Below are 115343 nucleotides of genomic sequence, written 5' to 3' on the forward strand. Positions count from 1 at the left end.
CGATGATCTCGAAGGAACCTTTCCTCAGAGCAGGATATTCCTTTCTGAAGCTAATGAGTTTTTTATAGTATTCGAGGATATCCTTATTCCAGAGTTCTTCTTTCCACGGCATAGGTCTTCGATTATCAGGATCTTTTCCTCCTGTCATGCCTATTTCGTCTCCATAGTAGATCACCGGGGAACCTATAAAAGTCATCTGCAAGCCTACGGCTATTTTGAAAAGCTCTATGTCACCATAAAGTGTTGTAAGCATTCTTTCAGTATCGTGACTATCCAGCATATTCCATAGAGAATGCAGAACCTGGGGTGGATATCTTTTGAGATAAAACCCAGTCATGTTGGCGAATTTTTTCGCGGAATGCATCGGTCTTGCAACATACTCGATAACTGCATCCCTGAACTGGTAATTCATAACAGAGTCAAACATGTTTCCTTGCAGATACACCTTTGAGTCTCCCCAGATTTCCCCAACGATTATAGATTCTTTGTTCATACTTTTGACAGTGGGGCGGAAAAAGTTCTTCCAGAATTCTGGAGCGACTTCTCCAGCAACATCAAGTCTCCAGCCTGAAATGCCTGCTTTGGCGTATTTTTCAGCTACCTTGCCGATGTATTCCTGTACCTCTGGATTTAGAACGTTCAATTTCGGCATATCGGCGTAGCCGCCCCAGGCGATGTAGTTCATGGCGTGTCCCTTGTACCTTCTCGGTTTATTTCCTTTTATAAAATACCAATCCCAGTAGGGGGAATCTTTGCCGTTTTTCTTAACATCCTGGAATGCCCTGAATTCGTCGCCAGTGTGGTTGAATACTCCGTCCAGGATTACCCTTATCCCGGATGAAGATAGATCATTCACCATTTTCTTGAAGAGTTCGTAATCCCCAAAATTGTCATCGATTTTCATATAATCCGCGGTATCGTACTTGTGACTCGAGACACTCTCAAAAATAGGGTTAAAGTAGATGGCATCTATCCCAAGGTCTTTCAGGTGATCCATGTGATCGATAACACCCTGAAGATCTCCGCCAAAGAAACCATCGGAACCAAGGTTGGCGCTTTTGGGATCTGCGTACCAATTTTGTGAACCCTCGGGATCATTCGAAGGGTCACCGTTTGCGAACCTTTCAGGGAAAATCTGGTAATACACTGCTCCTTTCGACCATTCTGGTGTGTCGAAATAATTTACAGGAAGATTGTCTGGGGTGAATCTGAAAGGAATAACGGATTGTTCTGAAACGCCGTTGGCGCCCAAAAATAGCTTTTTATCGTTGCCGAGCAGTTCAAAATAGTATTCGAGGTTCTGCAAATCAGTTAGATGGATTCTGAAATAGTCCTGATTTCCGGAGTTTTTCAAAAACGGCATTTCTAATTTTGCGCCATTTATGTGGATGAACGCTTTAGTGAAAGCTTCTTCTTTTCCTGAGACGCTCAAGTAAAATTCTCCCGGCTTCACGGGATTAAAATATTCTCTATCCCATATTTTGTGGGTTGCGGGTTCAAGATCTTCAACCCTGAAAATGTTGAAGGTTTTACCCTCAATGTTTGTTGTCTCTTTGAAAGGATCAATAAGGCGGTTACCAGATTCATCAGTGAAATAGTAATTATAGGTCCCGTTGTCCAAGCTCACTGACAGATACCACCAACTGCCTGCAGCCTTTTCCAGAGGAACCGGTTCCCACTCGGTGAAATCACCTATTAAAAACACCTGCTGGTCTGACTCGATAAAGAAATCCGCTGCGAAACCTAAACAAGCCAACATGATAAACAACAAAAGTAAAGCTTTCCTCATCCAAACATCTCCCTACTTTTTAAGCTTAGCTGTCTATTAGTATCATAACAGTTTCTGGGGACTCAGCAAAACAAATCTTTCCTTTTGTATTTTAGTTATGAGTTGGTACGGTTGAGGACAATGTTTTGCTTATTTCGCAGTGAAAAATTACGAATCCGAGTAATCCCAGAAAATATACTTTGAAGTATTATGTTTCACAGTATTATGTTTTGAAACATAATATGATAGAATCTGAGTGGGAGGGATTGTATGTTTGTAGATAGAAAAGAAGAGTTCTCAGTTCTTGAAAGAGAATACAGGAAATCTTCTTCATTCGTTGTTTTATACGGAAGGAGACGAACCGGCAAGACCACTCTTATAGAAAGATTCATTGAAAACAAACCAGCTTTGTATTTCCTTGCAACGGAGGAACCTGAGGTTGTCCAGCGGAGAAGATTCCAGAGACTGCTCTTTGATTATACTGGTGATAGGGTACTTTCTAATTTTGACCAGCCACTGGACTGGGAGAGTCTGTTTTTGATGTTTTCAAGGCAAAAAGGAAAGAAAATACTTGTGATAGATGAGTTTCAGTATCTGGCTACTGTGAACCCAGCATTCCCGTCAGTTTTTCAAATGGTTTGGGATAGCTATTTGAAGGAATCCAATACTATGGTTATTCTCTGCGGTTCTCTTATAACCATGATGCTCAGTCAGGTTCTCAATTATTCAAGCCCGCTGTACGGTCGGCGCACCGCACAGATATTGCTCAAACCAATGAACTTTGAGATCTGTAGTGAATTCTTCGATTTCAGAGATAAGGAAAAGCTCCTTGAGTTTTATTCGATCACTGGAGGTATTCCCAAATACATAGAAGAGGCAAGAAGGTTTGAGGATCCTATCAAGTTCATCGTAGAGGCTGTTCTGAATAAGGACAGTTATCTGTACAGGGAGCCCTTTTTCCTTCTTGAAAAAGAAACGGACGCGGTAGGAACTTATATGTCAATAATAGCGCAGATCGCGGATGGAAAAAACAGGATAGGGGAAATAGCATCGGCGTTCAACAGTAATCCAAGCCATCTTACAAGATATCTTAAGGTGCTGAGAGATCTGGACTTCGTCGAACGGATGGTTCCGGTTACCGAGAAAAACCCTGAAAGGTCAAAGAAAGGTATTTATTTGATCAAGGACAGGTTCTTAAATTTCTGGTTCCACTATGTTTTTCCCTTTCTAGACTATCTGGAAATTCGAAAGATAGACCCAGCGTTAAAGAGTATCGAAAACACGTTCCGTTCCGTTCTGGTGCCACTTGTGTACGAAGACCTATGTAGGGAAGCCGCCTATACGATGGCAGCCAGGGGAGAATTACCCTTTGTTCCAGAAAAAATCGGAAAATGGTGGGATAGGAAGAATGATGTGGACATAGTGGGTATTTCAGAGGATAGAATAATCACCGGTGAATGCAAATTCACCTCGAATCCCATGGACACAAGGTCGCTCTATCTTCTTGAAAAACGTACCGATATGATCTCCCGGGGGAAGGAACCATTTTATATATTGTTTTCTAAAAGCGGGTTTACGTCAGAGCTTCAAGAGATAGCAAGAAAGAGGAATGACATCAAGCTCATAACTTTTCTACCAGACTGACAATGTAACGGTGAATTTGTCAAAAATCGGTTAAGAGAGGTCGTCTGCGTCTTTGTCTAAATTCTTGACTTTCTTCAGATAATCCATTACGTTTTTATCGAGGTCATAGAGATAAGTGTATTTAAGTTTTTCTCCAACAGTCATGGCTATTTTTCTGAATAAATCAGTGATTTTGAAACTAATAAATCTGCCCTGCGTTATGCAGGGCAGGTGTAAAGGTATCTTGGAAACAATAAAATGCGCTTCTTTTTTAATTAAATGTTCATTCAAAATAGACTAAGTTTAGTATGTAATTCTAAGGAATCAGAATTTTTAAAGATGAAATCTCTCATGCTTTACTGTCCACATATTCCGTAAAGTGTAACCCATAACATATCGATCACCAATTGCGGATTTGCCGGGTTAGATATATCTATCATCACCATAAAAAATAGGGACAGACTCCTTTTTTCGGTGTCTGTCCCTATTTTTGAAAGGGTAAGATTCTGGATAGAACATTTCCAAAATGACGAACAGGGAGATCTCGCCTTGCTAGCCCGACACTTGTTCCCTAACCTGTTATCCTGAACTTGATTCATGTTCTGCAAGGGTCTCTCTATACCCCATACGCTCTTGGATTCTCGATTCTTACGTACAACCTACAACGTGTAACCCGCAACGTGTTATATTCTCGGATTCTCGGGTCTCGGACTCTCGGATTTTATACAGTATGCTGTGCCTTATAAATAGCCGATAACAATAATGTGCATGCCCTTCCCTTATATTTTGGAGAAAACCGGTTGATGCGATAAAGTATGAATGCAAATTTAGTAAATATACATTTAGTAAATTTCGACAAAGAGTGGTGACGGTTGTGATCAATAGAAAAACCGAAAAAGCTTTTATTCAGAAGAAGATGAATTCAAAAAAGGCAGAACTTTTGGTTTTATATGGTAGAAGGCGGGTTGGGAAGACCTACCTTCTTGAGAATTCTTTCGATTCCCCTCTTTTCTTCACAGCAGATCTTTCCAGCCCCAGGCAGCTTATGAATAATTTTATGGATCCTTTAAGGGAAATCCTCAATCTCCCGGATAGTTTGAGAATTTCCAACTGGGATGAGTTTTTTCAGTTTCTTGCTAATGCAGTAAGAACCTTGAAAACCAAACAAGCAATCATCTTTGACGAGTTTCAATATATCTCCCAGAAAGACGATTCCTTTCTCTCTATATTTCAATGATGGTGGGATAAAGAATTTTCAAAACTACCGGTAGTTATTGTTCTATGTGGTTCATATGTTGGAATGATTGAAAAGATAGCCCTCTCTGTAAATAGTCCAATCTATGGGAGAAGAACAGGACAGTACTTGGTGTCTCCCATGAATTTCTTTGATGCTTCTTTGTTTCTCGAAAAGATGGATATTGAAAGCAGGATCAAAACGTATTCAGTCTCAGGTGGAATTCCTCTTTATTTAAATGAGTTTAGTGATTATTCTAATTTCTCCAAGGCGTTAAAAGAAAAGGTTCTTAGCGCTGGTGAATTTTTGTTGGAAGAGGGAAGGTTCTTAACTCTCGAAGAATTTTCAAGGGACCCAGCTACATATTTCGATATTCTCAAGGCAGTTGCAAACGGACGAACTAAGCCAAAAGAGATTTCTGATTTAACTGAAATACCTTACAAAGGACTAGGTACTTACCTCGCAAAATTGTTGGATTTGAAGTTGTTAAGGAAAGAATTTCCATTTTCTTTGAAAAAACCCCGAAGGACACCACTTTATTTTATCGATGATGGATACCTAAGATTTTATTTCAAATTTCTGTATCCTCACAAAGAACTTATTTACCGGGGAAGAAGCGACTACTTAATGAAAATAATATCGAAAGCGCTTCCACAGTTTGTTTCCTTCACTTTTGAAAAAATCGCAAAGCAGTATCTGGAAAAAATAGTTAAACCTGAAAAGATAGGAAGATGGTGGCGAAAAGACGAAGAAATAGATATCGTAGCCACCTGTGGGAATACTTTAGTAGTTTGCGAGGTTAAATGGACTAACAAGCCTGTTGGAAGCAGTGTATTGGACAACCTTCAAAGAAAAGCGGGATTACTTCAGGAAGACATAGGGAAGAATTTTGAAAAGGTGATCTATTATCTTTTCTCGAAATCTGGATTCGTTGGCATAAAATCACTGGATAATTTGGTTCTGGTAGATCTTGGGGGTATTGATTCGAGACCAGAGAAACAAGACTAAAGACTCGAGAGGGCTCTTTACAGTTGATACGCGCCTTTGGCGGAATAGGATCCGAGAACGGAGATTCGAGAGGCTATGATTTATAGATCCTGAATCAAGTTCAGGATGATAAACCAGGTATGCGAAGCGGTCAGCTTTCGAAGCGCAAGGAGCATGCTCTGACGTTGGGAGCGACTGCGTCACTGATATAAAGAACAGTTCACAGCATTACAACAGCAGTACCTTGCCACATACCGCTATTTTCAAAAAGCATGTAAAGAACAAGATTCTGGATTAAAGATTTCCAGAATGACAGTCTTTTTCAACCACGAAGGGGTTCGAGACAACCACGAAGTGGTTCGGAACAACTCCGAAGGAGTTCGTTACAATCCCGAAGGGATTCGTATCTGTTGCGAAGCAACTTTCTCGGCTCTCACCTACTATGTCAAGTCAAGGAGACAGACTCTCGGATTCTGGTGTTCTTATCTTGTTTACCCTCGCGTTTTTCTCCCGATCAAAAACTTCATGAATCCTTCGAGCTCTTTCACTCCTAATAGCTTCGCCAAAAGCATGAAGATTGCTGTACCTGCCACTATTTCGATTAAGCTGGAGAGAGTGGAGAAAGGCAGAAGAGCTTTCAGAAGCACCAGCACAAAAACCATTCCAGATGTGCAAATGGCAATTTTAAGTGTTTCCCTGATGTAGCCGCTTTCGTAGCCTATTTTTTTGAATATCCCAAACGAGACGATCATCGCTCCAAGTATTCCCGCGATGGTTGTTGCCCAAGCGATTCCCACAGGTCCTATAGTAAGCCCCAGGATGATATCCAGCAGGATATTTGTACCCGCCATTATCATTGCTACTATTGAAGGAAATCTGGGATTTTTCCTTGCGTAGTGAGCCCTCGAAAAAATGCCGAAGATACCGTAAAAGGGCATTCCAACAGCATAAGCTCTCAAGATTCGTGAGGTGTTCAGGGTATCCTCGAAGGTGAATTTCCCTCTCTGGAATAGAAGGGCAACAATTTCTTTTGAAAGGATCATCAAGCCGATTGTTGCCGGGATAACAAAGAACATCAGGGTTCCGAAGGCTTCCCACAGGATCTTTTTAAAATCTTCCCGTTCGTTGTCTCCCGCGAACTTCGAAAGTTCTGCTAGAGAGACAGTTGCCACAGCTACCGCGAACATTCCCAAAGGAAGTTGGTAAAGCCTCATAGCATATTGGAGGCTTGATACCGCTCCACTTCCCAGTTCTGTTGCTACTCTCGTGTCAACCAGCGAATTGAGCTGGGTGATTGCAGGAGAAATCATGGCGATCAGAAACATTAAACTGAATTCTCTGGCGCTTTCTTTATCGAACGTTAATGTGAACCTGAATCCTCTCTTCGAAGAAGCGATTATCAATACCGTAAGTTGAGCTACACCACCAATAATGAAGCCAATCGTTGGTCCCAGGATTGGAGGGTTGAGATATCTGGATAGAACGATTCCTGTAATGGTAGAAATATTTATAAATGCAGGGGACAGAGCGGCAATGAAATAAAAGTTGAGACTGTTCAGTATCCCGTAAAAAACGCTCCAGGTTGAAATCAACAAGACAAAGGGAAAAGTGATTTTCATGAGCTTTGCTGTGAGTTCGATTACCTCGGGCTCGAATCCTCCGGCAAAAGTAACGGATATAGGTTCCGAGAAAAAAATCCCAATGAGAGAGATTGCCCCGGTAATGGAAACGACCAGAATCAGAATAGTGGAAGCAAATTTAAAGGCCTCTACTAAAGACTTTTTTTTCTTTTCAGCGAAAAGCGGAACAAACACCATTGAGAGAGCACCTTCGGCGAAGATTTTCCTGAGAAAAAAAGGTATTAAAATCGCCACGAGATAGGCATCATATTGGCTGGAGGTGCCAAAGTAACCCGCAAAAAAGGCGTCGCGGAGTAATCCAGTGATTCTTGAAATCATGGTGGCAAGTGCAAATGCCAGCGTTCCTTTTATTATACTTTGATTCATTAATCACTTCCTCCATTGGTTTACAAAGCTTCTACATGGTCAAGTATAACCGAAAAAGAAGGTTATTGGAAATTTAACCAGAGAATTGGTATGGTAAGATTTTTGAAGCATGACAATCAGATTGTCTGGGGGGATGAGAATGATTTATAGGGAAGATGAGAGGATTCTTTTTATCCGTATGGATGATGGAGAGAACTTTGTAGAGAATCTGGAAAAAGTTCTACGGGAGGCAGGTGTGACTTCTGGCGTCATAATCAGTGGCGTTGGGATGCTCAGAGATTTAGAAATAGGTTGGTTTAATGTTGAAAAGATGGTGTATGAAAAAGAGCAAATTTCCGTACCTCATGAATTGGTAAGCATATCTGGAAATATATCACTTTTGGAAGGTAATCCTTTTCCTCATATGCATGTTTCCCATGCGGGACCTTCAAGAGCTCTCAGTGGTGGCCATTTGTTTTCCGGGATAGTGTGCAATACAGTAGAGCTTTTTATCTTAAAAGCACCCTTGCTCGAACTTAAAAGAGTTGCTAGTAAAGGATTTAAAGCTCTGGAATAGGTTCAGCTTTTTTGAATTCGGAGATGAATTAACAGGGTAACGAATATCTCCGCAACTATTAGCATGAGGACGATTAGTATTCCCTTTTCCAATCCAAAATGTTTTCCAGCAAAACCTACCATATAACTCGACGCAGCGGCTCCGAGGGACGCTGCTATACTGAAGGTGCTCACATTGAAACTAGATCTCTCTGGCCTTTGCGAGATTAGTATCGCTTGAAGTGTTGGAAACATAGCAGAGAATCCAAGTCCTATAAGGAAGGTGAAAAGACCGAGTATTATCGGAGCTTTTGTCAGGAGCATTGCAACAAAGGTAATGCATGAAAAAGACGACAGCAATAAAAGGCTACGACTGTAGCCGAGTTTTTCAACGGTGATACCGGCTACCAAACGACCGGCAAGAAGACCCATCCAGAGTAAGGCAGGAAAAATACTGGAGAACCTTAACGATACGTCTCTGACATCAAAGAGATACGCGGCAACCCATGAAGAAAAACCAACTTCATAACCTACATAAAGAAAAACGCCGGATAGGACGAGCCAGTACAGTGTCCGTTCTTTTTTATCTGTAATGCTATTTGGATTTCTTGTTTCACGGTTTTCCGAGTAGAGAAACGGTATTTTGATTGTTGGAAATGATAAGAACAATGTGAAAGCTGTTATTGCTGCTCCGATGAAAAATGGGATATTCCAATTTTTCACATTCTTTAAGGTAAGGGCAACAACAAATGGTGATATAACCGCACCAAGTGAAAAGAGTGAATGGAGCACGTTCAACACACTGCCGGTACGTTTTTTAAATAGGGCTGCCACACCAACACCAGCGTTGACTTCTATGAGACTGTTACCGAATGTAGTGATAAAACTTGCGATTAAGAGCAGGATAAACGTTGGTGAAAGTCCTGTAAGAAGATATCCGATAGTGTTTGTCATAATAGCGATCATGAGCATTTTAAATGGACCAAATCTTGGAGTCAATTTTATACTCAATATAGCAGCTATTATAAAAAAAACTGATGGCAGGGAAAGTAAAAGTCCTGCCATTTGATGATCTATATCAAAAAAGATTTCAATTGCCGGTAAAACGCTACCAAGGGCTATCGCGGTGAAACCAAAAGAAAAGAATCCACCAGAAGCTGCTAGAGTGAATAAGCTTTTTTCTCTCATTTACTTATTATTCTCCAGGAATGTAAAGATTGAATTCTTCTGAAATATCTGTAACCTCGATAGAAGGCATTTTAACCAGTTTTCCGCTGTTAAATCCATAAAAAATCAAATAAACGGAGTCGGGTTTAGCGACTCTTATATATGCATCTTTTGAGAGGGTTATGGTGTATGTAGTTTCAAGTTCCGGTGGTTTGAAATAGAAAAATTTTTCCTGTGATAAACCTGGAGAGAAGATTTTCTGATAAGTGTATTTTGTTTCATTTTTATTCATTTTGAAACCAATCCAGACATCATCTTTCCCGGTTACGAATATTCTAAAGTACGGTCTATCCGGTGTTTTTTGGAGTTCGGTAAAAAGAGCATCCAGGTCATTTTCGAAGCTTTCCAGAAATTCACTGGCAATAATGAATTTTTCTACCAAACCACCACCGGTAATAATTGATTTTAAGGAATCAACCTCATTTTCTACTCGTGTAGTGAACTCAGAATATGAGCTATTGAGTTGCTTATTTAACTCATCGATTTTTATTCTAAGTTCTTCTGCTGTTTTTAAAGCGGCCAGCGAAAGTATGAAAGCTACAATTGCAGCCATGATAATAAACATACCTAAAAAGGTTGCCAGTGAAACGCTCTTTTTTGCCATTCTTTTACTCCTTTCGTGCGCAGAAAAAAAGGTGTTCAGCACGACCAAAAAGTTCTTTCCTTCGGCAAAACTCAAGTTCCCATTGTACTATTCTATCAAGATTTCGCGCCAATTTCTCCTCTGAATAAGGTGCAAAAACCACAAGCGCAGCTATATCAATTAATTGCATTGAAGCATTCTTGACTAATTTCTCTATATCTTCTGGAAAGTATGGACGAGTATAGAAGTGCTTTTCACTTACGCTGCTATCACCTATTGGAACCTTTCGTTCTCGTTCAATGAACCGCCGAGCATTGTAAGTCTCTCCCTGGGAGATAAAATCATGTAAAAAGGCATAAGCGTTATCAACAGTCGCTAATAGTTTGCCTCTATTTTTTAGAACCCTTTTGATTTCTTCCAGAACTTTCTCTGGAGATTTAGCATAAGACAAAACATCACCCATGGCAAGAACGAAATCAAAGGTGTTGGATTCGAAAGGGAGGGCTTCACCTGAAGCCTTCGTGAATTTTATGTTTACACCGTAAAGTTTGGCTTTTTCTTCGGCGACTTTCAACATTTTCTCTGCTGGATCCACGGCTATAATTTCCATTCCTTTATCAGCTAATTCGATCGCCCATCGGCCTGTTCCAGTGCCGAGGTCAAGGATTTTTCCGTTTACTTGATGTTCGTTAATGAGTTTCCTGACAATTTCGTGGTATAAGACCCAGTAAGGTTCTTCGTACATATAATCATATCTGCTGGCTACATCATCATAATATTCCCAGGATTCATTCATTTGATCCACCCACAACGCGATTTTTTCCAAGTTTTTTGGCTAAATAACAACGCTGGTCAGCACAGAATAAAAGATCTGCGGCATTATTAATGTGTGGCGCCGGGTAGGAGGCCACACCAAAGCTGGCAGTGACATCTTTCAGTGATTCCTTGTTTGCCTCAATAAGTTCCTTAAGCCTTTCTGCTACTCTGACAGCATCCCGGTGTTTCGCGTATGGAAGAAGGATTATAAATTCTTCACCACCATATCTACCCACTATGTCCATCTCTCTTGCGCCTTTTAAAAGTATTTTAGCGATTTTCTTCAGAATTTCGTCTCCAACGATGTGGCCATGCGAATCGTTGACTACTTTGAAGTTATCCAGGTCACACATTATGACTGAGAATTCTTCGCCGAAACGCTTTGAACGAGCAAATTCCTCTTCAAGGCGTGATTCGAAGTACCACCTGGTGTAAAGACCTGTGAGAGCATCTTTCGTTGCCATCGTATATCTCATATAGTTACGGAAGACAAGTGTAAGCAAAGGCTCCAGGTATCCCATCAGCCTATTGAACTTTTCGATCTCTTTCATAGATGCTTTGTTGTAGGGATTGTATATTTCAATCCTGGCATTAGCCTCGAAATCTATATCGAATTCGTACGATACATAAAATGGATACTGCGAATATCTCGATTCCATAGGTGGTATTTTATCACTTCCAATTTCCTTCGTCATGTTTTCCAGCCAATCAAACTTTGTTCTGACGGATGTAATCGGAAAGTGATTCTGTATGAATTCCGAAAAGACGTTCATTATCTCTTCAAGACTATTACATTCTCCAAAAGCGGCCATCAAACTTATAAAGCTGTTGAGTGTCCAGAGAACCTCGTGATAATTTTCTTGATTGATAGGTATCTGAGATTTCTTGTTGGTATCGGAAAATAGTTTTTCTAGAACCAAGACAGAATCAATAAAGACGTCCTCATGCAGATGTTTATTTTTTATTTCCCGTGCTTTTGTATTTATTCCTTGAAGTGTGAAATAAATAGAGGCTTTCTTAAAATACTGCTTAGCGAGGAAAAGTTTTCCTATTCTTTTTGAAGCAATAGCTAGTGCGTAGTATATTTGAGCTAAAGATACATGTGAAACAAGCTTAGAAACTATTCGTATTCTTTCTTTGCATTCTTTGACAAAATCTTCGTAATTCTCTTTGTCCACAAAAAAAGCGGTTGTTTGAAGTGTCTCCTCAATGTAGAGCTTCATTTCTTTTATTTTGCTTCTGAAAACATCATAACCCCGTTTTTCGTCTTCTAACAAAGCCTGAGTGATCTCCAAAAAAAGTAATTCATTGTGATTCAAATGTTTTTTCATTTTTCTCAGGCTTTCAATTTCTTTTTCTATATTTTGAAAATCTCCCCATATAACCTTTATGAGAAATTCGAACAACATGGTCCTACTTAGCAGGCTGCTATACATTGGTTCGGAAAAGGTTTTCAGATCCTCCAACACTTCAATTTTCAGCTTTTCGAAGCCATCATAATCATCGTTATAAACAGCTACAAGCATTTTTAAGTGTTTATATCTTACAAGAATTTCCGGATTTTCTATTTTTTTGGTAATTTCGGTTAGTTCGGAAAGTATCTCTTGAAACTCTTTTTGTTTTCCATAGAAGAAGTAGCTTTGTGCCAGATTTATTCCTATGAATGCTGAAGTAAAAAGATCTTCGTTGTTCTTTGCAAGTTTCATTGCTTTCTCCTGTATCTCCTGTGCAAAGTTCGGGGCTATGGCATCGTAATAAATGCTGAGGTTGTTGTAAAGCCTTGGGAGCATAAAATTCAGTTCGAACTTCTCTGCTATTTTTGTGGCTTTATGAAGATATTCTTTGAATCCTTCAAATTTCTGCTTTGAAATGAAATAAGTTGCTATTCTATTATAAGCGGAAGCTTTTAACCTGGCTGTTCCATAAGTAGTGGAAGGAAGAGAAGCAGCAAAGTCGGATAGTTTTTTCAAATTTTCTTCATCCGATGATATTTCGCATTCGGATTCGAGGATAAAATACTTCAAAACCATACGTTCATAATCGCTCAGATGTTTGCTGCTTTGCAATTTTTGCTTAATTATGTTTTTGATTTTGTCAGGTGGATAGTTTTTTTGAAGCACCCTTATGAAATCAAATGGGTTGACGTGGTAACTTCCATCAATCCACTTTAGAATCGTTTCTTGATTCAACGGAGAAGGTTTTTCAGTTCTGTCCTGTAGATAAAGTTCAATACTGTCCAATGCCCATAGCTTTCTTTTTGAAAGCTTTTTTATGATATTTTTTCTTAGCAGAAGACGTTGGTAGTTTGTACCACGGTGTATGTCTTCCCTCGATTTCCACAACAAAAAGAATATAAATTTATCGCTACTCAAACCGCTTTCTTTATAATGGAAGAGAATCCCCTCTTCTAATTCCCGCAATAATGCAAGTTGCAAATGCGTATCCTGGTTTACGTTTAACGAGTTGTAGATTTTTTTCCAAAAAGAGCGATCTTTGAAAGAGTACAATCCGTCATGGGTTTCTAAAATTCCTTCACGCAACATAATAGATAGGCCTCTGGTGGCTTCATTTGAATTCATGCCCAAGACCTTGCAAGATGAGAGCAGTTCGTTTTTTGTGAATTTTTTTCCTAGTGGAGATACTTTCTTTGAAAACACGATCCCTTCATTCATAGCAACGCCCCTTTACTAGTTACGTTGCATAACAATCTACTCGAATTTGATTCTGCCAGTTCTTGATAAATTAATTTTACCATTAAATTATCTTTTCAAGAAATCTTTCATGATCGATGATTCACGCTATTTGTGTTCTTTTGCAGTCGTGATGGTGGTTTCTAATCAAACACATCAGAAAAAGGAATATTTATTCATGATAGAATTTTATAGCATAATTTCAGACATTTATTTTAAAGAATTGTGAGAAAACCCAATTGGAGGTGCGCATGACAATGGATGTAAACGATGTAAAATGGGATCTCAGTAAGCTTTATAAGGGCCCAGAAGCTGCTGAACTGGCTGAGGATATCGAGTATGTAAAAAAACATTCACAAAGGATTTCCAGAAAATTTGAGGGAAGGATTAATGAACTTTCAACCGAAGAATTCGCTGAGCTTTTTACTGATGTTGAGAAAATTTACGAAATCACCGGAAAAATGATGATGTACGCTTATCTTTTTCTTTCCGGGGATACCTCTAACCCCGAAGCGAACAAGCTTTTCTCCAAGATTCAGGATGTTGCTTCAGAAGTTGAGAACAACCTTGTTTCTCTGAAACTCGAATTAGCCAGGATGCCAAATGAACTCTTCGAAAAACAGTTCAAAATGCCTCAATTGAAAGATTATGCCCATTTTGTTCAAAAGCAGCGTGAAGCAAGAAAGTACTTTCTGTCGGAAGCTGAAGAAAAGCTGATAAACATCAAGAACCTTACTGGTAGAGAAGCTTTTGTGAAGCTCTATACCGAGTTTACAAGTTCCTTTAGATATGAAATAGAAATAGACGGCGAGAAAAAGCTTTTTACCCGTAGCGAAGTGGATACTTTGAAAAGGCATCCTGACCCGGAGATAAGAAAGAAAGCCTTCGAGGTTCTCCTTACCAAATTAAAGGAAAACGAGATAGTTCTTACCAATATATATAACTCCATAGTTAAAGACTGGGTCGTGGAATCAAAGAAGAGGAAATACCCTTCTCCCATAAGTCCACGAAACGTTGGAAATGAAATTTCAGATGAAGTAGTCAAATCTCTCATTGAGGTTACAACAGAAAACAATAAGCTTGTACATGCATATTATCGCCTTAAAGCAAAGATAATGAAGAAGGATAAACTGAAGCACAGTGATATTTATGCCCCCCTTGAAACCACCGAGAAGAACTACACCTGGAAGGAAGCAAAGGATCTAGTTTTGAAGGTGATGGGAGAATTTGATCCGAAAGTCGAGGAGATCATAAGGGAATTCTTCGAAGGTGAATACATACACGCTCCTGTCCTTCCTAACAAACGTTCCGGTGCCTTTTGTTATTACGTAGGTCCAAACGTTCATCCGTATGTGATGGTGAATTTTACAGGAAAACAAGACGATGTGTTGACTCTTGCCCACGAGTTAGGGCATGGATTGCATGGAGTTCTCTCTCAAACACAAAATCTTCTCAATTATCATACACCGTTGACTATGGCAGAGGTAGCATCTGTTTTCTCTGAAATGTTGATGATTGACTATATCCTCAATAATATGACAAACAAGGATGAGAAAATAGCTTTTATCGCTTCACAGCTAGAAGGGATGTTTGCCACGATGAATCGTCAGAACATGTTCACCAGATTTGAGCTTAAAGCCCACGAAAAAATAGAAAAGCAGTACCAAACATTTGATGAACTCTCCAGCATTTATTTCGAAGAACTCAAAAATATGTTCGGCGATTCCATCGATTATTTTGATTTCAGCGGTTACGAGTGGGCGGGAATTCCACATATGTTCCACACTCCGTTCTATTGTTATGCGTATGATTTCGCTCAACTTATGGTCGTGGCGCTTTATGAAAAATATCTTGAGGAAGGAGAACCCTTCAAGAAAAAATATCTAGAACTTCTTTCCAGTGGAGGTTCTGATAAACCCGAGAGGTTGCTTGAAAAAGTAGGAGTTGATCTTTCCGATCCAGCGTTCTGGCAGAAAGGATTTGATTTTATCAACCGTCGTTTCTTAAAAGAGCTTCAAGATCTAGTATCCTAATGGTGGGCATAATGCCCACCATTTTTTATAAGATCCTGAGTTTGTGTTTTTATAGTGACCTATATTACTTTGGGTCTGCTAACAATATTTCGGGACTAATAGTTGCGGGGGAAGTTAGTTAATAATTTCACAAATAACTGGAAAGGGGAACTTTACGAAGATATCGGACAATTTCGCGGCAATTTGGTATAATTTTGAGGGTTGGTGATTTTTATGGCTGAAGTTCTTTATAGAAAATACAGACCGAAAAAGTTCGAAGAAATAGTTGGTCAGGATCAAGTAAAGATTGTACTAAAAAAAGCGATTGAGAATCAGAGTATCGCTCATGCTTATATCTTTTTTGGTCCGAGGGGTACAGGGAAAACAACCACTGCGAGAATCCTTGCGAAGGCTCTCAACTGTCTTTCACATGACGATAAACCTTGTGGAAAATGTGAATCCTGCATTGCTGTAGACAATAATTCCCACATGGACGTTATCGAGATCGATGCGGCTTCGTATAGAGGTATCGATGAAATTCGAAAGATCAGGGACGCAGCGTCTTATAGACCCACCATGGGACATTACAAAGTTTACATCGTGGATGAATTTCACATGCTTACAAGGGAAGCTTTCAATGCCCTGCTCAAGACTCTGGAAGAACCGCCAGAACACATTGTGTTTATCTTGGCTACGACAAATCTTGAGAAGGTTCCCGAAACGATTCTTTCAAGGTGTCAGGTGTTTACTTTCAAACCTCTTTCAGAGGGTCAGATAGTAGAATATCTTCAGAGGATCCTGAAAGAAGAAAAGAAAACATATACTGTTGAAGCGCTCAAAATCATCGCGAAAGCGGCAAAAGGTGGTATGCGAGACGCTGTTAATCTTTTGGAACGTGCTCTTGTGTTTGGCGAGAAGATAGAAGAAGATAATGTTAAAAACATTCTGGGAATTCTACCTGAAGAATATCTCAAAAGTTATCTTGTCGCAATTCTTAATGGAGATAGTGATGAAATCATTGCGTTGTCTGAGAATATTGAGCGTCTTGGATATTCTCATGACTCGGTAATTCGGCAATCTATCGAGCTTACAAAAGATATGATTAGCAGGCGCGAACTTGAATTTGAACGCGGTGTGAAACTCATAGAAAAGCTATGGGAAGTAAATAGAGAAATGAGATATTCAGAAAACAAAAAACTCACTTTTGAGGTTCTTAGTTTAACCACCCTGGCCGCTATGAATGTCCCCTCAGTTTCTGTTGAACCCGCTAAAGCAGTGAATGCGGTTGTAAAAGAAGAGGTTAAGAAAAGTAATGAAGAAAAAGAGGTGGAGCCCATTACGACTGACATAGATGTTTCGAAGAAATCTGAAAAAGTCGATAGTAAATTCAAAGAATTTTTTGAAACTATCTATGAAGAAGGACATGTGCTGATCTGGGTTCTCTTGAACCTTGCCACAATTAAAGAGGAAGATGATGTCTTTGCTTTATCTTTTGCTCTCAACGATCTTTTTGCCCGGGAACTGGCAAAAGAACATATTGAAACGATTTCCGAATTGATGAAGATGCGACTGGGAAAACCAGCGAAGATAAACGACAATGATATTGTAGAATCGAGTGACATATTGAAAAAACTGAATCCAGATGAAAAGGCGTACGTGAAAAGAATTCTGACACTCTTTGAGGGTCTTGATGCAAAGGATGTAAAAATTGAAATAGAGGAGGAGGGTAATGGCTAAGAAATTCAGAGGACTTGGCGGAAGAAATTTTGGTGGTTCCTCAAAAAAGGCTGGAAACATCTCTGAACTCTTAAAGCAAGCTCAAAAAGCTCAGGAAGAGATGCAAAAACTGGAGGAAAGTTTTAAAACAATGGAGGTTACAGCATCTGTCGGTGGTGGGGCTGTTCTTGTCACAGCAACATGCGATTATCGTATAAAATCTATAGAAATCGATGAAGACCTCAAAGATGAAGATTTTGAGGTGCTCCAGGATCTGATCATTGCGGGTGTTAACGAAGCTCTTGAAGAAGTGGGAAAGAAAAGAGAAGAAGAATCAGGAAAAATAAGTTCTATGCTGAATTTACCGGATAAAATGCTCTAACAAGCTTATTTTAGGAGGTGCTAAAGATGAAAGTCGCGATTAACGGTTTTGGAAGAATTGGGAGATTGGTGTTCAGAGAGATGGTAAAGCGCGGAAACTTTGATGTTGTAGCAATCAACGACCTTACAGACGCAAAGACACTGGCACACCTGCTCAAATACGATAGTGTTCACGGCAAATTTGATGGAACAGTGGAAGCAAAAGATTCAGCGATAGTAGTCAATGGAAAAGAGATCAAGATCTTTGCTGAAAAGAATCCCGGTAATCTTCCCTGGAAGGATCTTGGAGTTGACATTGTTATTGAATCAACGGGTGTCTTTAGAAACAAAGAAAAGGCCATGCCACATATCGAAGCCGGTGCCAAAAAAGTCATTATAACAGCTCCCGCTAAGGGCGAAGTTGATGCTACAGTGGTTCTTGGTGTCAACGACGAAGTTCTGAAGCCTGAACATCAGGTGATCTCGAATGCCTCCTGTACAACGAATTCCATTGCACCGGTTATAAAGGTTCTTCATGAAAAATTCAAGGTTTTGAGTGGATTCCTCACAACGGTTCATGCATATACGAACGATCAGAGAATTCTTGATCTTCCGCATAAGGATCTCAGAAGAGCAAGAGCTGCCGCTGCAAACACAATTCCAACAACAACTGGCGCTGCCAAAGCCGTTGGAGTAGTTATTCCCGAACTCAAGGGGAAACTCGATGGTATGGCTATCAGGGTTCCTGTTCCTGATGGTTCAATAACTGACCTTACGGTTGTTGTTGAGAAAGAAACAACTGTTGATGAAGTTAACGCCGTTATGAAAGAAGCAAGTGAAACCTATCTGAAGGGTATCCTTGGATATAACGAAGAACCTATTGTGAGTGGTGATATTGTTGGAACTTCATTCTCTGGAATCTTCGACGCAACACTTACAATGGTCAAAGGAAATCTGGTAAAAATCGCATCCTGGTACGATAACGAATACGGTTACAGCTGCAGAGTTGTTGATCTGGTCGAAAAGCTCGAGGCAATGCTTTGAGCTTAAATATAAACCGGGGCCCCTGAATGCTGGGGCCCTTTTTGACAGATTTACGTTAAGGGAGGGATAGAAATGCTGAAGAAACTTACAGTAAAGGATGTGGATCTGAAGGATAAAAAGGTACTGTTGCGGGTTGACTTCAATGTTCCTATAGATAAAGAAACCGGTGAAGTTGCCGATGATACACGCATAAAGGCCGCATTGCCAACAATAAAATATGTTCTTGAAAATGGTGGAAAAGCCATTCTCGTATCTCACCTTGGACGCCCAAAAGGCAAGAAGGATCCAAAATATAGTTTAAAACCGGTGGCTAAGAGATTGGAACAACTCCTTGGAAGAACCGTTAGCTTTGTAGATGACTGCATCGGTGAAGGTGCAAAGAAGGTTATAGAGGCTATGAAAGAAGGGGAAGTTGTCTTACTAGAAAATGTTCGTTTCTACCCCGAAGAAAAGAAAAATGATCCGGAATTCGCAGAAAAATTGGCTTCTCTTGCCGATATCCATGTGAACGACGCTTTCGGTACCGCTCATAGGGCGCATGCTTCAAACGTTGGTGTTGCACAATACTTGACAAGTGTTGCTGGTTTTTTAATGGAAAAGGAAATCGCGATGCTTGGCAAAGCCGTTGCCAATCCGGAACACCCTTATGTGGTTATACTTGGAGGAGCGAAGGTTTCAGATAAGATAGGTGTTATCACCAACCTGTTGAAGAAGGCTGACAGAATATTGATCGGTGGTGCCATGATGTTCACATTCCTGAAGGCACTTGGAAAACAGGTTGGCGATTCACTTGTTGAGGAAGATAAGCTCGAACTGGCCAAGGAGATTATGGAAGAAGCTAGCAAACGGGGTGTAGAGTTTGTTTTACCGATTGATACTGTCATAGCGAAGGAAATCGAAGCCGGTGCTGAGAGCAAAGTTGTGAGAATTGATGATGGTATTCCCGAAGGTTGGAAAGGCCTGGACATAGGCCCTGAGACGATAGAACTCTTTAAGAGTAAACTCAAAGGTGCAAAAACGGTTGTGTGGAATGGGCCCATGGGTGTCTTTGAAATTGATGATTTTGCCAAAGGAACGGAAGAGATCGCAAAAGCTCTCGCAGAACTGGAAGACGCAACAACCATCGTTGGCGGAGGCGATAGCGCGGCTGCGATAAATAAATTCAATCTTGCAGATAAGGTCAGCCATGTTTCTACCGGTGGTGGAGCTTCCCTGGAAATGCTGGAAGGTAAGGAACTTCCTGGCATAGCCAGTATTGCAGACGCTGATGAAAAAAAAAACGACGGGTGATGGTTGCTGGTAACTGGAAGATGAACAAATCCCCCACGGAAGCTAAACTTTTTGCCGGTTTGCTAGCTTCAAAGATTGGAAAAGAAACGGTTATGGATATTGTCGTTTTCCCACCGGCAATAGATATACCCTTTGTTGTTGATGTACTAAAAGACACCAATATTGGCGTGGGAGTTCAGAATGTTCACCCGAAAGAAAAGGGAGCTTTCACAGGAGAGACCTCGTTGCTGATGGTTAAAGATCTCAGTGTAGAATATGTTCTTGTTGGTCATTCTGAGCGCAGACATATATTTGGAGAAAGTGATGAGTTCATCAATGAAAAGGTAAAAGCGGTATTATCCGCGGGTTTGAGGCCTGTTTTATGTGTTGGTGAAACATTGGAAGAACGTGAAAAGGGACTTACTAAAAATGTACTTGAACGTCAGATAAGGCTTGGACTTTTTGGTTTAGAGAAAGAGGATGTTGTTAATACAGTAATAGCATATGAACCAGTATGGGCAATTGGAACAGGTGTTGTGGCCACCCCGGAACAGGCGGAGGAAGCAATGGCTTTCATAAGATCGCTGCTCGGGGAGCTTTACGGTATGGAAACTGCTGAAAATGTACGAATACTTTATGGCGGTAGTATAAAACCAGAGAATTTTGATGCACTTATACGCCTTAAGAACGTGGATGGAGGGCTCGTGGGCGGCGCGAGTCTCAAAGAAAGTTTTATAGAATTAGTTGAAATCGCGAAGCGTTACGTATAGGAAAAATGGATTTTCTTTTGAAGCCGTCCTCAGCGGACGGCTTTTCTGTCTGTAGATGATGAAAATGCTATAATTCTTCACAGGGGGTGAAAAGTATGAGCTTACATGAAGAACTTGAACTTGTAATTGACAAAATGGTTGAGGAATTCAACAAACTGAAAAAGGAGAACGAGCAGCTCTGGAGTCAGCTGGAGGCCCTTGAGAAAGAGAAAGACGAGCTGGAAAGCAAGGTTCGTGAGCTTGAACTAAAAATCCGGACGGATAATGAAGTCATCGGTTCGCTGGTAGAAAGAATTCGTAAGAACCTTTCCGGACAGAATTTTTCACAACAGGAGGAAAAAATTGAATGAAAAGACCTGTTGTTTTAAAGCTGGGTGAGAAAGAGTTTCAGTTTTTAACAACTGAACCACCCGAAATCGTTGATAAAGTGTTTGAAGAAATTCAACAGGAATATGCTTTGCTGGAAAAAGAAGTTGAAAAAGCTGGCTTTGAAAGAATTCTTGTGGCGCTTCTGGTAAATGTCACCAACGATCTTGTGAAAACACAGAATGAATTACGCAGGCTAAAGGAAAAATACGATAGCGTTCTCGATGAATATTACAAAGGACGTGGAAGAGTTGATAGGAAAGGTTGATATTGGAATCTTCGATTCGGGTATTGGGGGCATCACGGTTCTGCGAGAATTAATGAAATCCGTGCCAACCGGCGTAAGATTTCATTATTTTGGCGATACTGCGAGAGTGCCGTACGGCTCCAAACCACCTTCCGAGATAAAAAAGTATGTGCACCAGGTTTTTGATTTCTTTCGAAGCCTTTCGGTTGAGGCAATAGTGACGGCCTGCAATACCTCTGACTCTATTCTCTCAAAAGAGGAGAAAAAGAGTCTCGAGGTACCTTTTTTTAGTATCATAGATCCTGTGACTGAAGCATTGAAGAATGATCTTCCTATCAATTCTTCGGTGGCAATTATCGGTACGCGAAATACAATCAAACGTTCCCTTTACCTGAAGAAATTAATAGGAAGCGATAACATATGTCGAATATCCCAGAAGGCGTGTCCCCTCTTTGTTCCACTTGTAGAGGAAGGGGTATGGGAAGGAACGCTTGCAGAGACAATCGTCAGGTATTATCTGAGAGGAATCAAGAGGTTCGCACCGGATTACCTGATACTCGGTTGCACCCACTATCCCTTCCTTTTGAAGCCCATAAAAACCTATCTGGGAGAGGATGTTAAGGTTGTTGATCCAGCTGAATACGTTGCCAGAGAGTTTAAAGCATGGATTGAAAATCAGCAAAACGATGTTGATTCTACCGTGGTGTTTTATGTTACAGGTGAGGTTGTGTCTTTCACTGAATCTTTGAAAATGATGGGATTTGATAACGCAAAGATAGACAGCGTGAAACATGTAGATATTTCCTCGCTTGAAGAAGCTCTGTGGCAGACGAGGTGAATTTAATGATAACAAGAAATCTGATAATCATCACCGGTATGTCCGGAGCCGGAAAGTCTTCTGCGCTTAGTTTTCTCGAAGATCTTGGCTTGTTTTGCGTTGACAACGTTCCACAAACGGTATTTATGGAACTTGTAGAGATGCTCAGAGATTCTAAGATAGATAGCCTTGCTATTGTGATGGATGTCCGTTCCATTTCAAAGTTTGGTCAGATCGGAAAATTGATAGATAAATTGCGAAACATGAAGGATATAAACACAAAACTCATATTTCTTGATGCTGATGACGATGTTCTGGTCTATAGGTATCGCAAGACCAGGCGTGCACACCCTCTTCAAAAACAATATCCCCTTGAAGAGGCGATAAAAGTAGAAAGGGGAATGCTTTCGGAATTAATGAAATTGTCTGATGTTGTGATAAATACCTCCAACATGGAAATACAGGAGATGAGGAACCGTATCCTCCAGGTATTGGAGAAAATTAACAGTGAACTTCCTCCGATACGGGTGATTGTTGAAAGTTTCAGCTTTGGTGCAGGTATTCCACTTGATGCGAATCTTGTTTTTGACGTGAGATTTCTACCCAACCCGTATTATATTAAAGAGCTATCAGGATTAACAGGGTTGGATAAAGAAATAGAGGAGTTTATCGAGTCTTTCGAAAGTTTTTCAAAGTACTTCGAGAATTTGCTTGGCGTTTGTAAAATTACCATAGAACAATTTCTGAGAACCGGTCGTAATCAGTTGAAGATAGCCGTAGGCTGTACTGGTGGAAGGCATAGATCTGTATATGTCGCGCAGAAACTCTATCAGGCTTTGAAAGAAGATAAAATAGGGTGTCTCAAAAATCAGTAACAGCCAATAATATCAGCCACCTTTCTGTGAGGACGGCTGTTCAAGATATTGAACATAACACAAAGATTGTATGCCAATATGGCCAAACCCAATACCGCATCATAATTCCTGTTTCTCACATACCAAATGTATTCCAGATTGAAATATTCTTGTAGAATGTTAATCGTTCTCTCTATCTCCCAACGGTTTTTATACTTCTCCGCATATATTTGCCTCAATTGAATGCCCAGCCAACGAGCCTGACACTGTTTTTCCAGTGATACACCTTTCCTTTTGTTTGTGTCTATTACTGGTATCATGCTACTACAATCGAATATATAACGGTATATCTGTTGCGAATCATATGCGCTGTCTGCGAGGAAATACTTATATCCCTGGCCAGAATCTATTTGTGCCTTTGCCACCGTCGAATCGTGTACAGCTGCTGGCGTTGTCATCCAATCTTGAATCAATAGGTTCTGTGCATCCAAACTCATATGTACCTTTCTTCCGTATTCCCAGCCTTTTGTCGTCTTTGTCCAACTGGATTGGGGGTCTTTGTATTTCCCTGTCCTTCTTCGTCTTTGTGCTGTATGGGTTTTACAAGTCTTGGTCACGAAAGGAATCCACCACCAACTCAATCCTTTCAAGTCCTTCTATATCCAAAAAGAGGTTTACAACATCTTTGTTTATCCTGTGAAGAGGCAATTCTCTTACTCTCCTGGATATAGTCTGGAATGGTGGTATGTTTTTCAAGTCCAAGAGTTCCATGTATTTGGGATTCTTTTCTAAAAAGTTCTTTGCCCCACGATATGAGACATCGCATAGCTTCAATAAAATGGAAAGTTTCAAGATGCTCTTGTCAGAATAAGCCTTTCTTCTACCTCTGCCTTGTTTGTTAACGAAGTTAGAAGGCAAAAGCTTGTCTAACTGCTCAATAATCTTTACAATATCGCTTTTTGTGAGTTCTTGTGGTACCATTTATTTGGGCCTCCTTTCTTGTTTTGGGCTATTTCAATGGTACCACCATTGGAACTTGGGAGGCCCGCTTTTTTTCGTGACACCCTAAGAAGATAAAAAACTAAAATTGAAACTTAACCACAGGGAGCTTCTGATATGAAACGCATAGTTGTTATAGGTGGCGGAACAGGGATCAGTACCGTCGGCAGGGCACTGAAATCGCTGCCCTTTAATTTGACATTTATCGTTACAATAACCGATGATGGTGGTAGCTCCGGGTTACTGAGAAGAGATTTATCAATTCCACCACCCGGAGATATAAGAAACAACCTGATAGCACTGGCAGATGATGAAGAACTTTTAACAAAGATTTTTTCTTTCAGGTTTCGGTCTCCTGAACTGAAAAACCATTCACTGGGGAATCTAATAATTGCGGGATTAACAGAATTGCTTGGAAGTTTTCCCGAAGCCGTTGCTGCAGCATCGCGTTTGTTAAAGATCAATGGTACCGTATTGCCTGTGGCCGATGGTCTGGTACATCTAATTGGAAGGCTTGCAAATGGGGAACACGTTGTTGGAGAAACAGAAGTATCCAGACATGGAAAAGAGATAATAGAACTTATGCTGGATCCAGAGATTGAAGCATTGCCTCAAGTTCTGGAGGCAATAGGAGCAGCGGATGCTATCTTTATCGGCCCGGGAAGTCTTTTGACGAGCATAGTTCCAAATTTTCTGGTAAAAGGAGTTAAAGAGGTCCTGCAGAGTTCCAATGCTCCGAAGGTTTTTATAGCTAATCTCGTTACCCAGCCTGGTGAAACGGACGGTTTTTCATTGAGAAAACATGTGGAAATTGTTGAGAAGTATTCAGGAATAAAACTGGATAAGATATACTGGACTGACGTTAGTAAATTTACCGGAAAAACCCTAAAAAGGTACATCGGGAAAGGGTATTTCCCTGTGATCAATGATATGAAAGAAGACCCTCGTACCGTAGAATTACCTGGGGTTGAGGAAAGATTGATTGTTGATAACAGACGCAAGAAGGTTCTAAGGCACTCGCAGAAGGATATCTTGTTTATAGCGAGGGATTTAAAACTTGTGGAGGAATGTCAAGAATGAGTTTCTCTGAGAATGTTAAAGAAGAATTGTATCATCTTCCTTTGGAAGATAGTGCCGAAGCTAAAGCTGAGTTCTTCGGCTTCGTAAAATCAAGAGGAGCACTCAGGATACGTTCAAACAACACCTTTCTGGTCATACCTTTGGGATCGATATCGAGTCTGAAACGCCTTTATCTGTTGAGCAAGTTTCTTGACCTTTCTCTTTTTGAAACGCAGGTAAAGGAAACCCTGAGATTCAAACATGTTCGTGGCGGAGAAATAATCTATCGTTTTTCGGATGTAGAAAAGCTCTTAAAGATGGCAAAAATATCGATTACCGGTGATTCTCTACCACCTCTGGTTAAAAAGGATCCCGTGTATTTTGGAGCCTTTGTCAGGGGATTGTTTCTAGCTGGCGGCTCCATTGTAGATCCCTCTAAGGGGTATCATCTCGAAGTAATACTCGATACAACGAGAGAGTTTGTCGAAAGATTGAAAGCGCACCTATGGAGCGCTTTCAACATAAAGTCCGGGATAGTTACCGTGAGAAATCATTTCAAGCTCTACCTAAAAAGCTCTAGAGACATCATCGAGCTTTTATCTCTTATGGGGGCTTTCCGTGTTGTCGCTGTTTTACAGAAAGCTGTGGAGGTTCGCCAGATACGAAGTGATGTTAGCAGGACACTGAACTTTCTTACTGCAAACGCGAATAAATCCGGTCAGGCGATGGCCAGGCAGGTAAAAGCTATTCGGCTTATAGAAGAAAAGATTGGATTGGATAGATTGCCCGAAGACCTGAGAAAAATTGCAGAACTCAGGTTAGAGTATGAGGATTTGAGTTTGCGCGAACTTGGCGAACTTATGGATCCTCCCATGAGTAAGTCGGCTGTTTATAATAGGTTCAAAAAGATAATCAAAATCGCGGAGTCGCTGGGGGGATTAGATGAAATGCCCGTTTTGTAACAGCGAAGAAACGAGAGTAATCGATACACGACTCACAGATGACGGTCATGTTGTTCGTAGACGAAGAGAGTGTGAGCATTGTGGAGGACGATTCACAACTTACGAACGTTTTGAACAAAAACCGATTTTTGTGGTAAAAAAAGGTGGTCAACGCGAAAGATTTGATAGAAATAAAGTTTTGAATGGTATTTTGAAAGCCTGTGAAAAGAGACCTGTTTCCATAGAAGAAATAGAGAACATGTCAAGCGAGATCGAGCAGGAGGTCTTGCGATCCGGCAAGGCTGAAATTAGCTCGAAGGAAATAGGTGAGATGGTTATGGAAAAATTGAAAAGAAAAGATCGTGTTGCGTACGTCAGGTTTGCATCAGTTTACAAAGAATTCAGAGATTTGGACCATTTCATGGATATAATAAGGGAGCTAAAGGACGAACTGAAGAAGCGCGACAGGAGGGATTAAGGTGTCTAAAAAGAATGTGATTTACCTTACGAAAGAAGGTTATGAAAACCTGAAAAATGAATTGAATACGCTGAGAAAGAAGTTGATGTACGAGGTTGCAGAAAGAATAAAAGAAGCAAGAGAATTGGGAGATCTCAGCGAGAATAGTGAATATGATGAAGCAAAAAACGAGCAAGGAAAGATAGACAGCAGAATCAAAGAACTGGAATACATCCTTGACAATGCCGAAATTATAGAGGATGATGGGGATAATAGTGTTGTAAAACTCGGCGCCAAGGTCAGGCTGAGAAATTTAAAAACAAACGAAGAGATTGAGATAAGAATTGTCAACTCACAGGAAGCCGATATATTCGAGAACAAAATCAGTGCTGACTCACCAATAGGTAAGGCTGTTTTAGAAAGAAGCGTCGATGATGAAGTTGTTGTAAGAACACCTTCTGGAATTATTAAGTACAAGATAATAACCATCAGCAGGTAGTGGGGGGTTGGCAAATGAACGAACAAATAAGACAACATAAACTCAATGAGATAGAGGAACTTCGTTCCATGGGGATAGAACCGTATCCTCATCATTTCGAAAAGACCCATAGTACCAGTGATATCCGCAAAGAATATGATATGCTTCAGCCATCGGAAACCAAAGAAGATACAACCATTTCAGTTGCAGGAAGAGTGATGGCTCTCAGGCATCATGGTAAATCATCGTTCTTTGTCTTGAAGGATAGCGATGGAAGAATACAAGCATATATCAGAAAAGATTCCGTTGGCGACGAAGCATTCAAACTTTTCAAGAAATATGTCAGTATCGGAGATTTTGTTGGTGTAAAAGGGTTCCCGTTTAAAACCCACACAGGTGAACTGTCTATTTTTGTTAAGGATTTCAAGCTCCTGTCCAAAGCTATAAGAACGATGCCTGAAAAATGGCATGGAATAAAGGACAAGGAAATAATTTATAGGCAGAGATACGTGGAAATGATTGCCAGCGATGACGCCATTAAAAGATTCAAGATCAGATTCGAGCTCCTAAGACGTGTTAGAGAGTTTCTTAATGCAAGGGGTTTTATAGAAGTAGAAACGCCGATCCTTCATTCTGTCACCGGTGGAGCTTCCGCAAGACCATTTGTGACCCATATCAACGTTTTTGATTCGGATATGTACCTGAGAATCGCTGAGGAGCTATATCTCAAAAGATATCTAGTGGGCGGATTTGAGAAGATATATGAAATTGGAAAGAATTTCAGGAACGAGGGAATGTCTTATAAGCATCATCCGGAGTTTGTCATGATGGAACTATATCAGGCTTATGCCGACTACAACGATATTATGGACCTTACCGAGGATCTTATAAGCACCGTCGTAGAGCAGCTCACAGGTTCCACGAAGATCGTTTATCAGGGTAAGGAAATAGATTTTGCCAAACCATGGCTGCGTATCAAGATGGCTGATTTCATCAAAGAAAAGCTCGGAGTTGATATACTTGAAGATTCCGATGAAAGGTTAATTGAGGTTCTTGAGAAACATAACAGTGTTCCTGAGATCAAAGAAAGAGGCCATCTCATAGAAAAGTTATGGGATCTTGTTGAGGATGATATTGTACAACCTACCTTTGTTGTTGAACATCCTGTCATCATTTCTCCACTTGCGAAGGTCCACAGAGAAGATCCGAGGGTAACAGAAAGGTTTGAATTAATTATAAATGGCATGGAATGTGCGAACGCCTTTAGTGAACTCAATGACCCAATCGAACAGTACAGGAGATTCCTCCATCAGGCTGGATTAAGAGAAGCCGGTGATGCCGAAGCACAAATGATGGATCGTGATTTCATACGCGCTTTGGAATATGGCATGCCCCCAACTGGAGGTCTTGGGATTGGTTGGGACAGGATTCTCATGTTCGTTACCGATTCTCCCACCATACGCGATGTGATTCCCTTCCCGCTGGTAAGGCCGTTGAGTTTTGAAGAAGAGGAGAAAATTGTTACCGATGCAGAGGAAGAGGAAAGCTGAGGAGGGATTTTATGACTCTGTATGAGAGGATACAGGCTGAACTAAAGCAGGCTATGAAAGACAAGGATTCCGTGAAGATGAATACCTTGAGAGCTGTGGTAGCCGCTGCAAAAAATTACCTTGTGTCTTCCGAGAAGGCACGTGAAAAAGGCATAACCGATGAGGTCCTTTTGGATCTCATAATGAAAGAAGCGAAGAAAAGAGAAGAATCAATAGAAGCTTACAGGAAGGCAAAACGTGACGACCTTGCCGCACAGGAGGAAGCGGAACTTAAGATCTTAAAGGCATTTTTGCCAGAGATGATGAATGAAGAAGAGATAAGGGAACTCGCCCTAAAAACAATCGATTCTGTTGGTGCAAAAGGTCCATCGGACCTTGGGAAGATAATGAGAGAGATTATGCCAAAAGTCAAAGGAAGGGCCAACGGGAAAACAGTCAACAGAATCGTCAGGGAGCTTCTGGAAAGCAAGTAATATGAAGGTAGATATATTGACAGCAGAAATCGGGAGCACCACAACGGTGCTCTCGGCGTTTATTTCCGACGGCTCTGGAAAGATGAAGTTTTTGGGTCAGGGCGAGTTTTATACAACGGTCAATGAAGGAGACGTAACAATAGGAATCGAAAAAGCGATTGATGTTTTGAAGCACCGGCTTAACGAAAGCAAACTTGATTACGAATTGCTGCTGGCTACGAGCAGTGCTGCTGGCGGTTTGAAAATGACGGTGCACGGGCTGGTTTATGATATGACCGTTAAGGCTGCAAAGGAAGCTGCTCTTGGTGCTGGGGCAGTTATCAAATACGTTACTGCCGGAAAGATGACAGAGCATGATCTTGAAAAAGTTCTGGAGATTGATCCGCGTTTGATCCTACTTGCTGGAGGAGTCGATTACGGAGAAAGGGAAACTGTTCTGCACAACGCGGAGATGCTCGCAAAACTCCCGCTGAATGTTCCGATTATTTATGCCGGCAATATTACAGCCGCTGAGGAAGCCCAAAGGGTTCTTGAAGCATCGGGAAAGGAAGTTTTGGTAACAGAAAATGTTTATCCACGAATTGACCAGTTGAACGTTGAACCAACCAGGAAAATTATCAGGGATGTCTTTGCGAAACATATAGTAAAAGGTCCTGGAATGGACAAAATCTATTCTATTGTTGGTAGAAATGTTATCCCGACGCCGGCGGCGGTAATGCTCACAACCGAATTGCTGGCTGAGGAGTACGAAGATGTCCTTGTGGTAGATATAGGCGGTGCAACAACGGATGTTGATTCCTATACCAGTGGAGATCCTGAGATCCAGAAGATTCTTATAGCTCCTGAACCTCTTGCCAAGCGTACGGTTGAAGGGGATCTAGGGGTTTTTGTTAATGCGAAGAATGTGATTGATTACATAGGAAAAGACGCGTTGATGACAGAATTCAACGATTTTGAAGAGATAATCAGGGAGATATCGCCATATCCGAAGAATTCAAGAACGGAAACGTTCATTTCTCGTCTGGCAAAATACTGTTTTGAAACCTCAATCCGGCGTCATGCGGGAAGGATCAGGCAGTTGTATGGTCCCCTCGGCCGTGTTGAAGTGGCCGAAGGAAAAGATTTAACGGCAATAAAACTTTTGGTTGGTACCGGAGGGGTGCTGACACGGTCTAAATACCGCTGGGAAGTAATGAAAACAGTTTCCACACTTTCGAGACGCTATAATAGAGAACTGCTACCGCGACCCGAGGTGCGTGTTGCCAGTGATAAACACTATATTTTTGCGGCTTTGGGGGTCATCTCAACAGTTGATAGGACGGTGGCCAGGGAGCTATTGAAAGAGGATATAGAGTTTCATGATTGTTAAATCTTACAGAAAACAAATAAAGGGAGCATTTGCTCCCTTTATTGCTTTTATGGAGCGGGCGACGGGACTCGAACCCGCGACCCTCAGCTTGGGAAGCTGATGCTCTACCAACTGAGCTACACCCGCACACAAAGAGATTTTAGCACCCGGGATATCACATTGTCAAGGTGAAAATAGCTCTCTTACTCTATTTTCAGGGATTGTATAATGAACAACCAATGTATTCTTCGAGAGTTTTAAGAGTTCTTCTAGTTCCAATCTTATGTCGTTGTTAAGTTCTTCGACGTTTAGCATAGTTACTTTTCCCTTTAATATTATAGGTTCTATTGAAAGATAGATGTCTGTAACGAGTTTGTTTTTCAAAAAAAGCGTATATATCTCTCTTCCTCCACCTATGACTATATGTTTGAAACCAAGTCTTCCAATCTTGCTGATCAGGATTTCAGGTTCATCGTTGGTAAATAAAAGATTTTCAGTTGAATGAAATTTCTCGGGAGTTCTTGTGAGAATGACATTCAATCTTTTCGGCAGAGGTTTACCAATAGTTTCGAAGGTTCGTCTTCCGAAAATCACGACTCCAGCGGATGTAGTAATTTTCTTGAAGAACTTCCTGTCATCCGGGGATGACCAATCTACATCGTAATCGGAATCTCTTGAAATAAGACCATTGACTGAATTAACAGCGACAATACTGATTTTCATTCTTTCTCCTCCGCCACTATATGACGAACTATGGCTTCCGAACGCGGGAAAATAACGTCCATCTCTTCTTCGAGAAGAAGTTTTATCGATCCGTTTAGTTTTGTTTTTTCGAATTTTATGAAATCAGATGGATTAATTTTATGCGTTTTATCTTCAAAAAGTACACTGATTGGATTACTGCGGGCGTTGAGTATTTCTACAAACTCTCCGTCGTTTGAAATGACAATGGAAAGGTGCTCAGTTTTTGATCCGGGTACAGGTAAGGTAAAGGTGAGCTCCATAGGAAATTTTGTAGAGATAATCTCTAGAAAATCTTTTGTGTAGTTTCGAAGAATGCCAATGTACTCATTCCATTGATCATCTCTAAAAACCTCATAGACTATCTTTTTTCCAATGAGTTTCTCCAGAAGTGGGTCATAGGAATTTCCAATGTAATCAACAAAGCTTTCTCCCATCTTTTTGACGTATTTTTGATTGCTGGATAACACTGAACTTTTCGGTGCGACCCTTCCAAGAAAAACACTGAAGGTTTCTAAAACAGCATCTCTTACTGCGGCAAAGAAATTCCTGATCCCTCGTCTTATTCTCACAAGAAGACCGGATTTAAAAACAAGGCTCTTCAGTTCCCTTGCTTTTTTCTCAGTTTCGTCCAGATCCGAAATGGGTCTGAAAACACCAAAAAGAGTTGCATATTCCGGTTTGTAAAGAATAAAAGCCTTTTCTTTGTGCATTGGGTTTTCATGGGGGCGTGGGTAGTTCAATATTATCCCTGTACTTTCGAGCTCCATCTTTCCCCAGATGGTTTTTCCATTTTTCAACAGAACAATGATGGGAAATTTGTTAAAATCTTTTAGGCACCGGTCTTTTATTTTGGATTTCACATACCCGGCTATGAATGTTGATGTGAAAATGATTATAATCGTTATAGCAAGAGTATTCATCGCATCACCTCGAGAGAATTGTACCAGACTTTGAAAAACCCGGAAACAGTGAAGGTGTCAAAAATGATGATGATAATTGTTAAAAGATATGTGATACGTGGCTTATGATTTGTGAATCCCGAATCCTGATTTCGAGTGAGTAAGAAAAAATTTTTTGGGGAGGATTTATGAAAGAAAAAAACGTTATCATAATAATTACTGTATTTACCATCCTGTTAGTACTTACTGCTTGTAATAATAAAGTTTCTTCTATTCCAGAGATACTGAATGTTATTATCGAAGGTTCCAATGTGAGCTTGGAGCTAAAACAGGTTGAGAAATCGGAGTTTCTCCTTTCTGTCGACACTCTTCCTGAAAGTCTATCCGATGGTATTAGATTTTCGGGCTCCATGGTTACCGTAAAAGTTACGGAACCTGGCACACACACGCTTTATCTTTATGTCGTTAAAAGAGGAAAATTAATTGGGACCCCAAAAACACTGGTTGTCGAAACATATGAAAATCGACTTTTGCCACCAGAATTTAACTATTCGCTTCTGTACGGGAAATTAAGAGTGCAGCTTAGTTCCAGGCAGTTGGGGATTGAAAGTTATGTGGTTGAACTCAATGGGGTAACCTATGAAAGTAAATACGGTACTTTCGAATTCACTCCGGTCAAAGGGGACAAATTGGAACTGGGGTTTTATGTGCAACGTACCAATGGTGAGAAATCGGATAAGAAGAGAGTTTTACTTGACTTGAGTGAAGATACACCGCCCACTGTCAGAATAAAACTGCCGTCACCATACACAGGTGATCGAATTCCAATGGTTGTTTTTGACGATTGGGATGATTCGGAAGACATAAAAGTTGAAAGTAATGCCGATGGTCTTCCGCTTCTTTTTGATGGTAAATATCTGATACCATTGTTTACTCTGCCAGCGGGGGACCATATTTTGAATATAAAAGTGACGGATAATGGCAAAAATGTTTCGACAACAAAATTCGAGATCCATGTTGTCAAGAAATTTTCGACCAGGGTTCCGACACTTTACATTGAAGAAGGGGGAGCTTTCAGAAAGGCCAGCTGGCAAAGTGATGTCAAAGAACTGGAATTGGAACATTTTTCTCAGGGACTCTGGAGGGTTCTTACGAGATTGAAAGGTGAACAAAGGTTCATGAAGATAAAAAAGGAATGGATAAGTGATGGTGGAGATTTGTATCGAATTACAGCGTTAGCAACGGATGCTCGTTATCTTCCGTCAATTCCCGTGTTTGCAAAAAAAGAAAGTGTGAGAAGATTGACCAGCGAAAATATTCTTTCGCTGTACGGGGATGATGTGCTTTTCAGTGCTGGCAACACATATCGTTTTCTTGGAAACGTTGCAGTCTGGGAAGGAAAACTCCTGAGGGTGGAGCCATCAGTTACGTGTACTTTCAGCCGTGGCGGAAAACTTCTCGTTAAGGGAACAATGGAAGTCGATGGCAGGAAAGGAAGGATTTCTTTTACCTCCCATACAGCGTTCAGCGAGATAAAGGTAGAAAGAGGTGGTATATTTATTGCACGTGGTGTTGATTTCAAGAATGTTTCAATAGATGCCAGGGATGCTGCAATAATCGTTCTGGATGATTGCAATATTCAGGGGAACGTGAAGATTTCAGCCTCAAGCGTGCAGATATATAATTCTACTTTACGCGGCGAGATATCATTTGACTCAATTCAAGAGTTTTATCTTCTGTCTTCTCAGCTCCAAACCAATTCTCTCAATTTTTCGAATATCAAAAAGAGTACAGTGGTTAACAGTACACTTGAAGCCTCCGAAGTAACTGTGCAAGATTCTATCGTGCAATTTTTCGATGCGATGTTTAAAACACAAACTATGCGGATTAGAAGTCTAAGCTCGGTAAATCTCTCATTCGGGAATTTGTCGGTGAGTAACATCCACGTGAGCAATGCGTCGAAACTTTATCTGGAAGGTGTAGAAGTTTCAGACAATGAAGTGCCAGCAGTTGTAGAGTCTTTCTCAAGAATAATAGTGGTTAACAGTGAATGTTGTGCTTCAGAAACATCTGTTGATGATACTTCGGAGATTGTTATTTATAATAGTGGTGATAGAAGTGTTCAGAGAATTCGATGACAGTGTTTTCGAAGGGCTTTCCTTTGATTATTCTTCGAAGGATGCACGTATCAATCATGCAACGGTTTTGCTTGCGTGGTATTGCGTTCTGCCGAAAGCTACAAAGAGAGTACTGGAGCTTGGTACTGGTTCCGGGGCTATTTCCATATACCTGGCTAGAAAGTATGATGTAGAGATTACAGCAATAGATGTTGATGAAGAATTAATAGAGATAGCGCACAAAAACGCAAGAGTGAATAATGTAACGGATAAAGTAAAATTTATGCAGCTATCCTCTGCCATGGCTGTAGAAAAGTTCTCTGCTGGAAGTTTCGATGTTGTGGTTTCTAATCCTCCTCATTTTGCCCATGAAGGTATTGAAAGCCCTTCTCAGCGCAGAAATTCATCCAGGCGGCTTACAATTGAAGGGATAAAGGAGTTTGCTCAAGCAACTGGTAGACTTCTGAAGAGTAGAGGGGCGTTCTTTTTCATTCTTCATCCTAGAGACCTTACCAGATGGTTAAGTGCATTCGAAATGAACAACCTTGGTGTTCACCGTTTGAGATTTGTGTTTGGCACAGCCAACAAACAATCACAGCTTGTTCTGGTCAAAGGAAGAAAGAATTCAACTTCCGAGGTGGTGGTAGAACCGCCAATTATTTTGAGAAAAGGGAGGAGCTAGTAGTGTTTATTTCCTTTGAAGGTATAGATGGTTCCGGCAAATCAACCCAGGTAGCCCTCTTTCGTGAATACCTCGAAAGGAATTCGATGGAGTATGTTTTCATAAGAGAGCCCGGAGGTACGCAGGCAGGAGAGGATATAAGAGAGATTCTTTTGCACAACGAGTATAAACTTTTCCCGGAAACAGAGCTGCTGCTCTTCATGGCTTCACGTGCACAGATTGTTCGCGAGGTTATAATTCCTGCATTGAAAAAGAAAAAATTGGTCCTCGCAGATCGGTTTCTCGACTCTTCCGTTGCATATCAGGGTTATGGAAGAGGATTGTCTATTCAGATGGTTACAACATTGAATGAATTCAGTACTGGAGGGGTGACGCCACATTTAACATTGTTTATAGATGTGCCAGTCGATGTAGCTGTAAAACGCATGCGAAGAGAAATGAAACATGATAAAATAGAAATGGAAAGTTTAGATTTCTTCAAAAGGGTAAGACAGGGCTATCTAGAACTGGCAAAACGAGATCCGAAAAGGATTCTAGTAATAGATGGAACGATGAGTGTAGAAAAGATACACGAACAGGTAGTGAAGGAATTTCTTCTTTGCCTCAAAAAGCTGGGGCACGGTCTGTAACCGGAGGTGATACGATGTATTTCGATAAATTTTCTGAGGGAGCCGCACAGGTATTTGTAGCTGCCCAGGATGAAGCAAGGAGCCTGGGGCATCCATATGTTGGGACGGAACACTTATTGCTCGCTATATTAAAGGTGAACTCTGGAACCACTTCTCAATTACTCAAGGGATACTCCATAACGTATGAGCGTGTTCTGAGGGAAGTAACATCTATGGTTGGAACGAACATTCGGCAATCAGTGGTTGGTTCCCCTCAAATGACTCCACGTGCCAGACGCGTCATCGAGCTGGCCAATGACGAGTCAAGAATGCTGGGACAGGACAAAATAGATGTTGAACATATAATGTTAGGTATAGTTCGCGAAGGTGAAGGAATAGCTGCTCACATCTTGAAACAGATGGGTGTCAATCTTGGCAAACTGAGAAAACAACTTATAGAAAATATTACGAGTGACTGGGACGAGTCTACAACGGGCGGACGTTCTTTCGGTGCTCAGCAATCAAGCATGGCTACTTCTTTGAAACAACTGGAAGGATTTGGAACGGATTTGACCGCTCTGGCGCGTGCGGGAAAACTCGACCCCATAATCGGACGTGATGTTGAAAAGCAGAGATTAATGGAAGTGCTCTCCAGGAGGAAGAAAAACAACCCCGTTCTCATAGGAGATCCGGGTGTAGGAAAGACCGCTATCGTGGAAGGACTCGCGCAGATGATTGTCAATGAAGAGGTTCCAGAGACCTTGAAAAATAAAGCAATTTTTGCTCTTGATGTTGCTTCGTTGATTGCCGGTACAAAATACCGTGGAGAGTTTGAAAAGCGTTTGAAGAAGCTCATACAGGTTGTAAAGAATAATGGGAACATAATCCTTTTCATTGATGAACTTCACACGATAGTTGGTGCTGGTTCTGCCGAGGGTGCTGTCGATGCCGCTAATATATTGAAACCAGCTCTGGCAAGCGGCGAGATAAGATGTATAGGTTCTACAACTCCTGATGAATACAGAAAATACGTTGAAAAGGACGCTGCCCTGGAAAGACGTTTCCAGAAGATTTATGTTTCTGAACCCACGGTCGAGCAGACAATCGGAATTCTGAGAGGCATCAAGCACAAATATGAGGCACATCATAAGGTCTACTATACTGATGCCGCGTTGGAAGCTGCTGTTTTATTGTCTCACAGGTATGTCAGTGACCGCTTCCTCCCGGATAAAGCGATAGACATTATCGATGAAGCTGGTGCACGTGCCAGACTTAGAAAACTAACTGTACCATCTTATTTGAAAGAACTTCAGAAAAAGATAGAGAAGCTCAGGCTTGAGCGAGAAGACGCGGTTTCTCGACAGGATTACGAGCATGCAGCAGAACTAAAAGAAGAAGAAAGGGTTTTGATGAAAACCTATAAGGACGAATACAATAATTGGCGTGAGAAGGTTGACTCAGAAATTGTTCAAATAAGTGAAGAAGAGGTTGCTGAGATTGTTTCTAGCTGGACCGGTATCCCGCTGAAGAAGTTGGAGCAGTCGGATAGCGAAAGACTCCTTTCACTGGAAGAGGCTCTTCACAAACGAATCGTCGGCCAGGATGAAGCAATAACGGCAGTTGCAAAAGCCATAAGAAGAGCAAGAAGTGGGCTTAAAGATCCCAGACGGCCCATCGGTACCTTCCTGTTCCTTGGACCTACCGGGGTCGGGAAAACGGAGTTAGCAAAGGCTCTTGCCGAATACCTTTTTGGCGATGAAAAGGCTCTCGTCAGATTCGATATGTCTGAGTATATGGAAAGGTTCTCTGTGTCTCGTTTGATCGGGGCACCACCGGGATACGTTGGATATGATGAAGGTGGAACACTCACCGAAAGAATAAGGAAGCGTCCTTTTTCCATTATTCTTTTCGATGAAATCGAAAAAGCCCATTTCGACATTTTCAATCTACTCCTCCAGATCATGGATGATGGCCGTCTTACTGATTCTCAGGGTCGCAGCGTTGACTTCAAAAACACAATAGTCATAATGACCAGCAACCTTGGTGGTGAGTTTATTAACAAGACGAAGAAAACACTGGGGTTTGTAAGTGCGGCAAATGTTGAGGAAAAAGAGTATGAATCGATGAAAAACTCCGTTCTTGAAGAAGTGAAGAAAACCTTCAGGCCTGAGTTTTTGAACAGGCTGGACGAAATCGTCGTCTTCCATCCGCTGACGAGAGAGCAGATCAAGAAGATTATCGAGATTCTCATTTCGGATACGAGAAAACGGCTTAAAGAAAAGAAAATGGACCTAGTATTATCTGAAGCAGCTCAGGAGTTCCTTGTTGAGAAAGGGTTTGATCCTGTCTACGGTGCGCGGCCATTACGTAGAGCAATTCAGAGATACATAGAAGACCCTCTCGCGGAGGAGGTGCTCAGAGGTAGATTTGAGCCTGGTGACACAATAATGGTTGTAAGGCAGGATGAAAAACTTTCCTTTAAAAAGAGCAAGAAGAAGGTTGAGGTAAAAGCTGGAACATGAGTAGAAAGAAACGAAGGATTTACGTATGTGATGCCTGTGGTTATGAATCTCCCGCGTGGTTTGGAAGATGCCCGAGTTGCGGAACCTGGAATAGTGCGATATCAATGTCAGTTGACAATCACGCAATTATCGAAACAAGCAAAGAAGTGGCAAACATACGTTCGCTATCCGACATTAAAGTTGAGGATTCTCACAGACTTTTCACGGGATTGAATGAGTTTGACAGGGCACTCGGCGGGGGAGTTGTTCCGGGAAGTGTTGTCCTGGTAAGTGGTGAACCCGGCATTGGAAAGTCCACATTGATGCTGCAAGTAGCCGAAAGAATGGTTTCTTACGGAAAGGTATTGTATATCAGTGGCGAAGAATCGCAACGTCAAATAAAGCTTAGAGCCCGTCGTCTTAAACTCGGAAAGACGGAAAATATCGAAGTAAGTGCGACCACTGAACTTGATTTCCTTGAAAAACTTGATTTGAAGGATTATTCTTTGCTCATATTTGATTCACTCCAGACACTCAGATTATCTAACGTCGCTTCTCTTCCAGGAAGCTTTGTTCAGGTTAGAGAATGTGCAAACTTCGTTGTTTCAAAGGCTAAAGAATCTAATGTTGCTGCTGTTATAGTTGGTCATGTAACCAAAGGTGGTCAGATCGCTGGTCCGAAGTTAGTGGAACATATTGTTGATACTGTTCTTTATTTTGATACCAATAAATCCGGATATCGTTTTCTCAGAACGGTTAAGAACAGGTTCGGTCCATCAGATGAAATTGCTGTGTTTGAGATGACCTCAGATGGCCTGGCAGAGGTTCCGGACATTTCAGATCTGTTCGTTAAAGATTTCATTGTAGCTCCGGGTAACGTGATTACGGCTGTTTCTGAAGGCTCAAAAACCTTTTTGGTAGAGGTTCAATCGTTAGTTTCAAAACCAATATATGGGACACCAAGAAGATTGGCAACAGGTGTTCCAATTGATCGGGTTCTTCTTGTTGCGGCGGTATTGTCAAAACGTGCGAACATTCCATTGGATAATCTGGATTTGTACATAAATATCGCTGGTGGTATCCAGGTAGATGACCCCGGCACTGATCTTGCAATCGCGTTGTCTTTGCTATCCTCGTTTACCAACAAAGCTGTTCCGCAAGGAATGGCTGCATTTGGAGAAATTGGATTGGATGGTACTGTTAGAAACGTTACGGGAAGTAGTAAGAGAATCGATAGATTAAAAGAATCTGGTTTTTCCGAAGTGCTTTCTCCTAATGGAAATATCAGGATACAAAATATTGCTGATTTGGTTCGCTTTGTCGGGGGGATGAGTGATGGATCATAAGGAACTTGCCGAAAGGATTCGTGTGGTTGCTCCTGGAACACAGCTTCGTTTTGCTCTCGATAAGATCGTGGCTGCTAATACTGGGGCACTTATTTTTTTAGTAGATGACTTTGAAAAGTACAAGGATCTAATGCAGGTTGGTTTTTTCCTCAATTGCCCGTTCAATCCCAATAAACTCTATGAGTTATCAAAAATGGATGGAGCAATTGTTGTGGATGAGAGTCTTAACAAAATAATCGCTGCTAATGTTCAGCTGACTCCCGATCCCTCTATTCCTTCTTTACAGACAGGTATGCGCCACCGAACCGCTGAAAGAATGGCACGCCAGACGGGGAAAATGCTTCTTGCTATTTCCAAAAGGCAGGGAACAATCACCATATTTTTTGGTGAGAATTCTCATGTCCTGGCCCCTGTGGAAATTTTGCTTCCAAGAGTCAATCAGGTTATTAGAACGGTTGAACAATACCGCCAAACTTTTGCATACGGTCTTGATCAGATAGACGTGCTTGAACGCGCGAGCGTTTTAACCCTTTACGATGTCTTGAAAACGCTGGAGAAAGGCCTTATGGTTTTGTTGATCTCTAAAGAAGCGGAACTAACCCTTGTGGAACTGGGAAAGTTCGGTCTGCCTTCCCGAATGCAATTGGACGAAATCACCGATGGAATACCGGAAGAGATAGAAAATCTTGTTCTTGATTTTGCCAAAGAACAGGTAACGATCGACAAAATAGAGGAACTCATGGAGAAACTTTTGAGTCTCACAGAGCGTGAGATTTCGAACTATGTGACTCTGGCGAGGGTGCTTGGTTATGACATCTCATCGAGTTCTCAGGCAATGGAATTGAACATGCGCTCCAGGGGTATTAGATTTGTTAGAAAGATTCCGAAAATCCCGTTGCAGGTTGCGTTAAACGTGGGAGCAAAATACGGTTCACTTGCCAGACTTCTGAAGACAAGTGTTGAAGAACTTAAAGAGGTCGAAGGAGTCGGGGAAAAACGTGCCCGAGCAATCAGGCACGCCATCGATATACACAACAAACGAGAGGAATTGGAGTAAGTTACAACTCCAGCTTTCTTATTTCGTCATACAGGTTATTGAGTTCTTCTTCAGACAGTTTAGCTGGTTTTCCATTTTCGAGCACTAATTCTCCCTGATTCCAGACATTTTCGATTTTGAAGTCTTGCGAAAATCTCATAACAAACCTTAAAGTGGTTAAATCTTCGAGATTAGCATAACCGATGTCATTTTTAGGGACAGCTAGAACGATATCGGCCGAAGCGCCTTCTTTTAGAGCGCCCAGTTTCCTATCGAAGAACCTTCGTGCTATTCTGAAATTGTTGTCAAACAAGGTTTTCCTTATCTCATAATCTATCACTTTTATGTCAAATTTTCCGTAGAATCTCTCTGTTAGCAAAATCTGTTGGCTTTCAGAAAAAAGATCAGCATCAAGCAAGCCTGATCCGAGACAAACAAGAATACCTCTTCCAAGGAGACCGGCGATGTTCGGGCTGAACGTACCAGCAAGCATCTCAGAACGAATCGACTTTGTCACGAACATCTGCCTGCTGGCAATAATATCCATATCTGTCTCTGAGAAGTTTCCACCGTAGGTTATACCGCATTCAGGTACAAGCAAACCGTTTTCGAGCAATCTTTCTGTCAGCTGTTCCCCCCAGCGTGATAGGCTGAGGTCGTTGTCCAGTTTCATATCGAAAATGACGAGATTGACGTTCAAATTCCTTGTTATGAAGAACTTAATTTCGCTCAATTCCTCTTCTGTGTACGATGAAAGGTCTGTAATGTAGATCGCCGGCATGAAAAGTTCATCCGGTTCAACTGTTCCCCATGAGTTAAGAACGGTCATAAGGTTCTCTTTATTAACCACCGGACCAATACTCATATTTACCCCGAAATGATGGGCTATTTCTTTGAAATCCTTTGGTTGAACGTCCTCACTATAAGGGATGGGACCAAAGATCGTGGTTGTGCCCCGTTGGAGAGCCCGGATTACTCCTAACATTGTTGAAAGTAGAATCAATCGTCCCCAGGAGTTTTCCTGAACCACATCGATGAGTTTGGAAAAATAATTAACACCGCTTACGTTCTCAACATCGATTCTTCCAGGATAATCAACAATAGAACTGTAAATACTGTAGTGTGCATTAACCATAGCTGGCAGGACCATACCACCTTTACCATCGATAACCTTATCAGGCATTTCGGGTTTTACTTCATCGGCATGTCCGACCTTTAAAATTCGCCCTTGTTTGAATTGAACAATACCATTTTTTATTATTCTCATTTTTGGGTCATTTGTAAGGATTGCGACGTTTCTAATAATCACGGGATTCACCTCTCTTCTCCCTAAAATTACTCTTAAGCACGTATAAAGCAAAGCTCAAAAGTTTTGGAACAACCTTCAGACGCTTCCGGGGTTCCTGAAGGATACGGAAACACCATTCTAAACCGTGCCTCTGCATCCATTTTGGAGCACGTACCACCTTTCCTGCCAGAACATCAAAAGAGCCGCCAACTCCCATGGCTAAAGAAACACCAAGCTTCTCCCAGTTCCGGGATATCCAGATTTCCTGTTTCGGGACACCCATACCGACAAATAGAAAATCAGCGTTCGACTGATTAATATCATTCACAATTTTAGCATTTTCTTTATCACTAAAGAAACCATTTCTAAACCCCACTACTTTTAATTCAGGAAATTTTTCTTTAAGATTTGTAACAGCCCTTTGTGCAATGCCTTCTTCAGCACCAAGAAAATAGATTTTAAAACCCTTTTTTGAAGATTGGGCACATATTTCCTGCATCAATTCTATACCTGGTATTCTGTTTAAGTTCCTTTTATACAAAAGCTTCACAGCTTTTATAACGCCTGAGCCATCAGGAACCACATAATTGACTTTTTTAAGGGCTTTTTTGTATTCTTCATTATGTAAGTATTCATAAACTATAAGAGAGTTCAAGGTAAGCACAAAATAGCGATTGCCTTTTTTTACACCTTCAATAAGATCCTGGGCACATGAGCTAACAGTACCTTCCTGGAGAGGGAAATCGAGAAAATTCAAGGAAGCACCTCCGTATACTAAAAAAGGAAGGCAAAGCCTTCCTTTTATTTTTGTGGTGCCGAGGGCGGGAGTCGAACCCGCACGGGGCTGTCAACCCCAGCGGATTTTGAGTCCGCCGCGTCTGCCAGTTCCACCACCTCGGCCCGCAACACAAATTTACCATTATCTTCGGCATATGTCAAGATTACAAACATTCACTTTCGCAACGGGCGAGTTTATTAGCGAATTATTCGATAAAATATAGAATAATCTTTTAATTTGTCACTGTATGGTAAAATAAAAAATGTTAGACTCGTTATTAAAATCATGGGGAGTTGCACTTTAAAAATGGGGGTGATTTTGTGAGAAAGTTTTTTGTTCTTCTTCTTGTACTCATACTTACCGTGTTCGTATTTGGACGAGACTACGTTACCGTGGGGACCACAGACAAGATAAGGATTCTTGACCCGGCAGATTGTTATGACTACTTCTCCAGCAATATACTGCAGAACACTATGGTAGGCCTTGTTGACTACAAGGTGGGTACCTCTGAGCTTGTACCTTGGCTTGCAGAAAGTTGGGAGATTTCTGAGGACGGATTGGTATACACATTCCATCTGAGAAAAGACGCGTACTTCATGAATGGGAATCCAATTGACGCAAACGCTCTCAAATTCTCAATCGACAGAGTTATAAGGCTCAACGGAGATCCGGCTTTCTTGCTTGCCGATGTTGTTGAAGAGACAAAGGTTGTAGATAAGTACACATTCCAGATAAAGCTTCAATACCCATTCTCAGCTTTCATCGCTGTTTTGGGGTACACAGTAGCCTATCCTGTTGATCCCGCAACGACACCGGCTGACGATTTCTTCTTCAACGCACCGGTAGCATCAGGTCCTTACTACATAGCTGATTGGGAACCAGATGTACAGATTATACTGAAACGCAATCCGAAGTACTTTGGCCCTCCTCCCAAAACAGAGACGATCGTTATAAGGTTCTATCAGAACGCAAGCACTTTAAGGCTCGCGCTTGAAAGCGGAGAAATTGATGTGGCTTACAGAACTCTTGACCCCAGAGATCTCCTTATCCTGAAAATGGATCCGAGATACGTGGTTTACGAAGGTCAGAGTCCTGCAATTCGTGAGCTGGTGCTCAATGTAAAGATGCCCCCATTCGACAACGTAAAAGTCAGAAAAGCTCTCGCTTACGCTGTGGATAGGGATGCTATCGTGAGTGATGTGTTTGCGAATACTGTTGAACCTCTTTACACCCTTGTACCAATTGGAATGTGGTCTCATCTTGATGTGATGCCAAAACGCGATCTTGCAAAGGCAAGAGAGCTTTTGAGAGAACTTGGCTACTCTGAATCCAACCCGCTCGAGATAACCCTTTGGTACACACCCAGCCATTATGGTTCAACCGAAGCGGATGTTGCCCAGGTTCTAAAGGCTTCCATAGAGGAAACGGGTCTTGTCAAGGTCGATATCAAATACGCCGAATGGGCAACCTATATCGACTACTTTGTCAGCGGTTCAATTGGAGCATTCTTGCTTGGCTGGTATCCTGACTACCTTGATCCTGACGATTATCTGTGGCCGTTCCTTTCAAAATCAGGAGCCGCATCCATGGGATCTTTCTATGAGAGTCCCTTTGTAGAAAATCTCATGCTTCAGGCGAGAAAATACTCTGATATTGAGACAAGAACCAGCATAAACAAAGACGTGCAAAAAATCCTCGCCATAGACGTTCCTTACATTCCTCTGTGGCAGGGTAAGCAGTACTGTGTCTCTTATCCTTACGTCAAAGGTGTTGTACTGGAACCTTCTCAGATCTTCAGATACTATTTGCTTTATGTAGAAGAATAAGTTGATTTTTAACCCGGGCCTTTCCCGGCCCGGGTTTTTTGTATTGTGCAGGAGGGGTTGCCGTGTCGTTGAAATGGTACGTGATTACCAGAATACTTTTGGCAATACCAATGTTCTTCATACTACTTCTTTTGATATTCATCGTTCTGAGAATCTTGCCTGGAGATCCAGTGCTCGCAATGCTCGGAGGTAAAGCTCCTATTCAGGTTATCGAACAAAAGAGGCATGAGTTAGGATACGATAAACCTATCATTCAACAGTTTGGAGATTACATCATTGGAGTATTGAAGGGGGATCTCGGTAGGTCAGCTCTGACGAAAAGACCCATCTCTGAAGAGATAGCAAGGAAACTCCCGGCTACCATCGAGCTCACCATCTTTGGCTTCGGAATAGCCTTAATCATAGGTATCTTCTGGGGGGCTGAGGCCACGCGGCATCATGGTGGGGTGATAGATGTAGCCGGACGAATGTACGCCATATTCATATATTCGATCCCCGTTTTCTGGCTGGGGATGCTGTTTCAATGGTTGTTCGGTGTAAAACTGAAATGGTTACCGATAGCTGGTAGGATTTCCCCGCTTTTGAGACCAGAGAAGATTACAGGGCTTTACCTCCTCGATTCCCTGATAACCTGGAATATTCCCGCTTTGAAGGATGCTTTCCTGCATATCATTCTGCCCAGTGTAGCATTGGGCTTAATAATTTCGAGTGTTTTCCTTAGAATGGTACGATCCAATATGGTAGTCATGTTGTCTCAGGACTTCGTAAAGGCCGCAAGGGCGAGAGGAATCAAAGAAAGCAGGGTTATTTACAAACACGCATTAAAAAACGCTTTTGTTCCCATAATGACAGTTATGGGACTTCAATTTGCAGCCCTGATGGCGGGAGCGGTACTTACGGAAACCACCTTTGCATGGCCTGGAATAGGGAGTTATCTCGTTGAGAAGATACGTTACAGAGACTTCCCTGCGATACAGGGTACCATAGCGGTTTACGCTATTATCGTGATTGTTATAAGTATTGTTGTGGACATAGTTAATGCTCTCGTAGATCCAAGGGTAAGATATTAGGGGTGATTGTCCTGTGAATGAACTTCAGTGGAGCCCAACGTATAGACTTGGCAAATCTTTAAAAAGGTTTTTCGGTGATAAATCTGGCATAATGGCGTTCATCGGGATAGCGATTCTTGCGACATATGTTATTATGGCGATCTTTGCACCTTATGTTGCCCCTTATGATCCCGTAAAGAGAACCGGCAGGGCGTTTATGCCGCCGTCGAAAGAGCACCTCTTCGGAACCACAAATCTCGGTTACGATGTACTGAGCAGAATTATATATGGTGCAAGGATAGCATTGCAAATAGCGCTCCTGGCTGTTGCGGTGGCTGCTGCGATTGGCATTCCTCTGGGTCTCATTTCCGGTTATATAGGCGGTGTATTCGACAGGATACTCACGATGTTTATGGACGCCATATATTCTTTTCCGGGTTTAATTCTTGCTATTGCAATTGCCGCTGTGCTCGGGCCTGGAGTTATAAACGTTGCGTTATCGATAGCTGTAATATATGCACCAACGTATTTTAGAGTCATAAGAAATCAGGTTACTTCATTGAAAGACCAGCTTTTCGTTGAAGCTGCAAGAGCAATCGGTGCGAAGAATTCAACGATCGTAATGAAGTACATATTGCCCAATGTTTTACCTTCAGTTGTGGTGGTTTTGTCCATGAATCTTGCAGATGCCATCATGACAGAAGCGGGGCTCAGTTTCTTAGGTCTTGGAATAGCTCCACCCACACCTGACTGGGGTTATGATTTGTCAAATGGCCAGAGATTTCTGTTGTTAAATTACTGGTGGATGATTTTGTTCCCCGGTCTCGCTATTATTACACTTGTTCTTGGATTCAGTATGTTCAGTGAAGGAATGAACGAGTATCTGAATCCGAACGTTGGCGAGACCAGGAGGTGAGATAATGAATCTGTTGCAGCTTAGAAACCTGAGTGTCAGATATAAAACTCGCGAAGGGCGTGTCCTGGCAATTGAAGATCTAAGCTTGAACCTGGGAGACAAAGAAACACTTGGGATCGTCGGGGAATCCGGATGTGGTAAATCAACCCTTGGTGGAGCGATTCTCGGTATTCTTCCAAAAGAGACGAAGGTAACAGGAAAAATTCTTTTTGATGGAAAAGATCTAGTTTCACTGGATAGAAAAACGTTGAGAAAAATACGTGGCAAGGAAATATCTATGATCTTTCAGGACCCCATGACTTCATTAAATCCTGTTATGAGACTGAAAGATCACTTTATAGAAACAATACAAACTCATCTTATTGATATCGAAAAGGAAGAGGCATATAACATGGCAGCAAAAGCCTTGGAGAATGTTGGTATTTCAGCTAATCGTTTAGAAGACTATCCTTTCCAGTTGAGCGGTGGGATGAGACAGCGCGTGATGATAGCCTTAGCGCTGGTTTTAAATCCAAAAATTGTTATAGCAGATGAGCCGACTACTAGTCTTGACGTTATTGTTCAAGCACAGATTCTCGAGCTTTTGAAGAGCTTGCAAACAAAGTTCAATACCGCGATGATCCTCATAACCCATGATTTAGGAGTTGTTGCAGAGACGGCGGATAACATAGGGGTAATGTATGGGGGACACCTTGTGGAGTATTCAGATAAACGCTCACTCTATAAAGCCCCACTTCATCCATATACCCGCTCCCTGCTTGAATCCATTCCAAATACAAACCTTAATGATAAGAGTCTACGCTATATTCCGGGGACACCGCCAAGTTTGATGACCCCGCCACCAGGTTGCCGTTTTTCCGAACGTTGTCCGAAAGCTTTGAAGGTTTGTTCGCAAGCCACTCCACCTGAAGTGTGGACCGAAGATGGGAGAATGGTCAAGTGTTGGCTGTACAACAGTGAGGTGGTTCAAAAGTGAAAGAACTCATCAAGGTTAAAAACCTGGTAAAACATTTTCCTGTTAAAGAACCTCTCTTAAAAAAGCTAATTACAAAAGAACGGAAGTATGTTCATGCGGTGAATGATATAAGTTTTACCATTCTTGAAGGTCAGACTCTTGGGTTGGTGGGGGAATCTGGAAGTGGTAAAACAACAACAGGAAGGTTAGTTTTACGGCTTATTGAGCCGACGTCCGGGAGTATAAAATATAATGGTATTGAACTCACTACGCTGGATAAGGAATCTTTACGTAGATTGAGAAAGGAAATTCAGGTCATTTTTCAGGATCCTCTGGCATCATTGAACCCCTATATGAAGATAGGAGAAGCTATAAAGCATCCCCTTGATATTCATAACATAGGCAGCAAACAGGAACGGTACGAACGTGTTCTGGATATGTTAAAGAGGGTAAACCTCGAGCCTGCCGAAGATTTTTATAGGCGTTATCCGAGAGAGCTATCAGGAGGGCAACGGCAGAGGGTTGTTATTGCCAGAGCACTTATCACACATCCGAAATTTGTTGTTGCCGACGAGGCAGTGGCAATGTTAGATGTGTCTGTGAGGTCTCAGTTACTCGACTTGATGCTTAAGTTAAAAGAGGAGTTCAACCTGACATATCTTTTCATTACCCATGATCTTGCCACCACAAAGTACATATGTGACCGTATCGCGGTAATGTATCTTGGAAAGATAATAGAAATTGGTTCTTTTGAAGAGATTTATACCAATCCAGCTCATCCATACACCAAGGCATTAATATCAGCTGTTCCAGAACCTGATCCGGATATAAAAAAGGAAAAAATTATTCCTTCTGGAGAAGTTCCGAATCCGGTTGAACTTCCTTCAGGATGTTACTTTCATCCGCGTTGTCCGTATGCCATGGATATATGTAAAAAGGAAATGCCTGAAGAAGTAATGCTCAGTGATACACGAACCGTGAGATGTCACCTTTATAGCCAATAAAAAGCGCGCCTTTGGCGCGCTTTTTATCATTAACTTACTGGTTCAAATAACGATCAATACCTTCAGCCGCTCTATGACCATCTGCAATACCATTAATAATATCGGGGCCATGAACGATATCACCACCAGCAAAAAGCCATGGAATACTTGTCTGACCGTACTCATTCACTAGAATTCTTCCACGCGTGAATTCAAGTTTACTCTTAAGTTCTTCTGGCAGATAGCTGTAGTCAGGAGCTTGACCGATGGCTTCTACAATCATATCACCCTCGATAATAATAACGTCTTTTTCATCGAAAGTTGGGTTAAATCTACCATTCTCATCGAAAACACTTGTACAGCAAACTGTTTTGAGTCCTTTGATTTCTCCGTTTTCTACAATGACTTCACTAGGACCTCGAGAGGGGAAGAATAGAATTCCTTCTTCTTTTCCTTCTACAATTTCTTCAAGATCTGCTGGCATTTCTTCCATGGTTTCCAGGCATACCACCTTAACATTAACTTCTTTTCCTTCCATTTTCTGAAGTCTCGCCATGCTTCTGGCAACGTCCATTGCGACATTTCCACCGCCTATAACGATCAAACTGTTGGGAATCTCCGGTTTCTCGCCTTCTCCACGCAAATAATCCCTGATTTTTTCCAGGAGGGGTAGAGCTTGAATAACTTTTTCATGTTCGGTTCCTGGAATTTTTGTACTTTTTCCAATGGTGAATCCAGTACCGAGGAAAACGGCATCATATTCTTTCTTCAACTGCTCCAGGGTTACGTCTTTTCCAACAGTTGTATTTAACTTAATTTCTACTCCTAGAGATTGAATCACTTCGATATCCTTGTCCAGGGCCTCATCAGGAAGACGGTAACGTGGTATACCGTATCTCATGACACCACCAGCTTTTGGTTTAGCTTCGAATATCGTGACTTTGTATCCCATAAGTGAAAGATAATATGCAGCTGCTAATCCGGAAGGACCAGAACCGATAATTGCAACTTTTTTGTTGGCTTTTTTGATAATTTCTTCGTTAGCTACTTTTTTAATCTCTTCGACAGGTGTTTGATCGATAATATAGCGTTTTAGCCATCTTATTGCAACAGCTTCACCTCTATGACCTATGGAACATACGGCCTCACAGTTGTGGGTACATACCCTACCACAGACACCGGGAAGCGGATTGGTTTTGTAAATCCACTCGACACCTCGTTTAAGGTCGTCGTTGAACACGGTTTCGATGTATTCCGGGATATCCATATGTGCAGGACAGACATCCGTACAAAGTTCGCAGTCAACACATCTCGCGGCTTCTGCGATTGCCTGTTCTTTGGAGTATCCCTTTACGAATTCTATAAAACTGTTAACCCGTTCTGCTCCAGGAATCTCTTCCATTTCAACCCTTTCAAGATCGAGCAACTCGGAATCTTCATCACGCACGTAGCCAATTGGAAAATTGTTGTGATGAATACCATCGCTTTCCGGCATGAAAAAGAACGTATTTGGATTATCGGAGATATGTATATACTCCCTGGTCATTTTCAGAGAACCGGTGGTACATATATCAACACACATTCCACAAAAAGAACAACGCCCATAATCGATGGCAGGTTTCTCTGCTTTCTCACCTGGTTCTGTTTCTATATCAACAGGGATCATCTTTATAGCGTCTGTCGGGCAAATTTTCGAACAGGTTCCACAACCAGTACATAGTTCCCAATCGTTTATATGAAACCCCCGGTATCTTTCGGCTGCTTCGCGATAGACCTTGGGGACTGTAATGGTTATAGGTTTCGCAAATAGATATTTCCATGCGATAGTTGGACCCCAAAAGGTTTTTTTGAAAATCTCTTTCGCATTCATCGCATCTCCTCCCTTATCTGTCGATTTCCGGTGGACAGAAGTCCATTGTTCCTAACCAGAGAGCCACATCTTCGATTCTTGTCCCCGGAAGTAGCTTTTCAATACCGTATAGCCCCTGTGGGAAGGAAGCGCCTCTTACATGAACTCTGTAAGGTTTTTCTCCACCATCAGAAACGATGAGATATCCATATTCGCCTCTCGAACATTCTATATGGGAGTAAACTTTGCCTGCAGGTACTCTCCAACGCAACGCACTTCCGCGTGATACCCTGACGTTTACGGGACCTTTGGGCATCTTTTTCAAACACTGTCTTATTATTCGAATACTCTGTAAAAATTCGAGATATTTCAAAGAGAACCGCGCATAAGCATCCCCTTCTGTCGCTGTGGGAACATCGAACTCTACGTCAGCATAGCGGGCATAAGGGTCAACTTTTCTGATATCATAAGGGACTCCGGTAGCTCTGAGCCCCACACCGGTCACACCGATTTTTAATGCTTCCTCTTTTGTAAGGACTGCGAGCCCTTTGGTACGTGTATGTATTACCCGGTTTTTTAAGAGGAGATTTTCATATTCCGTTCTCCTGCTTTCAAAATAGTTCAGAAGAGCTTCGATTTCTTCTTCAATTCCTTCTGGAAGATCCTTTCTAACTCCTCCGGGGATTATATACATATGATAGATTCTTGCGCCTGTAATTTTTTCAAAGATGTCCAGAATTCTATCTCTATCTGCCAGAGTCCATTGCGGCATCGCATAGAGGCCGGTAGCTCCTCCAATGCCTCCCATCGCCATTAGATGTGCAGCCATTCTTGCTAGCTCAAGGATAATCATTCGAATCCAGTGAGCTCTCTCCGGGACCTCGATGCCAGCAAGAGTTTCCACTCCCATTGCGAATACCATTTCATTTATGTCCGGTTCTGGAACACATATTCTTGGAATCAAAGCGAGATTCTGGAACCAATTCCTTCTTTCCATAAGCTTTTCGAACCCTCGATGAAGAAATCCGGGCACTAATCGTGCCTTGACCACGGTGTCACCTTCAACATAGATATGTACGCTGGAATTCCCGTGCATTCCAGGGTGGTTCGGACCGATAAAAAGTTTGACCTCTTTACCCATCTTTTTCACTTCCTTCTGGAATAAAATCAACATCATATGTTCTGTCAGGGAAGTTTTCCTTTGAGAATTTATGGGGATCGAAATCTTTTCTCATCGGTGGGATGTCTTTCCAGTTTTCAAGTATGAGCGGTTTCATGTCATCGTTTCCATCGAACTTCACGCCGAAAAATTCGTGAATATCCCTTTCGTAGAAACGTGCTGTTGGCCATAATCCCATCACCGTTGGCGCAACGGGAGTTTCTCTAGAAATCTTTGTGCTTACCATCAATGTAATGCCATTTTCCCAATTGAAGAGTGTATAAATCAGTTCAAACTGATTATCATCGATCCAATCCACACAGGATATGAGGGACAGATGATTCCATCCCTTCAGCTTGAACAGTTCCAGAATAGAAATGAGGTCTTTTAGATCAGTGTCAACAGTGTATTTTCTTTCAGCGATTTGATTTAATTTTATGGTGCCAAATAAGTTTTCGACTTCTTTTATCAGTTCATTCATGGAATTCATCGTGCACGTACACCTCCCCGAGGGCTTTTAATTGATTCTTTTTGTACCATTCATAGTTTTCCTGATAAGTTTTCCAGCCGGTGGCTTCGCCACGATCGATCTTTTTCATCAATTCTTTGAAACCGTTCACTATGGCCTCAGGCCTGGGCATACAACCAGCCAGATATAAGTCAACAGGCAAATAAAGGTCGAGTCTGTTTATAGTTGCGTAGGAATCGAAGTAAATGCCTCCGTTGATGGTACAGGAACCGAATCCTACTACATATTTTGGTGCCTGCATCTGTTCGTATGTATAGATAACCCTTCTTAGAGTTTTCGTACTCAAATAACCGGTTATCAACAATATATCAGCTTGCCTTGGAGTTGCCATTGGACCGATTCCAAAACGTTCCATATCGAATCTTGCGGTCATCGTTGGCGGTAGTTCGATTGCACCGCATCCGGTACAGTAATAAAGCATCCATAACGAGCGGGCACGAAGCATGTTTGCCACTTTATTCCAAGCAGATTTTTCAGCGTTCATTCATTGCACCTCCTTACCAGAAGATAACGACGATCGTTTGAACGAAGGCCAAAATCAACGGCCATTTCCAGTAATATTTCACTGCTTGCTCTACTCTGAACCTTGGTAGCACAGCAGAAATAATTACAAGAATGAAAAAGACAACAAAGAATTTTGCGAGAAATTCCCATACGGTTCTTCCACCACCAAGGAAGAAGTTAACAAAGAGCGATATCTCAATAAACACGGCAAATGCGTGTTGAATCATCAGCAAACCAAGGAATTTACCACTGTACTCTACCAATGGACCTGATGCGATTTCAGCAGGTGCAATGAAAGAATCAAAGGGTTTCTTGCCCAACATTCCCATTAGCGATATGAAAGCCACAACCGCCCCTATTGGCATTATCCATGCGTTATAAACTCCGGCTTCGATCTGCTTGTCCACGATTGCTGAGATCGATGACGTCCTGTTCTCAAACAGAATACCGAGGATAACTATAAGAAAGGGGAGCTCGTAACCAAGCATTTGGGTAAGAGCACGCCCAATACCTATCGACGCGTTGGGGTTACCAGAGCCCACGGCCGACATGGCCATACCCAGAAGACCTATGGCAAGCACGTATATAACTACGAAGATATTATCAAGCCCCGGGAATACAACGAGCGACCCGGCAGGAATGAATAGCACAGTTGCAATAGTTCCACCCAGCGCCATCCATACACCAAAATCGAAGATAAACCCATGGGAGATACTATGTTTTGTCAGCGCTTTGAAGATATCGATGAAATTTTGCCAGAAAGGAGGGCCGTACCTTCTTTCTATCCTTGCAACTATTTTTCTGGCAATACCTTCCAGCGTTATCGTATAAACGAAAGCTAATAAAAGTAATCCAATACTTTTTATCACTGTCATGCTATCACCTCAACCACCAATAGGCTGTTAGTATTGCAAGAATGCTCAAAGTTACATAGCCTTGTGGGCTTGAAGGATAGAAGAGGCTACGGAAAAAGGCTCCAAGTTCTCTCAGTTTATAAGACGTATTTTCAAGCCATTTTTCCATCAAAGGCCAGCGTTCGAACATTCTGTCGAATGAACGGTACATTTTGTAAGAAAAGTGATAGAGTTCCGCAGTGTAAATGAACTCCCCACCTGTGTATGTATCCATTAAATCTACCTTTTTTGGCTTCTTTGCGAGAGCACTTATAACAAATGCTATAACAAAACCTATGGTGAACACCGTTACAACTATGATTGAATCCCATTTTCCGGTTGAAGCAAAGATTTCAGAAAAGGTTGTTTTTATCGTGGCGATTCCAACCTGTTCACTTATTTTATTCGTGAATGATATAGCGTTGCTGGGAAGTATTCCCCAGAATATCGTTAGAAGAGTGAGAACCATCATAGATACCAGCATCGGTATCGGTGCCTCTTTTATGTTCTTATGTTGTGGTTTCAACTGTCCAAGGAATATGCCGGCAAGAGGTTTGAACACGTACATGAAAGAACCGATGCTTCCAAAGAACGCCATAAAAGCAAGGAATGGTAAACCATTACGTACCAATTGTTGGTATATCAACCATTTCGAAGCGAAGCCACTCATTGGTGGTATCCCGGCAATGGAGATTATTGCTACAAGATAAGCCGTGAAAGTGAAAGGCATTCTGAAAATCAAACCACCCATTTCGTGCATCTTAGTTGTTCCTGTTCGATGAGCAACAGCCGCTATGGCGAGAAACATAGCTGAAGAGGCAAGCGCGTGATTTAGAACATGCATCAATCCCCCAGCAGTGGCATACGGCCCGCCTATGGCTAGTGCCATCAAAATATATCCGGAATTACTTACTGTAGAAAAAGCGATCAATTGCTTGGCGTCTTCCATTCGGATTGCCATCACCGTACCGACGATTATCGAGATGCCACTTAGAAGGGCGAGTATATAGTTTGGCAGCGGAATTCCCTGAACCTCAGGCATCCATGCAAAAAATTTAGTCGATGGAAGTACCGCAACGACGATGAACATCAAGAAAGCTCCCATTTTCGTTAAAGCTCCTGATAGTATAGAGCTGAATTCGTCCGGAGCGGAGGAATGTGCTCCCCTCAACCAGATGTGCAATGGAAAACTTCCAGCTTTTGCAAAAGCCATTACCGCTAATAAAATGAAGATTAACAGTTGAAATCCTCCAGAAGTTTTCATAAGTTCATTTGCAACATCTGTATAGATGAGCGTTCCAAAGCGGTTGTAAAGAAGAAATACTGCGTACATCATTGAATAGGTTCCTATTGAACCGACTGCTACATACTTGAGAGCTTCCTTCCAGGCTATCTTTTTATCGAGGACAATCATGATCAATGAGGACCATGTTGTTAACTCCCAAAATATAAGTAATGTCAGGAAATCATTCGATAGCATACTTCCGATTACACCGGTACTTACAAGACTCAAAAGCATTAACTTCATTTCTTTCTTTTTCTTGATCGAAAGCATGAATACCGCAGTCATTGAGATTATTAGCATAGTAACTGAGGCAAAAAATCTATTCAAGATAGAGGCATTGAACGTCAGTTCGAGGTTGGAAAAAATTCTCAATCCCGAATGCTCGGGAATATAGATCCAGTTAAAAAATATCGCAGAAAATGCGAAAAGCTGTATCAACGCATAAACCGTATATGCGAAGTTTTTGTTTACTTTTGCCAGAAGGTATAGAATCGGTGCTGATATCAAACTAATTGTCAGGAGAACGGTTAAACTCATTCAAATCCCTCCCAGAAGAACCGTAGAAGCATAGGATAAGCTATCGAGTATGGCTGTTCCAGCTTTTTCAAATACTTCAAAAGCTCCTTGTGAAGCTATTCCTAGAATAATTATCATGACAACGAGTATCGAACCTGCTATCAGCGTTCTTACTGGCAATTTTTTGTGTATACTATCGGCGGTATCTGGTCGATAGATGTTGAAAATCCATCTAAAATAATAAACAGCTTCTATTAAAGCGGTTACAAGGAAAACGACTGGTACCCAGAGGTTATAGCTTATGGTCGATTCGATTATCAGCAATTTAGCTCTGAATCCAAAAAACAGGGGCATTCCGATTACAGAGAGCGCTCCTGCTGTGAACAACAAAGCTGAGATTCGGGATTTACTTGCGAAAGCCGCTACCTTTTCAAAAGAGTCATCGGAAATTGTAGAGATTATATATCCAGCTATGGAGAAGAGGATCAATTTGGAAATCGAGTTGTTTATCAACAGCATGAAAGCGCCTGTCATCGAACTTTCAGTTCCAATCCCGATCAGCAGAAGTGCGAGCCCTGCCTGAGCTATACTCGAATAAGCGAGCATTCTTTTTAATTTTTTCTGGCTAAATGCAATGACTTCGCCAATTACCACCGTGAGCAACCCAAGAATTATTATCAAACTTTGAACCTCTCCAAAACCTATAACAGTTACAAAGATCCTTGAGAAGGCAAAAATCATGACAACCGGAAAAGCTGTCGCCAGAATGGTAGTTGCCCTTTGTGAAGCGTAAGAGTACACATCTGGAACCCAGCCGTTGAGAGGGAATAATTTTGCTTCCACTCCAAGTCCAAAAAGATAAAGGAGACTGACAACGGTTAAAACATTGGGATGTATCATGCCTGTCTTCATGTGTTGAGAAATGTCTGCCATGTTTAGAGTTCCGTAGGTTGCGTAAAGCATAGATGTTCCAAGAAGATATAAAGCGGAACCAACAGAACCAATAATGAGGTATTTAAACGCTGCGAATTTGCTTTCATTGCGTTGTGAACTTGCAGCGATGATGTAGGCGGAAATGGAAGCGATCTCTAAAAACACAAAGAGGTTAAAAAGATCACCGGTCAATACGATCCCGTTCAAAGCGGCGAGAGAAAGCATATAGACAACTGAAAGCTTTAAAGATGATTTCAGTTTTTCAGTTGAAGTTGCTAATAATGCCAGTAGAAAGATAATGTTAACCGCGACAACTATCAATTTTGTTCCATCATCTACCACAAGATTTATACCAAAAGGTGGTTTCCACCCACCTATTACAAAGCTTGTGGTGCCTGATATCGTAGCAATCTTTATACTGATGATACTGTTTGAAATTGCGGCAATCCATAAAAGGATTCTTGATATGTTACCGGAAAATATCCCAAGGAAAGCTAACGAAAGAGGAACAGCAATCAACCAAACCGGGTTCATTTGACATTCCCCCTTATTTCATCCAGATCGACAGAACCGTATGTTCTGTGTATTTTTATGATCAAAGAAAGTGCAAGAGCGGTGATCCCAACGCCAATCACAATCGCGGTAAGCACTAGCGCCTGTGGTAAAGGATCGACAAAATTCAATGTGCTTTCTGGTGTCCAGGGTGAAAGTATAGGGGCCTTGCCACCATCAACATAGCCTAAAGAAATTATGAATAGATTTATACCAACATCCATAATGTTTAGAGAGACAACCATCTTCACAAGGTTTTTTTGTGTAAGTAATCCGTAGATTCCCAATACAAATAAAATGATGGAAAAATACTGTATCATTTTGCTCCCCCCTCAGAGAAGAAGTCTCCAATGACTCCAGACAATTCGGCACCAACCTTTATGCCAATAATGGAATAAACAATTGGGATAACTCCTGAACTCAACAGATTTCCGACAGTTCCAGTTGGCAGGAAATTCTGGAGGAAGCTACCGGCAACCAGCAGGCCGATAACGCCAATGCCAACATACATAAGGCCAGCCAGTCCCTCAAAGACTTTTAGGAAAGGAGATAGAAGTTTTTTATCATCTACAAGTAGTGTTAAGAGTGCTATGGTGGCTATAATTGTACCGCCGGGAAATCCGCCACCAGGCGTTAAATGTCCGTGAATGAAGATGTATGCACCAAAAACTGCCAGGATTGGAACTATAAGTTGGGAAGCTAACTTAACAATTGGATTTATCGGAACAGAGGAGCTCTGTCGTTTCAACCCGGAGCCAAGGAAAAAACCAACACCTGCAGCCGACAGGAAAAGAACGGTAACCTCGCCAAGAGTATCGAAAGAACGGTAGTTGACAACAACAGAAGTGACAATGTTTGCCTCGCCGCTTTCCGGGTCTTTGGTTTCACCATAACGGATTATCTGTTCTTCCTGAGAATTTACACTTTTGGAGATATAACGTGCTGAAACTCTTTCTTGAAGATTCACCTTTCCAAAACTTGGAATTCCATCATATGTTCCGTCCGTATCCAAAACACTAAAGAAAATCAAGAGGAGAAGAAAGGCCAGTAACCCTGCAACTATCCTTTTCATTTCGACTCTCTCCTTCCAATCCTCTTCAACGTGAGGAGGAATATGGCTGTCGTAAGGCCTGCACCAACGGAAACTTCAGTGATGGCAACATCAGGCGCCTTCATAAAGATGAATAAAACCACTGATAGAAGGCTCACAAGTGAGAGCATAACAACAGAAGTCAGGAGATTTTTCGTTTCTATGGCTATAATAGCCCCAACGATGACTATCACACCGATGATAAATGAAAGAACGGTCATGTTTTATCACCATCCTCAATATCATTTTCCGGCTGATAGGCGTCAAGATTTGTACCCTTCACCGGCTTTATTCCTGATTTCAGTGCCGCGCGAGCCAATGCAGAACTCCCGACGGGGTTGGTGATTGCAATGAAGATAATTATTATGATGCTTTTGAGGAGCCATTCAGGCCTGATCAAACCAACTCCAAGAATGAAAGAAAATGCACCAAGGGTTGTTGCTTTCGCTCCTGCTTGCAATCTGTTGTATATATCCGGCATTCTGAGAATTCCAAGCCCACCGAGGAGGTAAAAAATGGATCCCACACCCAGTAATATGTAACCTATAACATCTAAAATCATTTTCTCCCCTCCAGATATCTGGCTACAACAACAGTTTCCAGGAACGCCAGTATCGCGTAAGCCAGAGCGATATCAAGAAACAGTTCATTATTCTCAATCAGCGCGAACAACGCGATTGCGCCGGTAACGATAACGTTGAGTGTATCGAGTGCAACGATTCTATCTGGAACTGTTGGACCAACAAAAACTCTAAATAAAGCCAGAATAAAGCCTAAAGCAACAAGCACAAGGAAGATAAACAAAATCATTCGAATATCCCCCCAATCTTGCGCTCAAAGGTTTCAGAGATAATCTTTTTTGCTTCATTGGGATCGAGACTTTTAGCATCGATCCAATGAACGTAGAGATTTTCTTCATCCATATCTACAGTCAATGTGCCTGGAGTCAGCGTTATAGAATTGGCGAGAGTTAGCTTAGAGAAATCTCCTTTCAGGTTCGTGGGGATTTTCACGATAGCCGGGTTAATGGGAAGTTTTGGATTCAAAACGCGTCGTGCAACGTCAAGATTTGCTTTTATCATCTCGACTATGAACAGCGGAAGATACATGAACAGGTATTTCACAATGCGGATGGGGAGATCGACTCGGAGGTTAAATCGTGCGTACCTGCCCAAGAGCTGAGCGACTATCATGGAAACTGCCAATCCCGTTATTATTTCCCCTGGTGCAAAGCTTGCTGTGAGTCCAAGCCAGATTAGAAAAGTAACTAAAATTACGGAGATATAATTTCTGGCCATCTCGGTACCTCCTTGTGAATTTGTGAAATTATGCACGTTTTTTACAGTAATATGATACCATAACCCGGTAACGGTAGTAACCTGATTGCTAGAGATGCAATGGAAAATGTTACATAAACACAATATAGAGAGAAGTGTACCGAGCTTTTCGTGGAGCTGCCAACGTGCAACTTGTCGAAATTCTTGTGGCGATGAAGCGTTAAACTTTTAAACAGATTTACTTATTGTTTACTTGTTTCTTTTGAGTCTCCGTGGTATAGTAGGTTGTCCCGCAAGGGATAGAATATTAACTTTGCAATATGTGCAAGGTAGTTTCAAGGAGGAAACAAATCGATGACAGGTACAGTTAAGTGGTTCAACAGCAGTAAGGGTTATGGTTTCATCACCAAGGACGAAGGTGGAGACGTGTTTGTTCATTTTTCAGCTATTGAAGTCGACGGATTCAAGACTCTCGATGAAGGTCAGAGAGTCGAGTTCGAGATTGGCGAAGGCCCAAAAGGTCCTCAGGCGATAAATGTTAAACCAATCAGATAATCGTTGCGGTTATTAAGAGCGTCCACCAGTAGGTGGACGCTTTTTTATTGTGGTATGATTTTAGAGTAGCATCTTTGTTTAAGGGGATGAAAATATGATAGGAATTGTTTGCGATTCAGGGACGGATTTACCTGAAGAACTTAAAAATAAGGAAAATGTAAGAGTGGTGCCGTTGCGAGTTGTTTTGGATGACAAGAGTTATCGTGATGGTATTGAAATCAGCGAAGGAGAGCTGCTGAGCTATATGGAGGAAAAGATTCCAAAAACCTCACTTCCACCCCAATCCGAGGTCGAAGAAGCCTTTGTGTCTTTGATCGAAAAAGGATACAGCGAGATAATTTCGATCAATATTTCAAGTGGCTTGAGCGGGACATACAACCTCTTCAGAAGAGCTGGCGAAAGCGTTATGGAGAAATATCCTGTCAAGATAGCTGCAATTGATTCTCGGAGTATTTCCATCGGTTCAGGGCTGCTTATCTATAAGGCATTGCAGCTGATAGAGAAGAAAAAGATGGCATTTGAAGATATTGTTGCTGAGTTGAAAAAGGTATTGAAAGACAGAATAGGTGTTTATTTTGCCATCCCAACTTTAAAATTTTTGAAAGCTGGTGGGAGGATAGGACGGGTTAGTGCAACGGTAGGCGAACTGTTGAAAATAAAACCCGTTATATCCATTGACGAGGATGGAATATATTACACTGTTGCAAAAGCTCGGGGAATGAATAGGGCAGTCAAGCTTGTTATGGAAAAAGTGATGAATTTTGTATTTAACAAAAGTATAGAAGCTATCGCTGTTTACATTTCTGGTGATGATCCGGCGACAAAAAAATACGCGGAACAGATAAAGGAAAAGCTCAATGAATTGAAACCTAAAATGGTTTTGACCGGAAAACTTTCTTCAGCGTTGCTGGTTCATGCCGGAAGTGGATTGGTTGGAGTTGCGGTTTTGATAGGGGATTATTAAAAAGCTCCCCTGATGGGGAGCTTTAACTTTTTACGATTGGTTTAATAGTCTGTGTGATATCTCGTTCTGTTTTCTTATCAGTTCCGGAAGTTCGGTATCATTGATCTTTCCATTTTCAATTCTCACTTTTCCATTTATCATGACGAAGTCTGCCTTACCGGGGTCACACATGACGATTGCACCTATTGGATCCGCCAGACCGCCAGCAAGAGAGAGGACGTTCAGATCGAATGCAATAATATCTGCTGCTTTACCCGGTTCTATTGAACCAATATAATCATCCATCCTCAAAACTTTTGCGCCGCCCATCGTTCCCATGTAAAGGACATCGCGTGGAGTGAGTGCATCCGCACCTTTTGAAACACGTTGAAGTAGCATGGCGTTTCTTATTTCGTGTAACATGTTACCCGTGTCGTTCGAAGCACTTCCATCAACGGCCAGCCCGATTCTGATTCCCGCTTCCTTCATTTCTTTCACCGGAGCTATTCCGGAGCCAAGCCTCATGTTGGAAGTTGGACAATGGGCCATTCCACAGTCATTATCTGCAAGTTTCTTTATATCCTCATCTGAAAGCCACACAAGGTGTGCGAACCAGACTCTGGGATTCAGCCATCCTATTTTTTCCATGTAATCGACTGGCCTCAATCCCTTGGTTTCGAGACAATATTCTTCCTCATCCTTGGTTTCGGCAAGATGGGTGTGTAACAATACGTCATATTTTTCAGCTAGTTCGAGTGTTTTAATCATCGATTCTTCTGTAACCGAGAACGGTGAACAGGGAGCAAGGGCGATTCTTACCATAGCGTATTTATCTTTGTCATGGTACTTCTCAATCAAACGAATGGAGTCCTCGATAATTTTTTCTTCCGTTTGAACCACTGAATCCGGGGGGAGCCCCCCATCTTTTTTGGAAAGTGACATTGAACCGCGCGTTGGATGGAACCTTACGCCGCAACGCATAGCAGCTTCAATTTCAGAATCTATGAACCTTTCTTTTCCTTTCGGGTGAAGATAAAGCATATCGGTGGTGGTTGTAACACCTGTGGACATCATTTCATATATTCCCACCGCAGCGCTTACGTAAACAGCTTCGTTGTCTATATTTTTCCACAGTTCATACAGATAAACGAGCCAGTCGAAAAGTTTGGCGGATGAAACAGCGGGTACATTTCTGAAAAGCGATTGATAAAGGTGATGGTGAGTATTAACAAATCCCGGAAGCACCACACGCCCGGACATATCAAACTCACGATCACCTTTTGGAGCTTCTCCACTACCAACGGCAGTGATAATATTGTTGTCGATGACTATGTACGCATCGGTAAGTTCTGACATCGAATTGTCCATTGTAGCAAGATAGCTGATATTTTTGAGTATAGTCTTCACATTTTCACCTCCATTAAAATTTTATCATTTCTCACCGTAAAGCAAAATATTCTATTTCATGGCAAAATACTAATAAAGCCCTTTCTTTGAAAAGTTTTTAAGGAGTGAATTCTGATTGAGTAATTTCGGCGGGAAAGACGGATCCTTTGATTACGAGGTCATTCAGAAACAAATAGAGGAGTTAAGAATACGTCATCCTTTTTTGGCATTAAAAAATCCTGCGCTTCTTGTTGTAGATGTGCAACGTTTTTTTTTTTCGATAGAAAATCTCCTGTTCACTTAACCATCTCGAAAAAAATCTTCCCAAAAATAGAGAAAATAGTGAAAAGTTGCCGGGAAAAAGGAATACCGGTGATTTTTACAAGACATGTGGACGAAAAAGATGGTCCAATGAAAAAGTGGTGGAATCACGTGATGGATGAAACATGCTCATTATCGGAACTCTTTATTAGTCCTGAAAATGATCCTGTGATCGTTAAAACTTCCTATGATGCGTTTTATAAAACTGAACTTGAGAATCTGCTTCGCAAACTCGAAGTAGACCAATTGTTAGTTTGTGGAGTGATGACTCATCTGTGTGTGGGCAGTACTGTCCGATCCGCTTTCGTTAGAGGATTCAATCCAGTAGTGATAATGGACGCTGTAGGTTCCAGGAACGATCTTTTTCATCTTTCAGGACTTGTAACGCTGGCACATGGTTTTTCTACTTTGATCACAACCGGGGAGCTGATTGAATGTTTAGAACAAAAGTCGCAATAATTGGTGCCGGTCCCGCCGGGATTTCTTGTGCGATACAACTGAAACATGCAGGTGTTGACTTTGAAATCTACGAAAAGTCAGAAATCGGGGGAACAGTCAAAAATGCCAACCTTATAGAGAACGTACCAGGGTTTGATCCGTTAACTGGGGAAGAGTTTGCAAACAAGCTCGAAAAACATCTTCAAAGACTTAAAATTGTAGTGAATATGTCTCAAATAAATAAGATTCAACATCAAGATAACTTTTTCATTCTCGAAGCGAATGACTGTATGGTAGTTTCAGAGTACGTGGTTCTAGCAACAGGAACGGTTCCCAGAACCATGCCGGATTTTGAGGTGCCAGAAAGAACGTTTTATGAGGTCAGAAAAATGCGCCATATTAAAAACTCAACGATAGCCGTTATAGGTTCGGGAGAAGCTGCCTACGATAGTGCATTGAATCTTACTAAAAATCGAAATCGTGTTCACTTGTTTACAAAAAAAGAACCTCAGAATGTGGCTAAACGCCTTTTAAAAAAGGTTATATCAAATGATTTTGTCGAGGTTCATTTGAAAGAACCTGTTGTTGAAATCTTGAAGATAGAGGATAATTGGTATGGTGCTCGTACTGATAGGGGAATATACGTCGTTGACTATTTTCTGATCAGTATCGGGAGAGTACCTAATCTTGCCCTTCTTAAAGGATTGCATTCTGATTCATTGACCAATCTGTTCCTGTGTGGTGATGCTAAAAGGGGAAGATTGGGACAGATCTCAATTGCAATTGGTGATGGTGTTGCCGCTGCGATGGATATTATCGGGCTGAGTAACTCGTAGGGAGGAACTTGCACATGGAATTGGTGGCATGTTACGGCAAGAAGGAACTTGCATTAGTGTTCGTCGGGCGAACTTCGATGGGAAACGAGGTGGAATTTGTAGAGTCCATTCAGCCTCCACTGTCCAGGAATGAGAAAGAGGTTATAATAATTTCAACCCTTGTTGGATGCCCTGTTGGTTGTTCTATGTGTGATGCCGGGGGCTTTTACGGTGGAAAGCTTACCGCCAAGGAAATGCTGGAACAAATCGAATATGTCGTAAACTTTAGATTTGGTGGAAGAAAGGTCCCATCAAAGAAGTTCAAAATACAGTTCGCCAGGATGGGAGAACCAGCTTTCAACGATGCTGTTATCGATGTTCTTGATAGATTGCCAGAAGAGTTCGAGGCTCCGGGCCTCCTTCCCTCTGTATCAACTATAGCTCCCAAAGGAAGGGAAGCTTTTTTTGAAAGGCTTTATTGGATAAAAGAACGGCATTACGGGGGAAGATTTCAGTTACAGTTTTCCATCCATTCTACAGATCTAAGGCAACGAAACGAAATAATACCTGTTCCAAAATGGCACCTTGAAAAAATCGCGGAATATGGAAAGGAATTTGTCAAAGAAGGAGATAGAAAGATAACATTGAATTTTGCTCTTTCAAAAGACAACATTGTTGACCCAGGGATAATAATCAAACACTTCGATCCCGAGAAGTTTCTCATCAAAATCACACCGGTAAATCCTACGTATTCAGCGAAAGAAAACGGCATTGTATCCGGTGTAGATGTATTTGATAATCGGCTTCCTCATCATCCAGGGTTACTGGAGGCTTTAGAAAAAAGTGGATACGATGTGATTTTGAGTATCGGAGAGCTTGAAGAAAATAAAATAGGAAGCAACTGTGGACAGTATGTAAAAAAGCACCTCTCGTCGGATATGGAGCTTTTTGAGGCTTATAGTTATAACAAAATGAGTCTGAATGAAAACAAGAGCTTTTCACAACCATAAAGGTCATCTTTGGCCTCTATTAAGATTTTACGGTGTAGATGTTTGCAAGTATAATAAAAAGAAATAGTGAATATCTAAAATTTTCGTAGAAAGGAATGATTGAATGATAGGGAAAAAACTTCTGGAGACAGCGGAAAAATATCGTGAAGATCTAACGAATTTCATGCAGGATTTAATAAGGACCAAAAGCTATTCTGCCCAAGAAAAAGACGTTATACTCAGAATCAAAGAAGAAATGGAAAAGGTAGGATTTGATGAGGTTATTATCGATGGCCTCGGAAATGTTCTGGGAAGAGTTGGAAACGGAAGTAAGATCATCGCCATGGACGCTCACATCGACACAGTAGAGGTTGGAAACCCTGATTTATGGGAAGTAGATCCCTTTGAAGCGGTTTTAAAGGACGGGATAATCTATGGAAGAGGCGCAAGCGACCAGAAGGCCGGTATGGCTTCGATGGTATATGGCGTTAAGGTAATGAAAGAACTTGGGCTTTTGGGTGACTTCACGCTGTATGTTACTGGAACAGTAATGGAAGAGGATTGCGACGGTTTGTGCTGGCAGTACATCGTCAAAGAAGACCGAATTAAACCGGATTACGTGGTTATAACAGAGCCAACCAATTTGAATATTTACAGAGGTCATAGGGGAAGGATCGAGCTTCAGATAAAAACAGTCGGTCTTTCCTGCCATGCTAGCGCTCCGGAACGGGGTATAAATGCCGTATATAAAATGAGCAGAATAATTCAGGAAATAGAAAAGCTAAACGACAGACTAAAAGATGACCCATTCCTTGGAAAAGGAACGATAGCGGTCACCCAAATTTTCTTCAAATCTCCATCTCATAATGCTGTCCCCGATGAATGTGTAATTCAGCTTGATAGAAGACTTACCGCAGGAGAAACCAGAGAGACTGTTATCGCTGAACTCGAGGATGCGATCAAAAGAGCCGGAGAAGAAGCCGAAATTATAGAACTCGAATACAGAAGGCCTTCTTATACAGGTGTCGAGTATCCTACAAAGAAATACTTCCCAACATGGGTAATGGATGAAGATCATGAGATTGTGAAGAAAACAGTAGCGGCTTATAAGGAAGTATTTGGAGAAGAGCCGTTTGTTGATAAGTGGACTTTTTCAACAAACGGCGTTGCTACCGCAGGAATGTTTGGAATACCTACGATAGGATTTGGGCCTGCGAATGAAATCTATGCGCACAGCCCAAAGGATCAGGTACCTGTTGATCATCTTGTTAAGGCAGCTGCAATGTATGCTTATTTACCTTTGAAACTTTCAAAAGAACTTTAAGGAGGGTTAGTTATGGGAAGCATGCTCAGAGGAAAGCATTTCATCACCACACAGGAATTTAAAAAAGAAGAAATTGATCTCATGCTGGATCTGGCAGCAGATCTGAAAAGACGCTTTGCTGTTGGCGAGCTCACACCCTGGCTTCTTTACAAAACAGTTTTTATGATCTTCTTCGATGAAAGCACAAGAACACGTAATTCGATAGAGGCTGGTATAACTCAACTCGGAGGCCACGCGCATTTCTTGAACCCAAAGGTTATGCAAACAGCCCATGGAGAGGTCGCTAAGGATACCGCTCAGATACTTTCAAGGTATGGCCACGCAATAGCCGTGAGACATTGTGCATACAAGATAGGAAATGATTACCTCAGAGCCCTCGCAAAGTATTCGGATGTTCCTATTTTGAACCTTCAGGACGATTTCTATCATCCAATGCAGGTTCTCGCTGATTTAATGACAATACAGGAAAGATTTGGTAAGAACACCAGAGGGCTGAAAGTGGCCATCACATGGGCGTATGCTGAAAGTCATCTGAAGCCTCTTTCAGTACCACAGTCCCAACTCCTTCTCTTCCCGCGTTATGGAATGGACGTAACCCTTGCTTACCCGAAGGGATTCGATCTAATGCCGGAGATAGTTGAACAGGCGAAGAAGAACGCTGAAGAAACAGGCGCGAAATTTGAGATCATCCACGATATGGATGAAGCCTTCAAAGATGCGGATATCGTCATTCCAAAATCATGGGGCGGCTTCTTTGTTTCCGATGATCCAGAAACCATTATGGCAGAGGTCAGAAAGCACAAAGACTGGATCTGTACACCTGAAAGAATGAAACTCGCCAAGAAGCACGCTGTCTACATGCATGCTCTTCCAGCAGATAGAGGAAGAGAAGTTGTTGATGAAGTCATTGATGGTCCACAGTCAATCGTCATAGACGAAGCAGAAAACCGCCTGCACACCGCAAAAGCTGTTATGGCTTTAACCATGGGTGGTAGGCCGTGAAATATGATCTTGTACTGATTGGCGGGGAGGTCTGCGATGGCGCAGATCTCTATGCTGCCAATTTGTATATTTCCGAAGGAAAGATAGCGGATATAACTCCAAAGAATGCATATCATCCAGCCAGAGCGTCTCTGGACTGCTCTGGCCTTTTTATTCTTCCAGGATTTATAGATCCGCACGTTCATCTTGGTTTAAGGCTCGGGCGTTATAGTTCAACCGATGATTTTTCTTCCGGCTCTGACGCTGCTCTGGCGGGTGGTGTGACCACCATCTTCGATTTTACAGAGCCCATTTACGATTACGAAGGTTTCATGAAGAATTTAACAGAAAGGCTAAAGGATGCTTCCGTATCCAAAATCGATTACGGGCTTCACATAACCCTTGGTGGAAATGTCAAACTATCTCCTGAAGAGGTTTCGAAACTGGCTGTGGAAACAGGCTGTCCAACGATAAAAGTTTTTACAGCTTACGGTGATACAAATAGAAGAACCGATGATGGATACCTTTACGAGCTGTTGAAGAGTTCCGGAAAAATAGGAAGCGTTGTAATGGTTCACGCGGAAAACGATGAACTTATAAAAATAAATTCGAAGAAATATCCGGGAACCTTCGAATATCTTTCTGATATCCGTGCAACTGAGAGTGAGATTGGAGCAGTAATAATGGTTGCTCTTCTTGCCACTAAGGCGAAGGGTCAGGCCTATATCGTTCATCTTTCAAGCGGTGAAACGGTAAATTGGATTGAGAGTTTTGCTGTAATTAGCAGAGATAATATAGTATTTGAGACGTGTCCGCAGTATCTAGCGCTGAACAAAAAACTTTTAAAAAGAAAAGACGGATATTTATATACATTCTGTCCACCGCTCAGAAGCGAAAAAGAGAGTGAACTTCTGGTTCGTGCATTGAGAAAAGGATTCATCAGCACTGTTGGAACGGATCATTGTCCATTTACTGTAGAAGAAAAAACAGAAAGTGACGGAAAGCTCGACTCGGTTCCGTACGGTATCGCTTCCCTTGGTATCACATATAGTGTGGTTAACACGCTGCTTGGCGGGGATTTATCGAAGGTTGTTCGGCTACTCAGCAAAAACCCGGCGAAGTATATGGGGGTTTATCCTGAAAAAGGATCACTCCTTCCCGGAACCGACGCCGATATTACTGTGGTTGATCCGAATGAGAGATTTACAGTGCAGGATCCTGCCTACGGTAAAGCTGAGTATTGGCCGTACAAAGATCTTGAACTGAAAGGTAGAGTCAAATATACATTATTAAGAGGAAAACTCGCCTTCGACGGTTCGACCATCTTGCTGGATGAAGGAAATGGAAAGTTCCTGAAAAGAAGCGAATTTTTCTGGGGGAGATAAAAATGCTCATCAAAGACGTTTCGATTTTTACCAATAACGGAAGATACATTCCTGAAGGCTTTGTCAGGGTCGATAATGGAAAAATAATCGAGATTGGCGAAGGAAATCCGGATTTTCTTGAAGGGGAAGAAATACTATCTTTTCGTGGGAAGCTTCTTCTTCCGGGATTTGTTAATGCACATACTCATTTTTATTCGACTTTTGCGCGCGGAATGTTTCTGGATAGATTTGATCCAAATTCTTTCGCTGAACTTCTGGAGCAACTATGGTGGAGACTTGATCGCAAATTAACTCTCGATGATGTGAGACTCAGTGCTGCAATTGGAGCAGTGGAATCTCTTAAAGCTGGAGTAACGAGCGTTATAGATCATCACTCGTCACCAAATTCGATAAAGGGTTCTCTTGAGCAGATAGCAAAGGCTGTCAACGAAGTTGGCCTTCGTTGTGCTACCTGTTACGAGGTTTCCGATAGAGACGGGGAAGATGCTACACGCTTCGGTATAGAAGAAAATCTCGATTTCTTTGAAACGAGAAATGAATTCCGTGCGGGATACTTTGGACTTCACGCGAGCTTTACCCTTTCAGATGATACCCTCGAAAGAGTTTCAAATGCTGTAAAAGGCAAGATACCCGTTCATGTGCACGTTGCTGAAGGGCCAGAGGACGAAGAACAGAGCGTAAATCGTTATGGAGTTCGAATAATAGAACGCTTCCATAAACATGGGCTTTTGGCTCGCGGATCAATTTTCGCCCACTGTATCCATGTAGATGATTCGGAAGTGGATTTGATAAAAGAAAGTGATTCTTATATTGTCGTTAACGTTCAGTCAAATATTAACAATGGGGTTGGAATTTCCTATTGGCCAAAATTTCTTGAAAAAGGGCTCAACGTCGGTGTTGGAAACGATGGGTTCGGATTTAACCTGTCTCATGATTTGAGGTTTTTCATCCTCACACCTCATCATCTGAAGCGTGATCCCAGGGTGTCTTCCGTTGACGATTTAGCGAAGACTTTCTTCTCGACAAATTACGAAATAGCTTCGAACACCTTTGGTATCAAACTTGGAAAGATAGAACCGGGTTACGCTGCTGATATGATAGTGATCGATTACAATAATCCAACACCACTGAGTGCTGAGAATTTCCTGGGGCATTTCTTTTTTGGAATTATCGACAACCTCAATGTAACCGATGCGTTTGTTGCAGGACAACATGTTCTAAAGAATAAAAAGGTTGTCGGAGTATCTGAGGAGGAGCTCTACAAAGAAGCAAGAAAGCTTGCTGAAAAACTCTGGAAAAGGCTGTAAAAGTATGGGAGGGATTAAATTGGATCTCACAACGAAGATAGCCGGTCTGCAGCTTGCAAATCCGGTAATGCCCGCTTCAGGGCCGTTGACCGGGGACGACCAGAAGATGCTTGCCCTTACAGATTTTGGGCTTGGTGCCATGGTTACCAAGACGATATCTACAAAAGCTGCTGAGGTTCCACGTCCCTGTATAATTGCAGGAAAAAACTATATTATGAATACCGAGTTGTGGACGGAATATCCACCTGAAAAGTGGAAAGGTGAATTCATACCAAAATTCAGAGAAAAAAGCTCTCTTCCATTGATAGTCAGTCTGGGATACACCGTGGAAGATCTTGAGGTCCTGGTACCAATGTTCGACGATCTTGCCGACGCTTTTGAGCTTTCCACACATTATGTGGCGGATGATCCAGAGCTCATGAAACATCTCATCAGGACGGTTAAAAAGCATACGGATAAACCTGTATTCCTGAAGTTTGATCCGTCGGTACCTGAACCTGAGGTCATGGCAAAAGCAGTTGAAGAAGCTGGTGGGGATGGTATAGTTGCCATTAACTCTTTAGGACCGGGTTATCCACTCTACCGCGAATTAAAATCGTCACCTCTAGGTAGCACACATGGCTTTGGCTGGATTTCCGGACCAGTGATCAAGCCAATTGCTCTGGCGATGGTAAAACGGGTGGCTTCGAGCTGTAATTTGCCAATCATCGGTGTAGGCGGTATATCATCTGCTGATGACGTCATCGATTTTATTATGGCCGGTGCTTCCGCTGTTCAGCTTCTTTCAGGTGCTCTACTCTATGGAAAGAGCATCTACAAAAAAATAATCGCTGATCTTCCAAAAAAATTAGAGGCACTTGGGTACAACAGTATAAATGAAATAAAAGGCCTTGCGACGAATTCTAATCCTGAGGTATCATACGAAAAACGAACACCGAAAATTGATCATTCCAAGTGTGTCAAATGTGGCGTGTGTGTTGAAGTGTGTCCTTACTTTGCTTTGAGTATGGAAGAACAGGTTATTGTGGATGAGGAAGCCTGTTTTGGTTGTGGCCTATGTCAGACCAAATGTCCAACAAAAGCCATCGGAGGTGTTCTTTTTTGATTAAGTACAACTACTTGCTTCGGTGTATAAGCTGTGGAAAGGAATATTCACCAGAGGAAGTTGAATACACTTGCCCTGATTGCGGACCAAGACTGGGAACACTTGAAGTTATATACGATTTTTCGATTCTGAAAAAAAGGCTGAAAGATGCCCGTTGGTCAACGTTTTCTGAACGCGGGATCTGGCAATTTTCCGACCTACTTCCTCTTCCCGAAAATTTTGACGAACTTATACCTCCGCTTCTTGTGGGGAACACACCTTTGTATAGGGCTGATAAAATTGCAGGAAAATATGGCGTTGCTGAGGTCCTGGTAAAGGATGATGGAAGAAACCCGACAGCTTCCTTTAAGGACAGAGCCAGTGCCCTTGCTGTTGTTAAAGCAAAGGAAAAAGGTTACAATACCGTTTTTTGTGCCTCGACAGGCAACGCAGCGAGTTCTCTGGCAGGGCTCACCGCTGCCGCGGGCTTGAAGAGCGTTATCTTTGTTCCCGCGTCGGCACCAGCAGCCAAACTGACCCAGCTGCAGGTATACGGTGCAAAGGTTCTCGCGATAGATGGTAGTTACGATGAAGCCTTCGATATATCGATGATCGTCGGTATGGAAAAAGGTTGGTATTGCAGAAACAGTGCGATAAATCCCTATCTACTTGAAGGAAAGAAAACAGGTGCGCTTGAGCTTGCGGTACAAACGGGAATGGATCTTCCTGACTTTGTCTTCGTTTCTGTCGGTGATGGTACCGTTTTGAGCAGTTTCTATAAGGCCTTTATGGATTTGAAGGAACTTGGAATCATCGAAAGGATTCCAACGATCGTAGGTGTTCAGGCCGAGAATGCTTCCGCCATTATAGATACATACGAACGTGGAGAGCCTTTCACACCTGCTGATTTAGACGCACATAGCGTAGCGGATAGCATTGCTGTAGGCAAGCCAAGAGACGTAATAAAAGCCTGTAAGTATACAAAAAAGAACGGTGGCCTCTTTGTGAAGGTTTCAGATAAGGAAATCCTGGATAGTATAATCGAACTTGCAAGGGGAACCGGCGTTTTTGCTGAACCGGCGGGAGCAACTGCTTTTGCAGGATTCAAACGAATGAAAAGTCTTGGTCAGATTTCGGAAAGCGCAAGAGTAGCTTTGATTGTTACCGGAAATGGCCTTAAAGATTTGAAAGCACCTGCTCGGGTTCTCGAAGAGCTTAAAAAGCTTCCTGCTAACGTTGAGAAAATCAGGGAGGGATTGGATGAAGATAAGCTTTAAGTTGAATGGTGAGCCCGTAGAAGTCGATATAAGGCCGGATATGCGGGTACTTGACTTTCTGAGAGATGAAATGGGATTGACGGGAGTCAAAGAAGGTTGTGGTGAAGGAGAATGTGGTGCCTGTACCATCATAGTCGATGGGCGTAACGTGCACTCATGCCTCATGCTTACCGTCGAACTTGATGGCAAAGATGTCTGGACTATTGAAGGATTGTCGAAGGATGGAAAACCACATCCTGTACAGGAAGCATTTATAGAAGCTGGTGGTGTGCAGTGTGGTTTCTGTACCCCCGGGATGATAATGTCGGCTAAGGTGTTGCTGGACAGAAATCCAAAACCGTCTGAGGAACAAATAAAAGAAGCCCTTGAGGGAAACCTTTGCAGATGTACCGGTTACTACAAGATCATAAAGGCTGTTGAATTGGCATCTGAAAAACTGGAAAAGGGTGAATAAAAACGTGAAAACGGGGCTCGTTATACTGGCTGCAGGATCAGCAAAGCGGTTTGGTACCGATAAACTCCTGAAAGAGTTCGATGGTAAACCGCTGCTTCAGATTGTTCTGGATAATTTGAAAGATGCCCCGTGTTACAAAAAAGTAGTTGTTGTGAGACCTGACTTTCCGGTAGAGAGATTTGATTTTTCAGGTTACGAGATGGTTCTAAATCACAGCCATATCTATGGTATCTCTTCGAGCCTAAAAGTTGGTTTTAATGCGTTCCTATTAGAAGAACCTGAAGGGATTTTTATAACCCTGGGAGATATGCCTTTTATCTACTCTTCTGACATTGTAGAGATAAGAAAGAGAATAGTGCCAGAAGATCCGAAGATTATCAGTTTCGTGCACGAAGGGAAAAAGGGGTTTCCAACGTTTATTCCCGGTAAATTCTTCAAAAGGATCATGGAACTCCACGGTGACAGAGGCGCGTCGGTTCTTATTAATGATAACAAGTCAGCTTTTATACCGCTCGGAGGGCAGAAAAGGCATTGTTTTGACATAGATACTGAAAATGATTTTAAGGAGGCGTTGAAAACCATTGAAAGACCCGAGAAAGCTATGGGAGATACTCATAGGTCTCGATGAACCTTTTGTTATCGCGACTGTTTGTAATACAAAAACCTCCAGCGAAAGAATGGAAGGAGAGGTTTTTGGAATGACTTATGCCGGGAAATTTTATGGAGAAGCTGAAGGAGAATTCAGGAGATTTCTCGAAGCCAATATGACAAAAGCGATGAAGACGTCTATGAGTTTTATGGAAACATACATAGAGCATAGAAGTGTCGCGGCCCTATGGGGGGCAACCTGTGGTGAACGTACATCGGTTTTTTTTCATTACGTTGGCCCGTCACCGAAGGTATACATCTTTGGTGCCGGAAAGTTATCAGAAAGGGTTGCAAAAATACTTGTAGCTGCTGATTTTGATGTGGTGGTAATGGATGACAATGAGAACTTCCTGAGAAATTTTGATAAAATCTGTAGTTACAGAAAAATCAATTACGACGAGCCCGGGAGCTTTCCGACAATAGAAGCGAGGGATTTCTGTGTTGTGTTGACCAGAGGGCACACCAAAGATTTCGAGGCTTTGCAGATATGTCTCGCTTCAAAAGCAAGATACATTGGACTGATTGGTTCAAATAAGAAAAATTCTGAACTTAAAGAGAGGATGTTTAGAGCAGGCTATACAGAGGAAGCGTGGGAACGCGTAAAGACACCGATAGGGATAGAGATAGGTGCTCAAACACCTGGCGAAATAGCAATAGCCATTGCCGCTGAAATAGTAAAGGTAAAAAACGAAAAACAATAATTATAGAGACCGGGGGTGTTTATGTGGCTTTTAAGGTAATACTGCCGGAAACAGAAGACGAACTTATGATGGCTCTCATGGAAGATAATGTAAAAATCATGGCTGGTGGAACTGATTTGATGGTGAAAATACGCGCTGATAGAGAAAAACCAGAAAAGGTTGTTCTTCTTTCAAAGCTCAAGGGAATGGATGAAATTGAAGATCTTGGTGATAGGATAAGGATCGGGTGTAAGGTTACACACACTCAGATACTGGAATCAGAGTTATTACAAAAAGATGCGAAGATCCTTACAATGGCGGTCAGAGAAATTGGTAGTCCGCAGATAAGGAACAAAGGAACTCTGGTAGGTAACGTGGTGAACGCTTCACCTGCTGGCGATTCGATACTTGCTCTTTATCTATCAAATGCAAAGGTGGTAATTCGAGGTCCTAAAGGTGAACGTTCTCAGGATATAGAGGATTTCATTGTTGGCCCTGGAAAAACAACGCTCTCCTTAGGTGAATATGTACGGGCGATTGTTTTTGAAAAAACTGGCGAATGGTTCCCATTTTTCTACAAGGTTGGCCAAAGAAACGCGATGGCTATTTCCGTTACCTCAGTGGGGGCTCTTGTGAAGGAAAGCAAAATTAGGATAGCATTCGGGTCAGTAGCTCCTACTGTGGTTAGAGCTCATAAAGCTGAAAGATATTTCGAAAGAGAAGGAATTGATGGAACAAAACTGGAACAATTCGTTGACTATTGTATGGAATATGTAACTCCTATTAGTGATATTCGTGCTTCCGCTTGGTACAGAAAAGAAGTTACCAAAAATCTGATCACTAAGATCATAGAACTCTGGAATGAAAGGAGGGGGAGATGTGCTCCTCAATGTTAAAGAATTTTTGAAACCCACTTCGGTTGAACAGGCCTTTGAGATGCTGAACAGAGATAGAAAACATTCCATTCTTCTTTCAGGTGGAACAACGGTTTCCCTCATGAAATCGACCACTGTCGAAGTAATAATTGATCTCAAGAACATCAAAGAACTAGCCGAGATAAAAGAGACCGAAGATGGTTTGAGTGTTGGTGCTAATATCACCATAGAAGACTTTAGAAAGTCTGATTTGATCTCCACATTTTTCGGAAATTTTTTCTCCAAAAGTTTTGCAACTGTTGGAAGTTGGCAAATACGTAACATGGCGACTATCGGTGGCTCCGTTGCACCGAGGCTTGGTTGGTCTGATGTAACAACCTGTCTTTTGGCTGCTGGAGCCAAACTTAAAACTTTTGGAGAAGAAGGCTATCGTTACATGGATATCGAAGATTTCAACAAGCTGGATAGGTACAGTAAGCCCATCATAACCCACGTTATTTTGCCCAAAGATGGCTATCTCTACTCTTTCAAGAAACTGTCGAAATCATCATTCGATATTGCCATCGTTAATTTTGCTCTCGCATTAAAACTAAATTCAGGAATTGTGGAAAGCTCGCGGGTGGTTATAGGCTCACGTCCGCACTTCCCAAAGCGTTTCGAAAAGGTTGAACAAGCCCTCAAGGGGTTAAAAATTGAGGAAGTTCCAGAGCACGTTAAACCATTAGTTTTTGAGCATTTTGAAGGCGGCAGTAATTTCCTCGCCACAGAAGAATACCGTAGGCACATGGCCTCTGTTTTGGCAGAAAGAGCAGCAAAGGAAATTCGGGAGATGATAGCATGAGGATAAGTCTAGAAGTTAATGGAAAACTTCATGAAGTCGAAATTGATCCAGGAGAAATGCTTCTGGATGTTTTGAGAAGACTTGGATATAAGAGTGTGAGAAGAAGCTGTAACTCAGCAAGCTGTGGAACCTGCACGGTGTTGCTCAACGGTAAACCAATTCTGTCGTGTAGTACCTTTGCAGCTTCTGTTGATGGCCAAAGCGTAGAAACCGTTGAATCCTTGAATGAAAATGATGAGCTACATCCAATTCAGGAAGCCCTTCTTGAAGAAGGTGGATCTCAATGTGGTTTTTGTATTCCGGGACTTACAATGACAACTAAAGCATTTCTTGAACAGAACCCTGACCCCACAGAAGAGGAGATCAGGGAAGCTTTGAACGGAAATATCTGTCGTTGTACCGGTTATGAAGCCCAAACCAGAGCAATCAAAAAAGCAGCAAAACGTCTTAGGGGTGATGAGAATGTTTGAAACCCTGAATAGCAAAGAATTCAAAGTGATAAATAAATCAATAAAGAAAGTAGATGGAAGAGGTTTAGTTAGAGGAAAACCTGTTTATGCAGGAGACCTGGATATTCCTAACGCTCTTCATGTCAAACTAGTCCGCAGTCCTCATGCTCACGCCATAATAAAGAAAATAGATAAAACCAAAGCTCTTGCAATTCCTGGAGTTGTAGCGGTCATTACCTATGAAGATCTTCCGAGAATTGCCTTTACGAGAGCCGGTCAGGGATATCCTGAACCATCACCTTATGATACCTTTGTTCTTGATAGGAAAGTCAGGTACGTTGGTGATCCAGTTGCAATTGTTGCTGCCGAAACGGAAAGAGCTGCAATTCTTGGAGCTAATGCCGTTGAAGTTGAATACGAGATCTTGCCTGCTATACTCAATTTCGAAGAAGCAATGAAAGAAGATGCACCTATCATACATGATGAAGAAGATATTTCTGGTGCTTTTGACCCGAAAAAAAATATTGCAGCTCACTTTGAGATGGAAATTGGCGATCTGGACGATGCCTTCAAAAAATGCGACAAAGTAATTACTCGAACATACTATGTTAACACCCAGCTTCACGCTATGCTGGAACCTCACACCGCTACAAGTTACTATGACTCGAATGGAAGGTTGGTTATAGTTTCTTCAACGCAGGTACCTTTCCATGTAAGAAGAATTATCAGCAGAATTTTTGAAATTCCTATTTCCAAGATACGTGTTATAAAACCAAGAATAGGCGGTGGATTTGGTGGCAAGCAGGCAATTCATCAAGAAGCCTATGTTGTGGCTGTCACTTTGAAAACCGGTAGACCAGCGAAAATCGTTTACGAACGCCCGGAAGTCTCCATGGCTACCAATATCAGGCATGAAATGAAATTCACAGTAACAGTTGGTGCCACCAGTGATGGAAAGATAAAAGCTATATCGATGGAAGGACTATCAAATACAGGAGCTTATGGTGAACATGCTCTAACAACCTTTATGGTTGCCGGTTCTAAGACCCTTCCGTTATACAACAAAGTTGATGCTGTTAAATTTGTCGGTGATGTAGTTTACACGAATCTTCCACCTGCAGGTGCTTACAGAGGTTATGGTGCTCCTCAGGGGCTATTTGCATTGGATTGTACAATTGATGAACTGGCTCACGAGCTTGGTCTTGACCCTCTTGAGGTTAAGGAGAAAAATTCTATCAGGGAAGGTGAAACTTCACCTATATTCAAGATAATGGGTGAAGGTCGTGAGGGCGTAGACCAGATAGTGAGAAGCTGTAAACTTCAGGAATGTATCGACAAGGGCAAAAAGGCCATCGGTTGGAATGAAAAGCACGGAAAGGCGATAAGAAACGGAAATAAAGTTAGAGGTGTAGGATGCTCAATTGCAATGCAGGGATCTGGAATAGCAAAAATAGACATGGCTGCTGCGACCATAAAAATGAATGATGACGGATCCTTCAATCTTCTTATAGGTGCCACAGATCTTGGAACTGGAAGCGATACAATAATGGCACAAATAGCTGCTGAGGTTTTAGACGTTCCGGTTGAGAAGATAATCGTTTACTCTTCGGATACTGATATGACGCCTTTCGATACTGGCGCTTATGCTTCCAGTACGACCTACGTATCTGGAAACGCTGTGAGAAAAGCAGCAGAAGAGGTAAAGAAACAGATCATCGAGAGTGCTTCAAAATATCTTGAAGAACCCATCGAAGATCTTTACGTAAAAGATGAAAAGGTGATATCCAAAAAGAGTGGAAAAGAAGTGACTTATGCTGAACTTTGTACAAAACTCTTCTACACATTCGAACAAAAGCAGATAGCAGCAACTGCTTCTTACGTGGGTGAAGAGTCACCACCACCGTTCCTCGCTACCTTTGCTGAGGTAGAAGTTGATCTGGATACTGGAAAAATAGATATAGTAAAATTGGTTTCTTATGCAGATTGTGGGACACCACTTAACCCGATACAGGCTAGAGGACAGCTGGAAGGCGCGACAATGCAGGGTATAGGTTGGGCGTTGTATGAAGATGTTATCTATTCTAACAATGGGCGTATGCTGACAAACGACTTCTTTACTTACAAAGTGCCATCTCGTTTGGATTATGGTGAGTTAGAATGTGGACTTGTCGATAGTTACGAGCCAACAGGGCCTTTCGGGGCGAAGAGTATTGCCGAAATTGGTATTGATACACCAATCCCCGCTATTGCAAATGCAATATTTGACGCAACCGGAATAAGACTCCGAGAAGCGCCTTTCAGAAGCGAAAAGCTCTTCTTTGAGATCTTAAAGAAGGAGAAAGAGCAAAAATGAAAAAAGTTTTACTGGTAACACTTGTGTTAATCCTGGTGGCTACCTTCTGTTTTGCTGAAGAACTAACCATCTGGATTAGCTGGGAAGGCGAAGAGTTTTTCACCGAGGTTGCGAAGGTTTATTCAGAAAGAACGGGAATTGATGTAAAGGTATTACATGTTCCCAAGCTGGATAAAAAATTATTTACCGCTCTTAGGACAGGGAATCTGCCGGATATTTCAATGGTTAAAGACACCAATACCGAAAGAATAGCGAATTCAGATTTCCTGGTGAAATTGGGTAGAGCGGATCTTGAATCATTGGGGATTTTTCCAGAGAGAAACCTCAAACCGTACTCGGTGAACGGATTGTTAGTTGCCGTTCCTTACTACGCAGATGTGCAGGTTGTCTTCGCCAATCTTGATTTACTTGAAAGCAAAGATCTTGAACTCGATTTCGATTACACCATTGAAGATCTTAAAAAAGTCGCGGAAAAATTTGCTGGTACTGATATTGTTCCTGTTGCATGGGATTTCATGTCCTCTTACGTGTTCTATCCCTTCATGACGAGATTTGGAAAGCTCTGGGATGAAGATGGGAAACCGACATTTGATTCTCCAGCAATTGCTGAGGCTATAACATACATCAAAAATCTCTTTGATGAAGGAGTCTTTACCAGACTCAATCGTGGTGCGCTGGTAAGCTCTTTTGAAGCAGGAAAAATAGCGGTAGTAATTCAAGGAAGCTATCTTGCAAAGGACTTTGAGGAAGCCGGAATTAGATTCAAGATGCTGCCATTCCCCTTGATCGAGGGTAAAAGGGTCAATCCAATAATTGACTCAAAAGGTTTCGCCATTTTCAATGCCTCCAAAAAAGATATAGCCATCGATTTTCTAAGGTTCCTATTTTCCCGGAGTATTGATTATTGTATTGAATACAACAAAATACCCATGTGGGCAACTGATGTACCAGTGGAACTTAAAGATCTAAATGATATCCTCAACGTTGGACAGTATATGTACAACGGTTTGAAATTCCAATCATTCTATTTCAGCACGATGAGAACGGTGCTTCAGGCAGTCTATTCTGGAAGCCTTTCTGTTGATGAAGCATTGAAAAGTGCTCAGAATTACGTGAATTCAAACTGGTGATATGGCAGAACTTTTTCTCGGACTGACGGTAATACTCTTTTTAATCGCTATATTTTCGCGAAGGGTCATATCGATGGCCCTTCCGCTTTTGTTTCTTGTTGTCATTGTTATTGTATTTCCTTTGATCTGGGCATTCGTTATTTCATTCTTCAGTTATGGAGCCTTTGACGAGGTTCCTGAAGCGGTTGGATTTCATAACTACAAACTTGTTTTTGAAGACAACGGATTGCGCTTATCTTTCCAGATAACATCTTTATGGGCATTCTTGAAGGTCTCATTGGAGATAGCAATTTCCTTTTTGCTAGCAGTCTCCCTTCGTAAAACATCAAAAGTCAACAAAGCTATTCTGGTTTTAATCGGTATAGGTTGGTTCATGCCGTCTTTTATAAGCGTCTCCGCATGGAGAGCGTTTGTACAGGGTTATGGAAGCAATTCCCCGTTTAATTTTATACTCAATTTACTATTCGGTACTACCATAGACATCACCACCCAGCCTTTGTCTGCTTTCATTGTAACTCTCTTTGTCAGTGTGTGGTTATCGATCCCCATGAGTACGATGATAATTATAGCCATGCTCCAGAGTGTCCCCAGGGATGTTGACGACATGTTGCTTATAGATGGGGCTAAAGATACCGCCATCAACAGTATGCTTTTTGGACAGATCAGATATCTTTTGATTCCATATTACTTTTTTCAGCTTGCCAGAGCATTCAAGGGTTTTTCAACGGCATTTTTGTTGAGTGGTGACGGACCGCTGTTGCCTGGAGGATTTACACCCAATACCATTGTAGGGTCAACCTCTTTTCTTGGAATAGTTTTGTATAGAAAGTTCAGTATCGAAGAAGATTATGGAATACTCTCGGCATATTCGGCTGTCGTTGGAGTGATAACTCTGTTGTGGTTAATTGCCGCCTTGAGTTCGCGAGCAAAAGTTCCAAGGCGTCACCATTACGTTATGCCTCTTGCAGGTGTTTCACATTTTCTCATCGGTTATTACCTTAAAATAGGTTTCTGGCCTTATTTGCTTGCGGCTGGTTATCTTTTTAGTACATTTTTGGTTCCTCGATTCAAAAAAGCCTTTAGAATTTTGTCTGCTGTATTGGTGTTGTTGGATGTTGTATTTTGTATACATTCGATCTGGTCTGCTGGATGGAAAGGCATAAATCCAGCAACTTTTCTCGCAGTTCCTGCTGTGCTGTTCTCATTGAGATACAAAATGCCTGTTATTAATTTCTCACCCCCCAAAATCCTTAAATCGATTCTAAAATGGATTCCGGGAGTTATCAGCCTCGTTATACTTGTTTACATAATATTACTTGCCCTTTCTGGAAAGAACACCGTTTTACCGAAACTTTCGGATTTAACGTTCAAGAACTTTTCAACTGTCTTTTTCAGGCATCGACTATGGTTTAACCTTTTGAACACCCTGAAAATCGCGATGTTCAGTACCACTATTCTTTTTATGACGGCGTTACCCTTTAGCTATCTGTATTCTCGCGGAAAAAATAAGGCAGCATCTTTCATAATGCTTGTAGTTCTGTTTGGTGGAATCTATACGGGTATGCATACACTCTTACCTCTATACATTCTTTTTGACAAACTCAACCTTTTGAACTCATTGATAGGTATTGCCATGGTGGTCGCAAATCAAGCGATTCCGCTTACAGTAATAACAATGAGTACATTCTTTTCAAAAATGCCAGGAGAATTCAGGGAAGTAGCTAAACTGGAAGGAATGAGTGAAGGAAGATACTTTTCAAGAATCGTGTTACCCCTGAGTTTGCCTGTCATTTCCGGGATTTTTATCTATGTGCTCGTTAGTTCATGGAATGCTTTTACTGTTCCTCTCGTTTTTATTGACAAAAGCGAATTAATGCCTTTCTCTCTCAAGGTTTTCAGTTACGCAGGGGAAATAGGCAGTTTTTACACACGGTGGAATCTTTTTGGTGCTGCTTCTATAATAGGGATTATACCGTTGCTGTTCTTATATAAACTAAATCAAAAATATCTCTACTCGAAGAATCTCGCTGAGGGGGGAATAACTTATGAATAGCGTTTTTGATAGAGTGCTCGAGATTGCAGCAAACAAAGGAAAGAACTTGTCGGTACTTGATTATGTCGTGGGTACTGGAATGACAGCTGTTAAGCTCTCCTCCGGAAACGTTGGAGTGGCTCACCTTCTTAGGGATGAGCTTCCTTCCGGTTGTACCCTATTCGACGAGCTCTTTGAAACTCCCTGTACCCTTCCCGAATTTTTGAAGCTTGGTTATATTCATCATCCTATAACGGTCAGCCTCGCACTTGCCGCCGCGAATGCTCTCGTAAACGCTGAATTAGAAGAAAAATCTGTCTCACAATCAGATATATTCGAGATATTGAACATTCAGGAAAATGACATTGTTGGCTTTATAGGTGATTTCAAACCTTTAACATCGAAATTGAAAGATAAGGTAAAAGGGCTATTGATCTTTGAAAGGCATTCGGGAGAAGGATATCTTCCTGATTGGGCTATCCCGTGGAAGTTGAAAGAATGTACGGCTGTTATTGTTACGGGAACCACGATGATGAACAGAACAATAGACAGCATATTGAATTCTGTGAATACTGATAGAGTAGTGGTTTTTGGACCTTCAACACCACTTGTTCCAGAGGTTTATCCGGATGTGGTGAAGGCAATAGGTGGAGCAAGAATAGTCAATCCAGAATTGGCAATGAAGGTAGCTTCGCGAGCAGGAGGAACGAAAAACCTATACAGGCTAAAAGCTGCAAAGAAAGTAACGCTTATTCTATAATAAAAAAGGCGGCTTTATGCCGCCTTTTTTATCACACTCCGTACTTTTTCCTGTAATCTAGCAGCATTTCATCGGTTACTTTAACTTCGTCTCTCTCTTTCTGCCAGAATTCCGGAGTCCTCTGTGCGTTTAGTTCTTCAACCGTTTTCCCCTGTTGTTCAACCCAGGTGTAGTACTTCAGATTATGCCATCTTTCTCTGTTTTCCACGGTTCCTTCGAATATCCAATCAGTCTTTGCTCCAAGGAATATGGATTCAAACCGATGTTTTGCTTCGCCCCTGTCGAGCTTTCCGTAGGTTTTCGTCATCTGTTCCATGACGGAATGATAGCGGTCAATATTATCGGTTGCTATGGTGAAGATATTGTGTTCTGAAGTGAATCCGTAGTACTTCGCCATCTTGATAGCACCAATTACGTTTGCGACACCGGAAATACCGAAGACTGTTGAGAGGAATTCTACTGTTTTTTCTGGAAGGAATTCCTTTAGGAATTTCTTACCTTCTTCATCCGTTAGAACCTGCAACATCTTTTTGGATTCCACATCGTCGACTGCAACAACAGCATCGTTGTTCAGTACGTTATGAATCCATGTAACATGCTTGTCTCCGATTCCCTGGATGTCGTGTCCACCGTAACCGTTGAGAGATATCGTTGGACACTGTATAGGTTCTAGCGCGACAACTTTAGCATCGGGATAGACCTCTTTCACTCTATCACCACAAGCGATGGTTCCACCAGAACCAACACCAGCAACGATAGCAGCAATTTTTCCGTTACCGATTCCGAGTTCTTTTACCAATTCGATCATCGTGTTACCTGTGACATAATAATGGAAACGATAGTTACCGAACTCGGCGAATTGATTCAATACCCTGACTTTTTCTGGATTCTCTGCTTTAAGCTCTTTTGCTTTATCATAAATTTCTTTGACGTTGGATTCACAACCAGGTGTTGCGATTACTCTTGCACCATAACTTCTTATGATATCGAAGCGCTCTTGTGACATTTCTTCAGGTAGGATAACCACTGAATCGTACTTCATTCTACATCCAACCCAGGCTCCACCAATTCCGTAATTACCTGTGGATGGCCAAACGAGGGTGTGATACGTCGGATCAACTTCACCTCTAAGGCTTTTTTCCATAAGTATCGAGTATGTGGCACCGACTTTATGGCTTCCTGTGGGGAATTCCTTACCATATAGGACGATTATATTCGCATCCACACCTGTTAGTTCCTTGGGAAGCACAACGTGATAAACTTTGTTGTTGATATCTCTCCAGGAAATATTGTAAAAATTGATTGGATCGAGTGGGTCTTCTTTTTTCATTTCCCATGCTTTCTTTCTGATTTTTGGGTCGATCTTATCGGGATGCAACATTTCTTCAAATGTTGGACCAAGCACAAGCTTCTTCATTCGTTCATGCCTCCTTGATGAGTTTTAATATATACTCGGCAGTCGCTGGTATTCTTTTTACTCTCTTACCAATCGCACGTGAAATACCGTTAGCTATGGCAGCAGGTGTTGGCATCAGTGATGGTTCACCAATTCCTTTGGCACCGTACGGACCGGAAGAGTATTCATCTTCGACTATATCTATTTTAAGCTCTTCAGGGATTTCATGTATTGTCGGAATTATATAAGTATTGAAATTATCGGTGACAATTTTGCCACGATCCATCTTAATTTGCTCATACAGAGCGTAACCCATTCCCTGAACAAAACCACCCTGAATCTGGCCAATGAGTCCTTCCGGGTTCAACGCTTTACCGACATCATGACTTGTAAATCCTTTTACAACTCTCGTCAAGCCTGTCAACATGTCAACTTCAACCAGAACTATCTGGCTGGCATACGAATAGGTCACATAGGCTTCACCCTGCCCGGTTTCATGATCCCACTCAAGTTTTGGGGTCTCGTACCATCCCGTTTCATTCAATTTTACATTTTTCATATAAGCATTTTCCACAAGTTCATCAAAACTGAGCTCATTTCCTTTGGAGTCAAAATAACGGCCGTTTTCCCAGCTAACATCTTCGGGATCGGTATCAAAGATCTCGGCGAAGAGTTGAACAAATCTTTTTCTTAATTCTCTCGCAGCTATTCTCACAGCATTTCCGGAATAGAGAGTGGTTCTTGAAGCGACGGTTGGCCCACTATCGGGAACGAAAGCGGTATCAGGTTGATGAACATTGATCTTTTCCAGTTTTTGTCCGAGCTCTTCCGCAGCGAGCATAGCAATCACTGTTTTCGCTCCCTGTCCCATTTCTGTACCGCCTATTCTTACGTCTATGGTTCCATCCTTGTTCACCTGTATGTGTGCTCCTGAAGCATCTAAGTGCTGCCCGGCAGCGCCGAGGCTGACCCCATAGATTATATGTGAAACGCCAAGTCCGCGTTTTTTGAAACTATTCTGTTTGTTGAATTCTTCTACTTCCTTCTTCAGATTTTCCCAATCAGCGATTGTTCTGACATTTTCCAGAGTTTGGACCGCCCCAACACTTTCCGTGAGCAGATGATTTGTGGCCGTTCTGCTTCCAACACGAAGAGTGTTTTTCAACCTGAACTCAATTGGGTCTATGCCTAGCTTTAGAGAGATCTCATCGATCATGGATTCAACGGCAAAAAGAACCTGTGGGCTTCCAAAGCCTCTAAAAGCACCTGGCGGAACCTTGTTGGTGTAGACACCATAAACATCCACTTTAACATTTGGTATCTCATAACTACCAGCTGCATGAACAAGCGTTCTGAACATTACGATAGGTGATAGGGTAGCGTAGGCTCCCATATCCATGTAGGCCTTGATCTCTATTGATTTTAACTTTCCGCTCTTGTCCACACCTATTTTGTAGTGAGAAGTAATTGGATGGCGTTTAGATGTTGTTTGTATATCAACTTCTCTGCTGTATATGAGTTTGGCAGGCCTGCCTGTATTGTACGCAGCAACAGCGGCGTAACTAGCGACATAAGAAGGTACATCTTCCTTTCCTCCGAATCCGCCACCGGTCTCTGTTTGAATCACACGCACCTTGTTTAAATCAATGCCAAGAATATGTGCAACACTGTTTTGAACATAATATGGACACTGCATTGTTCCATAAACGGTATAACCGTAATCAATATCTGGCAAAACGACAACCCCTTGAGGTTCTAAATAGGCTTGTTCCTGATAATCGGCGTGGAAGTCGTCTTCGAAAATGAATTCGGATTCTGCAAATCCTTTTTCGACGTCGCCTTTCCTTATTTTCTTGTGAATCGGGACATTCGTTGGCTCGTGTATCTTTATTTCGTCTTTCAACGCCTCCTCAATGCTAAAAATAGGTGGCAATTCCTCTATGGACAGTTTTACACGTTTTGCAGCTTCATCAGCTGCTTCCTGACTTTCAGCAGCTACCACAGCAACAACGTCGCCATAATACCTTATTTTTCCTCCTACTGGAACGAGACAGGGCATGTCTTTAACAACTTCACCGAGTTGGTTTTCACCAGGAACATCTTTTGCAGTGTAAATACCAATAACATCGGGAATTTTCAACGCTTCCGAGAATTCTATTTCCTTCAGAACTCCGTGGGGTTTTCTGGCAAGTACGAGAGAGCAGTAAACCATCCTGTTGAAGTACATATCAGCTGCAAATTTAGCCTGCCCGGTTACTTTAGGCAGTGCATCAACCCTTTTGACTTTCTTTCCTATAACGTTCCTGAGTTTTACTGTTGTCCTCATAATGTCAGCCTTCCTTTCCGATGAACAGTGATACAAAGTTATTGTTGATAACATCAACAAGCCCCTGATTTGTTATTCTCAATTCCGGTATCACCGAAAGCTGAACAAAAGAAAGGGTCATAAAGAGATCCGGGACCTCACATCCAAGTTCTTTCAACACTGTTTTCAAATGTCCGAGGCGCTCTGCAACCTCCTTCGAGCTGAGATTAGACATTAAGCCCGCGATGGGCAGGGGCAGTTCTGCCAGAACTTTTCCAGAATTTGCAATAACAAGGCCACCTCCCATATCGATTACCCTGTTTGCAGCCACAACCATATCAGCGTCGTTGGTACCTATCACAGACATATTGTGGGCATCGTGGCCCACTGATGTGGCGACGGCTCCCTGCTTTAAACCTGTTCCGTTAATGAACCCTATCGCCATTGATTTCTCTTCACAATATCTGCATATGGAAGCGACTTTCAGTATATCTCTATTGACATCGGATACTATCCGTCCATCTTTCGTTTTGGGTTCCATTCTAAGTTCTTTTGTTAAAACATCATCTCCATAAACCCTTATTACACGTATATTTTCGCCTTTATTCAATACCTCAAGATCCTTCTCTTCAATATGCGGACACTTGAAGGTATTGACCTCTTCGAGCGGAAACTGTTCGCGGTTTATATCTATAACGAGTTTACCGTTTTCAGCGATGAGTTTTGAATCTTTGAAGACCATTGAGATCCTGAATTCTTCTAAATTATCAACGATAACGAAATCAGCTTTGTATCCCGGAGCTATCGCACCCATTGATCTGAGATTATAATGGCGTGCCGTATTGATTGTTGCAGCCCTCACAGCGGTTATCGGATCGATGCCCTTCTTTATGGCATATCTGATCATATAATCTATGTGACCTTCGTTGAGAATATCATTCGGATGTTTGTCATCAGTACAAAAAGATATAAAAGGATAATTCTTTTCGTTGATTAACGGTAAAAGCTCATCGAGATTTCTCGCTACACTTCCTTCACGCACAAGAATCTGCATCCCACGAGCAAGCTTTTCTTTTGCCTCTTCCACATTTGTACATTCGTGGTCAGAGCGGATGAAGGCACAGATATAGGCGTTCAAATCCTTACCCGAAATTCCCGGAATGTGCCCGTCAATTTTTTTGTATTTGTGGCGAAGAAGTTCGATCTTGGCGATGGAATCATGATCTCCATTTATTATATCGGGATAATTCATCACTTCGCCAAGACCCAATACCCGGGGATGTTTCTCCACGAACCCTATCATATCCATGACGGAGATCCTCGCACCGTTGTTTTCCAGATTTGTTGCAGGTACAGATGATGGGAGCATGATGTAGAGATTGAGAGGTACTCCTTCAGTGGATTTTATCAGGTATTCTACACCATCGAGTCCAAGAACGTTAGCGATTTCATGGGGATCAGCGATAACAGTAGTAGTTCCGCGCGGCAATACCGTTTTTGCAAACTCCACCGGTGAAACCATGGAAGATTCAATGTGAAGATGCGCGTCTATTAATCCCGGTACAACGTATGCACCGTGCAAATCAATTACCTGTTTTCCTTCAGAGTAATCACCTATCCCCGCGATTCTTTTACGAAAAATGGCAATGTTTGCCCTTTCGATTTCTCCACTAAACACATTGACTATTCGCGCATTTTTTAACAACAAATCAGCGGGTTGTTTCCCACGTGCAACAGGAATTATGTCTATTATGTTCACAGTAGCCCCTCCTTTTTTGTCGATTATAAACATGAAGCCAAAGGATGACAAAAGCAAGGAACGTTAATAACGCCCGAAATGAGCTGCTTATAGCCTGTATTTTAAAAGAAGTCCCTGCTCTCGCAGGGACATGGCCAATCAGTCTGCCTTAAATTTAAATATAGATTCACTCATCCTGTTCGATATTTCTTCTTTTAGCTTAGCACTGAATTCCGCAAGTTTCATCCCATAAATATTCTTACCCGTTCTCAAGCGCACGGTTATGGTTTCGCTTTCCTTCTCTTTATCCCCAAGGATCAACATGTAAGGAATCTTATTTAATTGAGCTTCACGAATTTTGTAGTTTGTGGATTTTTGTTTTTCATCGACATCAACACGTACGCCTTCTGCGGCAAGGGCATCTGCTACCTCTCTCGCGTAGTCAACGTGTTTATCGGAAATTGGGATAGCGACAACTTGTACCGGAGCAAGCCAGGTTGGAAAAGCCCCGGCATAATGTTCTATGAGAATACCGAAAAATCTATCCAGAGAGCCGTAAATAGCGCGATGAATCATAACAGGCCTGTATTCTTTATTGTCTGGCCCAACGTAAGTGAGTTCAAAGCGCTCGGGCATCATGAAATCTAGCTGAATCGTGGCACACTGCCACTCTCTCCCGATAGAATCCGTGACATGAAAATCGATCTTCGGTCCGTAAAAAGCTCCGTCCCCTTCGTTAACTTTATATTCCAACCCGATAGATTCGATGGCATCTTTCAAAGCTTCCGTTGCCAGATCCCATATTTCAACATCGCCCATAAAATCTTCTGGACGGGTACATAAGTCGGCTCTATATTCAAACCCGAAAGGAGTGTAGATCATATCGACAAACCGAATGACGTCTTTCAACTGTTCCTTTAATTGTTCTCTGGTACAGAAAATGTGTGCGTCATCCTGGATAAATCCCCTTACTCTAAGGAGACCGTGCAAAACACCGCTTCTCTCATAACGGTGAACCTTACCAAACTCAAAGAGTTTCAACGGCAGATCCCTGTAGCTCATGGCTCGGGATTTATAGATTAATATATGTCCCGGACAGTTCATGGGTTTAATAGCGTATTGCTGCTCATCCTTCTCCGTAAAATACATGTTATCGCGGTAATGGTCCCAGTGTCCCGATCTATGCCACAGGACATCGTTCATAATCTGCGGAGTCATAACCTCCTGATAACCATGCTTACTATGCACTTCCCTTGAGAATTTCATAAGTTCGTTTAGCACGATGGTTCCCTTAGGATGATAGATAGGCATTCCAGGAGCGTATTCATAACTAAAACTAAAAAGGCCAAGCTGAGGTCCAATTTTGCGATGATCCCTCTTTTTGGCTTCTTCCATCATCTTAAGGTATGCTTCGAGTTCGGATTTTTTGGCAAAGGCGGTCCCGTAAATCCTTTGGAGCATCTTATTTCTTTCATCTCCACGCCAGTAAGCTCCGGAAACGGACAGAAGCTTGAAGTACTTTACTTTTCCAGTAGAGGGCATATGCGGACCGCGACACAGATCCACAAATTCACCCTGTCTGTAAAAGGTGGCTACGTCCGATTCGAGATCCTCAATGAGCTCCACTTTATAGGGCTGGTTCTGATCTTTCATTAACTTTATCGCTTCTTCTTTTGGAAGCTCAAAACGCTCGAGTTTTAAGTCTTCCTTTATGATTTTTTCCATCTCTTCTTCAATCTTTGGCAGATCCTCTTCCGTCAGCCTGATATCACCAAGATCAAAGTCGTAGTAAAAACCATTCTCAATAACCGGACCGATTCCCAGTTTTACTTTATCAGATCCGTAGATTCTCATGACCGCCTGAGCCAGGATGTGTGAAAAGGTATGGCGGAAAAACTCAGGCGCTCTCGGGTCCTTTTCGAGTATCAGATTAATTTTACACTCCTCTGGAAGTTCTCTCGTCAGATCCCACAGCTCGCCGTTGACTTCAACACCAATTGCTCTTTTTGCTAACGCCGGCGACAGGTCAGCGGCAACATCCGCTGCAGTTACTGGATGATCGTATTCTTTAATTGAGCCATCTGGCAATTCTATCTTACAACCCATATTATTACCTCCTATTAACTATTACTAATCCTAGCTATTGCTTCAATCTCCAATATTGCATTCTTGGGAAGATTTGAGACTTCTACCACTGCCCTTGCAGGTTTATGCTCAGAAAAGAATTTACTGTAAACCTCGTTGAAAATCGAGAACTTTTGCATATCCCTGATATAAACAGTCACCTTTACTATGTCCTCGATTTTTCCACCGGCTGCTTCAACAACGGAAATTACGTTCTTAATTGTTTGCTCGGTAGCGGATTGAAAATCGTCTAACAGCTCACCTGTTATCGGGTTGAGGGGCAACTGACCTGACACAAAAAGGAATCCGTTGCTAAGGATTCCTTGAGAGTAGGGCCCAATTGCCGCAGGTGCTTTGTCAGTTTTTACAACCCTCAACACACTACCACCTCCCATTTTGCTCAATTATATCACCTAATGCACAAACATTGCCACGCCTTGTATGACCTGAATCTTGCAATTTTTCCCAGGGATAAAAAAAGACGCCCTTTCGGGCGTCTTTTAAAAATAAGATTATTCTATATAAACTTTAGAAACTTAAACCGAGCATAGCATAGTAAAAGGGAACGGGTTCATAACCTGAATCTGCAGAAATATCTACAAAAGCTTCAACACCCGTTTCAATAAAGAATAGTGCCAAATTTACGCCGAGTCCCAATCTGGCTTTTACAAAGAATGGACCAGCATAGGTATCGTCGGTAAGAAGCTCCAGTTCATGCACTGGAACGGTAACCTGCAGTCTGCCAAAGAAAACTCCCAGTGTAGGCTTCAGATTTAGGCCAACATAAAGGTCCGGAGTATCATAAGAATAAAATTCTTTAGTTTCCGGATCAACATAACCGAGGTATGCTTCAGCGGTGATTATCGAAAAATCAACCTGGCCAAAAATATTAGTGGAGTAGATTACAGGTGGTTCAACGTTGAAATCCCCATCAACAACAGCACCCAAACCAACATAAAGGTTACCCGCAAAGAATACAGAAGCTAGCGTAAGGAGAACGCCAATGAGAATACCCTTTTTCATTATTTCACCTCCCGTTCAGATTTAAAATAATTATAGCATTGCAATGGATAAAATCAAAAACATTGTATCCTCTCTTGACCATTTAGTGCGTTATCCAATGGTAGAAAAATTGTTCATTATGTTTACCGATTGAATCAAAGTTTCTTAAAAATAGACTATTGTCACTAAGCTGTTTTAACCCTTCTAATAACACTGCGATTAAATTTGTAGCAGGAATATTTGTTCGACCTTAAGCCTTTACCTAAAGTGCGAATTCTTATTCAGGAAATTCGATTGATTTTAAATTCTATTCTGTTCTCTTCTGTTTTAAAGTTTACGCTTCTAAAATTAAACGAACATTAAAGGAAACAATTTCCCTTTTTCATTGGTTCTATTCCCTCAAATCTATGAGTCCTGTCTATAAAGTTATTATGTCTGATACCCCGTTGTTGTCGGTACATGAAAAAATCGAGCAGGTGATTTGTGTTCCCCCCTGCTCGATAATCATTTATCATTTGCTTCCTACAAAGGTACGATTAATTTCAGATATTCAATAATCCGCCGGTAACCGGTGGAATTGTAGTTAATTAGTTTAGTATATGACTCGCAAGGATCTCCCAGTAATTCCACCAGAAATCGAGTAAGTTAAAAGCGGAATAATAAGCATTATAAGCATCGTAAGTTTCCGGAAGGAAAATGCTAACGCCTTTTGAATTAGCACCTCCACCGCGTATTAGCGAATACGGGACGGCAGCATCTAGGGCTACCCACGCGGAGTAGGCACTGTCTTTAACATCTTGAGATACACCTTCATCATTGTAAATGTAACCAATAAAATCGCCAATTTCACATAACACGGCACCATGATAATAATCCACATAATACTGGGTTATTGCCGGGTAATATGTATTCAATATCCTTGATTTTAAATCCGCAGTTAATTCCTGATCCAGTTCACGCGCAAAATTATCAATTTCCGAATATAGCTCATCCATACATCCCATTTTCCATACTGAAAGGCTCAATTCCACAGTATAGGGAAGTGATTCGAAGTACCTGTCCACTATATTTTTAGCCACATCATAAGCATCATCCAAAGGTCCGATATCATCTAAGAAATCATAATCCCAACCGTCTCCGGGTTCAGAAAAGGCGGAAGCTACAAAATAATCTGATGTGTTTCTTAATTGATAAGCTACCTCTACGGTGCTCATCAAACAGGCATCCATGCCTAGAATGTCGAGTTTTTCCCCATTAAGAACCGTCTCCAAAACATCTTGAACTTCCTTAATTTTAAGGAATGTATCACTAGTATCATCGTAAATTATGCCTCTGGTACGCGTTGCGTCTTCATCTAACCAGGCTCCACCATGATTCCACAATATGAGTGCCTTATGATTCGCCTCTATGGAATAGAAGTCTTCTAAGAATTGTTGTAATTCTGCAGGAGAACCTGAATCCACTTCCCTACCGATGTCTTCAGTATACATTTCTCCTGTTTCATCCAACCAGAAATAAAAATCGTCTGTGAAGTATTCGTATAAAGAATCCGATACATCAGAGATACCTACCACGGCAACATTATTGTTCAGTGTTTCCATTTCCCCCAAATCCACGTAAGCTGCAGATTCCAGATTGTTGTCCGCTCCCATATATACTAAAAACAGCCAATCAATGGGATTTACAGTCACCTGAAATACTCTATCAATCTTTGGAGCATCTGACAAATACGCTGTACAAGAGTATTCTCCAGAGCTTACAAAATATCCCTCAAAGGTTGCAACCCCATATTGGTCTGTATAAACTATCGGATCAACACTCACCTTTTCTGTGCTCACTGAATAAAATCTCGCTATTGATCCAGAATAATCACTGCTAAGAGATACGGCAATATTCTCAACAGGGTTTCCATAAGAGTCTTTTACGGTAACTGTTATATACGACCATTTTCCTGTGTAATGGGTCTCGCTGTCTGCTTCTATTGTGTACAGCGGTCTATACACTGCCACAATATTTTTAGGGGAATCAATGATAATTACGAGCGGGTTAGCATTACCAACATTTACCCCATTTACTTCCCAATGGTCGAAGTTGTAACCTTCAACATTTGGAGCAGTAAAACTTACCATAGTATCTTTGCTGTAAAAACCTGCACCTTCTATGGTAACATCAAGGTCCAAAGGTGATATAGAAGTTACGACTTCATATTTTGGTTTAAAACAACCTGACAAGCTGAGAGCGAAAAGCAACGATATCACAGCGAATATCAGCAACCGATTAAATCTCTTTTTTGCCATTTTATTCCTCCTTTAAATTAGTTAATTAGATTTAAATATCATTCACGGGTTACGATATTAAAGATTTTAATTATATCATTTCTTGGAAACTGAATCTAAGAGTTATAAACAATTCCCATCGCTGTCAATAGCAACGATGAGAGGAAAATTTTTGACTTTCAATCTGTAAACCGCCTCAGGTCCAAGGTCGTGAAAGGCTATTATCTTAGAAGAAATAATTCTTTGCGAAAGCGCCGCAGCAGCACCACTGGGAGCAATAAAGTAAACTGCTGAGTACTTTTTGCACAGTTCTCTCACAAAATCATTTCTTCTACCTTTTCCCACGGTTGCAATAACCCCGAGATTCAGAAGCATTTCAAGGTATGAATCCATTCTCGAAGAAGTTGTGGGTCCTATTGAACCTATATTTCTTCCTTCGGGAGCTTTGGCTGGTCCGGCGTAAAATACGATCTTGCCTTCTAAATCAAAAGGAAGCGGAAGATTTCCTTCCAGTATCGTTTTTGTTCTCTTTTGTGCGGCATCGCGCATAACAATGAGTTCGCCGGTGTACTCAATTTCACTTCCAACCTTAAGTTCCTTTATCTTCAAAAACAATCCTCCCTTTCCTGCAAATGAAGCAATCTACAGAAACCGCAACAGGCAGCGTCGCTATGTGCGTGGGATAGTACTCGATACTCACGGAATAGGCAGAGATACCATTCCCCAATCCCTGGTAACCAATTTTTAAAGCATTTACATCTTCCAGAATCTCATTTTCAAGTTCGTTATATTTTTCGTTCGGATTTTTCCGGTTGAAAGGGTTGGTTAGAGCGAGTTTCGAAAGGAGCATAGCTTTATCAGCCGTACCTCCAATTCCTATACCTATATTCAAGGGTGGACAGGCATTCGGTCCCAGTTCTTTTATATGATTTACAACAGCATTTTTAATTTCCTCTGGTTCAGCGGAGGGTTTTAACATAAACAAAGCGCTCAGATTTTCGCTTCCTCCGCCCTTAATGAGGAACCTAACTTCCATATGTCTTCCTTTCGTGTGGAATACATGGCAGACAACCGGTGTGTTGTCGCCAGTGTTCTTTCGTTCATAAAGAGGATCGGATACAATGGAATATCTGTATGGCTGAGTGGTATAAACTTCTCTTACAGCTCGTTCAAGGGAAGCACAGATCGGTTCCTCGAGGCAGACTTCATGTCCCAAAAACACAAAAAATTCAAGCATTCCCGTGTCCTGACAGATAGGGAGCCCTTTTTCAGCAGCAAGTTTGAAATTCTCTTTTATTATCTCAGAAAATGGGCCGCTATACTGCGAAGCCTGTTCGACAACATATGGATCAGCAATCGTGTTTGCCTCTATAATTGACTTAGAAACTGCATTTATGATTTCAGAGCTTTTGATCATACTCGCTCCTATCTATATCTTTAGAGTATTCACATCCAATATAACAGGTTAAAAGGGGTTCATTGGCACCTCGGTATCAAGCAAAATCGTTCAGCAGAGTACCTTTCAAAATCGTTACTGCATTCCCGGTGATGTAAACCCTGTCACCTCCAGTAATTTCAAGAAGGAGTTCTCCACCACGTTCAGAAGCCTGATAGGCCTGCATTTTTTTCTTTCCGAGTCGTTCCATCCAGAAAGGACCCAGGACAGTGTGTGCTGAACCGGTTACAGGATCCTCATCAATCCCTACCCACGGTGCAAAGTATCTTGATACGATATCGTATCCATCATTACCTCTGGCGGTTGCTATAAGCCCTCTTATCTCGTAATTAGTTTTCAATGAGAGAAGCCTTTTAAAGTCAGGTTTTAATTCCCTGATAATAGAAGCTTGTTCGAATTCAACAAGGAGCTTTGCGGTTTTTTGACCATAAAAGGTTTTCATATTTTCTGAGTATCCAAGGACCTCTTTCAATCCTTTAGGAATTGGTACCGGGATTGGTTTATCCTGCGGGAAATTCAATCTTACGCTATCAGAAACAAGCTCTGCTTCATGGATACCACTGAGTGTTTTAAAACGGATTTTTCCACGACAACCGTATTCAGAAAACAGTATCCAGGCCGTAGCAAGGGTAGCATGACCGCACAAAGGAACTTCTACCTGTGGAGTGAACCATCTGAGTTCAAAGACACCAGAATCCATCGCTTCTTTGGACATAATCACAAATGCTGTTTCCGAAAAGTTCATCTCTCTGGCTATAGCAAGATAATTTTTTGAAGAAAGAGGTTTTTTCAAAACACACACGGCGGCTGGATTTCCGGAATAAGCTTTTCTCGTAAAGGCATCAACCTGAAAAATCACTATTTTCATCGGCACATATCACCTCATATAGGTTCAAAACTCAAAATACGCTGTCAACGTAGGAATTGGTTTTAATCCTGTCTCGACCAAAAAATCCAAAGGCACGTTAATTGGCAATCCGACCTGTCCACCAAGAAAAAGAGAGCCAACACCCAGATTCATTCCAAGATTAGCACCAATTCTTCCAAGAAGCAGGCATTTTTTCTCTTCAAGCTGAATAAATCCTTCAAAACCTGTATGTACCCGGAAGGATCCGAAATCCTTAGATATGAAAACACCGGGCACAAACAGTGATATTCCGGAATCATCGAATATGAATCCATTCTTTAATTGAACACTAAATTCTCCAACATCTATGCTTACAGCAAGGAAAGGTTCAGTGTGTCCGTGCAGGTTTATTCCAATACTTATTCTAAACGCATACAGACTGGAAAAGATAAACAAGACTACCACCAGTATAAATTTCAATCTCATCGCAATTTTCACCTTCTTTTTACTAAATCTATTCTAACCTTTATTGTGTACAGAGCCAAGCTGTTTTCGATCAACAGCTAGGAATTATGAAGGAATTGCCTGGCGTATGCTATAGAATAATAGTATACGCTTTTGTCGGGAGGTGATGAAATGAAAGCACTTCTAGTTTATTACAGCCTAACCGGTTCGGTAAAAGAAATCGTAAAAACTGTTCAAAAAAATTCTGGATTACCTGCAAGGGAGCTTATAGACACCAAAAGACGAGACAATGTGCTAGGCGCAGGATTTGCTGCTTTTTTTGGAATTTCTACCAAACTTAAAGATCCCAATTACGATGTTTCTAAATACGATACTCTTATACTCCTTACGCCTATCTGGGCTGGATGTCCTACTCCTGCTATGAATACTTTTATACGAAGAGCTGATTTGAGAGGTAAAAAAATTTTTTTAGTAGGTGTTGGAGCCGCGCCAAACAACAAAAGAGCGATAGAAAAATTCAGAAGAATCGTTAGAAAATTTGGTGGCAGAATCATAGGTACCCGTACTTATCGTGGCATAAATCCAATGAGAAAGAAATTCCAGCAACGCTGGAAAGATCTTGAAGAAGCCGGGCATGAACTTACCCGTATATTTATGGAAAATGATTAAGAAGAATTATTCTAACAGTTCGATCCTTATTCCCAGAACCCCGTACTTTCTTTCCTGTTCTCTGGTGTAGATTTTATAAGTACTTTCAAGCATCCATTCAAGTGTTTTTCCTTCTCTTCCAAAATATTTGAAAGGAATATCCCGATAAAGCTGTTCAAACGTTTCATAGTGTAAAAGTCCCACAACCTTTACCCTTAACTTTTCGTTGAGGTCAGGCAATTTAGAGAAAACAATAGTGTCACCAATCTTTATTTTCTGCCTTTTCTCATCGTTCAATCTGACTTCTATAACTTTCTTTCTCGTTTTGATAAGCTCAAAAGGTTCAGGAAGCAGCTTCATTTTATGTTCCATATAATCTCACTCTCCTTCGCATAACGCCAGAGATACAGTTATTCGCTCCTGCAAGCAAAGTTTAATACCTATTTGAATTTAACCCAATGAACATTCTTGTCTTCGATAAATCCGAGACTCTTTGCCAGGTTCATAGAAGGAATATTGCTCTCTTCTATCTGTACGAAGGGAACGTTGCCCGATTTCCTGACTTTTTGTATCATTGAGATCATGAGAGCCTTTGCATATCCCCTTCTTCTATAAGCAGGCAGCACGTTCAAAATACCAATCGCGCCATCGTCCTGAGTCATTATCCAGCCCACTAGAGTTTCGCCATCGTAAATTCCGAATCCTCCAGCTTTTTCTATTCGTTCCCTTATGTAATCGGAATCGGTATATTCACGGTATTCGTAGTTTTCGAAGATGTAATCGGCCATTTCTGGTCTCAAAGGTTTAACGCCTATGGTAGTCTTGGGTAAAGTTACATAATCTGGCAGGTAGAGCCTTATGCAGGAAAGTATCCAATCAACCTCTCTATCGGCGATTACATATGGAAGCATCCAGTCCTCAAGAACAGCATAGCAGGTTTCTGCCGAAATTCTTTTGAGCAGTTCTTTGAATTCTTCCAGGTTTTCAGAGCTTATGTATACCCAGTCTCTATCGCTTTTACCTTTTATTGCGACCGATTCGCCCACGATCTCCACTAATTCTATAGGGTAGTCTTTGCAGAAATTGATAATACTGCGGTTCTGTACCCTATTTTTTTCAAGGATCCGGAGCGCCCTTTCAATCATACCTGCAACCCCCTCTTCCCAATGACCTAACCTATTTTAATCTCCGTGCAGGTTACCTACAAAAAAAGAGAGGAAGTCTTCTACTTCCTCTCTTTTCTCTTCTCTGGCAGCCCCACGGGGAATCGAACCCCGACCTTCGGACTGAGAATCCGATGGACTAGCCGTTATCCTATGGGGCCATGCACTGAAAATATTATCATAAGAATCGGGGCTTGTAAATACCTGTTTTTTGATTCTAAGCGATAGAGAGTATAATATTTTTGTTAAAAACGGGGAGGGATAGCGATGTTCATTAGAAAATGGTCTACAAATAATAAACCCGTGGGAAGTATCATTATCGTTCATGGATTAGAAGAACATTCGGGGCGTTATGATCCTTTTGCCCGGTTCTTGACTTCAAAAGGGTTTACTGTTTACTCTTCAGATCTTCCAGGCCACGGAGTAAGTTCCTCACCTTATGGTCATATAGATTCTTTTAATGAATTCTTTGAGACTGTCGAAACCCTTATGAACATTGCTAACATAGAATTTCCGGATTTACCTCTTTACCTTTTTGGACACAGCATGGGCGCTCTGGTGTCTATAAGAGTTGCACAGGAAAGAACGGAAGATTTTAAGGCCTGTGTGTTCAGCGCACCTCCATTACATTCTCTTAAAAAGCAGGCTGGTGGGCTTGTGCCTTTATTGATCGTTCTTAATATGGTTGCTCCGTTTGTAAGATTCAGTAATAGAATCGATCCCAACAAACTCTCAACAAACCCTGAGGCGGTTAAAAGATATATTAATGATCCTTTCGTTCACGACAAAATATCTGCAAGGCTCTTCAACAATATGGATAAGAACATATCAATAGCATGGCAGAAAACGGATAATCTGCCAGATTCGGTTATGTTCGTTTACGGCACTGATGATACCGTGATTTCAGTTGATGCCATAAAGGAATTCTTTGAAAAAGTCTCTGCTAAAAACAAGCGGATTGTTGAAATTGAAGGAGGAAAACACGAAATCTTTGAAGATCTTGAACGCAAAGAGAGATTTTTCAATGAAATAGCCAGCTATTTCTTAGACAACCTGTGAATCAAGCTTGCTTACCCATTTCCTTGCAATCCTTTCGTCACGCCGTATTGCGTGTACGAGTTCATCGATGGAAGCAAACTTGAGCTCGGGGCGCAAAAACTTTAATAGTTCTATCTCAAGTCTCTTGCCGTAAAGGTCACCTGAAAAATCCAGAAAATACACTTCGTATTTTATTTCTTTAGAAAAGTTAACCGTTGGCCTGAACCCGATATTTAATAATCCGTAATATAGCCTGCTTCCTATTATTGATTTAACGATATAAACTCCAGAGCGTGGAGTCACAACCTTCTCAATTCCTCGTGAAATATTTGCAGTAGGAAAACCGAGCTTGGTTCCAAGACGATTATCTTGATAAACCTTTCCTGAGATTGTGTAAGGGGACCCTAACAATTCATTGGCCAACTCTATTTTTCCCTGTGCTAACAATTCTCGTATCCAACTGCTGCTTATCTTTCTTCCATCGCGTTTCAAATGAGGTACGATAACGAGTTCGAATTTTAGTTTCCTTGACAGTTCTCTCAATAGTTCGGTGTTACCGCGCGCACCTTTTCCAAAGGTGAAGTCTTCTCCTACAACGAGGCCTACCATTCCCTGGTTTATAAGAGCCAGAATATATTCTTCAGGTTCAATATCTTTGATCTCTTCAATATCTACGGTTACCACGTTTTTTATACCAAGGGAAAGGATCAGTTCAACCCTTTTTGCAATCGTGTAGATCAGACCCGGAAAGTTCGGGAAGTAATATCCCCATGGATACATTATGGAAAGAGCAGTACTGCACACATTAAGCTTTCTGGAAAGCTTAAGAGTCTCCGACATTATTTTTCTATGTCCGAGATGAACACCATCAAAGTTACCTATGCAAACAGTGAATTTTTTACCCACGGAATACCTTCTCCAATGTTGCGACTCTTTCTTTTGATACTTTTTTTGTGAGAGTCTTAATGAATTTGCTTGTCCTTTCGGATCTGGCGATAGCGAGTAGATTCTGATCTTCATCTATAATCCTTATCACGGCTTCTTTAGGAAATACACCTTTTATTTCAACAACTCCATTGGAATATACCTGACCACCGTTTAACACTTTCTCGGCCTGTTCTCTTGAAACGACAATCGCTGGAAGAAAACTGACAATTTCGTTCATAGGCTTTATGTCTTTAATATCAACCTCATCGAGTTTAACAGCATCGGAAACTGAAAACTTTCCTATAGCCAGCCTTCGCAAAAAGGTCGTTGTTGCTCCACATCCGAGCTTATAACCTATGTCCATAACAAGGGAACGAACGTAGGTTCCAGCTGAGACCTTTACAACGAATGATACGGCCATTTCGACGGGGTCGAAGGATTTTACATAGATGTCGTGTATCGTGACCTTCTTTGGTGGTAAGTTTATGATTTTCCCCTTTCTCGCGAGCCTGTAAAGTCGCTCACCTTTATATTTTTTCGCTGAATATGCCGGTGGCACCTGCATGTATTCCCCGGTGAAGCTTTCAATAGCATCTCTGATCATTTCCTCGGTGATATGGGAACTTTCCCTTTCTTCGACAAGATTACCAGTAAAATCAAAGGTATCGGTCATAACACCGAGTTTCATTTCAACCTCATATGTCTTATCCATGCCTTTTATATATTCCAAAAGCCTGGTAGCTTTGCCAACACCAACAATGAGGAGACCACTGGCAAAGGGATCAAGGGTCCCGGAATGCCCAACCTTTTTTATTCCAAACTTCTTGCGGATTTCATCGACAACATCATGCGAAGTAATCCCGGAAGGTTTATCGATGAAAAGAAATCCGTTCAAATTCATTCATTCTCTTCCTTTTCCTGTTCTTGTTTTTTGATTTCTTCAAGTATTTTTGATATTCGTAAACTCGCTTCTATGCCAATGTCTTCATGAAATCTCAACTCAGGAGCTTTAAAAAGCCTTATGTTTTTCGCTACGGCTGTCCTGAAGTATCCCTTGTTTTCCTCCATAAATTCCACCGCTTTTTTCTTTTCTTCATCATTCCCAAGGTAGCTAACAAAAATGTTTGCGTAACGCTTGTCTTTTGAAAGCTCGATTCTCACGATAGAAACCAAAGTAGGATCTATTTCACTTTCTCCTTTGAAATTCCGAAGCGCTTCAGTTAGAACCTTTTGAATCTCCGATTCCAGCATCGCTTTTCTGTAACCTGCGGACATCCGTTCCACCTCCCCTACCTCTAATCATTATACATTACTTTCAAAGGGGCTTGATTTTCGAATCATTAATGCCCAATCAAGGAGGTTTAAATTAAGGAATTGTTATTAATGATTCAAAAGAAGAGCGTATCCTTTTATAATCTTCTGAAATTTCTACGTCATGTTTGCTGTTGTTCCAGATAAATTTAAGAAATTCAATCAACATATCGTACTTCTTGCCCACGGTTAATTTTAAAAGCGTCGAACGGGTAGTTTGAGGCTCGTCACTATTAACAATCGTTTTAAATAATTCTTCAATAGAATATGGCCTTAATTTGTTAATCTCAAGGTAAGAGGCAATATTTTCTAAAACAGCTTCGCACGTTTTCCTAGGAGGCGCGTTGAAAGTTTTAAAAGCTGATTCCAGGTAAGGTAATACCTGTCGATAATAATGATACGCAACCGGTGCATCTTCTAATGGTTTGATTTCAAGGATGGCCATTGCCTGAGCGCGTTGCTGATCGTCGAGACTCATAAAGAACTTTCCTATAAGATCTTCACCCGGGTAAATGTAGTAAACATTACCGTGTAGAATCCCATAAGCTTTCAATGTATCGAGATAACCTTCTGCCATATATTTTTTTGAGACTTCCGGATCGAAAGTTAGTATTCCACCATAATACTCCCGGGGCTTTATGTAAATAATCTCTTCATCCGATTTTGTGAAGCCTTTGATCAGATTTAAAATATCAACAATCCCATACGTACCTATATCGACAACTACAATCTTTTTAAAACCCTTTTTAATGGCCATTTCTACCGGAATGTTTGCATAAACGCCTCCATCAATAAATTTTGCTCCACCTATGTTTTCCCGTTTGAATACCGGGAAATTGGCACTTGCCAGTATATAATCTATAAGCATTCCTTCCGGTATATCGTCTATGTAGAGCATAACAGGAGACAAGCTAGAAACCGAGTAGGCAACGAGTCCATAATCGATCGGGGATGAACGTATCTCCTCTTCAGATATAATCTCACTTAATTTTTTTCTCAATGGAGATACATCTATACCAGACTCTTCAAACAACATTTTTACAGCTTCGGCAATGCTGCTCAATTTGAGATTCTTGATATCGCCTTCAAAGAGCGGTCTAATATTTGGTGAAATTTTCATTATATCCTCATAAGTTGCTGTCAACCAGAGCTTCCTAGCCAGTTCAAACTCGCCCATAGCAACCCCGGCACCGTTAATCGCACCAACTGAGGTACCATAAACGCCGCCTATCTCTTCTCCTAAATCCATCACTGCTTTCCAGACACCTACTTCATAGGCTCCTCTACCGCCTCCACCAGAAAACACAAGAGCAATTTTTTCAGAAAAGCCTGTTGAAAACATTATCATACCCACCCCAAAAATAATAAGTATTTTTAATTTCATCATTTTACCACCATTCTCTTTTCTCGCTGGCTTGACACTCCATAACAAATACTACCATACAATCAGAAAACAATGTGGTTCTGTCAATTCCGCGGAATAAAACTCTCAAAATTAAAAACTTTTATACAGAAAAATTCCCAACAAACTATGTTTTTGCGTCTTACCGATGAATTCTGGAATTTTAGAAAACGCTTTTTAATGATAAAATAAATAATGCTTAGGATACAAAATAAAATTTCGGGGGGGAAAACTTTGCTCAAAGAGTTCTTCAAGCGTTATTGGTGGACTTACCTTCTGGGTAGCTTCTTTCTAATCATCGTCGATCTTCTACAACTTATTGTACCCCGGGTTATCGGTAATATAGTCGATGCTCTCAAGGTTGGATTGAACGACATATCGGCTTTAAAACTCTCGATTATAAGTATCTTTATGATAGCGCTGGGAGTATTTATGGCCAGGTTCTTCTGGCGTATACTGATAATGGGTTCTGCACGAAGATTCGAATATTATTCGAAGAAAATACTCTTTGAAAAGCTCCTCAGTCTTTCACCGAGTTTTTACGACAAAACCCGTGTTGGAGATCTTATGGCAAGGTTTACCAACGATGTAAGAGCAGTCAGAATGGCAATGGGGCCAGCCATCGTTATGATCGTAGATGCTATTTTCCTGACTTCTGTTACAATTATCGCCATGGGAACCATGGTTGATTGGAGCTTAACGTGGATAGCAATCATCCCTTTACCTTTTTTGGCAATGGTTACAAGCTTCTTTGGAAAAATGATACACAACCGCTTCAAGAGTGTTCAAGAATCCTTCTCCGATCTTACTGACACCGTTGAAGAATCTGTGTCAGGCGTTCGTGTCATCAAAAGCTATGGTATCGAGGATTTGAGATACGAAACACTCAAAAAAAAATCTCAGGATTATGTCAACAAAAATATGCGGCTTGTGCGCGTATGGGGAATGTTTTTTCCATTAATACAGCTACTGGCTTCGATAGGCTATATAATAGCTACCTTTTATGGTGGTAGAAAGGTGATTCTCGGTGAGATAACGCTGGGAGAATTTATCACATTTACTGCTTATCTCGGTATGCTTATATGGCCTATGATGGCGATTGGTTGGGTTATAAACCTCATTCAAAGGGGAAGGGCTTCCTACAAACGGCTTCTTGATATCCTGAACAGGGAATCGGAAGTAATTTCTAAAGACCCCGTAGCTGCAAAAAAACTGCAAGGCCATGTGATTATAAGAGATTTGACGTATAGATATCCTGGATCAGAACGGGTGGTGCTCGATAATATTTCAATGGAAATAAAACCAGGCACCAAAGTGGCGATCGTTGGAACCACAGGTTCAGGAAAATCTACCATAGCGAAACTCATAGCCAGACTTTACCAGGTTCCCGATGGAAAGATATTTATAGACGGAATAGACATTAACAAACTTCCACCGGAAACGGTAAGGGAAAATATCTCGTACGTTCCTCAGGAAACATTCCTTTTTACCGATACGATCAAAGGAAACATAGCCTTTGGTATTGAAGATGATGAAGAAGAAAGGATTGTAAAGTACGCAAGCGTTGCAGCAATACATGAGGATATCGTTCAGTTCCCGAAGGGATACGACACATTGGTTGGAGAGAGAGGAGTAACACTTTCCGGAGGACAGAAACAACGAGTGGCAATAGCACGAGCTTTGATAAAAGAAACTCCCATAGTTATACTGGATGATTGTTTGTCGGCTGTGGATACGGAAACGGAAGCTCGAATTCTTTCCAGTCTCGTGAATTCGACAGAGAAGAAAACTATTATTATCATTTCTCATCGATTGAAAGCCGTTAGAGACGCGAATGTTATCTATGTACTACACGACGGAAAAATCGTTGGTCATGGAACACATGAGGAATTAATCGAATCTAACGAACTTTATAGAAGAATGTACGAGCGGCAATTGTTAGAAGAAAAATTGGAGGAGGAGTAATATATATGGCTCGCGATATGTACACAGAAGTTGATGAAAGGAGTAAAGTCCGGGACTGGCATGTAATCCTGAGGTTGTGGAAATACGCAAAACCCTATTGGTATCTCCTTTTGATAGGGGTTGTAATGATAATAATCTCCACAGGCTTCGACCTGGTTCTACCATATTTACAGAAAGTGGCTATAGATAACTTCATGAATGTTAAACACCATTATAAAATTGTTGAATATAATAACGGCCAACCAAAATTCGTTGAAGATCCAGATGGGAAATTTATTCTGAAACAGCTCGAAGATGGAACCGTTATAATAACAGACGGTGAGATAAAATACCACATTTCTTCTGAAGAATTGCGGGAACTTCGCGCCAGAGACCTTGTAGGTATCTCCAAATTAGCTCTTTACATGCTTTTGATCCTGCTAGGAATGTTTTTTACGAGTTATCTTCAAGTCTATGTTACGAGCTACATGGGACAAAAAGTTACCCATGATATCAGGAAAGCATTGTTCAGACACGTGATGAGACTGCCCATGAGGTTTTTTGATACCAATCCTTCCGGGAGGATTGCAACTCGTATAGCAAATGACACAAAAAACATTGCTGAGTTCTTCAGTAGTGTTATCACGTCAATAATTAAAGATGTTGTTTTGCTTGTTGGAATTATTATCGTGATGCTGAAATTGTCCCTATACCTCGGGCTAATTTCTCTTGCCGTTCTGCCACTAATTGCTTTTGCCATACTCATTTTCCGTTACTTCGACCGTATTGCATATCGTAAAGTCAGAACAAGATTAGCTGCTATCAACGCTTTTCTTGCAGAACATATATCCGGGATGGCTGTGATTCAGCTTTTCAATCAGGAGAAAAGAAAAGCAAAAGAATTTGATGAAGTAAATAAAAAACATTACAAAAGTCTCAGGGAACAGTTGCTTATTTTTTCGATATTCAGACCGCTGATGGATGTTGTGTATTATCTTGCACTGACAGTTCTTATATGGTTCGGTGCTAAGGGGATCATACAACACACCCTTGAGTTTGGTGTACTGTACGCCTTCGTAAGCTATATCGACATGTTCTTTAGACCACTAAAAGATATTGCTGAAAAATACGATATAGTTCAAAATGCGCTGGCATCTTCCGAAAAGATATTCAAGCTTATGGATACTCCCGAAGAAACGTACAACGACGAACGAGAACCTGTAAGAAAGATCTCAGGCGAGATAGAATTTGACAATGTCTCTTTCGCTTATGATGGGGAAAATTACGTGCTTAAAAATATATCCTTCCGCGTTTCTCCAAAGGAGAAGATAGCCATAGTTGGAGAAACCGGAGCAGGTAAGACCTCAATTATAAGCCTGCTGAACGGTTTATACCGTATCCAGAACGGGGATATAAGAATAGATGGTACATCTATCTATGATCTAAACCTTCAATCACTGAGGCGTCGAATTGGTGTCGTTCTACAGGATGTCTTCCTGTTTTCCGGAACGATTCTCGATAACATACGTCTTTTCAATGAAGAGATTCCCAGACAGAAGGTTATTGAAGCAGCAAAATACGTTTATGCAGAGCGTTTTATAGAACGTCTGTCAAAAGGATACGATACGGAGATTCTCGAACGCGGTGGAACGCTCTCAGCGGGAGAACGGCAATTGATTGCTCTAGCCAGGGCCGTACTCTATAACGCTGAAATTCTCGTACTTGATGAAGCGACGGCCAACATCGACGCTGAAACTGAAATGCTTATCCAGCAGGCAATGGAAAAAATTTCCAATGAGAAAACTGTGCTTACCATCGCTCACAGAATATCCACGATAAGGAACTCCGATAGAATACTCGTAATTCATAAAGGAAAACTGGTTGAAGTAGGGAGTCACGACGAACTCATAAAGCTTGGTGGCATTTATGCAGATCTCTACAGGCTGCAGTATGAGCTGGATGATGCTGGTTGATGAATAAAAAAATTGCTGCCCTTTTCAGGGCAGCGAAGCGGTCTGAGGGTTACTTCAGCAAGAATATTATAATCACTTCAACCGCAGGGCATACCTTTAAGCTTGTCCAGGATTCAAATTTAGTGGGTTGACAGGCCTGAAACTTAGTTCAGATCTTCATTTAAGTTAGTAAAATCCATGATGAAATTGTCTTTTTCTCTCCATTTTCTCCTGACTTTTACGAAAAGGTCGAGAAACACCTTCGTATCGAAAAGATATTCCATATCCTGCCTTGCAAGAGTGCCAATTTTCTTTATCATAGTGCCACCCTTACCTATAATTATCGCTTTCTGGGTAGGACGCTCTACAACTATCTCTCCCCTGATATACAACGTACCGTTTTCTCTGTAAGTAAATTCTTCGATAGAAACACCAACAGAATGCGGCACCTCTTCCTTTGTAAGCAGGAGGATCTTCTCCCTGATAATCTCCGAAGCCATAAAACGTGCCGATCTGTCTGTTATAACATCTTCAGGGTAGAGAGGGGGACCTGGTGGCATTCTTTCTATGACAGCTTCAAGAAACTCTTTAATGCCTTCCCCGGTAATTGCAGAGACAGGGAAAGTTTTCTCCACATTTTTAAAAAGCTTGGTTCCTTCTTCAAGGAACTCCGTTATTTTCTTTCTCGTTTTCACCACATCAATCTTGTTAATAACTAAAAACACAGGAATATTGGAGCTGTTCACATGTTTCGCTACGAGAAAATCAGATTTTTTTATGCCGTCACTTATATCAAGTATGGCCGCTATCAGATCAGAACCGTTGAGAGCACTGACCGTGATCTTTACAAGGTACCCTCCCAGCTTGTGCAACGGCTTGTGGATCCCCGGGGTATCATAAAAAATCACCTGTCCCCGTTCGGTGGTTACGATACCACCGATACGGTTGCGAGTGGTTTGAACCTTATCTGAAACAATAGCTACCTTTTCGCCGACCAGTTGATTGACCAGCGAGGATTTTCCCACATTTGGCTTACCAACCAATGAAACTATACCTGATCTATAATCGCTTTTTTCGCTCATTTGTGTTCCTCATTTATCAGATATGAGAGGTCAGCAATCTCAAAGAAAAGCTCATCAAGAGCTTTCAAGAATCCAAGACGATTCAGACGTATATCCACCTGGCTGTCCATAACGAAGACTTCATCAAAATATTCGTCTATGGGTTCTTTCAAGGCAATAAGGGTTTTCAATGCTACCGAGAAATCGCGTTTTTCCAGTGCTTTCTTTATTTTGTCCAGAGCCTCGACATAAGCATTGAAAAGATTTACTTCTGCTTCTTTCAGGAAAAGTGATCCGTCAAACTTATTGGAATCATGCTTCTTGCTGATGTTGTGAACTCTCTGGTATGCTACAAGCAATTTGTCGAAATCATCACGTCCGATAATCTCAGAAATCGCTTTTGCTACAAGTTCACCAAGATATGGGTTCTTCCACCACATTGAAACAGCACGGGCTATGTTTATCGAATAGCCTTTTTCGAGTAAGAAGGCTTCATAACGGGACTTTATAAAAGGTTCAAGAGTTGTGGAGATTTTCTCGTAACCTTCTCCCAGATTATCAGCTGCCTTCTCAAAGAGCTTGATAAGATTCATATTCCATCCAAAAGCGTACATCGTCTCGAAGATTTGCGATAATTTCCGTCTCAATCCATAAGGATCTTTAGAACCGGATGGAATATTTCCTAGCAGGAAATTTCCAACCAGCGTATCTATTCTATCGGCTACACCAACAACGGCACCTGTAAGGGTTTCAGGAACTTCATTTAGAGGTTCGTAATGTTCCTGAATGCCCCATGCAACCTCGCTGCTCTCACCGGATTCAAGGGCATAGATCCTCCCCATGATTCCCTGAAGTTCCGGAAATTCCTGAACAACCCTTGTTGTTAGGTCCGCTTTTGCCAGTAAAGCTGTTCTGTCTATAGCCTCTTCTTCTACCGGTTTTGCATTCAACTGCTTTGCGATATATTTCGAAAGCGAGCGAACACGTTGTGTTTTTTCGTAGAGAGTTCCAAGACCTCTCTGGAACAGAATCCCTTTTAGGTATTCAACATATGCTTCCAATGGTTTCTGAATATCTCTTTCAAAGTAGAAATGCGCGTCTTCTAGCCGGGCATTTATAACCTCTTCGTATCCTCTTCTCACATTTCCTTTGGGATCAGCAGGACCGTCCTGGAAGGCAACGAAACTATTCGTTAATTTATTTCCTTCATAAACAGGAAAAGTTCTTTGATGGTGCCTTATGGTAACTATGATGACCTCGTCTGGTAGATACAGATATTTGGGCAAAAATTTTCCTAAAACAGCTGTAGGTAATTCTGTAATGCAGGTAACTTCATCTATTAGTTCAGCGTCCCTGGGAATTGTGACGTTTTTCTCTTTCTCAATTCTCTCAAGCTCATTTATAACCATTTGTGCTCTTTCATCGAAATCCGCTATAACCAACGCTTCTTTGAGGGTCTCAAAATAATTTTCAGAGGTAACCTTTATTTTGTCAAAGAAGAAACGGTGCCCATAAGACGTGTCTGAGGCTTTTTTATCGAAAAGCTCAAGGTTCAGAACCTCGTCGTCGAACAACGCTACAAGCCATCTTACAGGCCTCACGAATTTATGTTCGCCATTTCCCCATCTCATCGGTTTTTTGAATTGTAGTCCATGGATAAGTTCCTTAAACACCTCAGAAAGAACCAGAGAGGTTTTCTTACCCTCAACCTTTTTCTTCAAGAAAATGTAGGATGTGCCTTTGAATTCCCTTACTTCGACATCGTCGACAGTAGCATTGTTAGATCTCAAAAAACCTTCAAGGGCTTTCGTAGGCTTACCATCTTTGAAAGCAACCTTTTCAGCTGGTCCGCGTTTCTCCTGATAATAATCTTCCTGCTTCTCAGGCAATCCTTTGATCAAAACGCCGAAGCGTCTGCTTGCTATGAAAGTCTTGATGTTTGAATAGTTAATACGTTGTTGTTCTAATAAATTAGGCAAACGTCCGTTTATCTGAGAAACGATACTTTTCACTTCACTGGCAGGTATTTCCTCTATCCCGATTTCAAGCAGTGCCTTATGTGAACTCATTCGCTATCACGCTCCTGCTGAATATAAGCTCTGGCAACAGCTCTTGCCATATCACGAATGGATTTGATGTAACTTTGTCTTTGCGCAACGCTGATCGCGTTTCGGGCATCCAGAAGGTTAAAGGTGTGAGAACATTTAATCATGTAGTCATAGGCTGGAAGAATCAAATTGGCTTCCATGCACCTTTCAAATTCCTTTGTATACATTCTATAAAGCTCAAAAAGCATTTCGGTATCAGCAACATCGAAATTATACGCTGAAAACTGCCGTTCGTTTTCAAGGAACACATCACCGTATTTGAAGTGTTCATTCCAGTCTATATCAAAGAAATTATCCTTACCCTGGAGATACATGGCGATTCTCTCAAGACCGTAGGTTATCTCCAGAGATATAAGGTCGACATCTATACTGCCAACCTGCTGAAAATATGTGAACTGAGTAACCTCCATACCATCGAGCCATACTTCCCAGCCAACACCCCAGGCACCCAAAGTCGGCGATTCCCAGTTGTCTTCAACGAATCGAATATCATGCTCTTTGGGATCTATACCAAGGGCTTCCAGTGAACCTATATAGAGCTCCTGTGAGTTTTCAGGGCTGGGTTTGATAATTACCTGATATTGGAAGTATCGTTGAGTTCTCATTGGATTTTCTCCGTATCTTCCATCAGTGGGCCTCCGACTTGGTTGCACAAAAGCTACTCTCCAGGGCTTTTTACCGAGAGAACGTAAAAAGGTTGATGGATGAAAGGTACCAGCACCCATTTCAACATCGTATGGCTGGTCAATAAGACACCCTTGAGAACTCCAATAGTCATTAAGTTTTGCTATTATCTCTTGCAGGTACATACCATTCCTCCATTCATTCTATAGCTATCAGGTAATAGTAATAAGGTTGCCCGCCATTATGAAGCTCAAATTCCAAATTTTCAAATTCATCGGAAAGATAGTCCATGAGCTTCTTTGCAGCTTCTTCCTTGATGTCTTTCCCATAGAATATCGTTGCTATTTCGTAGTCTTCGTTTTCATCGAGCACTTTTTTAATGCTTTCAAAGGCAACCTTTTCAAGCTTTCTTCCAGTAGCAAATAATTTATCTTTCCCCAAAGCTATATATTCGCCTTTTCTTACCTTTTTACCCTTTACGCTTGAATCTCTTATAGCATAGGTTATAGAAATTGGGGCAACTCTTTCGGCCGCTTCTTCCATCTCTTTTATCAGCTCATCGGTATCCATGGAATCATCGTAAACGGCCAGGGCGCTTATGCCTTCCTGTACACTTCTCGTGGGAATAATGTAAACCTTCTTGGCGGGATTCTTTTCCATTACCGCATTTGCTGCTTCTTTTGCTGTGAGGATTATATTTGGATTGTTTGGAAGCAATATGACAACATTGGGTTCCAAACGCTCGATAGAATCATAAATATCCTTCATACTCGGATTCATCGTTTGACCGCCTTTAACGAGAATATCTGCACCTAAGCTCTTCATAATCTCTGACAACCCTTCACCTGGAGAAACGGCTACTATCCCATGAACCTTTCCTTCACCGAAATTCTGTTGAGCTTCCTGAACCTCTATCACGTGTTCGTGCTGGAGCTTCATATTATCTATTTTTACCTTTTGAAGTTGTCCATAGCTGATGAATTTTTCAATAACTTCCCCTGGGTGATCGGTGTGTATATGTATCTTTATAATATTATCCTGATTTACTATAACGATAGAATCTCCCATTTCTTCAAGGTAACTCTTCAGGGAGTCACATATTTCGTGTTGTTCTTCATTATTTTGATCGTCGAGAGCAATAATTAACTCGGTACAGTAGGTGTATTTAAGTTCCTCTTTTACAACCTCGACGATTTTTTCTGCGGAACCGCCTGCAACAGCCAGCCCGGTCTCAAGAAGTTCTGCTTCCGTATCGCCTTGAGCAGCCAGGTTGAAACCTTCGAAAATGTAAGCAAGTCCTTTTGCCCCTGCATCAACAACGCCTGCTTCCCGAAGCTTAGCTAACATGGTTGGAGTCAAGTCCACCGTTTCAAAAGCAATTTCAGATATTCTCTTAAAGTATTCCTCAAATTCTTCCACATCAGCCAACTCATCCCGTGCTCTATCTGCGACAACCCTTATAACGGTCAGCATTGTTCCCTCAACGGGTTTAATAACCGATTTGTAGGCCACTTCTTTCGCACTTTGTAGAGCCTCTGTAAAAGCTTTGGTTGTTAGCAACTTCTTTTCTTTCGTACCTTCCGCGAAACCCCGGAATATCTGCGAAAGTATGACCCCGGAATTACCACGGGCCCCCATCAACATACCGGTTTTTACTGCTTCCAATACATCCGACAGATCATCAGATTTAAGCTTATCAAGGTACGAAAGAGCTTCAAGAACAGCCGCTGACATGTTTGAACCTGTATCTCCGTCTGGAACAGGGAAAACGTTAAGAGCGTTTATCTCATCCTTATTTGCGAGCAAACGCTCAGCGGCTTTTCGAAAAGCCAGAATGAAGAACTTGCCGTTGAGCCTTTTCATTTACAACGCCTCCTGTTAGTCTTCAAGTCCAACTACATGAACGTTTACTTTAACATTATTGGCTTCTGTCAAAGTCTTTAGTTTGTGGAATACGTTTTCCTGTATGTTTTCGACGACTGTGGGTATTCTTATACCGTACTCGAGGGTCAAATCGATATTCACTTCAAGCGAGCCATCGATCTCCTCGATTACTTTTATACCCTGCTTGTCGTCTCCACCCAGCAGTTTTGCCAGAAACCCCTGCTGTGGGGCACCTACATTAACAGGCCCGTAGGATTCAGAAACGACTTTCTTTACAATTGACCCGATCGCCTGCAGCGTGATTTCAATCTTTCCGTACTCGGTCGTTATTAGCATTTCTTTCACCTCTCAGTTCAAATATTCTTTTTTCAATACCCCTGCTGTCCAGAAAAAGTTCAGAAAGAATCTCCTCCCTCGATCCATGCTCCGAAAATCTATCTTCAACACCCATTGCTACGACTCTGGTGGAAAAACCGTGATCGCTTGCATAAAGCATTACGCTGGAACCAAAACCACCTATTTTGACTCCTTCCTCTATGCAAACAACAAGGTCATGCTTCTTCAACACCTCGGCTAAAGTCACCTCATCTAAGGGTTTTACTGATCTACAGTTGTATAGTGTATAACCATGTTTTTCAGCTACCTGTTTCGCTGGTGAAACCATACTGCCAACAGCGAGTATTGCCACTTCTTTGCCATCAAAAAGTTTTTCCCATTTCCACACGTTGATCTTCATCATAGAATTGAGAATCTCTTCAAGGTTGGCTATCTCAGATTGTCTCGGATATCTTATTGCAATGGGGCCCGAAATTTCTTCATCTGACAGAATAGTGCACACAATATTTGCCAGTTCCTGTAGATTCGATGGCGCTAAAACCCTCATGTTTGGTATCATGCTGAGATAAGCGATATCAAATATTCCGTTGTGTGTAGGACCATCCCTTCCCACAATTCCTGCTCTATCTATAGCAAAAACAACCGGCAATCGTTGTAAAGCAACATCGTGAATCAACTGATCAAAAGAACGCTGTAAGAAAGTAGAATATACAGCGAAAACAGGTTTCAAATTTTTGGTGGCGATACCGGCAGCGAAAGTTGTGCAGAGTTGCTCGGTAATCCCCAGATCAAAAAATCTTTCAGGGAACTTTCTGGCAAACTCTGCTAATCCTGTTCCATCAGGCATCGCTGCGGTGACCGCGACGATTCTTGGATCCAATTCACCAAGCTTTGCTAGAACCGAGCCAAAGACCCTGCTGTAAGAAACCATATTCGTTTGAGTTATTTTCTGCCCTGTTTCCGGATCGATCCTGGAAACACTGTGAAATGTCGTTGGATCCTTCTCAGCGTAGTCAAGACCTGCACCCTTTTTGGTCACTACATGTATCAAGAATGGCTCATCAAAGTTTTTAACCATCTTGAACAAGCCTTCCATTTCACGGATATTGTGGCCGTTAATTGGGCCAATGTAGTTCAACCCAAGATCTTCAAATATATTTCCGCCAAGAAGGGAATGCTTTACCCCCGATTTGAGTTTGGAAAGTATATTCTCAATTTTACTGAGCCTCATTGTCTCAAGTGCACTTTTCAGGTCCTCTTTTAATTCACGGTAAATAGGATTCAATCGAAATTCATTGAGTTTTGTTGAAAGAGATCCGACGTTTCTGCTGATACTCATTCCATTGTCATTTACCACTATCTTTATCTTCGATGAAAGTTCCCGTATCTGATTTAAGGCTTCCAGGCTTATCCCGGATGTCAACGCACCATCTCCTACGACAACAACAATGTTTCTCTTCTCGTTTCTTAACTTTAAAGCCTGTTCAATTCCAAGAGCCGCTGGAATAGCAGTTCCAACATGTCCAGCGCCAAATACATCGTACTTACTCTCGTCCCGTTTGGTGAATCCGCTTATCCCATGCCTTTGCCTTAAGGTTTTGAAAGCCTTAAAGCGCCCTGTCAGGAGTTTATGAGAATAGGCCTGATGTCCTGTGTCCCAGATGATAATATCTTTTTCCGGATCGAAGACACGATAAAGGGCAAATGTTAACTCAATGGTACCAAGATTTGAGGCAAGGTGCCCTGTATTTTTCGACACAACATTAGCGATGTAGTTCCTGAATTCTTCCGCCAGTATCTCAAGTTCAGGATAGCTATACCCTTTTATTTTCTTGTAAAGAGGAACCTCATCAAACTCAATCATCTCATCGCCTCCCGACCATTCTCCTTGAAGAAACCATGAAATGTCTGAAAAGAATGGCCGTAGTTACTATACCTACGCCTCCGGGAACCGGAGTTATTGCAGCTACCTCAGGTTCAACCTGTTCAAAATCAACGTCTCCAACTATTTTTCCGTCATAGAGGTTGATTCCCACATCAATAATAATAGAATCTTTACCAACCATTTCTTTCGTTATGAATCCGGCGCGTCCAACTGCAGAAACTAGCACATTGGCTCTTTTTATCTTTTCCACGAGGTTTTTTGTTCGCGAATGACATATGGTAACGGTGGCATCTATTCCTTTTTTGAGCATTAACATCGAAAGCGGCTTTCCCACAGTAGTTGAACGGCCAACGATGGTAACGTCTTTTCCACTCAAACTTACATCGTAAAACCTAAGTATCTCCATAACCGCTTCTGCAGTGGGAGGTGCAAAGCTCTCATCACCGGTCATGATACCGCCTAGATTCCCCGGCGTTCTTCCTTCTACATCCTTTTCCAGTGAAAGAGCTGAGACAACCAGTTTCTCGTCAACGTTCTTAAGCGGGTGCATTATCATAACGCCCGCAACATCTCTGGATTCGTTCAGCTTTTTGATCTCTTCAACAGGATTTTCCCCTGCATGACAAATCTCCACCGAAATTCCCAGTTTACCACCGCGCTTGACTATCGAGTTCATATAGGTTTTGGTCGAGTCATCCGGTTCACTGCAAAACAATACCAACTTCGGTGGTTTCTCCTGAAGATTACCCAACCACTCTTTTATTTCCGCGTAAATCATTTTTGCCACTGGCTTACCATCTAAAAGTATACCCATTTCACACCCCTCAGAATAGTCCGGAAATCTTTCCGCTTTTGTCAATGTCGATCCTTTGAGCACCAAATTCCTTTCCCAGGCCGGGCATCAGCATGATATCTCCCGAGACCGCAACAACAAAACCAGCACCTGCGGATAAATTCAAGTCTCGAATATTGAAAATATAATCTTTTGGTGCCCCAAGAAGTTTCGGATTGTCCGAGATTGAGTACTGGGTTTTCGCCACAATAACCGGTGCATTCCCAAATCCATTCTTTTTAAAACTTCGCAACTTCGCTTTCGCTGTGGGAGAAAGCTCATAACCTTTTGCACGATAGATTTCTCGCGTCAAGATATCCAATTTCTCTTCTATCGGGGTATCCATTAAATACAACGGGTGATACTCTGAAGTGTGGGTTTCGGCCAGCTTTATGACTTCTCTTGCAAGAGCTTCTCCGCCTTTTCCACCTTTAGCCCAAACTCTGGATTCTCCGAAGGGAATCCCGTGTTTTTCGCAAAGTTTTTCAAAGAGCTTCTTCTCGGAATCTGTGTCAGTTGGAAATACGTTTAACGCTGTTAATACAGGTACCCCAAATTTTCTCAGGTTTTCATAATGAACCTGAAGATTCACGAAGCCTTTCTCAAGAGCTTCCAGGTTCTCCTCGGTTATACTGTCTTTCTTTGCTCCACCATGAAGCTTTAACGCGCGTAACGAAGCAACTAGCACAACCACCGACGGTTTGAATCCAGCTACCTGGCTGACAAAATTCAGGAACTTTTCTCCACCAAGATCTGCCCCAAATCCAGCCTCGGTAACCACATAATCAGATAGTTTCAAGGCAATCTTTGTAGCTATTATAGAATTCGTACCATGAGCAATATTTGCAAAAGGTCCGCCGTGAATGAATGCAGGGGTACCTTCTATTGTTTGAACAAGATTCGGATCAATGGCATCCTTTAACAGAGCAGCTATAGCCCCATGAACCTTGAGATCTTTTGCGAGAACATACTCTTTCTTTTTGTTTTTCGCAATAACGATGTTTCCGACCCTTTCTTTAAGATCTTCAAGATCTTTAGCCAGGCAAAGA

110 protein-coding genes and 3 tRNA genes (2 of these 113 running past the window's edge) are annotated in these 115343 nt (G+C 41.6%); 58 read left to right on the forward strand and 55 right to left on the reverse strand.

What is annotated here, in order from left to right; genetic code table 11:
- Positions 1-1789: the 5' portion of an alpha-amylase family glycosyl hydrolase gene (locus KOLE_RS10140; protein WP_015869330.1), read on the reverse strand. Its footprint begins 203 nt before the window's first position; 1789 of the gene's 1992 nt are visible here — the first part of the coding sequence; the start codon lies at positions 1787-1789; its stop codon lies beyond the left edge, outside the window.
- Between the two features lie 249 nt (positions 1790-2038).
- On the opposite strand from KOLE_RS10140, the gene KOLE_RS10145 reads away from it, so the two are divergent.
- Positions 2039-3412 carry an ATP-binding protein gene (locus KOLE_RS10145; RefSeq protein WP_015869331.1) on the forward strand — a complete coding sequence of 458 codons (1374 nt, stop codon included), beginning with the start codon at positions 2039-2041 and terminating at the stop codon, positions 3410-3412.
- Positions 3413-3442: 30 nt separating this feature from the next.
- Here KOLE_RS10145 and KOLE_RS11540 read toward each other — a convergent pair whose 3' ends face one another.
- Entirely contained in the window at positions 3443-3682 is a 240-nt protein-coding gene (locus KOLE_RS11540) for an aminoglycoside 6-adenylyltransferase (protein WP_148208040.1), read from the reverse strand.
- A gap of 583 nt (positions 3683-4265) precedes the next feature.
- On the opposite strand from KOLE_RS11540, the gene KOLE_RS11700 reads away from it, so the two are divergent.
- Both KOLE_RS11700 and KOLE_RS10150 read left to right on the forward strand, forming a co-directional pair.
- Complete coding sequence (locus KOLE_RS11700) at positions 4266-4628, forward strand: AAA family ATPase (protein ID WP_201030072.1); 363 nt, start codon at positions 4266-4268, stop codon at positions 4626-4628.
- A gap of 63 nt (positions 4629-4691) precedes the next feature.
- Positions 4692-5633 carry an ATP-binding protein gene (locus KOLE_RS10150; RefSeq protein WP_202795096.1) on the forward strand — a complete coding sequence of 314 codons (942 nt, stop codon included), beginning with the start codon at positions 4692-4694 and terminating at the stop codon, positions 5631-5633.
- A 470-nt stretch (positions 5634-6103) separates the two neighbouring features.
- Here KOLE_RS10150 and murJ read toward each other — a convergent pair whose 3' ends face one another.
- On the reverse strand, positions 6104-7618 hold the full coding sequence (murJ, locus tag KOLE_RS10155; protein ID WP_015869332.1) for a murein biosynthesis integral membrane protein MurJ: 1515 nt from the start codon (positions 7616-7618) through the stop codon (positions 6104-6106).
- Positions 7619-7757: 139 nt separating this feature from the next.
- Here murJ and KOLE_RS10160 point away from each other — a divergent pair, with 139 nt between their 5' ends.
- Entirely contained in the window at positions 7758-8174 is a 417-nt protein-coding gene (locus KOLE_RS10160; RefSeq protein ID WP_015869333.1) for a PPC domain-containing DNA-binding protein, read from the forward strand.
- 2 nt (positions 8175-8176) lie between these two features.
- On the opposite strand, the gene KOLE_RS10165 is transcribed toward KOLE_RS10160, so the two are convergent.
- The 4 genes from KOLE_RS10165 to KOLE_RS11265 are packed head-to-tail and all read right to left on the reverse strand — an operon-like array spanning position 8177 to position 13450.
- Positions 8177-9340: an MFS transporter gene (locus KOLE_RS10165; RefSeq protein WP_015869334.1), complete on the reverse strand. Its 1164-nt coding sequence runs from the start codon at positions 9338-9340 to the stop codon at positions 8177-8179.
- A gap of 7 nt (positions 9341-9347) precedes the next feature.
- Entirely contained in the window at positions 9348-9983 is a 636-nt protein-coding gene (locus KOLE_RS10170; protein WP_015869335.1) for a hypothetical protein, read from the reverse strand.
- Between the two features lie 4 nt (positions 9984-9987).
- A complete protein-coding gene (locus KOLE_RS10175; RefSeq protein WP_015869336.1) occupies positions 9988-10758 on the reverse strand; it encodes a class I SAM-dependent methyltransferase in 771 nt (256 codons plus the stop codon).
- Positions 10751-13450 (reverse strand): GGDEF domain-containing protein, encoded by a 2700-nt coding sequence (locus KOLE_RS11265; protein ID WP_015869337.1) that lies wholly within the window; start codon positions 13448-13450, stop codon positions 10751-10753. Before KOLE_RS11265 ends, KOLE_RS10175 begins: the two co-directional genes overlap by 8 nt.
- 269 nt (positions 13451-13719) lie before the next feature.
- Between KOLE_RS11265 and KOLE_RS10185 the strand changes: the two genes are divergently transcribed.
- The 10 genes from KOLE_RS10185 (at position 13720) to rapZ (ending at position 22944) form a co-directional block, all read left to right on the forward strand.
- Positions 13720-15501, forward strand: a complete 1782-nt coding sequence (locus tag KOLE_RS10185) for a M3 family oligoendopeptidase (protein WP_015869338.1) — start codon at positions 13720-13722, stop codon at positions 15499-15501.
- Positions 15502-15714: 213 nt separating this feature from the next.
- Positions 15715-17217: a DNA polymerase III subunit gamma/tau gene (gene dnaX, locus KOLE_RS10190; protein WP_041288743.1), complete on the forward strand. Its 1503-nt coding sequence runs from the start codon at positions 15715-15717 to the stop codon at positions 17215-17217.
- Positions 17210-17578, forward strand: coding sequence for a YbaB/EbfC family nucleoid-associated protein (locus tag KOLE_RS10195; RefSeq protein ID WP_015869340.1), 369 nt, complete (start codon positions 17210-17212; stop codon positions 17576-17578). The genes dnaX and KOLE_RS10195 overlap by 8 nt, the downstream gene beginning before the upstream one ends.
- 26 nt (positions 17579-17604) lie before the next feature.
- A complete protein-coding gene (gene gap / locus KOLE_RS10200; RefSeq protein WP_015869341.1) occupies positions 17605-18600 on the forward strand; it encodes a type I glyceraldehyde-3-phosphate dehydrogenase in 996 nt (331 codons plus the stop codon).
- A 75-nt stretch (positions 18601-18675) separates the two neighbouring features.
- On the forward strand, positions 18676-19890 hold the full coding sequence (locus tag KOLE_RS10205; protein ID WP_041289041.1) for a phosphoglycerate kinase: 1215 nt from the start codon (positions 18676-18678) through the stop codon (positions 19888-19890).
- A gap of 20 nt (positions 19891-19910) precedes the next feature.
- Positions 19911-20639 (forward strand): triose-phosphate isomerase, encoded by a 729-nt coding sequence (gene tpiA, locus KOLE_RS10210; protein WP_041289042.1) that lies wholly within the window; start codon positions 19911-19913, stop codon positions 20637-20639.
- A gap of 95 nt (positions 20640-20734) precedes the next feature.
- Positions 20735-20989, forward strand: coding sequence for a hypothetical protein (locus KOLE_RS10215; protein ID WP_015869344.1), 255 nt, complete (start codon positions 20735-20737; stop codon positions 20987-20989).
- Complete coding sequence (zapA, locus tag KOLE_RS10220) at positions 20986-21273, forward strand: cell division protein ZapA (protein ID WP_015869345.1); 288 nt, start codon at positions 20986-20988, stop codon at positions 21271-21273. Before KOLE_RS10215 ends, zapA begins: the two co-directional genes overlap by 4 nt.
- A complete protein-coding gene (gene murI / locus KOLE_RS10225; RefSeq protein WP_420170101.1) occupies positions 21248-22090 on the forward strand; it encodes a glutamate racemase in 843 nt (280 codons plus the stop codon). The genes zapA and murI overlap by 26 nt, the downstream gene beginning before the upstream one ends.
- Before the next feature lie 5 nt (positions 22091-22095).
- The gene (rapZ, locus tag KOLE_RS10230) at positions 22096-22944 is read left to right on the forward strand and encodes an RNase adapter RapZ (RefSeq protein ID WP_015869347.1); all 849 of its coding nucleotides are present in this window, start codon (positions 22096-22098) and stop codon (positions 22942-22944) included.
- On the opposite strand, the gene KOLE_RS10235 is transcribed toward rapZ, so the two are convergent.
- Together KOLE_RS10235 and KOLE_RS10240 are read right to left on the reverse strand one after the other, a co-directional pair.
- Positions 22938-23540 (reverse strand): transposase, encoded by a 603-nt coding sequence (locus tag KOLE_RS10235; RefSeq protein WP_012744960.1) that lies wholly within the window; start codon positions 23538-23540, stop codon positions 22938-22940. The two genes, rapZ and KOLE_RS10235, sit on opposite strands and share 7 nt — an antisense overlap.
- Complete coding sequence (locus KOLE_RS10240; RefSeq protein WP_012744961.1) at positions 23524-23904, reverse strand: hypothetical protein; 381 nt, start codon at positions 23902-23904, stop codon at positions 23524-23526. Before KOLE_RS10240 ends, KOLE_RS10235 begins: the two co-directional genes overlap by 17 nt.
- 135 nt (positions 23905-24039) lie before the next feature.
- Between KOLE_RS10240 and KOLE_RS10245 the strand changes: the two genes are divergently transcribed.
- From KOLE_RS10245 to KOLE_RS10275, 7 genes are read left to right on the forward strand one after another with little or no spacing between them, the layout of a single operon-like run.
- Entirely contained in the window at positions 24040-25002 is a 963-nt protein-coding gene (locus KOLE_RS10245) for a gluconeogenesis factor YvcK family protein (RefSeq protein ID WP_015869348.1), read from the forward strand.
- The gene (gene whiA, locus KOLE_RS10250; RefSeq protein WP_015869349.1) at positions 24999-25943 is read left to right on the forward strand and encodes a DNA-binding protein WhiA; all 945 of its coding nucleotides are present in this window, start codon (positions 24999-25001) and stop codon (positions 25941-25943) included. Before KOLE_RS10245 ends, whiA begins: the two co-directional genes overlap by 4 nt.
- On the forward strand, positions 25924-26400 hold the full coding sequence (nrdR, locus tag KOLE_RS10255; RefSeq protein WP_015869350.1) for a transcriptional regulator NrdR: 477 nt from the start codon (positions 25924-25926) through the stop codon (positions 26398-26400). Before whiA ends, nrdR begins: the two co-directional genes overlap by 20 nt.
- 1 nt (position 26401) lies before the next feature.
- Entirely contained in the window at positions 26402-26878 is a 477-nt protein-coding gene (gene greA, locus KOLE_RS10260; RefSeq protein ID WP_015869351.1) for a transcription elongation factor GreA, read from the forward strand.
- 14 nt (positions 26879-26892) lie between these two features.
- Positions 26893-28407 (forward strand): lysine--tRNA ligase, encoded by a 1515-nt coding sequence (gene lysS, locus KOLE_RS10265; protein WP_015869352.1) that lies wholly within the window; start codon positions 26893-26895, stop codon positions 28405-28407.
- Positions 28408-28418: 11 nt separating this feature from the next.
- Positions 28419-28880 carry a GatB/YqeY domain-containing protein gene (locus KOLE_RS10270; RefSeq protein WP_015869353.1) on the forward strand — a complete coding sequence of 154 codons (462 nt, stop codon included), beginning with the start codon at positions 28419-28421 and terminating at the stop codon, positions 28878-28880.
- 1 nt (position 28881) lies between these two features.
- Positions 28882-30249, forward strand: a complete 1368-nt coding sequence (locus tag KOLE_RS10275) for a GlmL-related ornithine degradation protein (protein WP_015869354.1) — start codon at positions 28882-28884, stop codon at positions 30247-30249.
- A gap of 50 nt (positions 30250-30299) precedes the next feature.
- Here KOLE_RS10275 and KOLE_RS10280 read toward each other — a convergent pair.
- From KOLE_RS10280 to KOLE_RS10290, 3 genes are all read right to left on the reverse strand, one after another.
- Positions 30300-30375, reverse strand: a tRNA-Gly gene (locus KOLE_RS10280).
- A 36-nt stretch (positions 30376-30411) separates the two neighbouring features.
- A complete protein-coding gene (locus KOLE_RS10285; RefSeq protein WP_015869355.1) occupies positions 30412-30951 on the reverse strand; it encodes a dihydrofolate reductase family protein in 540 nt (179 codons plus the stop codon).
- The gene (locus KOLE_RS10290) at positions 30948-31892 is read right to left on the reverse strand and encodes a hypothetical protein (RefSeq protein WP_015869356.1); all 945 of its coding nucleotides are present in this window, start codon (positions 31890-31892) and stop codon (positions 30948-30950) included. Before KOLE_RS10290 ends, KOLE_RS10285 begins: the two co-directional genes overlap by 4 nt.
- 167 nt (positions 31893-32059) lie before the next feature.
- On the opposite strand from KOLE_RS10290, the gene KOLE_RS10295 reads away from it, so the two are divergent.
- The 6 genes from KOLE_RS10295 to disA are packed head-to-tail and all read left to right on the forward strand — an operon-like array spanning position 32060 to position 40182.
- The gene (locus KOLE_RS10295) at positions 32060-34009 is read left to right on the forward strand and encodes a hypothetical protein (RefSeq protein ID WP_015869357.1); all 1950 of its coding nucleotides are present in this window, start codon (positions 32060-32062) and stop codon (positions 34007-34009) included.
- The gene (locus tag KOLE_RS10300; protein ID WP_237697529.1) at positions 33978-34670 is read left to right on the forward strand and encodes a tRNA1(Val) (adenine(37)-N6)-methyltransferase; all 693 of its coding nucleotides are present in this window, start codon (positions 33978-33980) and stop codon (positions 34668-34670) included. The genes KOLE_RS10295 and KOLE_RS10300 overlap by 32 nt, the downstream gene beginning before the upstream one ends.
- 2 nt (positions 34671-34672) lie before the next feature.
- Complete coding sequence (gene tmk / locus KOLE_RS10305; protein WP_015869359.1) at positions 34673-35299, forward strand: dTMP kinase; 627 nt, start codon at positions 34673-34675, stop codon at positions 35297-35299.
- Positions 35300-35313: 14 nt separating this feature from the next.
- Complete coding sequence (locus KOLE_RS10310; RefSeq protein ID WP_015869360.1) at positions 35314-37800, forward strand: ATP-dependent Clp protease ATP-binding subunit; 2487 nt, start codon at positions 35314-35316, stop codon at positions 37798-37800.
- Positions 37797-39125 (forward strand): DNA repair protein RadA, encoded by a 1329-nt coding sequence (gene radA / locus KOLE_RS10315; protein WP_015869361.1) that lies wholly within the window; start codon positions 37797-37799, stop codon positions 39123-39125. Before KOLE_RS10310 ends, radA begins: the two co-directional genes overlap by 4 nt.
- Positions 39115-40182 carry a DNA integrity scanning diadenylate cyclase DisA gene (gene disA / locus KOLE_RS10320; RefSeq protein ID WP_015869362.1) on the forward strand — a complete coding sequence of 356 codons (1068 nt, stop codon included), beginning with the start codon at positions 39115-39117 and terminating at the stop codon, positions 40180-40182. Before radA ends, disA begins: the two co-directional genes overlap by 11 nt.
- A gap of 1 nt (position 40183) precedes the next feature.
- Here the strand turns inward: disA and KOLE_RS10325 are convergent, their stop codons facing one another.
- From KOLE_RS10325 to KOLE_RS10335, 3 genes are all read right to left on the reverse strand, one after another.
- A complete protein-coding gene (locus KOLE_RS10325) occupies positions 40184-41470 on the reverse strand; it encodes an amidohydrolase family protein (protein ID WP_015869363.1) in 1287 nt (428 codons plus the stop codon).
- Positions 41460-42206: a WecB/TagA/CpsF family glycosyltransferase gene (locus KOLE_RS10330; RefSeq protein WP_015869364.1), complete on the reverse strand. Its 747-nt coding sequence runs from the start codon at positions 42204-42206 to the stop codon at positions 41460-41462. Before KOLE_RS10330 ends, KOLE_RS10325 begins: the two co-directional genes overlap by 11 nt.
- 53 nt (positions 42207-42259) lie before the next feature.
- A tRNA-Leu gene (locus tag KOLE_RS10335) sits at positions 42260-42349 on the reverse strand.
- 198 nt (positions 42350-42547) lie between these two features.
- On the opposite strand from KOLE_RS10335, the gene KOLE_RS10340 reads away from it, so the two are divergent.
- The 5 genes from KOLE_RS10340 (at position 42548) to KOLE_RS10360 (ending at position 47977) form a co-directional block, all read left to right on the forward strand.
- A complete protein-coding gene (locus tag KOLE_RS10340) occupies positions 42548-44053 on the forward strand; it encodes an ABC transporter substrate-binding protein (protein WP_015869365.1) in 1506 nt (501 codons plus the stop codon).
- A gap of 62 nt (positions 44054-44115) precedes the next feature.
- Complete coding sequence (locus tag KOLE_RS10345) at positions 44116-45123, forward strand: ABC transporter permease (RefSeq protein ID WP_015869366.1); 1008 nt, start codon at positions 44116-44118, stop codon at positions 45121-45123.
- A 91-nt stretch (positions 45124-45214) separates the two neighbouring features.
- Entirely contained in the window at positions 45215-46018 is an 804-nt protein-coding gene (locus KOLE_RS10350) for an ABC transporter permease (RefSeq protein WP_083763232.1), read from the forward strand.
- 4 nt (positions 46019-46022) lie between these two features.
- On the forward strand, positions 46023-46994 hold the full coding sequence (locus KOLE_RS10355) for an ABC transporter ATP-binding protein (RefSeq protein ID WP_015869368.1): 972 nt from the start codon (positions 46023-46025) through the stop codon (positions 46992-46994).
- On the forward strand, positions 46991-47977 hold the full coding sequence (locus KOLE_RS10360; RefSeq protein WP_015869369.1) for an ABC transporter ATP-binding protein: 987 nt from the start codon (positions 46991-46993) through the stop codon (positions 47975-47977). The genes KOLE_RS10355 and KOLE_RS10360 overlap by 4 nt, the downstream gene beginning before the upstream one ends.
- Before the next feature lie 34 nt (positions 47978-48011).
- Here the strand turns inward: KOLE_RS10360 and KOLE_RS10365 are convergent, their stop codons facing one another.
- From KOLE_RS10365 to KOLE_RS10425, 13 genes are read right to left on the reverse strand one after another with little or no spacing between them, the layout of a single operon-like run.
- Positions 48012-49826, reverse strand: a complete 1815-nt coding sequence (locus KOLE_RS10365) for an FAD-dependent oxidoreductase (RefSeq protein ID WP_015869370.1) — start codon at positions 49824-49826, stop codon at positions 48012-48014.
- A 13-nt stretch (positions 49827-49839) separates the two neighbouring features.
- The gene (locus tag KOLE_RS10370; protein WP_015869371.1) at positions 49840-50946 is read right to left on the reverse strand and encodes an NADH-quinone oxidoreductase subunit D; all 1107 of its coding nucleotides are present in this window, start codon (positions 50944-50946) and stop codon (positions 49840-49842) included.
- Positions 50939-51454, reverse strand: coding sequence for an NADH-quinone oxidoreductase subunit C (locus tag KOLE_RS10375; protein ID WP_015869372.1), 516 nt, complete (start codon positions 51452-51454; stop codon positions 50939-50941). The genes KOLE_RS10370 and KOLE_RS10375 overlap by 8 nt, the downstream gene beginning before the upstream one ends.
- Positions 51438-51977 (reverse strand): NuoB/complex I 20 kDa subunit family protein, encoded by a 540-nt coding sequence (locus KOLE_RS10380; protein ID WP_015869373.1) that lies wholly within the window; start codon positions 51975-51977, stop codon positions 51438-51440. Before KOLE_RS10380 ends, KOLE_RS10375 begins: the two co-directional genes overlap by 17 nt.
- A gap of 13 nt (positions 51978-51990) precedes the next feature.
- On the reverse strand, positions 51991-52872 hold the full coding sequence (locus tag KOLE_RS10385) for a respiratory chain complex I subunit 1 family protein (RefSeq protein ID WP_015869374.1): 882 nt from the start codon (positions 52870-52872) through the stop codon (positions 51991-51993).
- A 4-nt stretch (positions 52873-52876) separates the two neighbouring features.
- Entirely contained in the window at positions 52877-54712 is a 1836-nt protein-coding gene (locus KOLE_RS10390; protein WP_015869375.1) for a proton-conducting transporter transmembrane domain-containing protein, read from the reverse strand.
- Complete coding sequence (locus KOLE_RS10395) at positions 54713-56158, reverse strand: complex I subunit 5 family protein (RefSeq protein WP_015869376.1); 1446 nt, start codon at positions 56156-56158, stop codon at positions 54713-54715.
- Positions 56155-56496, reverse strand: coding sequence for a sodium:proton antiporter (locus KOLE_RS10400; protein ID WP_015869377.1), 342 nt, complete (start codon positions 56494-56496; stop codon positions 56155-56157). Before KOLE_RS10400 ends, KOLE_RS10395 begins: the two co-directional genes overlap by 4 nt.
- Positions 56493-57248 carry a Na(+)/H(+) antiporter subunit B gene (locus KOLE_RS10405; protein WP_015869378.1) on the reverse strand — a complete coding sequence of 252 codons (756 nt, stop codon included), beginning with the start codon at positions 57246-57248 and terminating at the stop codon, positions 56493-56495. Before KOLE_RS10405 ends, KOLE_RS10400 begins: the two co-directional genes overlap by 4 nt.
- Complete coding sequence (locus KOLE_RS10410) at positions 57245-57487, reverse strand: Na(+)/H(+) antiporter subunit B (RefSeq protein WP_015869379.1); 243 nt, start codon at positions 57485-57487, stop codon at positions 57245-57247. The genes KOLE_RS10405 and KOLE_RS10410 overlap by 4 nt, the downstream gene beginning before the upstream one ends.
- Positions 57484-57828 (reverse strand): monovalent cation/H(+) antiporter subunit G, encoded by a 345-nt coding sequence (gene mnhG / locus KOLE_RS10415; protein ID WP_015869380.1) that lies wholly within the window; start codon positions 57826-57828, stop codon positions 57484-57486. The genes KOLE_RS10410 and mnhG overlap by 4 nt, the downstream gene beginning before the upstream one ends.
- Positions 57825-58076 carry a cation:proton antiporter gene (locus KOLE_RS10420; protein ID WP_015869381.1) on the reverse strand — a complete coding sequence of 84 codons (252 nt, stop codon included), beginning with the start codon at positions 58074-58076 and terminating at the stop codon, positions 57825-57827. Before KOLE_RS10420 ends, mnhG begins: the two co-directional genes overlap by 4 nt.
- Entirely contained in the window at positions 58073-58564 is a 492-nt protein-coding gene (locus KOLE_RS10425) for a Na+/H+ antiporter subunit E (RefSeq protein ID WP_015869382.1), read from the reverse strand. The genes KOLE_RS10420 and KOLE_RS10425 overlap by 4 nt, the downstream gene beginning before the upstream one ends.
- Before the next feature lie 333 nt (positions 58565-58897).
- Here KOLE_RS10425 and KOLE_RS10430 point away from each other — a divergent pair, with 333 nt between their 5' ends.
- Together KOLE_RS10430 and KOLE_RS10435 are read left to right on the forward strand one after the other, a co-directional pair.
- On the forward strand, positions 58898-59098 hold the full coding sequence (locus KOLE_RS10430; RefSeq protein WP_015869383.1) for a cold-shock protein: 201 nt from the start codon (positions 58898-58900) through the stop codon (positions 59096-59098).
- Between the two features lie 94 nt (positions 59099-59192).
- Positions 59193-60062, forward strand: coding sequence for a DegV family protein (locus KOLE_RS10435; RefSeq protein WP_015869384.1), 870 nt, complete (start codon positions 59193-59195; stop codon positions 60060-60062).
- Between the two features lie 30 nt (positions 60063-60092).
- On the opposite strand, the gene KOLE_RS10440 is transcribed toward KOLE_RS10435, so the two are convergent.
- Complete coding sequence (locus KOLE_RS10440; protein WP_015869385.1) at positions 60093-61448, reverse strand: 8-oxoguanine deaminase; 1356 nt, start codon at positions 61446-61448, stop codon at positions 60093-60095.
- Positions 61449-61563: 115 nt separating this feature from the next.
- Here KOLE_RS10440 and KOLE_RS11600 point away from each other — a divergent pair, with 115 nt between their 5' ends.
- The 20 genes from KOLE_RS11600 (at position 61564) to KOLE_RS10535 (ending at position 81570) form a co-directional block, all read left to right on the forward strand.
- Positions 61564-61731, forward strand: a complete 168-nt coding sequence (locus tag KOLE_RS11600) for a hypothetical protein (protein WP_158303018.1) — start codon at positions 61564-61566, stop codon at positions 61729-61731.
- 14 nt (positions 61732-61745) lie between these two features.
- Positions 61746-62207, forward strand: a complete 462-nt coding sequence (locus KOLE_RS10445) for a cysteine hydrolase family protein (protein WP_272940776.1) — start codon at positions 61746-61748, stop codon at positions 62205-62207.
- A complete protein-coding gene (locus tag KOLE_RS10450; protein ID WP_015869386.1) occupies positions 62183-63022 on the forward strand; it encodes an NAD(P)/FAD-dependent oxidoreductase in 840 nt (279 codons plus the stop codon). Before KOLE_RS10445 ends, KOLE_RS10450 begins: the two co-directional genes overlap by 25 nt.
- Before the next feature lie 14 nt (positions 63023-63036).
- On the forward strand, positions 63037-64011 hold the full coding sequence (locus KOLE_RS10455; protein WP_015869387.1) for a radical SAM protein: 975 nt from the start codon (positions 63037-63039) through the stop codon (positions 64009-64011).
- Positions 64012-64114: 103 nt separating this feature from the next.
- A complete protein-coding gene (locus KOLE_RS10460) occupies positions 64115-65314 on the forward strand; it encodes a YgeY family selenium metabolism-linked hydrolase (RefSeq protein WP_015869388.1) in 1200 nt (399 codons plus the stop codon).
- Positions 65315-65326: 12 nt separating this feature from the next.
- The gene (locus tag KOLE_RS10465; RefSeq protein WP_015869389.1) at positions 65327-66316 is read left to right on the forward strand and encodes an ornithine carbamoyltransferase; all 990 of its coding nucleotides are present in this window, start codon (positions 65327-65329) and stop codon (positions 66314-66316) included.
- Complete coding sequence (locus KOLE_RS10470) at positions 66313-67680, forward strand: dihydroorotase (RefSeq protein ID WP_015869390.1); 1368 nt, start codon at positions 66313-66315, stop codon at positions 67678-67680. Before KOLE_RS10465 ends, KOLE_RS10470 begins: the two co-directional genes overlap by 4 nt.
- A gap of 2 nt (positions 67681-67682) precedes the next feature.
- Complete coding sequence (ssnA, locus tag KOLE_RS10475; protein WP_015869391.1) at positions 67683-68987, forward strand: putative aminohydrolase SsnA; 1305 nt, start codon at positions 67683-67685, stop codon at positions 68985-68987.
- Between the two features lie 19 nt (positions 68988-69006).
- Positions 69007-70092 (forward strand): 4Fe-4S binding protein, encoded by a 1086-nt coding sequence (locus KOLE_RS10480; protein ID WP_015869392.1) that lies wholly within the window; start codon positions 69007-69009, stop codon positions 70090-70092.
- Positions 70089-71348, forward strand: coding sequence for a threonine synthase (gene thrC, locus KOLE_RS10485; protein WP_015869393.1), 1260 nt, complete (start codon positions 70089-70091; stop codon positions 71346-71348). Before KOLE_RS10480 ends, thrC begins: the two co-directional genes overlap by 4 nt.
- Positions 71332-71802 carry a (2Fe-2S)-binding protein gene (locus tag KOLE_RS10490; RefSeq protein ID WP_015869394.1) on the forward strand — a complete coding sequence of 157 codons (471 nt, stop codon included), beginning with the start codon at positions 71332-71334 and terminating at the stop codon, positions 71800-71802. The genes thrC and KOLE_RS10490 overlap by 17 nt, the downstream gene beginning before the upstream one ends.
- 4 nt (positions 71803-71806) lie before the next feature.
- Positions 71807-72430 carry a nucleotidyltransferase family protein gene (locus KOLE_RS10495; RefSeq protein ID WP_041288744.1) on the forward strand — a complete coding sequence of 208 codons (624 nt, stop codon included), beginning with the start codon at positions 71807-71809 and terminating at the stop codon, positions 72428-72430.
- The gene (locus KOLE_RS11270; RefSeq protein ID WP_015869396.1) at positions 72384-73151 is read left to right on the forward strand and encodes an XdhC family protein; all 768 of its coding nucleotides are present in this window, start codon (positions 72384-72386) and stop codon (positions 73149-73151) included. The genes KOLE_RS10495 and KOLE_RS11270 overlap by 47 nt, the downstream gene beginning before the upstream one ends.
- A 23-nt stretch (positions 73152-73174) precedes the next feature.
- A complete protein-coding gene (locus KOLE_RS10505) occupies positions 73175-74026 on the forward strand; it encodes an FAD binding domain-containing protein (protein ID WP_015869397.1) in 852 nt (283 codons plus the stop codon).
- Positions 74010-74846, forward strand: coding sequence for an FAD binding domain-containing protein (locus tag KOLE_RS10510; protein ID WP_015869398.1), 837 nt, complete (start codon positions 74010-74012; stop codon positions 74844-74846). Before KOLE_RS10505 ends, KOLE_RS10510 begins: the two co-directional genes overlap by 17 nt.
- A complete protein-coding gene (locus tag KOLE_RS10515; protein ID WP_015869399.1) occupies positions 74843-75316 on the forward strand; it encodes a (2Fe-2S)-binding protein in 474 nt (157 codons plus the stop codon). The genes KOLE_RS10510 and KOLE_RS10515 overlap by 4 nt, the downstream gene beginning before the upstream one ends.
- Positions 75309-77648 (forward strand): xanthine dehydrogenase family protein molybdopterin-binding subunit, encoded by a 2340-nt coding sequence (locus KOLE_RS10520; RefSeq protein ID WP_015869400.1) that lies wholly within the window; start codon positions 75309-75311, stop codon positions 77646-77648. Before KOLE_RS10515 ends, KOLE_RS10520 begins: the two co-directional genes overlap by 8 nt.
- A complete protein-coding gene (locus KOLE_RS10525; RefSeq protein WP_015869401.1) occupies positions 77645-78778 on the forward strand; it encodes a sugar ABC transporter substrate-binding protein in 1134 nt (377 codons plus the stop codon). Before KOLE_RS10520 ends, KOLE_RS10525 begins: the two co-directional genes overlap by 4 nt.
- Position 78779: 1 nt before the next feature.
- Positions 78780-80831 (forward strand): ABC transporter permease, encoded by a 2052-nt coding sequence (locus KOLE_RS10530; protein WP_041288745.1) that lies wholly within the window; start codon positions 78780-78782, stop codon positions 80829-80831.
- On the forward strand, positions 80824-81570 hold the full coding sequence (locus KOLE_RS10535; RefSeq protein ID WP_015869403.1) for a Rossmann-like domain-containing protein: 747 nt from the start codon (positions 80824-80826) through the stop codon (positions 81568-81570). Before KOLE_RS10530 ends, KOLE_RS10535 begins: the two co-directional genes overlap by 8 nt.
- A 31-nt stretch (positions 81571-81601) precedes the next feature.
- Here the strand turns inward: KOLE_RS10535 and KOLE_RS10540 are convergent, their stop codons facing one another.
- From KOLE_RS10540 to KOLE_RS10590, 11 genes are all read right to left on the reverse strand, one after another.
- A complete protein-coding gene (locus KOLE_RS10540) occupies positions 81602-82987 on the reverse strand; it encodes a PLP-dependent cysteine synthase family protein (protein ID WP_015869404.1) in 1386 nt (461 codons plus the stop codon).
- A 4-nt stretch (positions 82988-82991) separates the two neighbouring features.
- Positions 82992-85292, reverse strand: a complete 2301-nt coding sequence (locus tag KOLE_RS10545) for a xanthine dehydrogenase family protein molybdopterin-binding subunit (RefSeq protein ID WP_015869405.1) — start codon at positions 85290-85292, stop codon at positions 82992-82994.
- Positions 85293-85296: 4 nt separating this feature from the next.
- Positions 85297-87030 carry an adenine deaminase gene (gene ade / locus KOLE_RS10550; protein WP_015869406.1) on the reverse strand — a complete coding sequence of 578 codons (1734 nt, stop codon included), beginning with the start codon at positions 87028-87030 and terminating at the stop codon, positions 85297-85299.
- A 138-nt stretch (positions 87031-87168) separates the two neighbouring features.
- Positions 87169-89115: a threonine--tRNA ligase gene (gene thrS, locus KOLE_RS10555; RefSeq protein ID WP_015869407.1), complete on the reverse strand. Its 1947-nt coding sequence runs from the start codon at positions 89113-89115 to the stop codon at positions 87169-87171.
- Between the two features lie 14 nt (positions 89116-89129).
- Positions 89130-89513, reverse strand: coding sequence for a Rid family detoxifying hydrolase (locus tag KOLE_RS10560; RefSeq protein ID WP_015869408.1), 384 nt, complete (start codon positions 89511-89513; stop codon positions 89130-89132).
- Positions 89514-89661: 148 nt separating this feature from the next.
- Positions 89662-90156, reverse strand: coding sequence for a hypothetical protein (locus KOLE_RS10565; protein ID WP_015869409.1), 495 nt, complete (start codon positions 90154-90156; stop codon positions 89662-89664).
- Between the two features lie 566 nt (positions 90157-90722).
- Positions 90723-92432, reverse strand: coding sequence for a clostripain-related cysteine peptidase (locus KOLE_RS10570; RefSeq protein WP_015869410.1), 1710 nt, complete (start codon positions 92430-92432; stop codon positions 90723-90725).
- A 102-nt stretch (positions 92433-92534) separates the two neighbouring features.
- Positions 92535-93020, reverse strand: coding sequence for a FumA C-terminus/TtdB family hydratase beta subunit (locus tag KOLE_RS10575; protein ID WP_015869411.1), 486 nt, complete (start codon positions 93018-93020; stop codon positions 92535-92537).
- Complete coding sequence (locus KOLE_RS10580) at positions 93001-93828, reverse strand: fumarate hydratase (RefSeq protein ID WP_015869412.1); 828 nt, start codon at positions 93826-93828, stop codon at positions 93001-93003. Before KOLE_RS10580 ends, KOLE_RS10575 begins: the two co-directional genes overlap by 20 nt.
- A 76-nt stretch (positions 93829-93904) precedes the next feature.
- Positions 93905-94735 (reverse strand): PhzF family phenazine biosynthesis protein, encoded by an 831-nt coding sequence (locus KOLE_RS10585; protein WP_041289049.1) that lies wholly within the window; start codon positions 94733-94735, stop codon positions 93905-93907.
- 24 nt (positions 94736-94759) lie between these two features.
- Entirely contained in the window at positions 94760-95200 is a 441-nt protein-coding gene (locus tag KOLE_RS10590; RefSeq protein WP_015869414.1) for a hypothetical protein, read from the reverse strand.
- Positions 95201-95350: 150 nt separating this feature from the next.
- Here KOLE_RS10590 and KOLE_RS10595 point away from each other — a divergent pair, with 150 nt between their 5' ends.
- Positions 95351-95848 (forward strand): flavodoxin family protein, encoded by a 498-nt coding sequence (locus KOLE_RS10595; RefSeq protein WP_015869415.1) that lies wholly within the window; start codon positions 95351-95353, stop codon positions 95846-95848.
- 6 nt (positions 95849-95854) lie between these two features.
- Here KOLE_RS10595 and KOLE_RS10600 read toward each other — a convergent pair whose 3' ends face one another.
- The 3 genes from KOLE_RS10600 to KOLE_RS10610 all read right to left on the reverse strand — a co-directional run bounded on the left by KOLE_RS10600 (position 95855) and on the right by KOLE_RS10610 (position 97151).
- A complete protein-coding gene (locus KOLE_RS10600; RefSeq protein ID WP_015869416.1) occupies positions 95855-96199 on the reverse strand; it encodes an ASCH domain-containing protein in 345 nt (114 codons plus the stop codon).
- Positions 96200-96267: 68 nt separating this feature from the next.
- Entirely contained in the window at positions 96268-96972 is a 705-nt protein-coding gene (locus KOLE_RS10605) for a GNAT family N-acetyltransferase (RefSeq protein ID WP_015869417.1), read from the reverse strand.
- Positions 96973-97076: 104 nt separating this feature from the next.
- Positions 97077-97151: transfer RNA gene (locus KOLE_RS10610), tRNA-Glu, on the reverse strand.
- A 106-nt stretch (positions 97152-97257) separates the two neighbouring features.
- Between KOLE_RS10610 and KOLE_RS10615 the strand changes: the two genes are divergently transcribed.
- Positions 97258-98049 carry an alpha/beta hydrolase gene (locus tag KOLE_RS10615; RefSeq protein ID WP_015869418.1) on the forward strand — a complete coding sequence of 264 codons (792 nt, stop codon included), beginning with the start codon at positions 97258-97260 and terminating at the stop codon, positions 98047-98049.
- On the opposite strand, the gene ribF is transcribed toward KOLE_RS10615, so the two are convergent.
- From ribF to KOLE_RS10635, 4 genes are all read right to left on the reverse strand, one after another.
- The gene (ribF, locus tag KOLE_RS10620) at positions 98035-98934 is read right to left on the reverse strand and encodes a riboflavin biosynthesis protein RibF (RefSeq protein WP_015869419.1); all 900 of its coding nucleotides are present in this window, start codon (positions 98932-98934) and stop codon (positions 98035-98037) included. The genes KOLE_RS10615 and ribF overlap by 15 nt on opposite strands.
- Positions 98927-99856, reverse strand: coding sequence for a tRNA pseudouridine(55) synthase TruB (gene truB, locus KOLE_RS10625; RefSeq protein ID WP_015869420.1), 930 nt, complete (start codon positions 99854-99856; stop codon positions 98927-98929). The genes ribF and truB overlap by 8 nt, the downstream gene beginning before the upstream one ends.
- Positions 99853-100230, reverse strand: a complete 378-nt coding sequence (gene rbfA, locus KOLE_RS10630) for a 30S ribosome-binding factor RbfA (RefSeq protein ID WP_015869421.1) — start codon at positions 100228-100230, stop codon at positions 99853-99855. The genes truB and rbfA overlap by 4 nt, the downstream gene beginning before the upstream one ends.
- Before the next feature lie 91 nt (positions 100231-100321).
- Positions 100322-101653: a patatin-like phospholipase family protein gene (locus KOLE_RS10635; RefSeq protein ID WP_083763216.1), complete on the reverse strand. Its 1332-nt coding sequence runs from the start codon at positions 101651-101653 to the stop codon at positions 100322-100324.
- Positions 101654-101902: 249 nt separating this feature from the next.
- On the opposite strand from KOLE_RS10635, the gene KOLE_RS10640 reads away from it, so the two are divergent.
- Entirely contained in the window at positions 101903-103633 is a 1731-nt protein-coding gene (locus KOLE_RS10640) for an ABC transporter ATP-binding protein (protein ID WP_015869423.1), read from the forward strand.
- Positions 103634-103638: 5 nt separating this feature from the next.
- Entirely contained in the window at positions 103639-105585 is a 1947-nt protein-coding gene (locus KOLE_RS10645) for an ABC transporter ATP-binding protein (RefSeq protein ID WP_015869424.1), read from the forward strand.
- Between the two features lie 143 nt (positions 105586-105728).
- Here KOLE_RS10645 and era read toward each other — a convergent pair whose 3' ends face one another.
- The 8 genes in view from era to KOLE_RS10685 are tightly spaced (at most 15 nt apart) and all read right to left on the reverse strand, a layout consistent with a single transcriptional unit that may run on beyond the window.
- Positions 105729-106646, reverse strand: a complete 918-nt coding sequence (gene era, locus KOLE_RS10650) for a GTPase Era (RefSeq protein ID WP_015869425.1) — start codon at positions 106644-106646, stop codon at positions 105729-105731.
- On the reverse strand, positions 106643-108694 hold the full coding sequence (gene glyS / locus KOLE_RS10655; protein WP_015869426.1) for a glycine--tRNA ligase subunit beta: 2052 nt from the start codon (positions 108692-108694) through the stop codon (positions 106643-106645). The genes era and glyS overlap by 4 nt, the downstream gene beginning before the upstream one ends.
- Positions 108691-109542: a glycine--tRNA ligase subunit alpha gene (locus KOLE_RS10660; protein ID WP_015869427.1), complete on the reverse strand. Its 852-nt coding sequence runs from the start codon at positions 109540-109542 to the stop codon at positions 108691-108693. Before KOLE_RS10660 ends, glyS begins: the two co-directional genes overlap by 4 nt.
- A gap of 13 nt (positions 109543-109555) precedes the next feature.
- On the reverse strand, positions 109556-111220 hold the full coding sequence (locus KOLE_RS10665) for a DAK2 domain-containing protein (RefSeq protein ID WP_015869428.1): 1665 nt from the start codon (positions 111218-111220) through the stop codon (positions 109556-109558).
- A 15-nt stretch (positions 111221-111235) separates the two neighbouring features.
- The gene (locus tag KOLE_RS10670) at positions 111236-111577 is read right to left on the reverse strand and encodes an Asp23/Gls24 family envelope stress response protein (protein ID WP_015869429.1); all 342 of its coding nucleotides are present in this window, start codon (positions 111575-111577) and stop codon (positions 111236-111238) included.
- Positions 111546-113441, reverse strand: a complete 1896-nt coding sequence (gene dxs / locus KOLE_RS10675) for a 1-deoxy-D-xylulose-5-phosphate synthase (protein WP_015869430.1) — start codon at positions 113439-113441, stop codon at positions 111546-111548. The genes KOLE_RS10670 and dxs overlap by 32 nt, the downstream gene beginning before the upstream one ends.
- A 1-nt stretch (position 113442) precedes the next feature.
- Entirely contained in the window at positions 113443-114276 is an 834-nt protein-coding gene (locus KOLE_RS10680) for a bifunctional 5,10-methylenetetrahydrofolate dehydrogenase/5,10-methenyltetrahydrofolate cyclohydrolase (protein WP_015869431.1), read from the reverse strand.
- A gap of 10 nt (positions 114277-114286) precedes the next feature.
- Positions 114287-115343 carry the 3' portion of a formate--tetrahydrofolate ligase gene (locus KOLE_RS10685; RefSeq protein ID WP_015869432.1) on the reverse strand. Its footprint extends 614 nt past the window's final position, so the window shows 1057 of its 1671 coding nt (coding positions 615-1671); its start codon lies off the right edge, out of view — the gene reads right to left on this strand; it ends in the stop codon at positions 114287-114289.

This window comes from Kosmotoga olearia TBF 19.5.1 (genome assembly GCF_000023325.1).
In the GTDB taxonomy this organism is placed as follows: Bacteria; Thermotogota; Thermotogae; order Petrotogales; family Kosmotogaceae; genus Kosmotoga; species Kosmotoga olearia.

What these genes read in the sequence shown, in the direction of transcription:
- KOLE_RS10145 (WP_015869331.1), top strand. Translation starts at nt 2,039, where the DNA reads ATGTTTGTAGATAGAAAAGAAGAGTTCTCAGTTCTTGAAAGAGAATAC.
- KOLE_RS10150 (WP_202795096.1), top strand. Translation starts at nt 4,692, where the DNA reads ATGATTGAAAAGATAGCCCTCTCTGTAAATAGTCCAATCTATGGGAGA.
- murJ (WP_015869332.1), bottom strand. Translation starts at nt 7,618, where the DNA reads ATGAATCAAAGTATAATAAAAGGAACGCTGGCATTTGCACTTGCCACC.
- KOLE_RS10160 (WP_015869333.1), top strand. Translation starts at nt 7,758, where the DNA reads ATGATTTATAGGGAAGATGAGAGGATTCTTTTTATCCGTATGGATGAT.
- KOLE_RS10165 (WP_015869334.1), bottom strand. Translation starts at nt 9,340, where the DNA reads ATGAGAGAAAAAAGCTTATTCACTCTAGCAGCTTCTGGTGGATTCTTT.
- KOLE_RS10170 (WP_015869335.1), bottom strand. Translation starts at nt 9,983, where the DNA reads ATGGCAAAAAAGAGCGTTTCACTGGCAACCTTTTTAGGTATGTTTATT.
- KOLE_RS10175 (WP_015869336.1), bottom strand. Translation starts at nt 10,758, where the DNA reads ATGAATGAATCCTGGGAATATTATGATGATGTAGCCAGCAGATATGAT.
- KOLE_RS11265 (WP_015869337.1), bottom strand. Translation starts at nt 13,450, where the DNA reads ATGAATGAAGGGATCGTGTTTTCAAAGAAAGTATCTCCACTAGGAAAA.
- KOLE_RS10185 (WP_015869338.1), top strand. Translation starts at nt 13,720, where the DNA reads ATGACAATGGATGTAAACGATGTAAAATGGGATCTCAGTAAGCTTTAT.
- dnaX (WP_041288743.1), top strand. Translation starts at nt 15,715, where the DNA reads ATGGCTGAAGTTCTTTATAGAAAATACAGACCGAAAAAGTTCGAAGAA.
- KOLE_RS10195 (WP_015869340.1), top strand. Translation starts at nt 17,210, where the DNA reads ATGGCTAAGAAATTCAGAGGACTTGGCGGAAGAAATTTTGGTGGTTCC.
- gap (WP_015869341.1), top strand. Translation starts at nt 17,605, where the DNA reads ATGAAAGTCGCGATTAACGGTTTTGGAAGAATTGGGAGATTGGTGTTC.
- tpiA (WP_041289042.1), top strand. Translation starts at nt 19,911, where the DNA reads ATGAACAAATCCCCCACGGAAGCTAAACTTTTTGCCGGTTTGCTAGCT.
- KOLE_RS10215 (WP_015869344.1), top strand. Translation starts at nt 20,735, where the DNA reads ATGAGCTTACATGAAGAACTTGAACTTGTAATTGACAAAATGGTTGAG.
- zapA (WP_015869345.1), top strand. Translation starts at nt 20,986, where the DNA reads ATGAAAAGACCTGTTGTTTTAAAGCTGGGTGAGAAAGAGTTTCAGTTT.
- rapZ (WP_015869347.1), top strand. Translation starts at nt 22,096, where the DNA reads ATGATAACAAGAAATCTGATAATCATCACCGGTATGTCCGGAGCCGGA.
- KOLE_RS10240 (WP_012744961.1), bottom strand. Translation starts at nt 23,904, where the DNA reads ATGGTACCACAAGAACTCACAAAAAGCGATATTGTAAAGATTATTGAG.
- KOLE_RS10245 (WP_015869348.1), top strand. Translation starts at nt 24,040, where the DNA reads ATGAAACGCATAGTTGTTATAGGTGGCGGAACAGGGATCAGTACCGTC.
- whiA (WP_015869349.1), top strand. Translation starts at nt 24,999, where the DNA reads ATGAGTTTCTCTGAGAATGTTAAAGAAGAATTGTATCATCTTCCTTTG.
- nrdR (WP_015869350.1), top strand. Translation starts at nt 25,924, where the DNA reads ATGAAATGCCCGTTTTGTAACAGCGAAGAAACGAGAGTAATCGATACA.
- lysS (WP_015869352.1), top strand. Translation starts at nt 26,893, where the DNA reads ATGAACGAACAAATAAGACAACATAAACTCAATGAGATAGAGGAACTT.
- KOLE_RS10270 (WP_015869353.1), top strand. Translation starts at nt 28,419, where the DNA reads ATGACTCTGTATGAGAGGATACAGGCTGAACTAAAGCAGGCTATGAAA.
- KOLE_RS10275 (WP_015869354.1), top strand. Translation starts at nt 28,882, where the DNA reads ATGAAGGTAGATATATTGACAGCAGAAATCGGGAGCACCACAACGGTG.
- KOLE_RS10285 (WP_015869355.1), bottom strand. Translation starts at nt 30,951, where the DNA reads ATGAAAATCAGTATTGTCGCTGTTAATTCAGTCAATGGTCTTATTTCA.
- KOLE_RS10290 (WP_015869356.1), bottom strand. Translation starts at nt 31,892, where the DNA reads ATGAATACTCTTGCTATAACGATTATAATCATTTTCACATCAACATTC.
- KOLE_RS10295 (WP_015869357.1), top strand. Translation starts at nt 32,060, where the DNA reads ATGAAAGAAAAAAACGTTATCATAATAATTACTGTATTTACCATCCTG.
- KOLE_RS10310 (WP_015869360.1), top strand. Translation starts at nt 35,314, where the DNA reads ATGTATTTCGATAAATTTTCTGAGGGAGCCGCACAGGTATTTGTAGCT.
- radA (WP_015869361.1), top strand. Translation starts at nt 37,797, where the DNA reads ATGAGTAGAAAGAAACGAAGGATTTACGTATGTGATGCCTGTGGTTAT.
- disA (WP_015869362.1), top strand. Translation starts at nt 39,115, where the DNA reads ATGGATCATAAGGAACTTGCCGAAAGGATTCGTGTGGTTGCTCCTGGA.
- KOLE_RS10350 (WP_083763232.1), top strand. Translation starts at nt 45,215, where the DNA reads ATGGCGTTCATCGGGATAGCGATTCTTGCGACATATGTTATTATGGCG.
- KOLE_RS10355 (WP_015869368.1), top strand. Translation starts at nt 46,023, where the DNA reads ATGAATCTGTTGCAGCTTAGAAACCTGAGTGTCAGATATAAAACTCGC.
- KOLE_RS10365 (WP_015869370.1), bottom strand. Translation starts at nt 49,826, where the DNA reads ATGAATGCGAAAGAGATTTTCAAAAAAACCTTTTGGGGTCCAACTATC.
- KOLE_RS10370 (WP_015869371.1), bottom strand. Translation starts at nt 50,946, where the DNA reads ATGGGTAAAGAGGTCAAACTTTTTATCGGTCCGAACCACCCTGGAATG.
- KOLE_RS10375 (WP_015869372.1), bottom strand. Translation starts at nt 51,454, where the DNA reads ATGAATTCCATGAATGAACTGATAAAAGAAGTCGAAAACTTATTTGGC.
- KOLE_RS10380 (WP_015869373.1), bottom strand. Translation starts at nt 51,977, where the DNA reads ATGAACGCTGAAAAATCTGCTTGGAATAAAGTGGCAAACATGCTTCGT.
- KOLE_RS10385 (WP_015869374.1), bottom strand. Translation starts at nt 52,872, where the DNA reads ATGACAGTGATAAAAAGTATTGGATTACTTTTATTAGCTTTCGTTTAT.
- KOLE_RS10390 (WP_015869375.1), bottom strand. Translation starts at nt 54,712, where the DNA reads ATGAGTTTAACCGTTCTCCTGACAATTAGTTTGATATCAGCACCGATT.
- KOLE_RS10395 (WP_015869376.1), bottom strand. Translation starts at nt 56,158, where the DNA reads ATGAACCCGGTTTGGTTGATTGCTGTTCCTCTTTCGTTAGCTTTCCTT.
- KOLE_RS10400 (WP_015869377.1), bottom strand. Translation starts at nt 56,496, where the DNA reads ATGATACAGTATTTTTCCATCATTTTATTTGTATTGGGAATCTACGGA.
- KOLE_RS10405 (WP_015869378.1), bottom strand. Translation starts at nt 57,248, where the DNA reads ATGAAAAGGATAGTTGCAGGGTTACTGGCCTTTCTTCTCCTCTTGATT.
- KOLE_RS10410 (WP_015869379.1), bottom strand. Translation starts at nt 57,487, where the DNA reads ATGACCGTTCTTTCATTTATCATCGGTGTGATAGTCATCGTTGGGGCT.
- mnhG (WP_015869380.1), bottom strand. Translation starts at nt 57,828, where the DNA reads ATGATTTTAGATGTTATAGGTTACATATTACTGGGTGTGGGATCCATT.
- KOLE_RS10420 (WP_015869381.1), bottom strand. Translation starts at nt 58,076, where the DNA reads ATGATTTTGTTTATCTTCCTTGTGCTTGTTGCTTTAGGCTTTATTCTG.
- KOLE_RS10425 (WP_015869382.1), bottom strand. Translation starts at nt 58,564, where the DNA reads ATGGCCAGAAATTATATCTCCGTAATTTTAGTTACTTTTCTAATCTGG.
- KOLE_RS10430 (WP_015869383.1), top strand. Translation starts at nt 58,898, where the DNA reads ATGACAGGTACAGTTAAGTGGTTCAACAGCAGTAAGGGTTATGGTTTC.
- KOLE_RS10435 (WP_015869384.1), top strand. Translation starts at nt 59,193, where the DNA reads ATGATAGGAATTGTTTGCGATTCAGGGACGGATTTACCTGAAGAACTT.
- KOLE_RS10450 (WP_015869386.1), top strand. Translation starts at nt 62,183, where the DNA reads ATGTTTAGAACAAAAGTCGCAATAATTGGTGCCGGTCCCGCCGGGATT.
- KOLE_RS10455 (WP_015869387.1), top strand. Translation starts at nt 63,037, where the DNA reads ATGGAATTGGTGGCATGTTACGGCAAGAAGGAACTTGCATTAGTGTTC.
- KOLE_RS10460 (WP_015869388.1), top strand. Translation starts at nt 64,115, where the DNA reads ATGATAGGGAAAAAACTTCTGGAGACAGCGGAAAAATATCGTGAAGAT.
- KOLE_RS10465 (WP_015869389.1), top strand. Translation starts at nt 65,327, where the DNA reads ATGGGAAGCATGCTCAGAGGAAAGCATTTCATCACCACACAGGAATTT.
- ssnA (WP_015869391.1), top strand. Translation starts at nt 67,683, where the DNA reads ATGCTCATCAAAGACGTTTCGATTTTTACCAATAACGGAAGATACATT.
- KOLE_RS10490 (WP_015869394.1), top strand. Translation starts at nt 71,332, where the DNA reads ATGAAGATAAGCTTTAAGTTGAATGGTGAGCCCGTAGAAGTCGATATA.
- KOLE_RS10515 (WP_015869399.1), top strand. Translation starts at nt 74,843, where the DNA reads ATGAGGATAAGTCTAGAAGTTAATGGAAAACTTCATGAAGTCGAAATT.
- KOLE_RS10520 (WP_015869400.1), top strand. Translation starts at nt 75,309, where the DNA reads ATGTTTGAAACCCTGAATAGCAAAGAATTCAAAGTGATAAATAAATCA.
- KOLE_RS10525 (WP_015869401.1), top strand. Translation starts at nt 77,645, where the DNA reads ATGAAAAAAGTTTTACTGGTAACACTTGTGTTAATCCTGGTGGCTACC.
- KOLE_RS10530 (WP_041288745.1), top strand. Translation starts at nt 78,780, where the DNA reads ATGGCAGAACTTTTTCTCGGACTGACGGTAATACTCTTTTTAATCGCT.
- KOLE_RS10535 (WP_015869403.1), top strand. Translation starts at nt 80,824, where the DNA reads ATGAATAGCGTTTTTGATAGAGTGCTCGAGATTGCAGCAAACAAAGGA.
- KOLE_RS10540 (WP_015869404.1), bottom strand. Translation starts at nt 82,987, where the DNA reads ATGAAGAAGCTTGTGCTTGGTCCAACATTTGAAGAAATGTTGCATCCC.
- KOLE_RS10545 (WP_015869405.1), bottom strand. Translation starts at nt 85,292, where the DNA reads ATGAGGACAACAGTAAAACTCAGGAACGTTATAGGAAAGAAAGTCAAA.
- thrS (WP_015869407.1), bottom strand. Translation starts at nt 89,115, where the DNA reads ATGGGTTGTAAGATAGAATTGCCAGATGGCTCAATTAAAGAATACGAT.
- KOLE_RS10565 (WP_015869409.1), bottom strand. Translation starts at nt 90,156, where the DNA reads ATGAAAAAGGGTATTCTCATTGGCGTTCTCCTTACGCTAGCTTCTGTA.
- KOLE_RS10570 (WP_015869410.1), bottom strand. Translation starts at nt 92,432, where the DNA reads ATGGCAAAAAAGAGATTTAATCGGTTGCTGATATTCGCTGTGATATCG.
- KOLE_RS10580 (WP_015869412.1), bottom strand. Translation starts at nt 93,828, where the DNA reads ATGATCAAAAGCTCTGAAATCATAAATGCAGTTTCTAAGTCAATTATA.
- KOLE_RS10585 (WP_041289049.1), bottom strand. Translation starts at nt 94,735, where the DNA reads ATGAAAATAGTGATTTTTCAGGTTGATGCCTTTACGAGAAAAGCTTAT.
- KOLE_RS10590 (WP_015869414.1), bottom strand. Translation starts at nt 95,200, where the DNA reads ATGAGATTGAAATTTATACTGGTGGTAGTCTTGTTTATCTTTTCCAGT.
- KOLE_RS10595 (WP_015869415.1), top strand. Translation starts at nt 95,351, where the DNA reads ATGAAAGCACTTCTAGTTTATTACAGCCTAACCGGTTCGGTAAAAGAA.
- KOLE_RS10600 (WP_015869416.1), bottom strand. Translation starts at nt 96,199, where the DNA reads ATGGAACATAAAATGAAGCTGCTTCCTGAACCTTTTGAGCTTATCAAA.
- KOLE_RS10605 (WP_015869417.1), bottom strand. Translation starts at nt 96,972, where the DNA reads ATGATTGAAAGGGCGCTCCGGATCCTTGAAAAAAATAGGGTACAGAAC.
- KOLE_RS10615 (WP_015869418.1), top strand. Translation starts at nt 97,258, where the DNA reads ATGTTCATTAGAAAATGGTCTACAAATAATAAACCCGTGGGAAGTATC.
- truB (WP_015869420.1), bottom strand. Translation starts at nt 99,856, where the DNA reads ATGAATTTGAACGGATTTCTTTTCATCGATAAACCTTCCGGGATTACT.
- rbfA (WP_015869421.1), bottom strand. Translation starts at nt 100,230, where the DNA reads ATGTCCGCAGGTTACAGAAAAGCGATGCTGGAATCGGAGATTCAAAAG.
- KOLE_RS10635 (WP_083763216.1), bottom strand. Translation starts at nt 101,653, where the DNA reads ATGATGAAATTAAAAATACTTATTATTTTTGGGGTGGGTATGATAATG.
- KOLE_RS10645 (WP_015869424.1), top strand. Translation starts at nt 103,639, where the DNA reads ATGGCTCGCGATATGTACACAGAAGTTGATGAAAGGAGTAAAGTCCGG.
- era (WP_015869425.1), bottom strand. Translation starts at nt 106,646, where the DNA reads ATGAGCGAAAAAAGCGATTATAGATCAGGTATAGTTTCATTGGTTGGT.
- glyS (WP_015869426.1), bottom strand. Translation starts at nt 108,694, where the DNA reads ATGAGTTCACATAAGGCACTGCTTGAAATCGGGATAGAGGAAATACCT.
- KOLE_RS10660 (WP_015869427.1), bottom strand. Translation starts at nt 109,542, where the DNA reads ATGTACCTGCAAGAGATAATAGCAAAACTTAATGACTATTGGAGTTCT.
- KOLE_RS10665 (WP_015869428.1), bottom strand. Translation starts at nt 111,220, where the DNA reads ATGAAAAGGCTCAACGGCAAGTTCTTCATTCTGGCTTTTCGAAAAGCC.
- KOLE_RS10670 (WP_015869429.1), bottom strand. Translation starts at nt 111,577, where the DNA reads ATGCTAATAACGACCGAGTACGGAAAGATTGAAATCACGCTGCAGGCG.
- dxs (WP_015869430.1), bottom strand. Translation starts at nt 113,441, where the DNA reads ATGATTGAGTTTGATGAGGTTCCTCTTTACAAGAAAATAAAAGGGTAT.
- KOLE_RS10680 (WP_015869431.1), bottom strand. Translation starts at nt 114,276, where the DNA reads ATGGGTATACTTTTAGATGGTAAGCCAGTGGCAAAAATGATTTACGCG.